Here is a 110,484-nt window from a genome sequence, read left to right as displayed (position 1 = left end):
GCTGCCGGACCTGCCCGACCACGTGGAACGCCTGCGTCAAGTTTTCGCGGATGCCAGGGAACGCCACAGGGTGAAGCCGACCGTCACCCGCACCCAGTGCCCGCCGCCCGGGAACAAGCCGCGCGGACTCGCGCGCCACCTGTACCGCAACGCCACGACAACCACGCAGGGGAAATCCATGCCAGCCCAACCCGCCCTTGACCTGACGCAGCAATCGGACCCCGCGCCGGCGCGTGCGCCCTACCAAGTCATGCCTGACCTGACGGCCGAGGAATACGCCGCCCTGCGCGACAGCATCAAGGCTGACGGTTTGCTTGTGCCCATCGTGTACGACGAGGACGGCAACATCCTAGACGGCCACCACCGCGTCAAGATCTGTCAGGAGCTTGGCATTCCGTTGGTGCTCACCATGCACGTCGGACACTTGCCGGACGTCGCGGCGAAGCGCGCCTATGCCCGCGCGCTGAATTTGAACCGTCGCCAATTGACGCGCGAACAGCGCCGGGAACTGATAGCGGCACAACTCAAAGACACGCCGGAGAAATCCGACCGGCAAATCGGCAAGGCCATGGACGTTGACCATAAGACCGTGGCCAGCGTGCGACGCGAGCAAGTTGACGTGGGGAAAATTCCCCACGTCACCACCCGCACCGACACCAAGGGTCGGAAGCAACCGACAAAGAAGCCGACGAAGCCCGCCGCGCCGCACGATGATGCGCGCGTCTACGGAAAGGGCCGGAGCTATTCGCCGCTTGCGAGAGACACCGACCACGCGCAAGTTGTAGACGTTCAGCCAGTCGCGGCAAAGAAGGCCATGACGCCCGCGCAGCGCGCAATGGCGGCAGGCGAGATTGTGAATGCCATCGACGTTCTAGCCAGCGCGAAGCTGAGCCCCGCCCAGCTAAGGGAATACTTTCGCAAGCATCGTGATGCCATGCATCGCGCCGAGGCGTTCGTTGCCGGTCTGGTGGAGGCCGTGGAGAACCGGGAATGATCGACCCACACGACGGAGACCCGTTCCATATCCGCTGCTGCGAAACCTGCCGGTCCTTTGGTGATCGCTCGCAGGACGGCACACCGATATGCCACGCCGAGACGCCGAACTGGCAATGCCGCGCGATGGTTGCTGCAAACGTGAAAAGCACCAACACGCTTACCCGCTGCACGCTATACCGCCGCGCCCATTCCACCGACCACGAGGAATGCCCATGACGTTCGCACCAGCTTTGACCGCTTGGAGGGACGCGCCATGACCACCGAAAGCAAGATCGCCGCTGCGCGCCGCGCCCGGCTGGCGCAGACCATGGCCACCAGCCGCAATCTACTGGCCCGCTGCTATGACGGCACGGCCAGCCCACGGCAGGCCATCAAGGCGTTTTGCGTTGCCTGCGTGGGTGAGCGTCGTAAGGACGTGGCCAATTGCACGTGCTACGCCTGTCCGCTATTCGGGTACCGCCCGATTTTCTCCACAGACCACCGAGAGGGCGCATCGGACGCGCTGGAATCGTCCGAAACGGACGCGGACATGGTGCAGGGTGTCCCCGACCCAGAAAACGATTCTGGAACGCTGGAACCGCCGCTAGGCGACTGATTCGCCAAACGAGAGTCCGCCGTCTAGGGTGGATTGCAAAACATGGAGACGCAAGCATGGCAACAGAACAAACAACCTTTGGCGGTTTGACCCAACAGGATTCGGATTGGCTGGTCGTGTTCAAGGCCGCGAACCCGGTACAGGCGGCGGACCTAGCCGCCAGCTTTGACATGGCTTGCAACGTCCTGCGCGAACGCGGGTACACGTGCGCCACCGATGACCGCGCCGACAAACTGCGCGGGGCACTTGCCCGCTATGTCACGGAGTCACAGCAATGAGCGCCGACGAATTGAGTGTTATCGCCACCGTGTCCATGGCGGCGCATGGCCGTTACTGGTTGCGACTGGACACGGGCACCGTTTTTTGGGATGCCGAAGGCTTGGATGGCTGTGGCGACGGCATGAATGAAGGGCAGTTGCTTGCCATTGCGGAAGCGGCTGGTTTTGCGATTGGCAATGAAAAATTTCTGTCTTACGACCGCGCGCGTTTGCGCGTGCTGATGCCCCCCGAAATGATTGCGAACGATGCCGACAGACTGCGCCCACTGATCGGGAAAGCCGTGTTGCGAGGATTGCACCAAGCCATCAAAGGTGCATGACCCATATGAACGAAATAAAGGAGTACAAAAATGCAGCTGACCACCACCAAAGGCCGCAAGACCAATCCCATTTCCACCATGCTGGTGTCCACGATGCGCGAATTCGCGCGCGCCGATAGTGGTTCCGTGGCGAGACTGGACGCCCGCAACATTGAGAAGGCGCAAGCAGCGCCCGCCGACACGCAGACACCGGGATGGGCCGCTGAACTGGTGGCCACGCAGGTGTACGCGTTCTTTCAGACGGCGCCCACCAGCGTGTTGGGCGCACTGGTGCCATACGTCATTAAGCTGACGGTGGCCAATTCAATCAAGGTGCCGGGGCACGTGGAACCCTCGCAGGCGGCGCAGTTCATTGGCGAGGCGTTGCCCGTGCCTGTCATTTCTGGCGACCTGAGCGCCGGCAACATTCTGCGCACCAACAAGCTGGGCGTGATCGTGGTTGCCTCGCGCGAAATCGTGGAAGCCGGAGCCGGCACGGACGCGCTGTTGGAAGCGGTGTTGAATGAATCCATCGCCATGGGTTCCGATGCTGTGCTGCTGGGCAACGGCGCGGGCAGTGATCTGCAACCCGCTGGCCTTGGCAACGGTGTCACGCCGATGACGGGTTCGGCCGATGCGGTGGCCGATACCAAAGCCATGGTGGAGGCGTCGCCCGCGTCCGGGATGGCGGCACCCGTGTGGCTGATGCACCCAAGCCAAGTCATCGGCGCCACGGCCGCCAACATCATGACCAACGGCACGATTGCCGGCGCGCCCGTAATCGCGTCCATGCACGTGACCCTTGGCGATGTCTGGCTGATTGATGGGGCGGACATCGTGATGAACGCGGGTGGCGCGATTGAGTATCAGCGCACGGAAGAAGCTGTCTTGCACACGAACGACACCCCGGCCGCCATCGCTGACGGTGCCGGCGCCATCGCCAGCCCGGTGCAGTCCATGTACCAAATGGGACTTGTGGCCGTGCGCGCCATCCTGCCGGTGCATTGGGTCGTGCGTGACACCACCCGCGTCATCAAGGCCACTGGTGCCACGTGGTGATGCGCCAGAAGGAACGCGAAGCCATTGCCGGAATCATGGCCGCCTATGGCGAACGCCTGCGCGCGGTGGAGGCGCAGCAACGCCAAATGGCGAACCTACTCGCGCAGCAAGGACAGGCGATGCGCGAAATCATGGGCCACGTCACGGAGGGGTACTGAAAATGACGGACAAGAAAGGGCGATTCGATCCAGATGAAATTTTCAACATCAAAGGTAGTTGGCTGAACCTGATCGAAGCCCACTCCGACCAACTAGCAGGGCTGGAAAAGCGCATGGGCAAATCCGTGCCGCTAAAGAACTTCATACAAACGCTCACGTTCCAGACAGAGTTTTACGGGGCGCAATTAGCCCAACTTGCAAAGGCGGCCGGCGTCAAACTGGACCCCCACGCATGTGATTACGCCGAAGCCTATGCCGAAGCTTACGTAACGCAGAAATTCGAGCATGACAAGAGCGAAGATGAAGCCAATAAGGCCGCTGACCGGGCAGGGGTGCTCGCCAAGGCTAAGGCCATTGCCGCCGATGTCGAAGGGCAGACCAAGCCGCGTCTGTCGCGCGCTGCTGTGGTTGGCGAAACGGTGGAGTCCTGACAAAATGGGTCGCCACCATAGCGAGTTGGAGTGGCGCGAGTATCAACAGCGCGGCCCCGGCATGTTCGTTGCCATCAACTGGTGGCACACGCTCAAAGGTTTCCAACTGTCCGTGGAACGACGCCGCAATGGGCTGGCCACGCCGGGCAAGGTGCGGTGCATTCGGTGCGCTGACGCCCGGGAACTGTTGGCCGCTGTCGATTCTCTGGCGCGCACCATCGCCGCCGATCCGCCGCCATCCCTACACGTCACGGTGGCCGACAACCTAGACGCCGGCGTGACGTGCCGCGCCGCGCTGGTCCTGCTGGCCGCCATGCAGCAGTCCGAAGACGTACCACTGGCCGCTTGATATGCCCGCCCCTGATCCGTTCTTTGCATCCGAGGCATGGCACAAGGTGCGGCGTACCGTCCTGCGACGCGACTGTTTCACCTGCAAGCTATGCGGCGCGGACGTGAGGCACGCCGGCTACCGCGTGGTCCACGTCAAGGACCGCGCCAGCCATCCCGCGCTGGCTCTTGCCGCAAGCAATTGCACACTGCTGTGTTGGCACTGCTGGCGCACAACCAATCGCCCGGCCGATGGTTTGGCACATGCTCCCATCGCTTGAATCCGGCCCCGTGGGTGCCCCAAACGCCGCGAGTCCGCACCGGGCAGCGACCCGGCCCGAAAAGCCACTTACAGCCCGTTCTGACGCGTCCGGCCAGTAGCGCGGGAAGCACATGGGGCGGGGGGCAGTGTGGAGGGCGCAACGAAAACGTCACAGCGGGCCTCGCTCAACGATTGGCGTGCGCCCCCGCGTAACGCCGTTTCATGGTGCGTTTTCTGCACCCGTCTATCGCCTACTATCAACCGATAGCGAATAACCCATCGGCCACCGCTGGCCGTTTCCATGGGGGTGGACATGGCGGACGATGCTTTGACTATACCGCGCGACCTAAGCCCGGACGCGCGAGTGGAATGGGCCAACATCATGGGCACGGTGCGGCCGGGCACGTACCGCGCGGCTGACGTGCCGGCATTGCGCTTGTACGTGGACACGCTGGTGGACCTGCGCCGCGTGGAACGCGAAGTGCAGGCGCTGCGCGCGGTGGCAGACAAGAACCCGACCCAAGGCAACGTCCGGCGCCTGCACCAGCGCGAGCGCGCACTAAACGCGACACGCAAACAGGTGTCCACGCAGCAGTCCCGCCTGCGCTTGGTCCCTTCTGCGCGCCGAGATGGCAAGCAGGCGGACCACACGTTAAAGGGCGGATTCGCATACAACCCCGACGGGTCGGCCATCAAGCCATCGTGGTGGCCCGAACGGAGATTCTTTAACGCGCGACCGGGCATCATGGATTGCGACCGGGCCACGCCGGACGAAGACTTGGCCCTATTCGGAGACACCGAAACGCAGGTGGCCTTGTTTGGATGCGAGCCACCGCACGGCCTGTCCGTGCATCCTGCCGGCACCCCGTTCGTGGACTGGCAGGCGGACGCCAAGCTCGACGAACGCAACCGCCGCGACCGCGAGCGGCGTGCACAAGCCCGCGCCGAACTGGTGGCCCTCGCACTGGCGCCGCGTCCTGTAGGCCGCCCGCGCAAGGTGGGCGCATGATTGCCGCGAACTGTGCAGGACGCCGCCGTCCGCACGTGGAATATCGGCGCAAGAACCCGTTGCCACCGCCCCAACCGTCACCACCACCTGCACCAGAACCGGCACGGCCTGCACAACGCCTGTGTACGAGGACAAGTACACGCAGCGCCTATGACCGCGCCCTGCGCTGCTACGACCATTTAGAGAAATCGAGATACTTTCCAAAGACGTCCTTTGCGTCTGTCAATTGGGCGCGTAGCCATTTGTGCAACTCCGCTACCTCTGTGGCCCGGCCTTCGGGATCGCCCGGCGTTTGTTCGTGCATCCGTCGCGCCATGCTCAAGTAAGTGTCGCGGACCTTTCCGACATATGTGGCAACATCCGGCCCGAAAAGGAATTTTGCGGCGGCAGTATCGTTGTTGAACTTGACGCAGTGGGGCATTGGATTGTGCGTTTCCTGATCGCCCTTCTCAATGAAAAAGATCACCGCGTCATAGATGGCAAGCCGCCGCTCGAACAAGTCAAAGTTCAGTTTGGCTTTGGCAACGTGGTACTGGCGCCATGCGATGAACCCGGCCACCAGCCCAATGACCAGCGTAATGAAGGCGGCGGGTGCTCCCTTCAGTAGCTCGAAACACAGCGAATTTTGCTCGCACACATCCTCTTCCCAATAGTTGGTGTTCAAGACGCAAAGCCGGCAACGATCCAACCGAGTCCCCAGCCGACGCCTAAGCCTACCAGCCCGCAAGCGATGAGCAGTCCGGCGGCCGTCCAATCGTGGTCCCGCACACGGGGTACTTCGTCCCCAAAATGAGCAAACAAGATTTTCGTGGTTTCCGCCTCTGGGACGAGGGGCGGGCCCCAATAATGATTCCATGGCTCTGGTGACAGATTCTGTTTGTCCCGCTTTTCCTGAACCTTGGCTATTTCTTCCGTGATGCTATGTCCCACCTGCTTTTCGTAAAGCGCGATCTGTTCATCTCGCGTCAACGGGCGTGCCTCGCGCCCCCATGCGAACACAACTGCGCCGACAGTGCAGAACAGCATCCAGACAACACCAAGCCCCCGCAGCGCCTTTGCAACGCGTGACAACCCTTCATGCTTGCTCATGCTTATCTTTGGCTATTTTCGTAGTACAGATATTCTAAGCTGGTGGCGAGCCTTGGGTGGGGAGCGACATCGTAAGGACCGCCGCTCGGAGAGTGGCCCGTGATGGCCGGCGCCCGGTGCGCTGCAAAATCACAAGACCCCGATACAGCGCCCACACCGCCCAAAACCTGATGATGGATTGCACAAGCTGGAATACCCTCAGCGCCCCCAATAGCGCCGGCCAAACTCACGCAGACAATAAAGCGTGTCGATTCCACCAATGTGGGCGAAGTCAAACCGCTGTCCATGTAGGTTCGTAAGGTCAACGATGATGCGGGCCGTGTCCTCTACCCGGTCCACCATGTACACACGGCGTCGCGATGGATTGCGAATCTCCCAACGTGGCTCAGAAATGTCGTGCGCAAAGGCGTTCCGAATTTGGTAGACCAATTCTGCAAAGTGCTCGCTTTCAGACTGCGGCGCATCGCCGTTCCTTGCTCGTATTGAAACTTCGTTGGCCACTTCAAATTCTTCGCGACACCTGTTTAGCGTGATAGCCGCCGCACCAAACGCAATTAGGACTTGATTGTGGCACGCATGGCACAAGTCGCCATGGGAACGAAAAATATGGTCCGGTAGCACCCACACCGTTCGGCCTTCCGCGAACGTCAAGGGCTGGTCAAGCTGCTGCATGTCGAGCTTGCCCTGTTCGGCATAGTCGAGAAGCTTTGCCGCAAATGCCAGTTGAGCAAACGCCGTGTCTAGGTAGTTCATTGGTGGTGCCGACCCCCTACAGTTTTCTGTAGTACACAATTCTACGGGCATGCCGGCATAAGCTGGAAAAGGACCGGGCCGCCCCGCGAGGCTTCGTGCGGCCGCGGTGTGCCCCGGGTCGATAGGGTGCGCCATTGCGACGCAGGGGAACGGGCAGACCCGGCAGGCAAAAAAAGCGGGCGGTGTCACCCGCCCAATTTGCTTCGCCTCTCGCTACCTTTGCAGTGTAGGGCAGCGGGCCAGCCGACGCGCCGCGCGCCAGCAAGACGCGTCAGCCTGAATATTTCGCGTAAAATTCGGGCCAGTTGGCTGCCCTGTTTCCCTGTAGGCACTCTTGTAGGTAGGAATCCCCAATTCCCCGGAAACCGCGCCAGATAAGGCTTCCGTGTTAGAGGGGAGACAGCCAGCGCCCGCACGGGCGCCATCGCGTTACTGCTTCTTCTTGGCCTTGCTGGTCGTCTTGGCCGAGCCGGAGGTGGACTTGGCGCTCGTTGACTTCGACGACCTGGACGCCGACGCCTTGCTTGACTTCGATGCCGTGCTCTTGCCCTTGGCCCCATTGCGGCTCTTGCTTGCCGAAGTGCGCGTAGCAGTTGGCACGGCCGGCGCGGCAGCCGGTTCGCTGATGGTGGCGCCGCCGCTGTCCAGCAGTTCATACGCCAGCATCATCCCGTCGTCATAACCGCAGCGCACCTTTACCGGCTGCCAGTCGTCGCTGCCGCGGCGCTTGTGCGCGGTGGCGGCGAAGGTGACCACCGAGCTGACCGGAACGGCCTGCTTGCCCGGCGAGAAGCGTCCGCTCCATGGCTCGGTCGTGGCCTGTCCCGCTGCGAGCGCGCCGGTGGGAATCTTCAGGGCATCGTAGGTGGCCGAGCGCGGCACCACCCAGCTGGCGTGGGCGGCGCAGTCCGCCACGTCGCTGGTGGCGTTCTCGGTCTTCATCAGTTGTTCGCGCATGCGGGTCCGGTACTCGGACAGGCTGACGCGGCCGCGGTCGGGCAGGGTGACGGTCTTGGTGGGTGGCGTGGGAGTGGCGGGTGCCGGGGCGGCGGCAGGTCGGGCGGGCGCGGCGGCGGGTGCCGGGGCAGGTGCCGGGCCGGCGCTGGCATCTTCGGCCGGCATATTGGCGCAGCCTGCCAGCGCGATCGCACCGGCCACTGCGGCAGCCACCATGCGGAGCCGGCTGCCGAGCAGTTCGGAGATTCGTCGGATCACGGTGTGAGCGGTGTGTGCGTTCTTGGGTTTGCCCGCGGCGCCGTAGGGCCGGCAGGCAAGATGGGTTCGCAAAGGAATGCCATGATAGAGGAAACCTATCTGACAAAGTTCCTAAATCTTGTTACCCATTCTTCTAACGCATGATGTCGTGCAACAAGTGACTTGTGCGCTAGCAGGAATCCCCTGTTTCGCACAACTGCGGTGAACCCGCAGCTTATGCGGGGCTGCGTGGCGCAGCCCCGGCCCGGGTCAGGCCACGCGCGACGGCATCGAGCGCGTAAAGCGCAGCAGCTCGTCGAGCAGCAGGTTCAGGTCATGGCGCAGCCTGGCAAAGCCCGCGGTATGCGTGAGGCCCACCTCGTCCATGTAGAGCTTGCGGTTGACCTCCAGCTGCAGGCTGTGGCAGCCGGCCTGGGGCTGGCCCACCACGCGCACGATCTCCACGCCCTTGTACGGGTGGTTGCGCCAGACGTCGTAGCCCATCTCCTTGAGCACGCCCTCGACCCGGTCGGTGAAGCGCTTGTCGCAGGTGGTGCCGTCGCGGTCGCCGACCACGAAATCCGGATGCTCCAGCCCCGGGAACTCGGTGGCGAATGGCGCGGCGTGGCTCGGCATCGAATGGCAGTTGATATGCCAGGCGCTGCCGTGGCTGGCCACGGCGCGGTCGGCCAGCTTCTGCAGCTGCGCGTAATAGGGCAGGTAGCAGCGGTTGATGCGCGCCTGCACTTCTTCCACGCTCAGCTTGCGGTCGTAGATGGCCTCGCCGGTGTCCAGCACCCGCCAGACCAGGCCCTTGCCCAGCCGGGTCTTGGCGGTCTCCTGCCTGGCGCCGGGCCAGGGAGCGTCGAGCAGGGCTTCGTCGATTTCTTCCAGCGCGCGGTTGGCGTCCAGGTAGCTGCGCGGGAAGCCCGCGCACAGCAGCGCGATGCCGCGCGCCGGGGCGCCGGCGTAGAGTTCGTCGACAAAGGTGTCTTCGGCCTGGCGCAGCAGCGGCAGCGGCAGCGCGGGGTCGGGGCGGAAGTCCGTCGGGTAGGTCGTCGCGCTGTGCGGCGAGTCCAGGAACAGCGCGGCGGGCTCGCCCTCGGGCTGGTACAGGTAGAACGGACTGTCCGCGGTGGTTCGGTCGGTGTCGGTCATGGTGTTGCCGTAAAGTCAGTCGAGCGAGATCTTGGCGGCGGCGGCCACGCGCTTGTTCTTGGCCACTTCGCTCTTGATCTGGGCGGCAAAGTGCGCCGGCGTATCGCCTACCGGGGTCGCGCCCAGCTTCTCGAGCTTGGCCTTCACTTCCGGCAGTGCCAGCACCTTGACCGCGGCGGTGTGGAGCCTGGTCTGGATATCCGCCGGCAGGTTGGCCGGCGCGATCAGGCCGAACCAGGCGGCGTCGTTGACTTCGCCCAGGCCCAGTTCGGCGAAGGTCGGCACGTTGGGCAGCGCGGCCACGCGCTTGGGCGCTGCCACGGCGAGCGCACGCAGCTTGCCGCCTTCAATGAACGGCAGCGACGACGGCAGGTTGTCGAACAGCACCTGCACCTGGCCGGCCAGCGCGTCGTTCAGCGCCGGGCCCACGCCCTTGTAGGGCACGTGCAGCAGTTCGGTCTTGCTGCTCATCTTGAACAGTTCCCCCATCATGTGCGAGACGCTGCCGTTGCCCGCCGAGCCATAGGCCAGCTTGTTGGGCTGCGACTGCGCCAGCGCGATGAAGGACTTCATGTCGGTGGCCTTGACCGCCGGGTTGATGCTCATCACGTTGGGCACCGAGGCCAGGTTGGTGATGGTGGTGAAGTCCTTGGTTGCATCGTAGGACAGGCGCGGGTAGACCGCCGGATTGATGCCATGGGTCGAGGCCGTGGCAATGCCCAGCGTGTAGCCGTCCGGCGCCGCCTTGGACAGGAAAGCGGTGCCGATGCTGCCGCCGGCGCCGCCGCGGTTGTCAACCACCACGGCCTGGCCCAGTTGCTGGCCGAGCTTGTCGGCGACGATGCGCGCGACGATGTCGGTGGTGCCGCCGGCGGGGAAGGGCACCACCAGCGTGATCGGCTTGGTCGGATAGCCGGCCTGGGCCATGGCGCTGAAGGAGATGCCGGCAGCGGCGGCGGCCGAAGCGGCGGCCAGGAGGCGGAGAAGATGGCGACGTTGCATGGGGGGATCCAGGGCGAGGGGAGGAATAAAGTGGATTTCACGATTCTGCGCGCCCGAGCAAGCGCGCCGCAAACGAAATAAAATCCTTAGCTCATTCCATTTGGTCGTGAAGTAGAGGTGATTTATGCGACGCTTATGTCCGTCGCTGACCGAGTTGCAGGCCTTTGAGGCCGCGGCACGCCATAACAGTTTTACCGTAGCCGCGCGTGAACTGCATGTCACGCAAGGCGCGGTCAGCAAGCAGGTGCGCAGCCTGGAGGCTTACCTGGGCGTGGAGCTGTTCCAGCGCGTGCGCCAGCGCCTGATGCTGACCACCGCGGGCGAGCGCTACCTGGAGCGCATCGGCCCCAGCCTGAACGAGCTGGAGGCCGCCACCGTCGAGCTGATGGCGCGGCAGGGGCGGGGCGGCGTGCTGCATATCGCCAGCATGCCGACGCTGGGCGCCAAGTGGCTGATTCCGCGCCTGCCGCAGTTCTTCGCGCGCCATCCGGAGGTGAAGCTGGAATTCGTGCCGCACGCGCAGGGCTACGATTTTTCCGAGCCGGACCTGGACGCCGCGATCCGCTTCGGCGACGGCGTCTGGCCCGGCAGCCTGGCCGACTACATGACCGGGCGCGAGGTGCTGCCGGTGTGCCGCCCGGGCCTGCTGGCGTCCGAGCCCGGCGGCGTGGCGCCCACGCCCGCTGCCTTGCTGCGCTATCCGCTGCTGCACCACACCACCGTGCCCGAAGCCTGGCCCGACTGGTTCGCCACGCTGGGCGTGCCGACCCGCGAGGCCTGGAGCGGCGCGCGCTTCGACCAGTTCTCGCTGCTCACGCAGGCCGCGCTGTCGGGTCTGGGCATCGCGCTGATCCCGCGCTGCCTGATCGAGGAAGAGCTGGCCACAGGGGCGCTGGTGGTGGCGCATCCGGCCCAGGTGCTGGCCAAGAAGGGCTATTACCTGTGCTATCCGGAGCAGAAGCAGCACCTGCCGGCGCTGCGCACGTTCCGCGCATGGGTGATGGAAGGGGCCGACCTGGCGCGGCCGGGCTGAGGCCGGAGCACAAAAAAGGGCGGCATCTCGATGCCGCCCCTTGCGCGCTTCAGCAGCCAGCGCTGCCTTACTTCGACAACACCTTCATCGCCTGTTCCAGCCCGGCCAGCGTCACCGGATACATCCGTCCCTTCATCAGCTGGTTGATGACCGTGATCGACTGCCGGTACTGCCACAGCCCTTCCGGCTCGGGGTTGAGCCAGACGAAGTGCGGGAACTGCTCGGTCATCCGGTTCAGCCAGACCGCGCCGGCTTCGGTGTTGTTGTACTCCACCGAGCCGCCCGGCTGCAGGATCTCGTACGGGCTCATGGTGGCGTCGCCGACGAAGATGATCTTGTAGTCGGGCGTGTACTTGTGCAGCAGGTCCCACGTGGCCAGCTTCTCGGCGTGGCGGCGGCGGTTGTTCTTCCACACGTAGTCGTACAGGCAGTTGTGGAAGTAGTAGTACTCCAGGTGCTTGAACTCGGTCTTGGTGGCCGAGAACAGCTCTTCCACGCGCTTGATGTGGTCGTCCATCGAGCCGCCCACGTCCATCAGCATCAGCACCTTGACCTTGTTGTGGCGCTCGGGCCGCAGCTTGATGTCGAGCAGGCCGGCGTTGGCCGCGGTGGAGTGGATGGTGTCGTCCAGGTCCAGCTCGGTGTCGGCGCCTTCGCGCGCAAAGCGGCGCAGCCGGCGCAGCGCCACCTTGATATTGCGCGTGCCCAGTTCGACCTGGTCGTCATAGTCCTTGTAGGCGCGCGTCTCCCACACCTTGATCGCGGTGCGGTTGCCCTTGGACGGGCCGCCGATGCGGATGCCCTCGGGGTTGTAGCCGCCGTGGCCGAACGGCGAGGTGCCGCCGGTGCCGATCCACTTGTTGCCGCCCTCGTGCTTTTCCTTCTGCTCCTCGAGCAGCTGCTTGAGGCGCTCCATCAGCTTGTCGAGGCCGCCCATGGCCTCGATCTTGGCTTTTTCCTCGGGCGAGAGTTCGCGCTCCAGCGTCTTCTGCAGCCAGTCGAGCGGGATGTCGGACTTCCAGTCGACCAGGCTCTCGACGCCCTTGAAGTAGGCGGCGAAGGTCTGGTCGAACTTGTCGAAGTGCTTCTCGTCCTTGACCAGCGTCATGCGCGACAGGTAGTAGAACTCGTCGATGGACGGCGAGATGACCTGCGCCTTGAGCGCTTCCAGCATGGTCAGGTATTCCTTGACCGAGACCGGCAGCTTGGCGTGGCGCAGCGAGAAGAAGAAATCGATCAGCATGATGCCTCGCTATCAGTCGGCGGCCGCTTCAGCGCGGACGGTCGAGCTGGAATTGCAGGTGTTGCCGCACCGCCGGCCATTCGCTGGCGATGATCGAGAACACCACGGTGTCGCGCAACGAGCCGTCCGGCATGCGCTGGTGGTTGCGCAGCACGCCGTCCTGCCTGGCGCCCAGGCGCGCGATGGCGGCGCGGCTCTGCTGGTTCATCCAGTGCGTGCGGAACTCCACGGCGATGCAGTCGAGATGGTCGAAGGCATGGCCCAGCAGCATCAGCTTGCACTCCGTGTTCAGCGGCGTGCGCTGGACGCGGCGCGCATACCAGGTGGAGCCGATCTCCACACGCCGGTGGGCTGCGTCGATATTCATGTAGGTGGTCATGCCCGCCAGCTCGCCGGCGGCATCGCGCACCGCGAACGGCAGCATCGAGCCCTGTTCCTGCAGCGCCAGGCGCCGCGCGATCTCGGCCTCCATGCGCTCGGGCGCGGGCACGCTGGTGTACCAGAGCTTCCACAGCTCGCCGTCGGCGCAGGCGTTGCGCAGGCCCTCGGCATGCTCGGCGCGCAGCGGCTCCAGCGTGACGTGCCGGCCCACCAGCGTGACGGGTTTGACGAACGCAGTCATGGCGGGCAATGCCTCAGCGGTTGGCGCGGTTCATGAACACCAGGCGCTCGAACAGGTGCACGTCCTGCTCGTTCTTCAGCAGCGCGCCATGCAGCGGCGGGATCGCGGCCTTCTTGTCCGGGCTCTTCAGTGCTTCGGGCGGGATGTCCTCGGCCATCAGCAGCTTGAGCCAGTCGATCAGTTCGGACGTGGACGGCTTCTTCTTCAGGCCCGGCAGGTTGCGCATCTCGTAGAACGATTCCAGGGCGGCGGCGACCAGCTCGCGCTTGATGCCGGGGTAGTGCACGTCGACGATCTGCTGCATGGTGTCGGCGTCGGGGAACTTGATGTAGTGGAAGAAGCAGCGGCGCAGGAAGGCGTCGGGCAGCTCCTTCTCGTTGTTCGAGGTGATGATCACCAGCGGGCGGTGCTTCGCCTTGACCAGTTCGCGCGTCTCGTAGACGTAGAACTCCATGCGGTCGAGTTCGCGCAGCAGGTCGTTGGGGAATTCGATGTCGGCCTTGTCGATCTCGTCGATCAGCAGAACCACTTGCTCGTCGGCGTCAAAGGCCTGCCACAGCACGCCCTTGACGATGTAGTTGCGGATGTCGTGGACGCGGTCGTCGCCCAGCTGCGAGTCGCGCAGGCGCGACACCGCGTCGTACTCGTACAGGCCCTGCTGCGCCTTGGTGGTCGACTTGATATGCCACTGCAGCAGCGGCATGCCCAGCGCGGCGGCGACTTCCTCGGCCAGCATGGTCTTGCCGGTGCCGGGCTCGCCCTTGATCAGCAGCGGGCGCTGCAGCGTGCGCGCGGCATTGACGGCCAGCTTGAGGTCGTCGGTGGCGACATACTGGTCGCTGCCCTCGAAACGGGCCTGCTGGGCGATGGAAGCTTGGGCGGAAGCGTTGGCGATGTTTGACATGAGGCAACCTGAGGTGACGGCCTCGGATCGAGGGCCGGGTTGGCGTGCTTGGCGCGGTCTCTTCGCGCTGTCATGCGCGCTTTCATTATGGAAACAGGGTCCGGTGCAGGGCGCCCGCGCGCTGCTGGCGGCAGCATTCGCGAACGGTCGTGCGGATTCCCGGGATCAGCCAGTATAAAAGACCTTTGCGGTTCGTGTTGGGGCGCGCTGACAGGCCACCGGCGGCCCGGGCCGGTTGCTGGACTGGCAGGTGCCGGCTGCGGTACAATGCGGCGGTTTGACGCGCCCCCACGTCCAGTTCTCCCAGCATCCGGCAGTCCGCGTTCAGAAGTCCCAGCGGCCCTTCCGGGTCGCGGCGATTGCGAGAGGTGGTTCCAGAATGGTGTTCCACATCCCGGCAACAGACCGGATGCGACATGTCTGGCGGGTTGCACCTCGGCAATCCCTCCGGCTGCCCTGGTTTTCCCCGCAGCAGCATTCTGAAACCGTCTCCGCCCGGCAGGGCAGGTCACACGGTTTAACTTCCAATCCGCAAAGACAATGAAAAAGCTCCTCACGATGGTGGTGCTGGGCGCGGCTGCAACGGCTGCGCAGGCACAGGAAGTCAAGGGCAATGGAGACGCTGCCAAGGACAAGGTTGCAATGTGCATCGGCTGCCACGGCATTCCGGGCTACCGTGCGTCATTCCCCGAAATCTATGAAGTGCCGCTGCTGGGCGGCCAGAGCGCCAAGTACATCGAGAACGCGCTCAAGGCCTACCAGAAGGGCGAGCGCAAGCACCCGACCATGCGCGGCATCGCCGCGACGCTGACCGAGCAGGACATCGCCAACGTGGCGGCCTACTACTCGCAGCAGAAGGCCGGCACGCAGAACAATTCCCTCAAGTAAGAGACCCCACATGAATACGCTCAAGACGCTTTCGTTCGCGCTCGGCGCACTCGTGCTGGGTGCTGCCGCGATGCCGGCCTCGGCCGCCGACCTTGCCGCCGGCAAGGCGCTGGTGGAAAAGGGTGCCTGCGTGGCCTGCCACGGCGCGGGCATGAACGCCCCGATCTCGCCGGACTACCCCAAGCTGGCGGGCCAGCACGCCGACTACCTGTACCACGCGCTGGCGTCGTACCAGGTGTCGGGCAACCCGCTGGTGGGCCGCTCCAATGCCATCATGGCCGGCCAGGTCAACGCCAATCCGGCCGTGACCGACAAGGACGGCAAGCCGCGCCCGTTCACCCGAAAGGAGCTGAAGGACATGGCCGCCTACATCGAGTCGCTGCCTGGCGACCTGGTGCTGAAGAAGTAAGAACGCGCGGCCGCCGCCGCGCCAGTGCAGAAAAGCCGCTTCCCTGGAAGCGGCTTTTTTGTTGTATGCGCGAGCGCGGGGCCCGGGCCCCGCGGCGCTATCAGTTGCCGCTGCCCGACACCAGCCGGCGCTGGCGCACCGACTCGGCCAGGCCCTCGAGCACCTTGACCGAGTCGTCCCAGCCGATGCAGGCATCGGTCACGGACTGGCCGTAGGTCAGTTCCTCGACCGGCTGGCCCTGGACGTGGTCCTGGCGGCCCGCCACCAGGTGCGATTCCACCATCACGCCGATGATGCGCTGGTCGCCGCCGGCGATCTGGCGGCCGATGTCTTCGCACACCGGGATCTGGTTCTCATGCCGCTTGCTGCTGTTGGCGTGCGAGGCATCGACCATCAGGCGCGAGGCCAGGCCGGCCTTGGCGATCGCGTCGCACGCTTCCTGCACGCTGGCGGCGTCGTAGTTGGGCGTCTTGCCGCCGCGCAGGATCACGTGGCAGTCCTCGTTGCCCGAGGTCGACACGATCGCCGAGTGGCCGCCCTTGGTCACCGACAGGAAATGGTGCGGCTGCGACGCGGCCTTGATCGCATCGACCGCGATCTTGACGTTGCCGTCGGTGCCGTTCTTGAAGCCCACCGGGCACGACAGCCCGGAGGCGAGTTCGCGGTGCACCTGCGACTCGGTGGTGCGGGCGCCGATCGCGCCCCAGCTGACCAGGTCGGCGATGTACTGCGGGCTGATCATGTCGAGGTACTCGGTGCCGGTCGGCACGCCCATCTCGCTGATGTTCAGCAGCAGTTCGCGCGCGGTGCGCAGGCCATCGTTGATCTTGAAGCTGCCATCCATGTGCGGATCGTTGATCAGCCCCTTCCAGCCCACCGTGGTGCGCGGCTTCTCGAAGTACACGCGCATCACCACTTCCAGCTCGCCGGCGAAGCGGTCGCGCTGGACCTTGAGCAGCTTGGCGTAGTCCAGCGCGGCGCGGGTATCGTGGATCGAGCACGGGCCGATGATGACGATCAGGCGGTCATCCATGCCGTGCAGGATGCGGTGCATGGCCTGGCGCGCGCCGTAGATCACGTCCGAAGCCTGTTCGGAGCAGCCGAACTCGCGGATCAGGTGCGCGGGCGGCAGCAGTTCCTTGAGTTCGCGAATGCGCAGGTCGTCGGTGTTCTTCAGCATGATGGCTCCGGGATTCTTGTGAGGTCGTGAGTGGGTGGGGAAACAAACAGGTATAAAAAAACCGCCAGGGTCGCTGGCGGTTTTTTTTGTATTCGGGGCGCTGCTTACAGCCGTCCCTCCCTATCCGCCAGCGGTGTGAGATCGCTAAAAAAGTAAAAGTAAAACTTAGCGGACATGGCGGAAAAAGGCTTTGGCTTGGGTCAGCTTGAATCGATTATCGTCGTGGGCGCCGAATTTATGCTGCACTGCGTAGCAGAAAGGCAGGAAATTGCGCGCCGGCCGGTCAATTTTCAGCGTGCGTCAGTTGCCTGTCGCGCAGCGAAGCATCTTTATAGCGCCTTTTGCCAGGGTTGGCAAGTGTCGACGAGGCCATGCGGTGTGCTGGCGCACCGATCTCCTGGCGCCTTGCAGTCTTGCCGCGCAAGCCTTGCCCCGCCGCTGCTTTTCGGCTTTCCCCGACATGACCGGGGGCTATATTGGAACCGGGGAGCAGTGAGCACGGGGAGGTGCATCATGAGCGTCGATGAAGCGAGGCTGAATGCCTTCATGGAAAAATTCGTCAACGATATCGGCGCGGTGATGCATGCCGCGACCGTGGTGGTGGGCGATGAACTCGGCCTGTACAAGGCCATGGCGGAAAAAGCAATGACCGCCGAAGTGCTGGCGGCAAAGACCCATACCGACGTGCGCTACCTGCGCGAATGGCTGTCGGCACAGGCGGCCAGCGGCTACGTCGACTATGACCCGGCCACCGGGCAGTTCAGCCTGAACGAAGAGCAGGCCTATGCGCTGGCGCAGGAGGGCAGCCTCGCATTTATCCCGGGCGCGTTCCAGATCGCGGTGGCGCAGTTCCGCGCCATCCCGAAGGTGATCGATATCTTCCGCAACGGCCGCGGGCTGGGCTGGCACGAGCACGATCCCGCGCTGTTCCACGGCACCGAGCGCTTCTTCCGGCCCGGCTACGCGGCGCACCTGGTCTCCGAATGGATTCCCGCGCTGGACGGCATCGAGGCGCGGCTCAAGGCGGGCGCATCGGTGGCGGACGTGGGCTGCGGCCACGGCGCGTCGACCATCATCATGGCGCAGGCGTATCCGGCCTCGCGCTTTGTCGGTTTCGACTACCACGAGCCTTCGGTGCGCCATGCCGCCGAAGCCGCGCGCCGCGCCGGCGTGGCCGAGCGCGTGCGCTTCGAAGTGGCCACCGCCAAGGACTACGACGGCAAGGACTATGACCTGGTGACGGTGTTCGACTGCCTGCACGACATGGGCGATCCGGTCGGCGCGGCGCGCCACGTGCGCGAGACCCTGCGTGCCGATGGCGCCTGGATGATCGTGGAACCGTTTGCCAACGACACGCTGGAGCAGAACCTGAACCCGCTGGGCCGGGTGTTCTATTCCGCGTCCACCTTCATCTGCACGCCGGCGTCGCGCGCGCAGGAAGTCGGCCTGTGCCTGGGCGCGCAGGCGGGCGAGGCGCGCATGCGCGCAGTGGTTGAGCAGGCCGGCTTCAGCAGTTTCCGCCGCGCGGCGCAGACGCCGTTCAACCTGGTGTATGAAGTGCGGCCGTAAGGTTGGGCGATTCCATGAAAAACGGGACCCCGCAGGGTCCCGTCTTCGTCATCGCCGGACTGGTCAGGCGGTGCCGCCCACCGTCATGTTCTCGATGCGCAGCGTCGGCTGGCCCACGCCCACCGGCACGCTCTGGCCTTCCTTGCCGCACACGCCGACGCCCGAGTCCAGGCGCATGTCGTTGCCGATCATGGTGACATCCTTCAGCGATTCCGGGCCGTTGCCGACCAGCGTCGCGCCCTTGACCGGGTAGGTGATCTTGCCGTCCTCGATCATGTAGGCCTCGCTCGCCGAGAACACGAACTTGCCGTTGGTGATGTCCACCTGGCCGCCGCCGAAGTTGACCGCATACAGGCCGCGCTTGACGCTGGCGATGATCTCCTGCGGATCCCTGTCGCCGTTGAGCATGTAGGTGTTGGTCATGCGCGGCATCGGCAGCGCGGCATAGCTTTCGCGGCGCGCGTTGCCGGTGACCGGCATCTTCATCAGGCGCGCGTTGAGCGTGTCCTGGATATAGCCGCGCAGGATGCCGTCCTCGATCAGCGTGGTGCACTGGGTCGGGTTGCCTTCGTCGTCCAGGTTGAGCGAGCCGCGGCGGTTGGCCAGCGTGCCGTCGTCGACCACGGTCACGCCCTTGGCCGCGACGCGTTCGCCCATGCGGCCGGCAAAGGCCGACGAGCCCTTGCGGTTGAAGTCGCCCTCCAGGCCGTGGCCGACGGCTTCATGCAGCAGCACGCCGGGCCAGCCCGGGCCCAGCACCACGGTCATCGAGCCGGCCGGGGCCGGGCGCGCGTCCAGGTTGACCAGGGCCGAAGAGACGGCCTCGTCCACATACTTCTGCAGCAGCTCGTCGGTGAAGTAGCCATAGGCATAGCGGCCGCCGCCGCCGGAAGAGCCGACCTCGCGGCGCCCGCCGTGTTCGGCGATCACCGTGACCGAGACCCGCACCAGCGGACGCACGTCGGCGGCGATCACGCCGTCGCTGCGCGCCACCAGCACCACGTCGTATTCGCCGGCCAGGCCTGCCATCACCTGCACCACGCGCGGATCCTTGGCGCGCGCCATGCGCTCGACGCGCTCAAGCAGCGCCACCTTCTCGGCCGCGCTCATGGAGTCGAGCGGGTCGTTGGGCGCGTACAGGTTGCGCCCGGCGTGCGTGGCCAGCTCGCCGGCCACCTTGACGCGGCCGTTGCCGGCACGGCCGATGGTGCGCGTGGCCGCCGCGGCCTGCGACAGCGCCGCCAGGCTGATGTCGTCCGAATAGGCGAAGGCGGTGCGGTCGCCCGAGACCGCGCGCACGCCCACACCCTGGTCGATGCTGAAGCTGCCCGACTTGACGATGCCTTCTTCCAGGCTCCAGGCCTCGTTGCGGGTGTACTGGAAGTACAGGTCGGCATAGTCGACCTTGTGCGTGAAGATATCGGCCAGCACGCGCTGGAGCTTGGCCTCGTCCAGGCCGTACGGTGCCAGCAGCAGTTGCTGCGCGGTGGCCAGGTTGCGGATTCCGAGATCGCCGGCGTTCATGAGATGTCCTTTCTTCCTGGGGACGCACCGGCTTGCGGCCGGCGCGGCAAAAAATTCTCTGGGCGGGCGCCAGTGGCGGCCCCCGCGGTTGCGTACATGCTACAGCACCCGGTGTCGCAGTGCCGGCAGGTTCTGCCGGACCTCGGCCAGGCGCGCGGGATCAATCACGCCGCCGACCACGCCTTCGCCCTCAGGCAGCGTTGCCAGCACCTCGCCCCACGGATCGACCAGCATCGAATGGCCCCAGGTGCGCCGGCCGTTCTCATGCTTGCCGCCCTGTGCCGCGGCCAGCACATAACATTGGTTTTCAATGGCGCGGGCGCGCAGCAGGATCTCCCAGTGCGCCTGCCCCGTGGTGTAGGTGAAGGCGGCCGGCATCAGAATCAAGCTGGTGCCGTCGCCGGCGGCCAGCCCGCGGTAAAGCTCGGGGAAGCGCAGGTCGTAGCACACCGACATCGCCACCCGGCCGCAGGGCGCGTCGAAGCTGACCGGCGTGCGCCCGGCCAGGATGGTGCGCGACTCGTCGTAGCTCTCAGTGCCGCGGGTGAAGCCGAACAGGTGGATCTTGTCATAGCGCGCCACGCGCTCGCCGCTCGGATTGAAGGCGAGCGAGGTGTTGTACACGCGCGCCGGGTCGTCGCACCACATCGGCAGCGTGCCGCCGACCAGCCAGATGCCGTGGCGGCGTGCCGCATCGGCCAGGAACTGCTGCACCGGGCCGTCGCCGTCGTGCTCGCGCACGGCCACCTTGTCCGCTTCGGAGCGGCCCATCATGCAGAAGTATTCGGGCAGCAGCACCAGTGCCGCGCCGCCGGCTGCGGCCTCGGCGATCAGCGCGTCGGCGCGCGCCAGGTTGGCATCGAGCGAGGTGCCGGTCACGGTCTGGACGGCGGCAACGCGGAACGGGGCGGAGGCGGCGGGTGCAGTCATAGGCGGGGCGGGCGTTGTTTTCCTCAGCGCGGGAGGGCGGGGTCCGCGCGGTTCTGGAAGGTCGGGGCTTGCGCCTTATTGTCCTCCAGTTTGCCGATCTGCGGGTTGGCCCAGCTGCCGCTGATGCGGTAGTGCTGGGTGAACACCTTGGAGAACTCGTCGGCAAACAGCAGTTGCGCGGCCAGCGTGCCGATGCCCAGCACCGGGTTGATAAAGGCGGCCGCGATCGAGGTGGAGGTGGCGTTGATGCGCGGCACCACATCCACGCGCAGGTCCTGGGTCTCGCGCAGCAGGTTGGCGGTGCCGCTCATGCTGGCGATGATCTGCGGGCTCCTGAGCTCGAAGTCCTGGATCGTGCCGACGCCGCTCTCGATCGTGCCGGTGCCGGCAATGCGGTCGAACACCAGCCCGCGGCCTGACAGGGTGCGGAAGTCCAGCGTGGCAAAGCGCAGCAGGCCCTGCAGGCTGAGCACGCCCAGCAGCCGCGCCGCGCCGGGGTCCACGCTCAGGATCTGGCCATTCTCCAGGTCCAGCGACAGCTTGCCGGACAGCGTCGGGTAGTCGATCGACAGCGGCGAGCCGCGCCAGGCCACGCGGCCTTCGAGCTTGCCCTTGCCGTCGCTCAGCGTGTGTGCCAGCCCCAGGCGGTCGAGCGTGGCGCCGGCATCGCGCACATCGATGCTGAAGGACAACAGGGTGCGGCGCTCGGCATTGGCGTCGGCGCGCAGCCGGCGCGGCACGCGCCAGCTGCCGCTGCCGGTCAGGGTGGCGCCGGGCTGCTCGATCTGCAGCTTGTCCAGGGTCCAGACCGGGTCGGCAGCGCTGGTGCCGGTATGGGCCTTGACTTCAAGCTTGCCGAAGTCATGCCCGCGCAGCATGAACTGGTCGGCCACCAGGTCGATCGCGGGCAGCTCGTCGATGCTGCTGGCAAGCGCGTCCACCACGTTGTGCTCGTCGCTCGCATCGGGCACGTTCAGGCGCGCCAGGCGCAGTTGCAGCGAGCCGGTGGCCGAGGGCCCGGCCGGACGCCACTGCACCGCGCCGGCCACCTGGCGCGAGTCGATCTTGGCGTTCCAGCCGCCGGCCTCGCGGTTGGCGTCGAGCACCACCTCATCGAGCTTGCGGCCCATGGCGTGCAGTGCGCGCGCGCGCAGCGCAATGCGGCCAGGCAGGAAGGGCGAGGGCGCTTCGGCGGGGCCCGCGCTGCCGGCACCGCCGCCGAAGGCCGCCCGCCACGCATCGATATCGAGCTGGTCGAAGGTGGCCGCGGCGCTGACGCCGGCCACGGGCGGCGGCGCCGCCTGCTGCACGCCGATGGCGCCGGCGAGCACGTCGATGCCGCCGCCCTGATCGCGGCGCAGCAGGTAGCGCGCGTTCAGCGCATGGCCCAGCTGCAGCACCAGCTCGCTGGTGCCGGCGCGGCCCGGGGCGCTGGCCGGGCGCAGGTCCGCGCGCAGCGCCAGGTCTTGCGCTGCAGCCTTGGCCAGGGGCGCGGGCAGGCCGATCGCCATGCCATTCAGTTCGGAGCTCAGCTGCACCTGCAGCTGGTGCTCGCGCGTGGCGATCACGGCGCTGTAGCTGGTGCTGCCTTCGAGCCGCGCGGCCACCGGCGCCAGCGCCGAGCCCGCGGCGGCCTCGCGCAGCCCGGCGGCCGAGACGCTGCCGCTGGCGGTGACGTGCGTGGCGCCGTCAGGCTGGGTGCCGCCGCCGAGCCGGATCTCGCCACCGAGGAAGCGGGCCCGCATGTTCTCCAGCCCGAAACCGTGTTCATTGAACGTGATGGTGCCGTTGGCGTGGCCCAGTTGCGGCAGCTGCGGGCTGAGCACGACATCGTTGCCGGGGAAGCGAAAGCGGCCGTCCACCTTGGCGGCATCGGCGTGTTCCAGCGGCATGTCGAGCTTGAGCCTGAGTTCGCCGTTGCCGTGGGCCTGCGCCGCATCGGCCACGTGCCCGGTCCATTCGCGCACCGGCGAAGCGTTGATGTAGCGCAGGAAGCCCTGTACCGGTCCGCTGGCGCCGCCGTCGATCATCAGCTTGCCGCGCGGGCCAAGGTCGTCGATGCGGCCCTTGACGTCCAGCAGCGTGACGCCAGGGATATCGTGGACCGTGGCCCGGCTCGCCAGGAACGTCATGCCGCCGCGGTCAAACACGACCCGCCCGGCAATGTCGGTGAAGGTCGGCCATGCCTGCGCGCCGGTGGTGGTGCCGCTTGCGGTCTGGTGCGGGGCGATCTGGTAGCTGACGTGTTCGATCGGCACCTCGACACGGAACTCGCCGGCCTTCTCGTGCGGGGCATGGAACGGGAAATGCGCCAGGTCGCCGCGCAGCACGAAGCTCACGCCGGCAGCTTCGCCACCCGCCAGCGCGCCGGCCAGGTAGTGCCGGGTGCCGGCCGGAATGCTCAGCGGCAGGTAACGCGGCACGCGCGCCACCTGGGCGCGGGTCATGTCGCCGCTCAGGTCGGCGATGCCGGAGACACCGTCGCCGCCTGCGCGCCAGGTGCCGCGCACCGAGCCGGCCGCATCGGCATTGGCAAAGCGCACGCCGTCCAGCGTGACCGCGAGCTTGCCGCCGGCATGGGTCCAGCGCACTTCGCCGCCGATCTGGTCGAACGGCAGCCGCGGCTCCTCGAACAGGCCAGGCAGCACCAGCGCCGCGCCGTTGCCTTCGAAGCGGGCATTGCCCTGCTGGTCATCGAAGGAGAAGGTGCCGGACAGGTGCGAGAAGCCAGGCGTGCCCAGGCGCGGGTGGCCGCTGGCGTCCACCGCGGGCACGGCCGGCTGGCCGTTGACCGAGACGTCGCGCAGCGTGCCCTGCACGCTGTAGAGAGGCCTGCCGCCGCCACGCTCGAGCATGCCCGCGCGCTCGCGGCTCCAGCTCACGTTGAGGTTGTCGATGTGGCCCGCCGGCTGCAGCGCGCGCAGCCGGCGCAGCACCGCGGTGTCCAGCGGCATCGAGCTGGCCGCCGCGCGCACCGTGTTCAGGTCCAGCGTGGGCGCTTTCAGCGAGAACTTGCGCAGGGTGCCGTCCTTGCCGGTGGCCCAGCCGAGGGTGACCTTGCGCATGCCTTCGCGCCAGGTGCTGTCGGCGGGGGTGCCCTCGTCGTCGCTGGCGGGCTGGGGTTGCCAGAGCAGGGTGTCGACGGTCAGCAGGTTGCTGCCGTCGCGTTCGGTCCGGTGCAGCAGGAAGGCCTGCGCATTGGCCAGGCGCAGCGGGGCGGAGGCGCCGGCCAGCTGCAGGTCGACGCCGCTGGCGCGCAGCCGGGTCTGGCTGCGCACGATGCGGCCCTGGCGGAATTCAATGCTGCCGTCGGTGCTGAAGGTGCCGCTGGCGGCGCGCTCGAATATCGCCAGGTAGCGCTGCAGCACCGGCAGCTGCAGCTGGCCGAGGTCCCAGCTGGCCTGCCCGGTCCAGTAGCGCCAGTTGCCGGCGCTGTGCAGGTAGTCGTTGCTGAAGGAGGACTGCACCACCAGCGGGCTCGGGCCCAGCGCCGGCGAGCGCGCTTCCAGCGTCACCGTATGGCGCGCGCCGTCGCGACGGGTGTCGAGGCGGATCTCGCCGATATCGAGCCGGGGCAGGCGTGCCTTCTCGTCCAGCCAGCGCAGCTTGCCGTCGGACAGCGCCACGCGCCCCTGCGACATCAGCCAGCCCAGGAAGCGATCGTCGTCCTGCTGGCCGCCGGTCGCGTCCACCAGCATGCCGCCGACCAGCAGCCGGCCCTCGGGCGTGCGCCGCACCAGGATGTCGGTGCCGGTCGCGCCCAGGCTGACGAACTGCAGGTTCATGCTGAACAGCGAGCGCCACGCCAGCTTGCCGTCGAGCGTGGCGGCCGCAAGCAGCACGCGCTGTTCGCGGTCCACGGCGCGCAGGCCGCGGGCGCGGAAGGCCGGGTGCCAGCCGTCCCAGTAGGTATCGAGCGCGCCGATGCTGACCTTGGCCGACAGCGCCACCGAGCCGCGTTCTTCCAGCCACTGGCGCGCGGTGGACGCCTGCGGCCACAGCACGAAGCGGATCAGCAGGCCCGCCACCAGCGCCAGCGCGGCCAGCACCAGCGCCAGCCGCACCAGCGCGCGGCCCAGCCCGCGCCAGAACGGGTGGCGCACGGCTGCCGCCACGCCGCGCGTGCAGGCGCGCAGGAACGCGCCGGCGGAATCGTTGCGCCGGGCGCTGGTGGCATCGTTGGCCGAGGGATTCACGGGGTGTGGCGGGGCCAGGGTGGAGGCGGCGTCCTGCCCGCCCGCGCCGCCATTGGGGGGGGAACCATCAGCGGGTTGTGGGGCGCGGCTGGACATGCGCAGATTATCCGACAATACTAGCCGCTCTCCAATCTGGTGCCCGGCCGGCTGAAACAAGAACGCGCAAGCTGCGCGCACCCAAAGCGACAATAGCCACGATGGCGCGCCCGCTGCGCGGACAACAGGACGCGAGCAGGTGAACCGCGGGACCAACCACGGGCCGCACCTTTTCTCGCATTTCAAATACTGGAATGACTGCCTCTGAACCGACGAGTTCCGCCGCTGGCGACGCTGCTGACCAACATGGCGCGCGCGCCACACCGGATCCGGCCAATCCGGCGGACCCGCAGCCGGGGCCGGGCGCCGGCACCATGGCTGCCGGCGCCTTCGCCATCACCGCGGCGCAGGAGCTGCAGCCGGCTGACGGGGCTGGCCACGCGGGCGGCCACGTATTGTACTCGGCTGCGTATTCGCACTACGCGCGCCGCGTGCTGCAGGCCCGGCCGGATTTGCCGGCCATCCTGGCCGCCGCGGCCGCCCAGCCGCTGACGCGCGCCTGGATGCAGGCGCGGCTGCAGGCGCTGCACGAGCCCTCGGCCGATGCCGAGGAATCCGCCAAGCGCAGCCTGCGCCGTCTGCGCGCCGAAGTGATGTGCGCGGTGATCGAGCGCGACCTGCGCGGCCTGGCCACGCTGGGCGAGGTCACCGGCGCCATGACCGACCTGGCCGAGCTGGCGATCCAGCACGGTCTGGCGATGCTGGGCGACGACCTGGCCGCCACCTTTGGCCGCCCGGTCGGCGCCCAAAGCGGCGAGGTGCAGGAACTGATGGTGGTGGGCATGGGCAAGCTGGGCGGGCGCGAGCTCAATGTCTCGTCCGACATCGACCTGATCTTCCTCTATGACGAGGACGGCGAGACCCAGGGCGGCTCGCGCAGCCTGTCCAACCACGAGTACTTCATCCGTCTCGGCCGCCGGCTGATCAACCTGCTGGCCGAGGTGACCGCCGACGGCTATGTGTTCCGCGTCGACATGCGGCTGCGCCCCAACGGCGACGCCGGACCGCTGGCGTGCAGCCTGGGCATGCTGGAGGAATACCTGGTGGTGCAGGGGCGCGAGTGGGAGCGCTATGCCTGGATCAAGGGCCGCGTGGTGTCGGCGCTCGACACGCCGCATGCGCAGCGCACCGCCAGCCTGCTGGCGCGGCTGACCACGCCCTTCGTGTTCCGCCGCTACCTGGACTACGGCGTGATCGCCGCCATCCGCTCGCTGCACGCGCAGATCCGCAGCGAGGCCGCCAAGCGCAGCGGCGGGCTGGCGGGGCATGGCGTCAACCAGCGGTCGTTCAATATCAAGCTGGGCCGCGGCGGCATCCGCGAGATCGAATTCATGGCGCAGGTGTTCCAGCTGATCCGCGGCGGCCAGGACCCCGCACTGCGCGTGCGCCCGACGCTGGAAGTGCTGGCGGTGGCGGTAGAGCGCGGGCTGCTGCCCGCCGGCCAGGCCGAGCAGCTCGGCGATGCCTACCGCTTCCTGCGCCAGCTCGAACACCGGCTGCAGTACCGCGACGACGCCCAGACCCACCACCTGCCGACTTCGCCCGAAGAACAGCTGGCGGTGGCGCAGATGATGGGTTGCGCCGACTGGCAGCAACTGCTGGCGCGCCTGGCGGCGCTGCAGGAGCCGGTGGCGCAGCAGTTCGAGGCCACCTTCTCGGATCCCGATGCCGCCCCGTGCGAAGCGCTGTGGCCGGGCATCGTGTTCGACGACAACGCCGCGCAAGCGCAGGACAACCCGGAACAGAAGCAGGACGATGCGGCCTGCGGCGATGACGCCGCGCCCTGCCAGCGCCTGCAGGCCGCCGGCTTTACCGACTGCACCGGGCTGCTGGACCGGCTGCGCGCGATCGCCTCGTCGCTGCGCTACCGCGCGCTGTCCGAGTCCAGCCGCGCGCGCTTCGACCAGCTGGTGAACCGCGCGCTCGACCTGGCCGCGCGCCAGGAAGACGCCGACAGCACCATCGCGCGCTTTATCGACTTCCTCGAGGCGATCAGCCGCCGCGCCTCCTACCTGTCGTTGCTGTCCGAATACCCGCAGGCGATGGACCGCGTCGCGCAGACGCTGCATGCCTCGCGCTGGGCCGCGGCCTACCTGACGCGGCACCCGCAGCTGCTGGACGAACTGCTGGACAGCGATGCGCTGGCTGGCGCGCCCGACTGGGCCGCCTTCCGCAAGCGCCTGCATGAGCGGCTGCTGGCCGCCGAAGGCCAGATCGAGCAGCAGATGGACATCCTGCGGCGCGAGCACCATGTCGAGACCTTCCGCGTGCTGCTGCAGGACCTGCAGGGCATGCTGACGGTGGAGCAGGTGGCCGACCGCCTGTCCGACCTGGCCGATGCCATGCTCGAGGCCACGCTGGAAACGGTCTGGCGCCAGCTGGCCACGCGCCACCGCGACACGCCGCGCTTCGCGGTGATTGCCTACGGCCGGCTGGGCGGCAAGGAACTGGGCTATGCCTCGGACCTGGACATCATCTTCCTGTACGACGATGACCATGAGCGCGCGCCCGACGTCTACTCCGCCTATGCGCGCCGGTTGATCACCTGGCTGACCAGCCATACCGCCGCCGGTGCGCTGTTCGACGTCGACACGCGGCTGCGCCCCAACGGCGCGGCCGGCCTGCTGGTGACCAGCTTCGAGGCGTTCCGCCGCTACCAGCTGCGCGAAGGCGACAACACCGCCTGGGTGTGGGAACACCAGGCGCTGACGCGCGCGCGCTTCTGCGCCGGCGACGCCGCCATCGGCGACCGCTTCGAGGCGCTGCGCGGCGAGGTGCTGTGCCAGGGCCGCGATGCCGCCGCGCTGCGCGACGAGATCGTGCAGATGCGCCGCAAGGTCGCCGAAGGCCATCCCAACCCGACCGACCTGTTCGACCTGAAGCACGATCGCGGCGGCATGGTCGATATCGAATTCACGGTGCAGTACCTGGTGCTGCTGCACAGCCGTGCGCACCCGCAGCTGACGCGCAACGCGGGCAATATCGCACTGCTGCGCGAAGCGGGCGAGCTGGGCCTGATCGACGCCACGCTGGCACTGGCGGTGGGCGATGCCTACCGGCTGTTCCGCGCGCGCCAGCACCAGCTGCGGCTCGACGGGCAGGCGCACGCGCGTGTGGCGCCCGCGTCGGTGGCGCAGCAGACCGGACAGGTGCGCGCGCTGTGGCAGGCCGTGTTCGGTGAAGCCTGACGCGGCAGTCCCGCCGGCGCCCGCCGGGGCATCGTGGCCGGGGCTGCTGGCGGCGATCGCGCTGGTGTGGGCGCTGTCGGCATGGTTCACCTTCATGCCGTGGTGGCATGCGCACGGCCTCTACCTGCGCGATGCGGTGCGGCTGGACGGCCAGTGGTGGCGCCTGGCCACCGCCATGTGGGTGCACCTGGACGGACACCACTGGCTGGCCGACGCGCTGGCGGCCACCGGCGTGCTTGCCATCGCCGCGCGCGTGGCGCGTGCGCGCATCCTGCTGCTGGTGCTGGTTGCCTGCGGCATCGCGGTGCAGGTGGTGGTGCTGCGCGTGCCGGCGATTGCGTGGTATGGCGGGCTCTCAGGCGCCTTGCACGGGCTGGCCTTGTGGGGCGCGCTCGGGCTGTTGCGGGCCTCGGGCCTGGCGCGCGTCACCGGCGTGCTGCTGTGCCTGGGCGTGCTGGCCAAGGTCTGGGTGGAGCAGTCGTGGCTGGCGCCGGTGGTGTTCGATCCGGCCTGGGGGTTTGGCGTGGTGCGCGTCGCGCACGCGGCCGGCGCCGTCGCCGGCCTGCTGTGCTGGGTCGTGCAGGAGTGGTGGCTGGCGCGGCGCCCGGCCCGCGGCGACGACGCCTGAGCCGGCCAGGCGCTGGGCTTACATGCGGCGCCGCAGCGCGAAGGCCAGCAGGCCGGACAGCGCCAGCAGCAGCGCGGTCCAGGGCGCAACGGCGCCGCCGCCACCGCCACCACCGTTGCCCGAGGCCGGTGCCGGCGCAGCCTGCGCCGGTGGCGTGCCCGCCGCGGTCGCCAGTGCGCCGTCGGCATCGAGCAGGCCGGCGCCGCAGACGCCCGGATTGGTGGTGCAATAGGTGCCGGACGGATGCGGGCGTGCCGAAGCCTTCAGCGCCGCGGTGACCTGGGCCGGGGTCAGCGAGCCATTGACCGCGAACATCATGGACACCACGCCCGAGACCATCGGTGCGGCGAAGCTGGTGCCCGCGGATGACGTCACCACATAGTTGCCAACGCCAGTCTTGCCATCGTTGTTCAAGGTGCGAATGACCGAGGGCGCGGTCGTGCACTGCCCATTGACTATCTGCGAGTTGCCGCACCCGCCGCCCGGCGCGCTGATCGCGACCTGCGGGCCGACATTGGCATAGCTGGCGTTCTCGCCGTCGTTGGCATGCGCCGTGACCGCGATCACGCCGCTGCAGTCGCCCGGCGCTTCCACCGCGCCGCGCTCGTTGCCGGCGGCGGCCACCACCACCACGCCGCGCGCGTTCAGGTCGTTGACGGCCTGTTGCTCAATGCTGCTGCAGGTGCCGCCGCCGAGGCTGATATTGACCACGCGCGCCGGCGTCGGATTGGCCGGCACGTTGGGTACCGACAAGCCGCCGGCCCAGCGCATGGCGTCCACGGTATCGGACAGCAGCGCGCCGCAGCGGCCCGATACGCGCACGGGCAGGATGCGCGCGTTCCAGTCGACGCCCGCGATGTCCTGCGCGTTGTTGGTCTGCGCGCCGAACACGCTCGCCACGCGCGTGCCATGCCAGCTGTTGCCGGTCGCCGTCTGCGTGGGCGTTGAACTGCCGGGGCAGGTAAAGCCGGCCTCGAGATTGTCGCCGGCATCGGTGGCATCGGCGTCGCGGCCATCGCCGTCATTGGAAATGGTGCTGCTGCTGATGAAGTCGTAGCCCGGCAACACGCGCGCCGCCAGGTCGGGGTGCGGCAGGATGCCGGTGTCCACCACCGCGATCACCACGCCGCTGCTGCCGCGGCTGCGGTCCCACGCGCGCGGCAGGTTGACGCCGCCCACCGCCGTGCCGGTACCCATCAGGTAAGGCTGGCGCGAGATGAACTCGGAATCGTTGGGCAGGGTGTCGTGCAGCCGCAGCCAGCGGTCGGGCACGGCATCGGCGATGCGCGGGTCCTGGCGCAGCCGGGCCGCCGCGCCTTCCGGGTCGGCTGCCAGTGCGTCGGGGACCTGCAGCAACTGCAGGTTGCCGCCCATGGCGCGGCGCGCCGTGACGGCAATGCCGGTGCGCTCGCTCAGCTGCTTGAGCGCATCCGCCGCCGCAGGCGTCTTGCTGCTGCCATCGGCGCCATCGCGCCAGCGCACGATGATCTGGCCGGTGTAGGCGGGTGCGGCATGGGCGCCGGCAGCCAGTGCCGCGCTGGCCGGTATCGCGCCGCACACAGCGGCGGCGGCGAAGACGATGGCCCGCCAGCGGCGGGTCACGAGGCTGCTACGGAAGTCGGACTGCGCGGGTTGCGGCATGTATACCTCCTGGGGCGTAGCGCGCGTGGGGGCTTGTTATGTAGCGAATACGATTCAGCGTAGTTGCGCAAGGGCAACCGACGGCTTAAGACCTGTCCTGAATCCGGGCTCAGCTCTGCGGCATGTCGCGGCTGGTGGGAATGTTGCGGTTGGGCTTGAGCACGCGGTCCGGCTCGGCGGTCTCGATGCGGGGCGTGGCGCGCAGGGTCTCGACCGCCTGGTCGATGGTGGCGTCCGCCGACGGCGAGATCGCGGTGACCAGCCAGACGCCGCCGGACATCGGGCGCTTGACCACGTAGCGGATCGGGCCCTTGATCCCGGCCAGCAGCTTGCCGGCATCCTCTGACAGGTTCACTGCGGGCGGCTTGAAGCGCACCATGATGTCGCCAAGGGAACGGTCATCGCTGATGCTGCCCGGCGGCGGGGCCGAGGACTTGGGCTGGGCCTGGCAGGCGGACAGCGCCAGCAGTGCGGCCGATGCGGCGGTGGCAATGGCCAGCACGGCGCGCAGCGATGCGCGCGGTCGTTGCCGGAGGCCGGCTTGCGCTTGGCGGGTCATGGTGAGGCTCCTGTCAGTGTATGGATTGGCGCATGTGCGGGGCGGGCGGGGGCCGTCAGCCGGCGGCGCGGCGGCTGCGCCGGCCATCCTTGCCGCCCGCGCCGCGCGCGGGCTGGCTGCCCTGGCCGCCGGCCATGCCTTGCGCCAGCATTTCTTCCGCATGTTGCAGCGTGGTGGTGGTGACGGTGGCGCCGCCCAGCATGCGCGCGGTCTCGACCACGCGCCCGGCGGGATCCAGCACCCGGATGCGCGAGCGCGTGACCGAACCGTCGCCCGCATCGGTGGTTTCCTTGCTCACCAGCAGGTGGGTGCCGGCCTGCGCCGCCACCTGCGGCAGGTGCGTCACGCACAGCACCTGGCGCGCGCGGCCCAGTTCCTGCAGGCGCCGGCCGACCACTTCGGCCACCGCGCCGCCGATGCCGGTATCGACCTCGTCGAAGATCAGCGTGGGCGTGGGCGAGGCTTCGCTGGTGATCACCGAGATCGCCAGGCTGATGCGCGCCAGCTCGCCGCCGGAGGCCACCCGGGCCAGCGGCCGCGGGCTCACGCCGGCATGGCCGGCGACCAGGAATTCGACCTGCTCGAGCCCATGGCTCTGGCCTTCGTCGAGCGCATTGAGCGCGGCGACAAAGCTGCCGCCGGCCATCGACAGGCCCTGCATGGCGTCGGTGACCGCGGCGGACAGCGCCTGCGCGGCCTGCTGGCGGGCGTGGCTGAGATGCTGCGCCAGGGTCAGGTAGGCGGCCTTGGCCGCGGCTTCGCGCGCCATCACCTTGTTCAGGTCCTGCGCGGCCTGCAGGTCGTCCAGCTGCTGGCGGCGGGCCGCCAGCTCGTCGGGCAGCTGCTCGGGCGGCAGGCGGTACTTGCGCGCGGTGGCGTGCAGCGCCTGCATGCGTTCGTCGACCGCCTGCAGCCGCTCGGGATCGAGTTCGAGCCGGTCGACATAGCGCGTGAGCGAGTGCGCGGCTTCCTCGGCCTGCATCTGCGCGGGCTCGAGCGCGGCCAGCACGTCGCGCAGCGCGCCATCGACATCGGCCAGCTGCTGCAGCTTGTGCACGATGGTATTCAGCGCCGACAGCACCGAGCCGTCGGCCTCGGACAGTGCGTCCAGCGCGGCGCGGCTGCCGTCGATCAGGCCGGCGGCATGCGACAGCCGGTTGTACTCGGACTGGATCTCTTCCCATTCGCCCGGCTGCGGGTTGAGCTTGTCCAGTTCGCCGACCTGCCATTCCAGCCGTTCGCGTTCAAGCTGCATCTCGCGCGACTGGTGCTCGACCGCCTCGCGCTGGCGCACGCAGGCACGCCAGGCGCGCCAGGCCTCGGCCACCGCGCCGGCCTGCTGGGTGAGGCCGGCGTGGGCGTCGAACAGCAGCCGCTGCGCATCGGGGCGCAGCAGCAGCTGGTGCGCGTGCTGGCCGTGGATGTCGACCAGCTGGTCGCCGACTTCGCGCAGCTGCGCCAGGGTGGCGGCGGCGCCGTTGATAAAGGCCTTGCTGCGGCCGCCGGCATCGACCGTGCGGCGCAGCAGCACGGTGTGCACGCCGTCTTCCGCTTCGCTGTTGAGCTCGCGCTCGGCCAGCCAGGCATCCAGTGCCGGGTGGGTCGAGAAGGTGGCGCTGACGCTGGCGCGCGGGGCGCCTTCGCGCACCACGCCGGCATCGGCGCGTTCGCCCAGCACCAGCGCCAGGGCATCGATCAGGATGGATTTGCCGGCGCCGGTCTCGCCGGTGAAGACGGTGAAGCCAGTGGTGAAGTCCAGGTCGAGCGTATCGACGATGACGAAATCGCGGATGGACAGGCTGCGCAGCATCGTGGCGTGGAAGGTAGTCGGTCCGATGGGTTCGGGCTCAGGCTTGGAGGGCGGCTTGATACTGGCTCAGAGGCGGTTGTCTTCGGACGGGTATTCGTGCCAGTGCAGCTTCTTGCGCAGCGTGGCGTAGTAGTTGTAGCCGACCGGGTGCAGCAGGTTGATGGTCTTTTCGGAGCGCCGCACCACGATGCGGTCGCCCGGCAGCAGCGAGGTCAGTGACTGCATGTCGAAGTTGACGCTGGCGTCGCGCGCGCTGGCCACCTCGATGGTGACCTCGGCGTCGTGCGGCAGCACGATCGGGCGGTTGGACAGCGCGTGCGGGGCAATCGGCACCAGCACCACGCCCGACAGCGTCGGGTGCAGGATCGGGCCGCCGGCGGACAGCGCGTAGGCGGTGGACCCGGTGGTGGTCGACACGATCAGGCCGTCCGAGCGCTGGTTGTACATGAAGTGGCCGTCCACCGACACCGCCAGCTCGACCATGCCGGAGATGCCCGAGCGGTTCACCACCACGTCGTTCAGGGCCAGCGCGGAGAAGATGTCCATGTCGTCGCGCACCACGCGCGATTCCAGCAGCAGGCGGGTCTCGGCCTCATACCGGCCGTCGAGCATGTCGGGCAGCACGGTGTGCGCGTCTTCCAGCGCGATGTCGGTCATGAAGCCCAGCCGCCCGTGGTTGACGCCGATCAGCGGCACGTCGTAGCCGGCCAGCTGGCGCGCGATGCCCAGCAGCGTGCCGTCGCCGCCCAGCACCACGGCCACGTCGGCCTGCCGGCCGATCTCCTCGGCGGACAGGGCAGGGTAGGCGGTCAGCCCGGTGGCGAGCGAGGTTTCGCGCTCGAACACCACGTCCTGCCCGTTGCGCAGGATATAAGAGGCGATCTCCTCCAGCGGCCCTTCGATGCCGGCAGTGGAGTACCGGCCCACCAGGGCGACGGTCTTGAACGAAGTGCGCACGGCGCTGGCTCTCGGGGGGGCGGACATGGCGGGATTAGACCATACCGCCATGACGGTTGTCAGCAGGCGCGGGCGGGCGGGCCAGGCCGTCCGCCAGAAGGTCCAAAACTTGCGTAAAATCGGGGCATCATGGATGAACGCTCCAAAACGCTGCTCAAGACCCTGATCGAGCGCTATATTGCCGAAGGGCAGCCGGTCGGTTCCCGCACCCTGTCGAAATACTCGGGGCTGGACCTGTCGCCTGCGACGATTCGCAATGTGATGTCCGATCTGGAGGAAATGGGCTTTATTGCCAGCCCGCACACCTCCGCGGGCCGTATCCCGACCCCGCGCGGCTACCGGCTGTTCGTCGATTCGATGCTGACGGCCAAGCCGCTGGAGCGCAACGCCGACCTGGCCGAGCTGACCGGCCAGATCCAGGACCAGCTCGGCGGCCAGCAGCTGGGGCCGCAGCGCATGATCACAGCGGCGGCGCGCACGCTGTCCAACCTGTCGCACTTTGCCGGCGTGGTGATGACGCCGCGCCGCGCGCAGGCGTTCCGGCAGATCGAATTCATGCGGCTGTCGGACAAGCGCATCCTGCTGATCATCGTCAGCCCCGAGGGCGACGTGCAGAACCGCATCATCCAGACCGAGCTGTCGTACACGCCGGCCCAGCTGATCGAGGCGGCCAACTTCTTCAACTCGCACTATGCCGGCATGAGCTTCGACGCGGTGCGCGGCCACCTGCGGGTGGAACTGCAGGACCTGCGCCGCGACATGTCGCAGCTGATGCAGGCCGCGGTCGAGGCCGGCAGCGTCGCCGAGGACGAGGACGACGACCACGTCTTTATCAGTGGCGAGCGCAAGCTGCTGGAAGTGGAAGACCTGGCCTCCAGCATGGACAAGCTGCGGCGCCTGTTCGACGTGTTCGAGCACAAGACCAGCCTGCTGCAGCTGCTGGACGTGTCCAGCCATGCGCAGGGCGTGCAGATCTTTATCGGCGGCGAAAGCCGGCTGGTGCCGATCGAAGAAATGGCGGTCATCACCGCCCCGTACGAGGTCGACGGCCAGATCGTCGGCACGCTCGGCGTGATCGGCCCTACGCGCATGGCGTATGAGCGCGTGATCCCCATTGTCGACATCACCGCGCGCCTGCTGTCCAGCGCCCTGAGCCAGAACTAGTGCAAAGACTGGCTGGTCTGACAAGCGGCTCCATTCCCGCCGGGCGCGGCAATCGCCGGTGCGCCGCACCGGCGCCGTCCCGGCACCGTGTCAACCCGGAAGCGACATGACGTTTTCTCCCGAACCGGCCTACCAGCACGGCCACGCGCCGCGCACGGCGATCCTGCTGGTCAACCTGGGCACCCCGGACGCTCCCACGCCCAAGGCGGTGGGGCGCTACCTGAAGGAATTCCTGTCCGACCCGCGCGTGGTCGAGATCCCGCGCGCGGCCTGGCTGCCGCTGCTGCATGGGGTGATCCTGCCGCTGCGTTCGCGCGCCTCGGCTCTGAAATACGAATCGATCTGGCTGCGCGAGGCCCATATGACGGGCTCGCCGCTGCTGGTCTACAGCGAGCGCCAGGCCCATGCGCTGCAGCGGCTGATGCACCAGCATGGCCATGAAGTGACGGTCGCGTGCGCAATGCGCTACGGCAACCCGTCGATCGCCTCGGTGCTGGAGGCGCTGCGCCGGCAGGGCTGCGAGCAGGTGCTGGTGCTGCCGATGTATCCGCAATACTCCGGCACCACCACGGCCACGGCCTTCGACGAGGTGTTCCGGGTGCTGGGCCAGTGGCGCAACCAGCCAGAGCTGCGGCTGGTCAAGCATTTCCATGACCACCCGGCCTATATCTCGGCGCTGCACCAGCAGGTCGCCGCCTACTGGGCGCGCCATGGCATGCCGGACTTTGCCCGCGGCGACAAGCTGATCCTGTCGTTCCACGGCGTGCCGCGGCGCACGCTGGAACTGGGCGACCCCTATCACTGCGAATGCCTGAAGACCGGCCGGCTGCTGGGCGAGGCGCTGGGCCTAGAGCCGGGCCAGTACCAGGTGACGTTCCAGTCTCGTTTCGGCAAAGCGGAATGGCTGCAGCCGTACACCGCGCCGACGCTGGCCGAGCTGGGCAAGGTCGGCGCGGGCCGGGTCGATGTCTTCTGCCCGGGCTTTCCGGCCGACTGCATCGAGACCCTGGAGGAGATCGCCGTGGAAGGGCAGACCGAGTTCAAGGTCGCGGGCGGCAAGGATTTCCATTTCATCCCGTGCCTGAATGACGCCGATCCGTGGGTCGCGGCCATGGCCGAGATCGCGCTGCAGCACCTGCAGGGCTGGCCGCTGGCCACGCCGCATCCGCATGAACTGGAAGCACGGCGCACGCGCGCCCAGACCCGGGGAGCGGCGGCATGAACGTCGACTTTGAGCCGGATGCGCGCCAGCGCATCGACAAATGGCTGTGGTGCGCGCGCTTCTTCAAGACGCGCTCGCTCGCGGCTGAAGCGGTGGAGCGCAGCAAGGTGACCGTCAACGGCCAGCCATGCAAGAACTCGCGCGAGGTGAAGCCCGGCGACACGGTGGTGCTGGAAGCGCACCAGCAGCGCTGGGAGCTGGTGGTGAAAGGCATTGCCCCGGCGCGCGGGCCGGCGCCGGTGGCGCAGACGCTGTACGAGGAAAGTGCCGAAAGCCAGTCGCGCCGGCTGGCCGATGCCGAGCGCCGGCGCCTGCAGCCGGAGCCGTCCGCGCAGATCCAGGGGCGCCCGACCAAGCGGGACCGGCGCCGCATCGACCACCTGAAGAGCTGAAATGACAACGCGGCGGTCACCGGGAAGCCCCCGGTGCCGCCGCGCGCTTGGATCAGGGCCAGGTGGCGCTTATTCCTGCGTGACTTCCTGGCTGACGATAGGGACGATGTAGTGCTTGAACACCGCCTTGCCGCTGCCATACTCCGTATCGCGCGGGGTGAATGCGCCGGAAAGGCAGATAAAGACGGTCATGACCGCCAATGCGGCCACAAGGCAGAGTGTCACGACTGGCAGCTTATGCATGGCCAACCTTCCGGAAGAGGCACAAAGATGAACCATCTCCACAACCCCGGCATTTTTGTCATTTTTATTACTGAGAATCTTAGTGATTGCGATGCGGCAAAGCAATAAGGTGTCGATTGCAGAGGCCTGGCCTTTGTAACCGTGTGTTTCCGCGTCACGCCAGCGCCACTCTTGAAAACCTGCGCCTTGCCACCACCTGCACGGAACACGCGCCGATTTACCACCCGCGGCCAGGCCCACGGCGGGCCGCGACAATGCATTGATACGGATCGACATGGAAGAACAGAAGCAGACGCCAACCACCCAGACGCCTACGCCCGCTGGCGATGAGGCGGCCAACGCCAGCCAGGAGGCCGGCGCGCCGGAAACCGCTGCCGTCGACGACGTGGCGGCCCAGCTGGCCGCCCTGGAAGCCAAGGCGCGCGAGCATTACGACCTGTATATGCGCGCCGTTGCCGAGGGCGAGAACATCCGCCGCCGGGCGCAGGAAGATGTCGCCAAGGCGCACAAGTTCGCCATCGAGAACTTCGCCGACAACCTGCTGCCGGTGATGGACAGCCTGCAGGCCGCGCTCGCCGACGGCTCGGGCGATATCGCCAAGCTGCGCGAAGGCGTCGAGCTGACCGCGCGCCAGCTGGCCGCCGCCTTTGAGCGCGGCAAGATCGTTGAACTCAACCCGGTGGGCGAGAAATTCGACCCGCACCGCCACCAGGCCATCTCGATGGTGCCGGCGGACCAGGAACCGAATACCGTGGTGACCGTGCTCCAGCGCGGCTACACCATTGCCGAGCGCGTGCTGCGGCCGGCTCTGGTGACGGTGGCGGCACCGAAATAAGGCCGCCTGGGGCGGCGGCGTGCCGTCCTGGATCGCGACCTGACGCCCGGTGCCGGCTGGCCCGGGCGTTTGTCATTCTGGAGCGAGCATGACCACTGAACCAGGCGCCGGCCCGGCGACACCCCCGGCCCCCCACCTCGACCACCGCGCCTTCGAGGCATTCGGCATGCGCGAGGTCGATGACGGCAGCGTCGACGCCGCCATCGCCGCTGCGGGCGATGCGCTGGTGTGCGTGTTCTTCTGGGGGGAGGACTGCTTCAACTGCGAGATGGCCAAGAAGGCCATGCTGGCCAACCCCGAACCGATCCGCGCGCTGGAACTGCGCTGGCTGCATGCCAACGTCTACGCGCATCCCGGGCTGGGCCGGCGCTTTGGCCTGCATGGCATCCCGGTGTTCATGTTCTTCCGGAACGGCAAGAAGCTGGGCCGCGCCACCGGCTGGCATGGCCACGGCCAGTTTGCCGCCGCGGTGGCCAATGCGCGGCTCAAGGCCAGCGGCAAGCCGCTGGCCGGCTGAGTGGGTTCAGCGGGTTCAGCGGGACAGCGAGTAGCCGATGCGGAACTGCCACGGCAGCTTGTGGTTGTAGTCCAGCAGGCTCTCGCCATAGCCGACGAAGTAGCCCGCCATCAGGTAGCCCGCGGTGCCGGGGATCAGCCGCGCCATCGGGTAGGTCAGCTGCGCGTCGACGCTGCCATACCACTTGCGCGTGCCCTTGCGCAGCGTGGCGGAGAACTCCCATGAGTCCGGGCGCCCGTAGGCAATGCCCAGGTCCATGAAGCCGCGGTAGTGGGCGATGTCGGGGTTTTCGCCCTTTTCCACGTAGGCATAGAGCTTGGGCGCGACACGCCAGTGCCAGTCGTTCTGGTCGCCGAAGTAGAAGGTCGGCTTGACGAAGACCGTATTGATGCTGCGCGAGTCGTCGCCGTCGCGGCCATTGGATTCATGCTCCAGGCCGGCCGCCAGCGACAGCCGGCTGATGGCATTGTTGCGCACGCCGGTATCCGACAGGTAATAGAACAGGCTGGGCCGGTAGTTGGTGTCGCGGAACGGCTTGGACTGCTCGGACAGGTCCCATAGCGAGAACTGGGTGTAGGCCACGTAGAGGTTGTCGAACAGACGCTTCGACGCCGGATCTTCGCCCTGGAACAGGCGGTACTTGAAGCTCAGCTGGAACTTGGCGTTGGCCCCGTCATGCGCGCCGACCATGAAATACATCGGGTCATGGAACGACAGCCGGGCGCTGTCGCGCAGGTCGGCCGGAGCGGGTGCGGCAGCGTCGGCGGTGGTGACCGGGGTCACCGGTACGGCGGCTTCGGTGGCCGGCTCCAAGCCGTTCGCTGCCAGCGCCTTGCCGGCAACCGGCGGCTCAGCGGTGGCGGATTCACCGGGCCGCGGCAGGCGGTTCAGCGTCACCAGCACCGGCGCGGCGTCGATGCCGGTGGCATCCAGCCGCACCTGGCCGCGCAGGGCCGGCGGCAGCGCCACCGTGTAGCGGATCGCGCGGTGCTCGCCGCGGCGCAGGTTGACCACGGCCGGGCCCGAGACCTCGCGCCACAGCACCAGCCGCACCGGCGCCTGCAGGTCGCCCGAGGCGGTCACTTCGAGCGTGTCGGGAATACGGTAGCGGCGCGTGGCGTCGTCGGCGCTGACCACCAGCGTCAGCGTCAGCGGCTGGTTGCCGTCGATCATGCGCGGCGGCTGCAACAGCGCCACGCCGGCGTGGCCGGCCAGGGGCCAGGCCAGCATCAGCGACAGGCAGAGCGGGGCAACGGCGCGGCCGGCGGGCGCGAGCCGGCGCCGGCGGGGGAGGGCAATACGGGACATGACTTGCGGGCACCGCGCCGCCATGTGACGGCAACGCGGCTGGGGAAAATTCAGACCCGCAAAGCCTACCACGCACCCATCTGAGGGTTGTGACGAATTGTACGCTGCACTTGATGCGTGACGCGTACCGGACTTAGCGGTTGGCGCGGCGCTTGACGCAATCGACGTAGTGGTCGCCGTCGGGCGGCTGGCCGGTGCGCTGTGCCTGCCACAGCATTTCGCCCAGGCATTCCATCACCTGGTGCTGCGCTTCGTGCGGGGAATCCAGCCGGCGTGCCAGCGCCTCATAGGCCTGGCGGATGCCGCGCGGCTGGTCGACCGAGACCTGCTCGGAGATCGACAGGTGCATCGACAGGTGCAGGAAGGGGTTGGTCTGGCCTTGCTCGGGTGTGTAGTCCTGCGACAGCGCACCTTCGGTGTCGCGCAGCAGGCCGTGGTACTCGGGGTGCTCGCCGATCCAGTCGACGGCGATGGCTTCCAGCGGGGTCAGCACGCCGCCTGTGAGCTGCTTCTGCCAGGCATCGCAGAAGAACCGGCGGACTTCTTCTCGTGAGGGATTAAACATGGTGGCGACATTGTAAACGAGGGCCGCGGCCCGCGCTGGCGGCGCCGCTTGTTGCCGGCGGCGCCAAGTAGAATGCGGGATCGCCGACTTCCCGCCCGCCCGATGACCGCTTCCGCCCAAACCGCCACGGACCATGCCCGCGACAAGCTGGCCGGCGTGCTGCTGATCGCGCTGTCGGCCAGCGCCTTTGGCGCCATGGCGATCTTCGCGCGCTTTGCCTACGCGGCCGGCGCGGATGTCTACGGGCTGCTGCTGGTGCGCTTCATGCTGGCCGCGGCGGCATTGGCCTGGGTGATGCGCACGCGCGGCATCGCCTTGCCGCCGTGGCGCCGCGTGCTGGCGCTGGCGGCGATGGGCGGCATCGGCTATGTCGGCCAGTCGTTCTGCTTCTTCAGCGCGCTCAACCATGCGCAGGCCAGCCTGGTGGCGCTGCTGCTGTATCTGTATCCGCTGTTCGTGACGATCCTGGCGGCCATCTTCCTGAAGGAGCGGCTGACCACGGCCGCGGTGGTCGCGCTGGTGCTGTGCTCGGTGGGCGCCGGACTGACCGTCGGCGGCGGCGAGGGCACGCCGCTGGGGATCGCGCTGGGGCTGGCGGCGGCGGTGATCTACTCGGTCTATATCATCGTCGGCGCGCGCGTGACCGCCGGCATCAACCCGATCGCCACCACCACGGTGATCTGTACCGCGGCGGCGCTGGTCTATGGCGCCGTCGGCCTGCTGCGGATGGGGGCGGGCGCGCCGCCGCAGTTCCCGGCCACTGCCGGCGGCTGGCTGGCGCTGGCGGGCATCGCGCTGCTGTCGACGGTGCTGGCGATCCTGACCTTCTTCGCCGGCCTGCAGCGGCTGGGCGCGGCGCAGGCGTCGATGCTGTCGACGCTGGAGCCGGTGGTCACGGTGCTGCTGGCGGCGTTTCTGCTGGGCGAGCATATCGGCACGGCGCAGGCCGTGGGCGGCGGGCTGATCCTGGCCGGCGTGCTGTGGCTGACCCGCCGGGGCAGTGCACCGGCGCCGGCCCGCGCCGATATGCAAGGGAATTGAACGGGTTGCTCAAAGGCGCTGTCGTGGCGCGCACAAAGCGTTGGGTACAATCGCCCCTTCCCTCAAATCCCGTACAGGAAAGAAGCGCATGTCCCAGATCGACAACGCCGCGCTGGCGCAGCTGTTCACCGAAGCCCGCACGCACAACGTGTGGCAGGACCGCCACGTGGACGACGCCGTGCTGCACCAGATCTATGAAGCGATGAAGTTCGGCCCGACCGCTGCCAACAGCAGCCCGGCGCGCATCGTGTTCGTCAAGAGCGCCGCTGAGAAGGCGCGCCTGGTGGACTGCGTGTCGGCCGGCAACGTCGACAAGACCCGTTCGGCGCCGGTGACGGCCATCATCGCCTTCGACACCGCCTTCCACGACCAGCTGCCCAAGCTGTTCCCGCATGCCGACGCCCGCTCCTGGTACGCCGGCAACGACGAGAAGATCGCCCGCGACGCGCTGATGAACAGCTCGCTGCAAGGCGGCTACTTCATCCTGGCGGCGCGCGCGCTGGGCCTGGACTGCGGCCCGATGGGCGGCTTCGATGCCGACAAGGTCAACGCGGCCTTCTTCCCCGACGGCAAGTGGCAGGTCAACTTCCTGTGCAACCTGGGCTACGGCGAGGCCGACAAGCTGTTCCCGCGCGGCCCGCGCCTGTCGTTCGACGAAGCCTGCCGCATCGTCTGAACGCGCTGCGCACCAACGGTGCTTGAACAAAAAAAGCGACCCACTGTGGTCGCTTTTTTTTGCCTGGCACGCAGCGGCTTCAGGCCGTCCATTCCTGCACGGGATTGCAGGCCAGGTAGCGCCGGGGTTCGGCAATGCCAAGCCGCGCGCGGGCCGCGTCGATGGGTTCGTGCAGCAGTTTCTCGTAGTCTTCGCCCAACAGCCATCGGGCGCGCCGGCCGAGACGGTAGCCCTCCAGCACGGCCCGCGCAAAGGCCAGGCTGCCGCTCACGCGCAGGCTTTTCAGCGACGCCGCGATGGCGATGAAGGCCCAGCCCTTGCCGCCGGTCTGCGCATAGCTGAATGCCACCAGCGCGGCTTCGCCAAGGCTTTCATCGGCCCGGTAGCCGGTGAGCACATGCCAGATGTCGTGGATGTCGCGGGTACGCCGGCCGAACCACATGTAGGCGTCCTCGATCAACGGTTCCTGGTCCAGGTTCGAGACCTTGGCCAGCCCGTCAGCGCTGTAGCCGGTCTGTTCCAGGAACGCGCGATAGGCCGCGCCCACCGTGCCCGCTGCGAACCTGGCCACGTAGGCGGGATCGGACAGGCGCTCCGCCAGCTCGATGCGCTGGTAGACCATGCGCCGCCCGTCGGGCGTGTTCAGCAGCCGGTTGAAGTTGCGGGGCATGGACGGCCCGTTGAGCGCGCGCATGATGCGGAACACCTGCTCTGTGTCGTTGCCGTTCGCCATCAGCTTGCGAACGGCCTGGAACGCGGCGAAGACATTGTGCTTGTAGGGGTTGGAACCGGTGGTGGTGGCCATGGGCGGGGCTCCGTGGATCAGGCGACCTGCGCCTGGGCCGGCACGGGTACTTGCAGCCGGGCGGCTGCGTCGCGGACGAAATCGACGCTGGTGTCGATAGCGGTCACCGGCAGCATATGCCCGCCGCTGACCAATGTCAGCGTGGCGCCCGGAACCTTGGCGGCGAGCGCTTCGCCATGCTCGGCAAAATCCAGGATGCGGTCTTCGCGGCCGTAGAGGACACTGACCGGCACGCGCAGCGTGCCGTAGCGGTGCAGCAGCGCGGGCAGGCTCTGCGCGGCGCCGATCAGGTCTTCGGACGCGGCCAGGAAGTGGCGGGGCCGCAGCGCCAGCAGCCCGCCTCCGCGCGTCGGGAAGTCGTCCGGCACCGGGTCCGGGCCGAACACGATGTCCATCACGGCTTCGCGGCGCCGTATCGACATCGGCACCACCAGCGTCCATGCCATCAGCCGGCGCAGCCACGCGCTGGGCACGGTCATGGCCTGGAACACCGGCGAGATCGCCTTGGGCGGGTGCGTGAGCGGCGCGATCAGTGCCAGCCCGCCCACGCGCTCGGGGTGGTGGATGGCCAGTGCCAGCGCAATCGCCCCACCCAGCGAATGGCCCACCACCAGCGGACGCTCCAGGCCAAGCTTGTCGCACAGCGCGGCGAGCGCTGCGGCCTGCGCCGGCAGGTCCGCGGCGCTGCCCGGCGTGCGTATGGAGTGGCCCGCGCCGGGGCGGTCGACGGCGATCACGCGGAAGTGCTCGGCAAGCGGCCCGATCATGCCGTAGCCAAAATTCTCTAACTGGCCGGACAGTCCATGCACCAGCAGCACCGCCGGGCCCTGGCCGCGCTCCACCACGTGCAGCCGCGCGCCGGGCACGTCGACAAAGCGGCCGTGCGGCGGCATGGCGGCTTCGATGCGCCGGGCGGTGCGCCACGTGTACAGATAGAGCGACGCGCCCAGCACCAGGATCAGCCCGATCAGCACCGCGAAAACGGTCAGGACGATGGTCATGATTGCACCTCGCTGGCGGCAACGGCCGGCACCGTGTTGTTGTCGGTGGTGTCCTGGCCGTCCCGGTGCGCCCGGTGTGCCAAGGGAGAGGGAGGCGGGACATCGAACTGCAACACGCCGTCTGCGATGCGCCCGTGCCGGATCGTCAGCAGGTCTTTCAGGTAGTTCTGGTGCACGCGCCAGGGCTTGCGATGACCTTGCCGGGGCAGCACGGTGGCGGCACGCTGCACGTAGCCGGAGGTGAAATCCAGGAACGGGGTCGGCTCTACGTCAGCGGGGGCGCGCGGCACGGCAATGCGGTGGCCGTGGCGATCCATATGACGCAGCAGGCGGCAGACGTACTCGGCCGTGAGGTCGGCCTTGAGCGTCCACGAGGCATTGGTGTACCCGAAGGCCAGCACCAGGTTGGGCACATCGCTCAGCATCATCCCCTTGTAGGCAAGGCATTCGGCGGGGCGGCGCGGCTGGCCGTCCACGCTGAGCGCGATGTCGCCCAGCATGTTCAGCTTGAGGCCGGTGGCTACCACCACGACATCCGCAGCCAGCGTCTTGCCGCTGGCCAGCACGATGCCGTCCTCGGTGAACCGGTCGATGGTGTCGGTCACCACCGATGCGTGACCGTCGCGGATCGCGCGGAACAGGTCGCCGTCGGGCACCAGGCACAGGCGCTGGTCCCACGGCCGGTAGCGGGGCGTGAAGTGGGTGCCGACGTCATAGTCTGGCGCCAGTTGCGCTGCCGCCATTCCGATCAGGCGCTGCCTGACGCGATCCGGCCGGCGCCGCGCCAGCTGGAAGAACATCATGCCCAGCAGCACGTTCTTCCAGCGCGTGGCGGCGTAGGCCAGCCGCTCCGGCAGCACGCGGCGCAGCTTGTGGGCGATGGCGTCCTCGCCGGGGCGCGTCACGATATAGGTGGGAGAGCGCTGCAGCATCGTCACGTGCGCGGCGCTTTTCGCCATGGCCGGCACCAGCGTGACCGCCGTGGCGCCGCTGCCGATCACCACCACGCGCTTGCCGGCATAGTCGAGCGATTCGTTCCAGAACTGAGGATGCACCATGCTGCCGCGGAATTGCGCTTCGCCTGCAAATTCGGGCCGGTGGCCCTCGGCATAGCTGTAATAGCCTGCGCACACATAGAGCAAACGTGTGCGCAAGCGCAGACGGCTGTGGTCCGCCATGCGTTCGGCTTCGACCGTCCAGCAGGCTGCGGCGCTGTCCCATGCCGCGCTGACGACCTTGTGGCCGAAGCGGATATGTGACGTGATGCCGGCCTCTTCGGCGGTTTCGCGGATGTAGGCGCGAATCGACGGCCCGTCGGCGATGGCCTTGGCGCCGCGCCAGGGCTTGAAGCGGTAGCCCAGCGTGTACATGTCCGAATCCGAGCGGATGCCGGGGTAGCGGAACAGGTCCCAGGTGCCGCCCATGGCCTCGCGCGCCTCCAGGATGGCGTAGCGCTTGCCGGGGCAGCGCATTTGCAGCTGGCGCGCGGCGCCGATGCCGGACAGGCCGGCGCCTACGATCAGGACATCAAGGACTGCGTCATCGGGACTTGAGGCGGTCATGGGGGGATCCGGGCGAGTGGCGCTTCTGACAACATAGATTGTCAGAAGCGATCCGGCAAGGAATCTGACAATAGGGAATGTCATAATGGCGCGCATGACGACCGAGCTCACCCCCGCGCGCCGCTACCGTGGCGCCGAAGCCGAAGAACGACGTGCGCAACGCCGCGTGCAGCTGATTGCCGCGGCCGTGCAGGTCTACGGCGAGCGCGGCTACCAGAACGCCACCGTCAAGGCCGTGTGCGAGGCCGCGGGCCTGACCGAACGGTATTTCTATGAGTCGTTCGCCAACAGCGAGGCCTTGCTGCTGGCATCGTTTCAAACGGTGACCCACCGCTTGCTGCACACCCTCGCCCTGGCGGGCGAGGGGGCCGGAGGCGATGGTCAGCAACGCGCGCTGGCCATGCTGCGCGCCTATTTCGGGGCGCTGCAGCGCGAGCCGCGTTCAGCGCGGGTGTTCCTGGTGGAAATCCGCGGCGTCAGCAAGCTGGTCGACGGGGCGCTGGCGGATTCGCTGGATGAATTCGGCGGGCTGCTCGCGCAAGCGCTGCTGCCGCCGGGACGCAAGCTCGATCCGTTGCTGACGGCGGGGGTGGCGGGCGGGGTGGTCCACATCGCCCTGCGCTGGATCACGCACGGCTACGCGCCCGAGGTGGAGATGGTCGCGCGCACCGCGCTACAGCTGGCCCTGGTGCTGGCGCACGAGCCGGACTAGGACCCCAGGCCCGGGTTACAGCTGCGGCGCCGGGGTCTTTTCCCTGAACTCGCATAGCGGCTCGATCACGCAGTGCCAGCACTCGGGCTTGCGCGCCTTGCAGACGTAGCGGCCGTGCAGGATCAGCCAGTGGTGGGCATCGTGCAGGAACTCATGCGGCACGCACTTGAGCAGCTTCTGCTCGACGATCTGCACGGTCTTGCCCGGCGCCAGCCCGGTGCGGTTCGCTACCCGGAAGATATGCGTGTCCACCGCGATGGTGGGCTCGCCGAACGCGGTGTTGAGCACCACGTTGGCGGTCTTGCGGCCCACGCCCGGCAGCGCCTCCAGCGCTTCGCGCTCGGGCGGGACCTTGCCGCCGTGGCGCTCGACCAGGATGCGGCAGGTTTCGATCACGTGCTTCGCCTTGGTCTTGTACAGACCGATGGTCTTGATGTACTCGCTGAGGCCGGCTTCGCCCAGGTCCAGCATCTGCCGCGGGGTATGCGCCACCGGGAACAGCCGCCGCGTGGCCTTGTTGACGCCGACGTCGGTCGCCTGCGCCGACAGCAGCACGGCGATCAGCAGCTCGAACGGCGAGCTGTATTCCAGTTCGGTGGCCGGGGCAGGGTTGGTTTCGCGCAGCGTCTCAAAGATGGCACGGCACTTGGCGGCGTTCATTGTTTTTCTTCCGGGTCGGTATTGGCGTTCTGGCCGGGTCCAGGCTTGCTAAGCCCCGCGCGCGCGCGCCGTGCTTCGGCGGCGTCGATCTGGGCCTGCACCGCAGCCGAGACGTTCTCCGTATTGCGCGGCTGCGCGGCCTGCTGCTTCTGACGGGCGCGTTCGATGGCGGCCTGGATGATGGCGCGCTTGCGTTCCTGCGCGGCGCGCTCGGCATCGTTTTCCGGCGCTTCGGCCTGCACCGCGGCCAGCTTGGCGGCGGCCTTGGCGGCCAGGCGCGCGTCGTTTTCCTCGCGCTCGCGCACCAGCCGCGCATTGCGCGCCAGGTAGCGCGCGTGCGCGGCATCGGCCTGCGCCTGCGACCACGCGGCCCAGCCGGTGCGCGCGCCGGTGACCGGGACCATGTCGATGCAGTCGACCGGGCAGGGCGCCACGCACAGGTCGCAGCCGGTGCACCAGTCAGGGATCACCGTATGCATCTGCTTGGCGGCGCCGGCAATCGCATCGACCGGGCAGGCCTGGATGCAAAGCGTGCAGCCGATGCAAAGGCTCTCGTCGATGCGGGCCACCGCGCGCGGCTGTTCGCTGCCGCGTTCCGGGTCCAGCGGCAGCGGTTCGGTGCCCAGCACCGCGGCCAGGCGCACAATCCCTTGCGCGCCGCCTGGCGGGCAGCGGTTGCAGGCGGCTTCGCCGCTGGCCATGGCTTCAGCGTAGGGGCGGCAGCCGTTGAAGCCGCATTTGGTGCACTGGGTCTGGGGCAGCAGCGCTTCGATGCGGTCGGCAAGGGATTTGACGGCGGGATTCACGACTACGGGCAGGAAATCAGGGGACAAAACAGGGACCAAGGCCGGATCAACGGTCAAGACACGAAATTTGCGGGGCACTGTGAGGGTTTGGCGACATAACAGCCGAACCCGGCGGCGGACAATAGGCCAGCGACCCTGCGGCACCGGGATCTCTGTGTACCCCTGCGAGCCATCGCGCCGCAAGGATTATCCCCGATTTCGCCGGCGGGCAGAAACGGCGATGATGCGCGCACCGCCGGATTGCCGCATTCCGGCCTATGCCATAATCCGCGCAACGATCGACCAGCCACCCCATGTCAACTGAGCCCAAGACCAAACGCGACCCGGAAGGGACGCGCCGACGCATCCTCGCTGCGGCCACCGAGGAATTCGCCAAGGGGGGGCTGGCCGGCGCCCGCGTCGACCAGATTGCCCGGCGCGCGGAAACCAATGAACGCATGCTGTACTACTACTACGGCAGCAAGGAAGGCCTGTTCCTGGCGGTGCTTGAGAAGCAATACGCCAATTTCCGCGCCGACGAGGAGCAGCTCCACCTGGTCGACGAAGACCCGGTCCAGGGCGTGCGCACGCTGGCGCGTTTCGTCTGGGACTGGTATTACGAGCACCCGGAGTTCATCCGCCTGGTCAACAGCGAGAACCTGCACGAGGCCCGGCACCTGAAGAAGTCGGCGCAGCTGCAGCAGCTGATCAACCCGGTGGTGGATGTGCTGGCCGACGTGATCCGGCGCGGGCAGGAACAAGGCGTGTTCCGCGACGATATCGACGTGCCGCAGTTCTACCTGACGATTTCCGCGCTGGGCTACTACGTGCTGTCCAACCGCTATACCATCAGCGCCGTGATCGGCCGCGACGTGGCCTCGCAGCAGGAGCATGAGCGCTTTGCCGAGCTGCACTCGGAAATGCTGCTCAGCTACCTGAAGAAGCACTGAGCATCCCGGCCCGGCCCCGCAAGAAGAAACGCCCGCAATCGCGGGCGTTTTCTTACCTGGTGGCCGAGGCCTGGTGGTACTTGCGGATAAAGTCGCGCAGCTGCGGGTAGATCTCTTCGCGCCAGCGCCGGCCCGAGAAGATGCCGTAGTGGCCGCAGTGCGCCGCGTTCAGGTGCTGCTTGCGGGTTTTCGGGATGCCGGCGCACAGGTCGTGCGCCGCGGCGGTCTGGCCCGCGCCCGAGATGTCGTCCAGCTCGCCCTCGACAGTCATCAGCGCGGTGCTCTTGATGTCCTGCGGCCGCACCGGATTGCCGTCGATGGCCCAGGTGCCGTTGGCCAGGCGGAATTCCTGGAACACCTCGCGGATGGTGTCGAGGTAGTACTCGGCGGCCATGTCGAGCACCGCGTTGTATTCATCGTAGAAGCGCACGTGGGCTTCGGCGTCATCCGCATCGCCCTCGACCAGGCTCAGGTAGAAGTCATAGTGCGAGGAAAGGTGCCGGTCCGGGTTCATCGCCACGAAACCGGCATGCTGCAAAAAGCCCGGGTAGACGCGGCGGCCGTGGCCGGGGTAGTTGGCCGGCACGGTGTAGATGACGTTGTTCTCGAACCACTCGAACGACTTGTTGGTCGCCAGCGAGTTGACCGCGGTGGGGCTCTTGCGGGCGTCGATCGGGCCGCCCATCATGGTCATGGTGCGCGGCGTCTTCTCGCCGGCCGAGGCCATCAGCGAGATCGCGGCCAGCACCGGCACGGTGGGCTGGCATACCGAGATCACATGCAGGTTCTCGGCGCCGATATGGCGGATGAATTCCTGGATGTAATAGATGTAGTCCGACAGGTGGAACGCGCCTTCCTCGACCGGCACCATGCGTGCGTCGATCCAGTCGGTGACGTAGACCTTGTGGTCCTGCAGCAGCGTGCGCACCGTGTCGCGCAGCAGCGTGGCATGGTGGCCCGACAGCGGCGCGGCCACCAGCACCACCGGCTCATCCTTGAGCAGCTTGATGGTTTCCGGGTCGTCGGCATAGCGCTTGAAGCGCACCAGCTTGCAGAACGGCTTCTCAAACACGGTCTGCTCGACGATGGGGATGTCGCGCCCGTTGGAGCGCACCGACTTGATGTCGAATGCCGGCTTTTCGTATTCCTTGCCGAGCCGGTACAGCAGTTCATAGCCGGCAGCCAGGCGGGGTGCGCCGGGAACCAGCGAGAGCGGGCTGAGGGGGTTGGTGAAGGTCTTGGCGGTCGCCTGGGCCCACGCGGTCAGCGGGTGCAGGATCGAGCGCTGGAACTCATGCAATTGGTAGAGCATGCCTTTTCTGCCTGGGTCTAGCTATGAGGTACGTACTACCAAGTACTAATGTACTGACAATACACCGGGGGATCGTGGCGCCGATTATGCCTTTAATCGAACGACCGTGCTAACGATCTTGCTCTGCAGCATATACCTTAAAGTACTTCCAATGCTGCGGAAAACAATAAGGCAAAAGGCTGATTTCTTGATGACATTGGGCCGATAAATCGCAAACAAATGCAAAAAGCGGCCGAAGCCGCTTTTTGTGCATTGCTTTGTGACGCTTGCGCCAGTCGCCATCCTGCTGCGGGTGGCGATGCCTGGGGCTCTTACATCACAGCTGCGATCGCATCGACGACGGCGTCGATGTTGCGGCTGTTCAGCGCGGCCACGCAGATGCGGCCGGTGCCGACGGCGTAGATGCCGTGCTCGTTGCGCAGGCGGTCCACCTGGGCCGAGGTCAGGCCCGAGTACGAGAACATGCCGCGCTGTGCCTTGACGAAGGAGAAGTCGCCCGGCACGCCCTTGGCGGCCAGCTTGTCCACCAGCGCATGACGCATCAGCTTGATGCGGTCGCGCATCTCGGCCAGTTCTTCTTCCCACATGGCGCGCAGTTCCGGGCTGTTCAGCACGGTGGCGACCACGGTGCCGCCGTGCGTCGGCGGGTTGGAGTAGTTGGTGCGGATCACGCGCTTGACCTGCGACATCACGCGCTGTGCTTCTTCCTTGCTGGTGGTGACGATCGACAGCGCGCCCACGCGCTCGCCGTACAGCGAGAAGCTCTTCGAGAACGAGCTCGACACGAAGAAGGGCAGGCCGGAGTCCGCGAACAGGCGCACGGCGGCGCCGTCCGGGTCGATGCCGTCGGCAAAGCCCTGGTAGGCCATGTCCAGGAACGGGATCAGGTTGCGTTCCTTGACCAGTTCCACCACCTGCTTCCACTGCTCGGGCGACAGGTCCACGCCGGTCGGGTTGTGGCAGCATGCGTGCAGCACGACGATGGTGTTGGCCGGGAACGACTTCAGCGATTCCACCATGCCGGCAAAGTTCAGGCCGTGGCTGGGGGCGTCGTAGTAGGCATAGTTGACCACCGGGAAGCCGGCGGATTCGAACAGTGCGCGGTGGTTTTCCCAGCTCGGGTCGCTGATGGCGACCTTGGCGTCCGGATACAGGCGCTTCAGGAAGTCGGCGCCGATCTTCAGCGCGCCGGTGCCGCCGAGTGCCTGGGCCGTCACCACGCGGCCTTCCGTGATCAGCGGCGATTCCTTGCCGAACAGCAGCGTCTGCACGGCCTGGTCATAGGCGGCGATGCCTTCGATCGGCAGGTAGCCACGCGGCGTGGCGGTGGTCAGGCGTGCCTTTTCTGCCTCCTGGACGGCGCGCAGCAGGGGGATTTTCCCTTCGTCGGTGAAGTACACGCCAACGCCCAGGTTGACCTTGGTCGGGCGGGTATCGGCATTGAAGGCTTCGTTGAGGCCCAGGATCGGGTCGCGCGGGGCCATCTCGACGGCAGAAAACAAACTCATTTGGAATCTCGTGGTCGGCTATGTAAGAAAACGGGAAGGCGTAGAATGCTTCGGACTGCGCTGGGGGCTGACAGGCCCCCGTGACGCTTCCGGCTTGAAGCGGGGGCTGGCAACCCCAAGATTCTAGCGTATTCGCCCCGTATTCCTGAGGTATTTCCCTAATTCCGCCCGTAAATTCGCCCCCTATGTCGAACCTTGCAGAAGCCGCGCCGGCCCTGGACGAAGACAAATTCGTCACATTCCCCGGCTCCCCGTTCCAGCTCTACCAGCCGTTCCCGCCCGCCGGCGACCAGCCGGAGGCCATCCGGCAACTGGTGGAGGGGGTCGAGGACGGCCTGTCGTTCCAGACGCTGCTGGGGGTGACGGGTTCGGGCAAGACCTTCACCATGGCCAATGTGATCGCCCGGATGGGACGGCCGGCGATCGTGTTCGCGCCCAACAAGACGCTGGCGGCCCAGCTCTACGCCGAGTTCCGCGAGTTCTTCCCGCGTAACGCGGTCGAGTACTTCGTCAGCTACTACGACTACTACCAGCCCGAGGCCTACGTCCCGCAGCGCGACCTGTTTATCGAGAAGGACTCGTCGATCAACGAGCATATCGAGCAGATGCGGCTGTCGGCGACCAAGAGCCTGCTGGAGCGCCGCGACACGATCATCGTGGCGACCGTCTCTGCGATCTATGGTATCGGCAACCCGACCGAATACCACCAGATGATTCTCACACTGCGTGCCGGCGACAAGATCAGCCAGCGTGACGTGATCGCGCGCCTGATCGCGATGCAGTACACCCGCAACGAGACCGACTTCCAGCGCGGCACCTTCCGCGTGCGCGGCGACACCATCGACATCTTCCCGGCAGAACACGCCGAGATGGCGGTGCGGCTGGAGATGTTCGACGACGAGGTGGAGTCGCTGCAGTTCTTCGACCCGCTGACTGGCCGCGTGCGCCAGAAGATCCCGCGCTTCACGGTCTACCCGTCGAGCCACTATGTGACCCCGCGCGAGACCGTGCTGCGCGCGATCGAGGCGATCAAGTCGGAGCTGCGCGAGCGGCTGGAGTTCTTCCACAAGGAAAACCGGCTGGTGGAGGCGCAACGGCTCGAGCAGCGCACCCGCTTCGACCTGGAAATGCTGTCCGAGCTGGGCTTCTGCAAGGGCATCGAAAACTATTCGCGGCACCTGTCCGGTGCACGCCCCGGCGATCCGCCGCCGACGCTGGTCGACTACCTGCCGCCCGACGCGCTGATGTTCCTGGACGAGTCGCACGTGCTGATCGGCCAGCTCAACGGCATGTACAACGGCGACCGCGCGCGCAAGACCACGCTGGTGGAGTACGGCTTCCGGCTGCCCTCGGCGCTGGACAACCGGCCGCTGAAGTTCGACGAGTTCGAGCGCAAGATGCGCCAGGTGATGTTTGTTTCGGCCACGCCGGCGCAGTTCGAGCAGGACAATGCCGGGCAGGTGGTGGAGCAGGTGGTGCGTCCGACCGGGCTGGTCGATCCCATCATCATGGTGCGCCCGGCGACCACGCAGGTGGATGACCTGCTGTCGGAAATCCACGCCCGCGTGGAGGTTGGCGAACGCGTGCTGGTGACCACGCTGACCAAGCGCATGGCCGAGCAGCTGACCGAGTTCCTGTCCGAGAACGGCGTCAAGGTGCGCTACCTGCACTCGGACATCGACACCGTCGAGCGCGTGGAGATCATCCGCGACCTGCGCCTGGGCACCTTCGACGTGCTGGTGGGCATCAACCTGCTGCGCGAAGGCCTGGATATTCCCGAGGTGTCGCTGGTGGCGATCCTCGATGCGGACAAGGAAGGCTTCCTGCGCGCCGAGCGCTCGCTGATCCAGACCATCGGGCGCGCCGCGCGCAACGTCAACGGTACCGCGATCCTGTACGCGGACCGCATGACCGAGTCGATGAAGAAGGCCATTGGCGAGACCGAGCGCCGCCGCGCCAAGCAGATCGCCTTCAACGAGGCCAACGGCATCACGCCGCGCGGCGTGGTCAAGCGCATCAAGGACATCATCGACGGCGTCTACAGCGTCAACGATGCCAGGGCCGAGCTGCTGGCGGCGCAGGAGCAGGCCCGCTACGAGGACATGAGCGAGAAGCAGGTCTCCAAGGAAATCAAGCGTTTGGAGAAGCTCATGCTCGACCACGCCCGCAACCTGGAGTTCGAGCAGGCGGCGCAGGTGCGCGACCAGCTGGCCAAGCTCAAGGCGCAGGTGTTCGGCGCCAGCGGAGAGAGCGCGCTGCCGCCTGCCTGATACGCCGCACCGCCACGCGCGCTTCGCCTATAGTGAAATTCGCGGCGGCGCCGGTCATGAAGGGTGAAAGCGCGAAGGCTGCCGCGAAGGAGGCAAGATGGAACGCCAGTTTGAATACGGCGGCTACGCGGTCGTGGTCAGCGCGGTCCCCAATGCCGCCGGCGGGTTTGCGGCGCAGATGCGCATCGCCGATGCCTTCGGCGAGCCTTCCGGCCCCAGCTACGAGGCGATTGCGGGCGACGCGCCCACGCCCGAAGGGGCCATCGCCCTGGCGGAGGCCGGCGCCATGCGCGCGATCGATGCCGGCGAGGTCAACTAGCCAGGTATCCCCCATTTTCCGTGGAGAACCACAATGACCGATATCGGTGAATGGAAGAAGAAGGTCTATGAAACCCACGAAGTGCAGGTCCAGGTCAAACAGCGCTCACAGAGCGAATGGTCCTACACCGTGCGCGTCTGCCGCCCCGGTACCAATATTCGCGCCGCCGGCACGCTGACCGAGACCTCGCGCATCACCGAGCACTACAAATCGCGCGAGGCCGCGGAAGTGGCCGGGTTTGCGCACGGCGAGCGGCTGGCCAAGCAGCTGGCCTGAAGGGCTGCGGGTAGAATTGCGGCTGTCCGGCCGGCGGCCCTCCCGTGTGCCGCTGCGCCCGCCGTTCCACTCCCGCCTAGCCGTGATCCGATGAAGACATACGCCATCCTGATGTGTTGCATGGGAAACATCTGCCGTTCCCCGACGGCGGAGGGCGTGCTGCGCGCCAAGCTGGCTGCGGCGGGGCTGGACGCGCTGGTGGAACTGGATTCGGCGGGCACGCATGAATACCACCTGGGCCGCGCACCCGATGCCCGCACCCAGCGCCACGCGCTGCAGCGCGGCTATGACCTGTCCGCGCTGCGCGCGCGCAAGGTCGGCCTGCCTGACTTCGACCGCTTCGACCTGATCCTGGCGATGGACCGCGAGAACCTGGCCGGCCTGGCGCGGCTGCGCCCCGATGCTGGCGCCAAGCTGCGCCTGCTGATGAGCTTCGCCACCCGCCACGACGCCGACGAGGTGCCGGACCCCTACTACGGCGAAGGCGATGGCTTCGAGCGCGTGCTCGACTACATCGAAGATGCCTGCGACGGCCTGGTGGCCGAGTTGCGCCAGCGCCTGCAAGGCAACGCCGGCTGATCCCGGCGCCCGCTCCGTCGTCCTTTCTGCGGCCCGCGCCGCGACGCTACCAGCGCCGCGGCCGGCGGCCCGATCCCACGAGAATCCATGCTTCACAAACTGTTCCGCAAATGGCGCGAATCGCGCAATGCCAGCCTGCAGCTCGACGCCATCTTGGCCGCTGCCGATCCTGAGGCGCCGCTGGCCGAGCGCAACGGCTGGCTGATCGAGCTGGGCTTCTGGATCCGCCGCGATGGCGGGCTGGGTGCCGATGCTGACAGCCAGGAACCTGGCACGGACCGCCGCCACCCCGAGCATGTGCGGCTGCGCTACCTGCTGCAGGTGCTGGAGCGGCATCCCGACTGGGCCGGGCGTTTTGCCCTGACGGTGCGCAGCCTGGTGCGCGAGAACGACCCCACCGGACTGTTCTGCGATACCGGCGTGGCCCTGCACCCGGGCTTCGTCAGCGAGATGGTGGGCCGGCTGCAGAACCGCTTCCTGCCGCCGCCGCCCAACCGCAGCGACATGGCGGGGCTGTTTGCGCTGGTGTTCGTCGGGGATGAGGACGCGGAGTGGGTCGAAGCCATCGACGACGGGCTGCTGGCGCGGCTGGCGCGCGTGCTGCAGGCCGGCAGCGCCGGGGGCGAAGCGGCGGGCATGGCGCACTATCGCGATGCGCTGGGCCAGACGCTGGCCACCAGCATCTCGGTGCTGGTCAGTCAGGTGCGCGCCACCGGCCTGAGCCAGGCGATCCGTTCGCGCCTGGCCGGGCGCGTGGCAGAGACACCGTTCTTCCGCCTGGACGAGGCCATCCAGGCCTTGTGTGAAGAGGGCCTGCGCCATGACGACAACAGCTTCGGCCACCGCCTGAACTACTTCCGCGCGCTGCTGGACGGCTGCCATGCCGCGATCCGCCAGGTGTATGAGGACCTGGAAGACAATGGCGTGTCGGTCGAGGTGGTGTTCCAGATCGAGCGCATGAAGGTGCAGCTCAGCCGCATCGAGCTGCTGCTGGCGGCCTGGGTCGAACCCCACCGGCCCGGCATGCATGCGCACCTGGTGGCGGAGCTGATCCGATCGACCCAGGCCCGGCGCAGCATCTCGCACCTGGCCGGCACCTCGTTCGCGCAGCTGGCGCGCAAGGTGGTGGAGCGCTCGGCCGAGACCGGCGAGCACTACATCACGCGCGACCGCAAGGAATACGCCGAGCTGGTGCGCGCCGCGGCCGGCGGCGGCCTGGTCTCGGTCGCCACCGTGTATCTGAAGTTCCTGATCTACGGCCTGCACCTGGACAAGTTCAGTGAGGGGCTGCTGGCCTCGCTCAACTACGCCGGCAGCTTCCTGGCCATCCACTTTGCGCACTTCACGCTGGCGACCAAGCAGCCGGCCATGACCGGTCCGGCGCTGGCGCACCGGCTGGACGGGGCCGGGCGGCCGGAAGGGCGCGAGATATTTGTCGACGACACCATTGCCATGATCCGCTCCAACGCGGCGGCGATCGTCGGCAACCTCGCGGTGGTGTTCCCGGTGGCGCTGGGGATGCAGTGGCTGGCGCACAAGCTGCTGGGCACCAACCTGATCACGCCGGCCAAGGCGATTGCCACCATCGAGTCGTTCTCGATCCTGGGCCCGACGCCGCTCTATGCCGCCTTCACCGGCGTGCTGCTGTGGCTGTCCAGCCTGATTGCCGGCTGGGCCGACAACTGGTTCGCGCTGCATCGCGTGCATGACGTGATGGCCTACAACCGGCGCCTCCAGTACGTGCTGGGTGCGCGCGGCGCCACCCGGCTGGCGGATTTCTGGAAGCGCAACCTGTCGGGCATAGCCGCCAACGTGTCGCTGGGCCTGCTGCTGGGGCTGGGGCCGGAAATCCTGAGCTTCTTCGGGCCCCATACGGAAGTGCGCCATGTGACGCTGTCGACGGGCTCGGTCGGCGCTGCCATCGGCGTGCTGGGGCTGGATGCGCTGCGCATGCCGTCGCTGTGGCTGGCGGTGGCGGGCATTGCGCTGATGGGGATGCTGAACGTGGCAGTGAGCTTCGCGCTGGCGTTCAATATGGCGCTGCGGTCACGCAACCTGCGGCGCGTGGACCGCGCCGAACTGAGCGCGGCCGTGCGGCGGCGCATCCTGAAGCACCCGTTGTCGCTGGTGATGCCGCCGCGCGCGGCAGGCCCGGAGACGGCCGCGCGCGGGCGCGAAGCGTGATCGGGGCGTGATCGGGGCGTGGTGCGCTGCGGCAGGGGTAGTTGACTGAATTAGTCGGGTACCTTTATACTTGACGGAAACGATCAAGTATTAGCTTCACCCCCAGAGCCCTGCACCATGAGACTGACCACCAAAGGCCGCTTCGCGGTCACTGCGATGATCGACCTGGCCATGCGCCAGGACCAGGGACCGGTCACGCTCGCCGGCATCAGCCAGCGGCAAAAGATCTCGTTGTCCTACCTGGAGCAGCTGTTTGGCAAGCTGCGCCGGCACGAGATTGTTGAAAGCGTGCGCGGCCCGGGCGGCGGCTACAGTCTGGCGCGCAAGGCCGAAGACGTCACCGTGGCGGACATCATCATCGCCGTGGACGAGCCCCTGGATGCCACCCAGTGCGGCGGCAAGGGCAATTGTAACGGAGATGACGGCTCCGGGCGCTGCATGACCCACGAACTGTGGGCGACGCTGAACCAGAAGATGGTCGAGTACCTCGACTCCGTTTCCCTCAAGAACCTGGTGGACCAGCAACGCGAGCGCCAGCCTGCCGTGCTGCACGACATGCGCGAAGACGCCGCGCAGCCGGTCGCGGCCGCTGCGCGCGGCAAGGCCGACAAGCAGGAAAAGCCGGTCCGGGCCAGAATGGTGAATTCAGTTTTCAGCCTGGCGCAGTCCTGAGCGCGCCCAGGCAACGACAGCAAAACAGCGATCAGCGGTCCCTAACAAGGCAGTCATAACGATGAGCACCCCACATTTCCCCATCTACATGGATTACTCGGCCACCACGCCGGTGGACCCGCGCGTGGCGGACAAGATGATTCCGTACCTGCGCGAGCAGTTCGGCAACCCCGCCTCGCGCAGCCACGCGTACGGCTGGGAAGCGGAGCGCGCGGTGGAAGAAGCACGTGAGCAGGTGGCCGCACTGGTCGGCGCCGACCCGCGCGAGATCGTGTGGACCTCGGGTGCAACCGAATCGAACAACCTGGCGATCAAGGGCGCCGCGAACTTCTATTCGGGCAAGGGCAAGCACATCATCACCCTGAAGACCGAGCACAAGGCCGTGCTCGACACCACGCGCGAGCTGGAGCGCCAGGGCTTTGAAGTGACCTACCTGGACGTGAAGGAAAACGGCCTGCTCGACATGGAAGTGTTCAAGCAGGCGCTGCGCCCGGACACCATCCTGGTCTCGGTGATGCTGGTCAACAACGAGATCGGCGTGATCCAGGACGTCGCGCAGATCGGCGAGATCTGCCGCGAGAAGGGCATCATCTTCCATTGCGACGCCGCGCAGGCGACCGGCAAGGTGGCGATCGACCTGGGCAAGCTGAAGTGCGACCTGATGTCGTTCTCGGCCCACAAGACCTACGGCCCCAAGGGCATCGGCGCGCTGTACGTGCGCCGCAAGCCGCGCGTGCGCATCGAGGCGCAGATGCACGGCGGCGGCCATGAGCGCGGCATGCGCTCGGGCACGCTGGCCACGCACCAGATCGTCGGCATGGGCGAAGCCTTCCGCATCGCCCGCGAAGAGATGGCGACCGAGAACGAACGCATCCGCATGCTGCGCGACCGCCTGTGGAACGGCCTGTCGGACATGGAAGAGGTCTACCTGAACGGCGACCTGGAACACCGCGTGCCGCACAACCTGAATGTCAGCTTCAACTTCGTCGAAGGCGAGTCGCTGATCATGGCGATCAAGGACGTGGCGGTGTCGTCGGGTTCGGCCTGCACCTCGGCCTCGCTGGAGCCGTCGTATGTGCTGCGCGCGCTGGGCCGCAACGACGAACTGGCCCACAGCTCGATCCGCTTCACGGTGGGCCGCTTCACCACCGAGCAGGAGATCGACTACACCATCGAACTGCTCAAGAGCAAGATCGGCAAGCTGCGCGACCTGTCGCCGCTGTGGGAAATGTTCAAGGACGGCGTCGATTTGAATTCGATCCAGTGGGCCGCGCACTGACGCGCCCGCACAGATCATCAGAACAAAAAGCAATACCCCCGCAAAGATACGCAAGAGGTAAGCAAAATGTCATACAGCACCAAGGTTCTCGACCACTATGAAAACCCCCGCAACGTCGGTTCGTTCGATAAGAACGACGATGCGGTCGGCACCGGCATGGTCGGTGCGCCGGCCTGCGGCGACGTGATGAAGCTGCAGATCAAGGTCAACGAGGCGGGCGTGATCGAAGACGCCAAGTTCAAGACCTACGGCTGCGGCTCGGCCATTGCCTCGTCCTCGCTCGTGACCGAGTGGGTCAAGGGCAAGACCGTGGACCAGGCGCTGGAGATCAAGAACACCCAGATCGCCGAAGAACTGGCGCTGCCGCCGGTGAAGATCCACTGCTCGATCCTGGCCGAAGACGCGATCAAGGCCGCCGTCGAAGACTACAAGAAGAAGCACGGCGCCGAGCAGAAGGCTGCCTGATTCTGTCGCACTGACCACGGCATCGACGAAGGAAGACGCAACGATGATCACCATGACCGAGAAGGCGGCCAAGCATGTGGCCCGCTACCTGGAGCGCCGCGGCAAGGGCGTGGGCCTGCGCCTGGGCGTGAAGACCACCGGCTGCTCGGGCCTGGCCTACAAGCTGGAATACGTCGACGAGCTGCTGCCGGAAGACGCGGTGTTCGAATCGCACGGCATCAAGGTCATCGTCGACGCCAAGAGCCTGCCGTATATCGACGGCACCGAACTCGACTACGCACGTGAAGGGTTGAACGAAGGTTTTCGCTTCAACAACCCCAACGTCAAGGACGAGTGCGGCTGCGGCGAGTCCTTCACGGTCTGAGGCGCGCCAGCGCAAGCAAGCCCCGGTGGAGCGCAGCATCGTCGGGTTCCGCCGGGACGAGGAAGGCCACTGGGTGGCCGAACTCGAATGCGGGCACGGCCAGCATATGCGGCACGACCCGCCATGGCAGTCGCGGCCATGGACGCAAAGCGAGCAGGGCCGCGCCGGCATGATCGGCATGCGGGTGAACTGCCTGAAGTGCGACCGCAACGAACCGCCGGCCGAGTGGGCACGCAAGCCCGCCTGAGCGGCACCGTGGCGGCAATGGACAAAGGGGCGGCGCGGCCGCTCTTTTTTCTTGGGGAAGCAGTTGAAAGACGATTTTTTTGCGCTGTTCGGCCTGCCGGCGCAGTACGGCGTCGATGAAGCCGCGCTGGATGCGGCGTACCGCACCGTGCAGTCGCAGGCGCATCCGGACCGCTTTGCCAAGGCGGGCGACGCCGAGCGCCGCGTGGCCATGCAATGGGCCGCGCATGCCAATGAAGCCTACCGTACGCTGCGCCAGCCGTTGCGGCGCGCGACCTACCTGCTGAAGCTGCGCGGCGTCGATGTGCAGGCCGAGAACAACACGGCCATGACGCCGGCCTTCCTGATGCAGCAGATGGAATGGCGCGAAGCGCTGCAGGAAGCGGTGGAAGAGCGCGCAGTGGACCGGCTCGATGCGCTGCTGCGCGAGCTGCGCCAGGAAAAGCGCGAGCGCCACGAAGCACTGGGCGCGTTGCTGGATTCCGGCGACAACGAGGCGGCTGGCGGCGCGGTGCGGCAACTGATGTTTATCGAGAAGATTGAGCACGATACCAGCGAGGCCATCGACCGGCTGGAACACTGACCGGCACGTTTGCCGGGGCCGTGACACAATGGCGCCCGGCGCGAAAACCGCTCCCCAATGCCACCCGCATGGCGGTTTCCACTGCCGCACAAGACAGCAAAGAAATACCATGGCACTGCTCCAGATTTCCGAACCCGGCATGTCGCCGGCGCCCCACCAACGCCGCCTGGCCGTCGGCATCGACCTCGGCACCACCAATTCGCTGGTGGCCGCGGTGCGCAGCAGCATTCCCGAGGTGCTTGGCGACGAGCGCGGCCGCGCGCTGCTGCCCTCGGTCGTGCGCTACCTGCCGGACCGTACCGCCCATATCGGCTACCGGGCCCAGGAAGAAGCGGTGCGCGATCCCAAGAACACCATCGTCTCGGTCAAGCGCTTCATGGGCCGCGGCCTGCGCGACGTGGCCAATATCGAGCACAGCCCGTATGACTTTGTCGACGCGCCGGGCATGCTGCAGATCAAGACCGCCGCCGGCGTAAAGAGCCCGGTGGAGATCTCGGCCGAGATCCTGGCCACGCTGCGCCAGCGCGCTGAAGACACGCTGGGCGACGACCTGGTCGGCGCCGTCATCACGGTGCCGGCCTACTTCGATGAGGCCCAGCGCCAGGCGACCAAGGACGCCGCGCGCCTGGCCGGCCTGGAAGTGCTGCGCCTGCTCAACGAGCCCACTGCCGCGGCCATTGCCTACGGCCTGGACAATGCCTCGGAAGGCATCTACGCGGTCTACGACCTGGGCGGCGGCACCTTCGATATCTCGGTGCTCAAGCTGACGCAGGGCGTGTTCGAGGTGCTGGCCACCGGCGGCGACTCGGCCCTCGGCGGCGATGACTTCGACCAGCGCCTGCTGTGCTGGATCGTCGAGCAGGCCAGCCTGCAGCCGCTATCGGCGCAGGACATGCGCCTGCTGATGGTGCGGGCGCGCGCGGCCAAGGAAGCGCTGTCGGAAAGCGACAGCACCGTGATCGACGCCGTGCTGGAGTCCGGCGAGATCGTCCACCTGACGCTGACTGTCGAGATCTTCGACCAGGTCACCGCGCACCTGGTGCAGAAGACCCTGGCGCCGGTGCGCAAGGCGCTGCGCGACGCGGGCGTCGCGCCCGACGAGGTCAAGGGCGTGGTGCTGGTGGGCGGCGCCACGCGCATGCCGTCGATCCGCAAGGCCGTGGGCGACTACTTCGGCCAGACCCCGCTGACCAACCTCGATCCGGACCGCGTGGTGGCGCTGGGCGCCGCGATGCAGGCCAACCTGCTGGCCGGCAACCATGCCCCGGGCGAAGACTGGCTGCTGCTCGACGTGATCCCGCTGTCGCTGGGCGTCGAGACCATGGGCGGCCTGGTCGAGAAGATCATCCCGCGCAACAGCACCATCCCGGTGGCGCGCGCGCAGGAATTCACCACCTTCAAGGATGGCCAGACCGCGATGGCGATCCACGTGCTGCAGGGCGAGCGCGAGCTGGCCAGCGACTGCCGCTCGCTGGCGCGCTTCGAGCTGCGCGGCATCCCGCCGATGGTGGCGGGCGCGGCGCGCATCCGCGTGACCTACCAGGTCGATGCCGACGGGCTGCTGTCGGTGACCGCGCGCGAAACGCATTCGGGCGTGGAAGCCGCGGTCACGGTCAAGCCGTCGTACGGCCTGGCCGACGACGATATCGCGCGCATGCTGCAGGAGAGCTTCCGCGAGGCCGAGCACGACATGAAGAGCCGCGCGCTGGCCGAAGAGCGCGTGGAAGCCGACCGGCTGGTCGAGGCCACGCAGCGCGCGCTGGAAACCGATGGCGACCTGCTGTCGGCGGAAGAGCGCACCGCGGTCGAGGCGCTGATGGCTACGGTGCGCGAGATCGCCACCGGCGAAGACCACCGCGCCATCCACGCCGCGGTGGAGAAGCTGTCGCACGGTACCGACGAATTCGCCGCCCGCCGCATGGACCGTTCGATCAAGAGCGCGCTGGCCGGGCGCAAGGTGCAGGAGCTGGGCTGATCACCGGGCCCGCACCGACATACAGACATCAGGACACCACATGCCACAGATCGTTGTTTTGCCCCACGTTGAATACTGCCCGGAAGGGACGGTGATCGAAGCCGAGAAGGGCGTCAGCGTCTGCGACGCGCTGCTCTCGCACGGCATCGAGATCGAGCATGCGTGCGAGAAGTCGTGCGCCTGCACCACCTGCCACGTGATCGTGCGCGAGGGCTTCAATTCGCTCAACGAGGCCGAGGAGAAGGAAGAAGACCTGCTCGACAAGGCCTGGGGGCTGGAGCCGAATTCGCGGCTGTCGTGCCAGGCCATCGTCGATGATGAAGACCTGACCATCGAGATCCCGAAGTACACCATCAACCACGCCAAGGAAGGCCACTGAGCGGCCGGCAAATCTCAGCGGAGAACAATCCCATGAAGTGGACCGATACCTACGCCATTGCCGAAGCGCTGTATGACAAGTTCCCGGATGTCGATCCGGCGGGCGTGCGCTTCACTGACCTGCGCCGCTGGGTGCTGGAGCTCGACGGCTTTGCCGACGCGCCCGAGCGCTCGGGCGAGAAGATCCTGGAGGCGATCCAGCAGGCCTGGATCCAGGAAGCCGAATAAGCGACGCAGTATCGGGATGACGACAAAAGGCCGGCAAATTGCCGGCCTTTTGCTTTGCCGCTGCGCGGGAGCCGGATCAGCCCCGCATCAGCGCGCCGTTCTCCAGGTGCACGCGCTCGCCTGGCTGCACGGCGGGGTCTTTCTCGTAGGTGAAGGTGCGGTGGCTGCCGTCATCCATGCGCACGCGCACTTCATAGTGCGTGTCCTTGCTGACGGTCTTCTCGATCTGGTTGCCCGCCACGCCGCCACCCACGGCACCCACCACGGTGCCGACGATGCGGCCATTGCCCTTGCCGACCTGGTTGCCCAGCAGCCCACCCACCACCGCGCCGCCGAGCGCGCCCAGGCCGCTGGTGTTGGGCTTCTGGGTCTGGATCGGGGTCACCGAGACGATACGGCCGGCGTAGGGGCTGCCCTTGGCAGCGTGGCGCTCGGTGTCGGCACGCTGGCTGGCGCGCGGCTCGCTGTCGCGCTGCGCGGCCTGGCGTGCCGGGGCGGTGCGTGGCGCGGCTTGCGAGGAACCGGCGGCATCCTGGCCGGCCGGGCGCTGCTGGCCGTCGTTGTAGACCGGCGGCCGGGTGGTGCTGCCCGGGGCGGGCGCTGCCGTGACCGGCAGCGGCCCTTGCGGGTCTGCCTGCGCACCGGCCTGCGCCGGCAGGTCAGGGCTGGCCTTGCCGATCGGCAGCACGCCAGTGACGGCGGCGACCGCGGTCAGGCTGGCGATCACCACGGCGACGGCTGCCGCACCGACGAGCGGATGCAGCCGGCGTTGCGGCGGCAGCGGGGCAGGGGTGTTGTCGTTCGGGGTGGCTTGGCTTTGCATTGCTATGGCTCCGGTGCGGCGAAGGCCGCGTTGGGATGGAACCAGTGTGGCCGAAGCGGGTGGGGTTTTCCGTTTGTTTTTGTAAATATATGTAGGCGGAAAATATCTTTTATATCAATGCCTTATGTTTGGTTGGGGCGCATATCACGGGGCCAGGCTGTAACATTCGGCGGCTTGGCATGACATTGGCGGCGCCCCAAGGAAAAAGCCCCACCGATTCGGTGGGGCTTCATCTTGCCAAAGCGCTTGCTCAATCTTCCCGGCGCAGGTGCGGGAACAGGATGACGTCGCGGATATTCGGGCTATCCGTCAGCAGCATCACCAGGCGGTCGATGCCGATGCCGCAGCCGCCCGTCGGGGGCATGCCGTATTCCAGCGCGCGGATGTAGTCGGCGTCGAAGTACATGGCTTCTTCATCGCCGGCGTCCTTCTGTTCGACCTGCTTGCGGAAGCGGTCGGCCTGGTCCTCGGCATCGTTCAGCTCCGAGAAGCCGTTGGCGATCTCGCGGCCGGTGATGAACAGTTCGAAGCGCTCGGTGATGCCAGGCACCGTGTCCGAGGCGCGTGCCAGCGGCGAGACCTCGACCGGGTAGTCGACGATAAAGGTCGGCTCCCACAGCTGGCTTTCCGCGGTTTCCTCGAACAGCACCAGTTGCAGCGTGCCCAGGCCGGCGTTGAGGAACTGCGGCGCGTTGGTGTTGACACCGAACTTCTTCAGCTCGGTGCGCAGGAACCCGGCATCGGCCAGTTGCGCATCGGTGTACTGCGGCGCGAACTTCTGGATCGCCTGGCAGATGGTCAGGCGGTGGAACGGCTTCGACAGGTCGAGCTCGCGATCCTGGTACGTCAGCACGGCGCTGCCGCGCGCATCGATCGCGGCCTTGCGGATCAGGTCCTCGGTGAAGTCCATCAGCCAGCGGTAGTCCGTGTAGGCCGCGTAGAACTCCATCATGGTGAACTCGGGGTTGTGGCGCGGGCTCACCCCTTCGTTGCGGAAGTTGCGGTTGATCTCGAACACGCGCTCGAAGCCGCCGACGATCAGGCGCTTCAGGTACAGCTCGGGCGCGATGCGCATGAACATCTGCATGTCCAGCGCATTGTGGTGCGTGATAAACGGCTTGGCCGCGGCGCCGCCCGGGATCGGGTGCAGCATCGGCGTTTCCACTTCCATGAAGCCGGCATCGGCCATATGGCGGCGCAGCGACGAGATCGCATTGGTGCGGGCGCGGAAGGTGTTGCGTGTTTCCGGCGACACGATCAGGTCGACATAGCGCTGGCGGTACTTCATTTCCTGGTCGGCCAGGCCGTGGAACTTGTCCGGCAGCGGGCGCAGCGACTTGGACAGCAGGCGCAGTTCGCGCACCTGCACCGACAGCTCGCCCTTGTTGGTGCGGAACAGCTCGCCGCGGGCGCTGATGATGTCGCCCAGGTCCCAGTGCTTGAAGGCCGCGTAGACCTCTTCGCCGACCTTGTCGCGGGTGATGTAGAACTGGATCTGGCCGCTGCCGTCCTGCACCGTGGCAAAGCTGGCCTTGCCCATCACGCGCTTGAGCATCATGCGCCCGGCGATGGCGACCTCGACCGGCGCGGCCTCGAGCGTGGCCTGCTCGGTCTCGGCGTACTGCGCCTGCAGCGCGGCGGCCTGGTGGGTGGGGCGGAAATCGTTGGGGAAGGGCACGCCCTGCTGGCGCAGCGTGGCCAGTTTCTCGCGCCGCTCCGCGATGATCTTGTTCTCGTCGACGGCGGGTGTGTCTGCGGCGGCTGGCTTGGCCTGGGCGCGGTTCGGTTCAGTCATGATGTCTTGTCGGATCGCGCGCGGCGTGCCGCGCGCGGATTCAGATGGCTTGATGGGTGCGGCTTAGTAGTTGCGGAGATCGTCCAGCTCGATGCTGCCGAAATCCGGGCGGTGCAGGTAGGCGACGATGCGGCCGGCGGTTTCCTCGGCCGACGCCAGCTGTTCATTGGCTTTCAGCTCGCGGAAGCGCTGCACCTGGGCGAAGTCGGCATTGCGGATGGTGGCCTGCATGCCGGTGTCGATCACGCCCGGGGCCAGCGCCACTGCGCGCACGGTGCGCGGGGCTTCGGCCTGGGCGTACTCGGCGTTGACCGAGCGCATGAACATGTCCAGCCCGGCCTTGCCGGCGCAGTAGGCGCTCCAGCCTTCGATCGGGCGGCGCGCCGCGCCGGAGGAGATCGCCAGCACCTTGCGCGGGCAGTCGAACTTCTCGGTGCGCTCCAGGAACGCCGCGGTCATCGTCATCGGCGCCGCCAGGTTGGTCAGCAGGTGCGGCACCAGGGTTTTCTCCTGCAGGCGCGTGACCGGGCCGATCGGTTCGACCACGCCCGCGTTCAGGATCAGCGTGGCGCTGGTCGGCGGGAGGTCGAGCGTATCGAGCACGCTGGCGAGCCAGGTTGCGGCGGGGCCGGCCTGCGACAGGTCGTGCAGGTGCCAGGCCACCGGCACGCCGCTCATGGTGGCGATGCGCTCGAGCTCGCTGTTGCGGCTGCGCGCCACGCAGATCAGTCGGTTGCCCGGCACGAGCAGGGCATTGGTCAGTGCCGCGCCCAGCCCGCGCGAGGCGCCGGTGATGATGTAGAGGTGATTGGCTTCGCTCATGGTGCCCCGGTCGGAAAGGCCGCAGCTGCGGCGGTACAGCGATGATCCAGCGATTGCGGTGATGTTGCTGTGCCGCCGCGGGTGCCGCCCCGCGCCGGAGGGCGCGGGGCGGGCGGCCCGATTCGGCCTTACAGTCCCTGCTTGAGGCTGGCCTCGATGAACGGGTCCAGGTCGCCGTCCAGCACCTTCTGGGTGTTGGACATTTCCACGTTGGTGCGCAGGTCCTTGATGCGGCTCTGGTCCAGCACGTAGGAGCGGATCTGGTGGCCCCAGCCCACGTCGGTCTTGCCGGCTTCGAGCTTGTCGGCCTCGGCCTGGCGCTTGCGCATCTCGTGCTCGTACAGGCGCGATTTCAGCATCGACATGGCTTCGGCACGGTTGCGGTGCTGCGAGCGGTCGTTCTGGCACTGCACCACGATACCGGTCGGGATGTGCGTGATCCGCACCGCCGAATCGGTCTTGTTGATGTGCTGGCCGCCCGCCCCCGAGGCGCGGTAGGTGTCCACGCGCAGGTCCGCCGGGTTGACCTCGACCTCGAACGAATCGTCGACCTCGGGGTAGACAAACACCGACGAGAACGAGGTATGGCGCCCGCCCGACGAATCGAACGGCGACTTGCGCACCAGGCGGTGCACGCCCGTTTCAGTACGCAGGTAGCCGAAGGCGTATTCGCCCTCGATCTTGATGGTCGCGCTCTTGATGCCGGCCACGTCGCCTTCGGACTCTTCCAGCACCTCGGCCTTGAAGCCCTTGCGCTCGCAGTACTTCAGGTACTGGCGCAGCAGCATCGAGGCCCAGTCGCACGCTTCGGTGCCGCCGGCGCCGGCCTGGATGTCGATAAAGGCGTTGGCCTGGTCCATCTCGCCCGAGAACATGCGGCGGAATTCCATGCCCGCGACGATCTCCTCGAAGCCCTTGACGTCGGCCTCGATCGCTTCGAGGGTGTCGTCGTCGCCTTCTTCCCTGGCGAGCTCAAACAGCTCTTCGGCGCCGCTGAGGTCGTCGGTGAGCTTGCTGAGCACGCTTACCACGCCCTCGATTGCCTTCTTTTCCTTGCCGAGGTCCTGGGCCCGCTTGGGGTTGTTCCAGACGTCGGGGTCTTCCAGCAAACCGTTGACTTCGTCCAGCCTTCCTACTTTGACATCGTAGTCAAAGATACCCCCGTAGATCTTCCGTTCGCGAACGGAGATCGGAGATGGCACCGGAGATGGCGTTGAGGCGTTCTGCTTCCATGATGTTCCTGCGCTTCGAAAACCTCGAATTATAGCGGATCGGCGCGGCAACCCGGGGCTTCCGGACCGCCTCGGGCGGGCCGCGGACCGAACGGATTGGCCGCGGCGCGGTCTATCCGCCGGTGCCGGGCGATGCACGCGGCGATAATACGGGTCGCAAGCCGCCCCCGGCACGACAAAGAACAGGGACGAATGACGCAAACCAGACATGACATCGAACCAGGCCGGCGCCGCGCGCTGGGCCTGCTGCTGGCCGCCGCGGCCGCGGTCGCGGCCGGCTGCGGCACCACGGGCGGTCCCGTGCCGGACGGCTACTACCGCGTCGAGCGCGGCGACACGCTGTATTCGATCGCGCGCAAGCACCGCCGCAGCGTACGCGACCTGACCCGCTGGAACAGCGACATCACCAGCCCCGGCCAGATCGAGGTGGGCCAGCTGATCCGCGTGCGGCCGCCGGGTGGTGCCTCAGGCAGTGCTTCGGCCGGCCAGGCCGTGACCGATACCCCGCGTGTCGACAGCGGCTCGGCCTCCCGGCCGCCCGCCAGCAGCATCCGCCTGCAATGGCCGGCCGACGGGCGCGTCACCGCCGGCTTCTCGCCGCCGGCCAGCAAGGGCCTGAGCATCGCGGTGCCGGCCAACGGCGCGGTGCGCGCGGCCGCCGCCGGGCGCGCCATCCACGTCGGCAACCTGCGCGGCTACGGCATGCTGGTGATCGTCAAGCACAGCGACGACTGGCTGACCGTCTACGGCAACCTGGACCAGCCGCTGGTCACGGAAGGCGCCCAGGTCTCGGCAGGGCAGGACGTGGGCCGCATGGGTGCGAGCCCGAGCGAGCTGCACTTCGAGGTGCGCGGCAACGGCAAGCCAGTGGATCCCGCTGCATACCTGCCGTCGCGGGGCTGAACGGGGGGCGGAAGCCCCCGGAGCACGCTACTGCGCGTGTTCGATCACCAGCTGCACGCGGGTGACGCCGTTGAAGGTGTTGTTGTCGAGCCGGTAGGCCACCTGTGCGCTGGCGCCGAGCGAGTCGGCATGGTTGAACCAGATCGCGTCGAAGCGCTGGCTGCCGCGCCCGAGCTGCAGCTTCAGGTGCTTGCCCTTGAGCACGCTCTGGCGCAGCACGTCGAACTCGCCGCAGAAGGTCGGCGCCGGGAAGCCCTGGCCCCATACCTGCTGCTCCAGCAGGGTGACGAATTCCGGGCTGAAGCACTGGTCCTCGATATCGCCATCGGTCTCGATCACGCGCGCCAGCTGGTCGTCGGTCAGCCATTCGCGGCCGACCGCCTCGAAGGCCTCCTGGAACTCGGCAAAACGCTCGGCGCGCACGGTCAGCCCGGCCGCCATGGCGTGGCCGCCGAACTTGAGCAGCATGCCGGGATGGCGCTTGGACACCAGGTCAAGCGCATCGCGCAGGTGGAAGCCGGGGATCGAGCGGCCCGAGCCCTTGACGGTGGTCTCGTCGCCGGGGGCGAAGGTGATGGTGGGGCGGTGGAACTTGTCTTTCAGACGCGACGCCACGATGCCGATCACGCCCTGGTGCCAGGTGTCGTTGAACACGCTGACGGTGAAGCGCGCCGACGGGTCCGGGCCGGCCAGCGGCTGCTCCAGGATCTGCAGCGCCTCCTGCTGCATGCCGGCCTCGATGTCGCGCCGCTCGCGGTTCATGCTGTCCAGCTCCTGCGCGATCTCCCAGGCGCGGTTGGCATCTTCGGTCAGCAGGCATTCAATGCCCAGCGACATGTCCGCCAGCCGGCCGGCCGCGTTCAGGCGCGGACCCAGCCCGAAACCCAGGTCGAAGGTATTGGCGCGCGCCGCCTCGCGCCCGGCGGCGCGGAACAGCGCCGCCACGCCCGGCTGCATCCGTCCGGCGCGCATGCGGCGCAGGCCCTGTGCCACCAGGATGCGGTTGTTGGTATCCAGCTTGACCACGTCGGCCACCGTGCCCAGCGCCACCAGGTCCAGCAGCGTCTGCAGCGGCGGCTGCGCGGCCTGGGTATAGACGCCACGCTGGCGCAGTTCGGCGCGCAGCGCGAGCAGCACGTAGAACATCACGCCCACGCCCGCCAGGTTCTTGCTGGGGAATTCGCAGCCCGGCTGGTTCGGGTTGACGATCACCGCGGCCTGCGGCAGCTCTGACCCCGGCAGGTGGTGGTCGGTCACCACCACGTCGATGCCCAGCGCATTGGCCGCGGCCACCCCGTCGACGCTGGCGATGCCGTTGTCGACCGTGACGATCACGTCCGGCTGCTGCCTGGCCGCCAGCGCCACGATCTCCGGGGTCAGGCCGTAGCCGTACTCGAAGCGGTTCGGCACGATGTATTCCACCCGCGCGCCCAGCATGCGCAGCCCGCGCACGCCCACCGCGCAGGCGGTGGCGCCGTCGCAGTCATAGTCGGCCACGATCAGCAGGCGCTTGCCGGCGCCGATGGCGTCGGCCAGGTAGGCCGCGGCGTGGCCGATGCCCTTCATGGCCGCGGGCGGCACCAGCTCGGGCAGGTCGGTGGCCAGTTCGGCGGCGCGGGCCACGCCGCGCGCGGCCAGGATGCGGGCCAGCGTAGGGTGCAGGCCGGCGGCGGCCAGCGAGCTGGCGTGTTCGGGAGAGTACTGGCGGATGGCGATCCGGGTCATGGGCGGGGCGGCAGGTGAGGTTTCGGTCGGGGCGGCGCGTGTCAGGCGGCTTCAGGCAGCTTTATGCGGCATAGGCGAGGTCGGACAGCAGCGCGCGCCAGTCGCCGCGCTGGCCCATGCCGCGCCAGAACTTGCGCAGGTCGGCGCGGCGCACGGTGAACTCGGCAAAGTGGTTCTCGCCGGCCAGCACCAGCGTGATGGCGCCGACCTGGCCGGCCACCAGTGCTTCCAGTGCCGGCGCGAACCAGTCGGCATCCAGCGCATGCATGCGGTCCAGCCAGAGGCCCCAGTCTTCGGCGATATGCGCTTCGGTGGCGCTGTCGAGCATGGCCAGCACCGTGCCCTCCACCCCGCTGGCGCCAGCCAGGCCGGCCGGCACCGGCAGCACGCGGCTGCCCGCGGCCAGGGCCAGCCCGCTCAGGAAGGGATCGTTGCTCAGCACCGTATCGGCCAGCCGCGGCACCGGCTGCAGCGCGCCGCCGCCGTACAGCCAGACCGAATTGACCGGCGCCTCGCCGGCAGCCTCGCGGGCCTGGTTGACGCGGTGGTCATACCAGGTCATCTGGATCTCGTTCTGCAGGCGGCGCCAGTCGCGGGCGCGTTCGCCGGCCTGCATCCAGATATCGATATTGCGGCCCGCGGCGCGCAGCGGCGTGGTCGCCTCCAGCGGGCCGAATACGGCCTCGGGCAGGTACCAGCGCTGCGGGCAGGGCGATTCCAGCGCGATGCCCGATTCCAGCAGCAGTTCGTCGATGGCGGCGCGCAGGGTCGCGGCCTCCTGCGGCCGGATGCCCAGCTGGGCGGGCGGCATCAGCACCAGGTGATCGCGCGCGGCGTGGATGTGCACCGGTTGCAGGCAGGTCCAGGACTGGCCATCGGGGGTGGCGGGGACGGCGCCGCCACTGTCGGCCAGCCGCATATAGGGCGCCAGCGGCACCCGGACCGGGTCCAGCCCCGCCTTGCCGGCCAGCCAGCGCTCCTGCGGCAGGCTGCGCAGGAAGGGGTCGTCATGCCGCTCGCGCGGGCCGGGCTCGGCCCGGGTCAGCAACTTTCCGAGCGCGGGCAGCTCCAACTGCCGCAGCAGCGCGCCGGGAACGACATCGTCCCGGCCGTCGTCGCCGGCGCCCGGCGGGACGGAAAAGGGCACAATCAGGGTCAGGTGCGTCATCATGGTGGCGAGATTGTAAACTCCCGGCTGGCCGGCGCCAGTCTTGCGAGAGGCAGGCGGCGCACCCGACGGCCCGCATGCGTGCCGCCGGCGCCCCTCCACCGGGCACCGGCGCTTTCCCGAAACAACAGGAATCCTCTTGAACTTTCCCTACGAGTGGCAGATCGGCTGGCGATACACCCGCGCAAGCAAGCGCGCCAGCCGCAACACCTTCATTTCGTTCATCTCGATGATCTCGATGTTCGGGATCGCCCTTGGCGTCGCCGCGCTGATCGTGGTGCTGTCGGTGATGAACGGCTTCCAGAAGGAAGTGCGCGACCGCATGCTGTCGGTGCTGGCGCATATCGAAGTGATCGGCCCGTCGGCGCTGCCGGACTGGCAGAAGACCGCGGCCGAAGCCTTGCAGAACAAGGAAGTGACCGGCGCCGCGCCCTATGTCGCGGCCCAGGCCATGCTGACCCGCGACGACGCCGTGCGCGGCGTGCTGCTGCGCGGCGTGGAGCCGTCGCAGGAGCCCAAGGTCTCCGACATCGGCAGCCAGTTCCGGGCCGGCAGCATGACGGCGCTGGAGCCGGGCGGCTTCGGCATCGCGCTGGGCAACGAACTGGCCAACGCCATGGGCGTGCAGGTCGGCGACAAGGTCACGCTGGTGGCGCCGCAGGGCACCATCACGCCGGCGGGCGTGCTGCCGCGGCTCAAGCAGTTCACCGTGGTGGGCGTGTTCTCGTCCGGGCATTTCGAGTTCGACAGCGCGCTGGCGCTGGTCAACATGCATGACGCCGAGACCCTGTTCCGCCTGAGCGGCCCCACCGGCGTGCGCCTGAAGCTGCAGGACATGCAGCGCGCGCCGCAGGTGGCCAACGAGCTGGCCGGCACCATGTCGGGCGAGCTCTACCTGCGCGACTGGTCCAAGCAGAACCGCAACTGGTTTGCCGCGGTGCAGACCGAGAAGCGCATGATGTTCATCATCCTGACGCTGATCATCGCAGTGGCCGCGTTCAACCTGGTGTCGACGCTGGTGATGACCGTCACCGACAAGCAGGCCGATATCGCCATCCTGCGCACCATGGGCGCGCAGCCCGGCTCGATCATGAAGATCTTTATCGTGCAGGGCGTGGCCATCGGCTTTATCGGCACCATCCTGGGCGTGGCCGGCGGCACGCTGATCGCCACCAATATCGACGTGATCGTGCCTTTCATCGAGCGGCTGCTGCACGTGCAGTTCCTGCCGCGCGACATCTATTTCATCAGCGAACTGCCTTCGGATCCCCGCGTGAACGACATCGCCACCATCGGCATCATCTCCTTCGTGCTGGCCACGCTGGCCACGCTCTATCCCAGCTGGCGTGCCGCCCGCGTCAACCCGGCGGAGGCGCTGCGCTATGAGTGAAGCCGTGTTGCACGCCGATACCCCCACGCCCGCCGCGGACCAGCCGCGCACCGGCTCGCCGGTGCTGGTGGCCGAGGGCCTGACCAAGCATTTCCGCCAGGGCGAACTCGACGTGGACGTGCTGCGCGGCGTCGATGTGCGCGTCGATGCCGGCGAGAAGGTTGCCATCGTCGGCGCCTCGGGCTCGGGCAAGAGCACGCTGCTGCATGTGCTGGGCGGGCTGGATGAGCCCGACTCCGGCCGCGTCGCGCTGCTCGGCAAGCCCTTCACGGCGCTGCGCGAGCGCGAGCGCAACGTGGTGCGCAACCGCCAGCTGGGCTTCGTCTACCAGTTCCACCACCTGCTGCCGGAATTCACCGCGCTGGACAACGTGGCCATGCCGATGCGCATCCGCGGCCTGACCCAGCATGACGCGCGCGGCGTGGCGCAGGCCATGCTGGAGCGCGTGGGCCTGGGCGGGCGCGCGAAGCACCGCCCGGGCGAGCTGTCCGGCGGCGAGCGCCAGCGCGTGGCGATCGCGCGCGCGCTGGTGGGGCAGCCGGCCTGCGTGCTGGCCGACGAACCCACCGGCAACCTCGACGACCACACCGCCGGGGGCGTCTATGACCTGATGCTGGAACTGTCGCGCACGCTCGGCACCAGCTTCATCATCGTCACCCACGACCTGGACCTGGCCGGCCGCTGCGACCGCGTGCTGCGGCTGCGCGACGGGCACCTGCACCAGGAACGCTGAGCGGGCCGGCCCATGTGGATCGACACCCACTGCCACCTCGACGCCAGCGAGTTCGACGCTGACCGCCAGCAGGTGGCCGACGCGGCCGAGGCCGCCGGCGTGCGCGGCATCGTGGTGCCGGCGGTGGCAGCGTGGAACTTCGAGGCCGTGCGCGCGCTGGCGCGCCACGATGCGCGCTGCGTCTATGCGCTCGGCATCCATCCGCTGTGCTCGCCCGGTGCCGGCCAGGCCGACCTTGACACGCTGCGGCGCGAGGTGGTGGCGAGCATGGGCGACCCGCGCTTTGTCGGCATCGGCGAGATCGGGCTCGACTTCTTCGTCGCGGGGCTGGATGCGGAGCACCAGACCTGGCTCTACGCGGAGCAGCTGAAGATCGCGCGCGAATTTGACCTGCCGGTGCTGCTGCATGTTCGCAAGTCGCAGGACCAGGTTGGCGCGCAACTGCGCAAGCTGGGCGTGAAGCGCGGCATTGCCCACGCCTTCAACGGCAGCAATGAACAGGCGCGGCGCTTTGTCGAGCAGGGCCTGAAGCTCGGCTTCGGCGGCAACGTCACTTTCAGCCGTGCGCGGCAGATCCGCCGGCTGGCGACGGAGCTGCCGCTGGAGTCGCTGGTGCTGGAAACCGACGCACCCGATATTGCGCCGGCGTGGCTGTCTGACGATCAGTTCGGCGAACAGCACAAGGCGCGCAACACGCCGGCGGAGGTGGCGGGCGTGGCGCGTGTGATGGCTGAATTGCGCGGCATAGATGCGATGACGCTGGCGCAGGCGACGTGGCGCAATGCCGTGGATGCGATGCCGCGGCTGGCAGCGTTTGCAGATAGCATGGCGCCGCGGCCGGGCTGAAGTTAACGGGTCCCGCATTCACATTGCCCGCGGTTTGCTCCCCTCTCCCGCGAGCGGGAGAGGGGCCGGGGGAGGGGGCCGGTGCTGGCAGTACCTCATTACCTCCCAATCCCTGGCATGCATCCACAGATGCCAGTCACATAACTTCACTTCCTCCTGACAGCCTGACAAGGTTCCAGCCCCACTGCGGCGGTACAACCCTCTCTGTGCAAAACACGCAGGAGAGTTGTGGTGCGCTGGTTCGTGGTGGCTTTCGTCGCGGGATGCTGGACGCTGCAGCAGCAGTCAACATTGCCGCCGCAGGATGGCCTGCACCTCGGTGCTGTGGCGCTGGCATTGGTGGCTCTCGGCATTGCCTTGTGGGGCAGGCGCCTGCATGTCGTGCTGCATGGCCTGGCGCTTGCCGGGCTGGCGTTCGGCGCCGCCTTCTGCTGGGCGGCCTGGCGGGCCGAACTGCGCATGCGCGACTGGCTGCCGGCTGCGCTGGAGGCACGCGATCTCGACGTGCGCGGCGTGGTGTCGGGGCTGCCGGCGGATGCCGCCACCGGGACGCGTTTTGCTTTCACTGTTGAGCAGGGTGAAGCGGGCCAGCCTCTGCCTCGCCGCGTGATCCTCAACTGGCGCGGTGCGCCGCAGGACCTGCGTCCCGGGCAGCGCCTCGCGCTGACCCTGCGCCTGCGGCGTCCGCGCGGACTGGCCAATCCTTTCGGCTTCGACTATGCCTACTGGCTGCTGGCGCAAGACTACGGCGCCACCGGCTATGTGCGCAGTGCACGGGGCTCGTCCCAGGATGCATCACGAGAGCGGCTGGCGTGGCAGATAGAAGCCTGGCGCGCCGCCGTGCGCGCTCACCTGCGCGCGGCGCTGCCGGCCGATGCGCGCTTCGGCGCGGTGCTGATCGCGCTGGTCATCGGCGACCAGCGCGGCATCGATGCGGACGACTGGCAACTGTTCCGGCGCACCGGCGTCAGCCATCTGGTCGCGATCTCCGGGCTGCATATCACCATGATCGCCGGCATGGCGGCGTCGCTTGCCCGGCTGCTGTGGCGCCATTCGTTCGGACTCGGCCGCTGGCTGCGCCGGCCGTTACCGCTGCGGCTGCCGGCCCGGCAGGCCGCGCTGGTGGCGGCCGTGGCCAGTGCGCTGGCTTACGGCCTGCTGGCCGGCATGCAGATCCCGGCGCTGCGCACCGTGGCCATGCTCTGCGTGGCGGCCATTGCGGTGTGGGGTGCGCGTGCGCCGCCCGCCTCGGTGGTGCTGGCCTGGGCGGCGCTGGTGGCATTGCTGCTGGATCCGTGGGCGGTGATGTTGCCCGGCTTCTGGCTGTCCTTCGGCGCGGTGGCGGTGATCTTCTTCGCGGCCCGCGTCGGCCGCGATGCTTCGGCGCAAGGGCACTGGCAACGCCTGCGGTCCGCGCTCGCCGCCGCGGTGCGCACGCAGTGGGCCGTGACCATCGGGCTGGTGCCGCTGACGTTGCTGCTGTTCGGCCAGGTATCGGTGGTGTCGCCGTTGGCCAATGCGGTGGCGATCCCGCTCGTCAGCTTGCTGGTGACGCCGCTGGCACTGCTCGGCGCGGCCTTGCCGATGGCGCTGGCCGGGCCGGTGCTGGCGGTGGCCCACCAGGCCATGGTGGCGCTGGCCGCGGTGCTGGGCTGGCTTTCCGCGCTGCCATGGGCGATGTGGGAAGCGGCCAGCGCGGGGCCCCTGGCGCTGGTGCTGGCCGCGCTCGGGGTCGGGTTGCTGGTCGCGCCGGTCGCTTCCGCGCGCGTGCGCCTGCATGGCGGGCTGCTGATGCTGCCGATGCTGCTGGCGCGCGGCCCACCGGTTGCGCACGGCGAGTTCCGCGCCGTGATGCTGGACGTGGGGCAGGGCACGGCGGTGCTGGTGCGGACGCGCGCGCATGCGCTGCTGTATGACGCCGGGCCGGCCTATGGGTCGGGATCCAGCGCCGGTGCGCAGGTGGTGGTGCCATTGCTGCGGGGCGAGGGGATCGGCCGGCTCGACCACCTGATGGTCAGCCATGAAGACACCGATCATGCCGGCGGCGTGGCGGACGTCGCGGCGGCGGTGGCGGTGGCCGCGCGCAGCACCGGCGCGCCTGCCGGTCACGTCCTGCTTGGGTCGGCGGCCAATGACTGGCCGCCATGCGCGGCGGGCCAGCAATGGGAGTGGGACGGCGTGCGCTTTACCGTGCTGCATCCGCTCGCGGAGCAGGCGCAGCAGGCCGCCATTGCCAGCAATGCGCGCAGCTGCGTGCTGCGCGTGGATGCGGCGGCGCACAGCCTGCTCCTGACCGGCGATATCGGCGTGGCGCAGGAGCTTGCGTTGATCGACAGGTTGCCGGCCGAGGCGCTGCGTGCCGACGTGCTGGTGGTGGCCCACCATGGCAGCGGCACCTCGTCCGGCGCAGCCTGGCTGGAGGCGGTGCGCCCGTCGGCGGCGGTGTTCCAGCTGGGTTATGCCAACCGCTATCGCCACCCGAGCGGCGAGGTGTGGGAGCGCTACGGCCGCGCGGGCGTCCTGCGCTACCGGACCGATGAAACCGGCGCGGTGACCATGGACACTGCGCCCGGGGGCTTTGCCTTGTCGATGTTCCGGCAGGCGCAGCCGCGCTACTGGCGGGCGCGACCGCCGGCGCCGCGTTAGAACACTATCGAGTCAGCTGGCCTTGCGGCGGCGCGTGCGGGTGGCGGGCGGCGCGGGCGGGGCTGGCTCGGCCACGACGGGCCTGGCGCGGTTTCGTGCCGGCGGTACTGGCCGGGCCGGCTCGGCACCGGCGATGCGCCGTTCGCGCAGATGCGCCTTGGCGCGCTGCAGGCGCGGCGCGACGGTGTCGGCGCGCGCCAGCGCCACGCCTGCGGCCAGGACGTCGCCCAGCACCAGGTGGCTGATGCGCGAGGTCATCGGCGTGTAGACCTCGCTGTCTTCCTCGACGTCGGAGAACACGCAGACGTCGGCCAGCCGCGCCAGCGGCGAGCCGCTATGGGTGATCGCGAGCACGCTGGCGCCGCTGCTGCGCGCAAGCGTGGCAGCGGTCAGCATGTCCCAGGTGCGGCCGCTGTTGGAGACCAGCACGGCCACGTCGCCACGGGCGAGCAGCGCGGCCGACATGCTGAATACGTGCGGGTCGGAATACGCAACCGTCGGCATGCCCAGGCGGAAGAACTTGTGCTGGATGTCCAGCGCGACGATGCCGGAGTTGCCGCAGCCGTAGAACTCGATACGGCGCGCGCCGGCGAGCAGCTGGATGCCATGCTCGATCTGGTCGGCCGACAGCGCGTTGCGCACGCTCATCAGCGTGGCAATGGTGCGGTCGAAGACCTTGCCGGCGATGTCCGCGGGGCGGTCGTCGGCCGCGACATCCTGGTGCACGAAGGGTGTGCCGCCGCCGACGTTCTGCGCGAACTGCAGCTTGAATTCGCGGAAGCCGTCGTAGCCCAGCGCCGCGCAGAAGCGCGCGATGGTGGGCTGCGACACGCCGGCGCGCTCGGCCAGCTCGGGCATCGACAGCCGGATCACGGCGGCGCCATGCCGGGCGACATAGTCGGCCAGGCGGCGTTCAGAAGGGCGGAGCGTGTCGTAGACGGCTAGGATTCGGTCGCGCATGGCGGCAGGGAGGCAGTGTCTGGGGTTGCGGATATGTAGAGATTCTACATCGGATGGCGCCGCATCTTGCCCGAAATGGTGCGTCGTCCGCCCTCGGGGTTTGCCATGATTCCGGGAATTTCTGCGCAATTGTGATGCATGAGCGGGTCGACGGGGTGCTCGCGCTCGGTATAATGGCGGTGATCTGTAGAAAATCTACAATCGATGGCGCGGTATTGCCGCGCCGCCACCAAGCCCACAAGGAACGTCTCCGCCATGCCTTCTGCCGTCCATGCCGAGCTTCTTGCCGTCACCGAGCGCATCGTTGCGCGCAGCCGCGCCAGCCGCGCCGCCTACCTTGCCCGCTGCGAGCGTGCCCAGGCTGAACTGGGGCCGCTGCGCGGCATGTCCTGCGCCAACCTGGCGCACGGCTTTGCCGCACTGCCGGCCAACGACAAGCTGAAGCTGCGCGTCGACCATGCTCCCAACCTGGGCATCGTCACCGCGTACAACGACATGCTGTCGGCGCACCAGCCGTACGAGCGCTACCCCGCCGTGATCCGCGAGGCCGCGCGCGCGGTGGGCGCGGTGGCGCAGGTGGCGGGCGGCGTGCCGGCGATGTGCGACGGCATCACGCAGGGCAACCCGGGCATGGAGCTGTCGCTGTTCTCGCGCGATGCGATTGCGATGGGCACCGCGGTGGCGCTGTCGCACAACACCTTTGATGCGGCGCTGATGCTGGGCGTGTGCGACAAGATCGTGCCCGGCCTGCTGATGGGCGCGCTGCAGTTCGGCCACCTGCCGATGGTGTTCGTGCCGGCGGGCCCGATGGCCAGCGGGCTGCCCAACAAGGAGAAGGCGCGCGTGCGCCAGCTCTACGCCACCGGCCAGGTCGGGCGCGACGCGCTGCTCGAAGCCGAATGCCAGGCCTACCACGGCGCCGGCACCTGCACCTTCTACGGCACCGCCAACAGCAACCAGTTCCTGATGGAAATCATGGGCCTGCACCTGCCGGGCGCGGCCTTCGTGCACCCGGACAGCGGCCTGCGCGATGCGCTGACCGCGGCGGCCGCGCAACGCGCGATCGCCCTGCGCGCGCGCGGCGACGAATACCTGCCGCTGGCGCGCATTGTTGACGAACGCGCCATTGCCAACGCCATGGTCGGCCTGCTGGCGACCGGCGGCTCCACCAACCACACCATCCACCTGGTGGCGATGGCGCGCGCCGCGGGCATCGTCATCGACTGGAACGATTTCGACCTGCTGTCGCGCATCACGCCGCTGCTGGCGCGCGTCTACCCGAATGGCTCGGCCGATGTGAACCACTTCCATGCCGCGGGCGGCGCCGGTTTCGTCATCCGCGAACTGCTGCAGGCCGGCCTGCTGCACGAGGACGTGCAGACCGTGGCCGGCCCCGGGCTGGCCCGCTATGCGCAGGAACCGGTGATGACCGACGGCGTGCTGCGCTGGCGCGACGGCGCGGCGCACAGCGGCGACGCACAGGTGCTGGCGACGGCCGCGGAGCCTTTCTCGGCCGAGGGCGGGCTGCGGCTGATGCAGGGCAACCTGGGCCGCGGCGTGATCAAGGTCTCGGCGGTGGCGCCGGAGCACCGCGTGGTCGAAGCCCCGGTGCGGGTGTTCGATGCGCAAGAGGCGCTGCAGGCGGCCTTCGATGCGGGCGAGCTGACCGGCGACCTGGTCGCGGTCGTGCGTTTCCAGGGGCCGAATGCCAACGGCATGCCCGAGCTGCACCGCCTGACCCCGGTGCTGGGCGCGCTGCAGGACGCCGGCCACAAGGTGGCGCTGGTGACCGACGGCCGCATGTCCGGCGCGTCGGGCAAGGTGCCGGCGGTGATCCACGTCGGCCCCGAGGCGCTGGCCGGCGGCGCGCTCGCGCGCGTGCGCGACGGCGACCGCATCCGTGTCGATGCCGTTGCCGGCACGCTGCAGTGGCTGGGCGACGAAGGCGAATTCGCGGCGCGCGAGCTGGCCGCGGCGCCGGACGACGATTTCGCGCAATTCAGCCTGGGGCGCGGCCTGTTCGGCCTGTTCCGGCGCCACGCGCGCATCGCGGAAGAGGGCGGCAGCGCACTTGACCTGTCCGAGGCGGATGCCGGGGCCGGCGCAGGCGGGCGCCAACGTACCGCAGCGGCGCAAACCGTCGCACAATAGCCAGGCCTGAGGCCGATTTTCCCCTGAAGTTCCCTGCGGGGCGGCAGCGCCCCCGGGCGTCTTTGCGCCGCCGCAAGGACGTCCAGCTGGACCGACAAGGACAGACAAGGATGGCGACACCATCCGATACCAAGACCGACGGAGCAGACATGATCTATATCCTGATGGGCGTTTCCGGCAGCGGCAAGACCACGGTCGGCCAGTTGCTGGCGCAGCGACTGGGCTGCGGCTTCCATGACGCCGATGCATTCCACAGCGACGCCAACAAGGCCAAGATGCACGCCGGCGTCCCGCTGACCGACGAAGACCGCTGGCCGTGGCTGGCGGCCATGCGCGCAGCCATCGACGCGGCCCGGGCCGAAGGCCGCACCCATGTGTTCACCTGCTCGGCACTGCGCCAGGCCTACCGCGACCGGCTGACCCCGCCCGACGGCGGCGTGACCTTCGTCTTCATGAAGGGCGATGCATCGCTGATCGGCACGCGCCTGTCCGCGCGCACGGAACACTTCTTCAACCCCGACCTGCTGCAAAGCCAGTTCGATACGCTGGAAGAGCCCAGCGACGCGCTGGTGCTCGACATCCGCCAGTCGCCCGAGGCGCTGGTCGCCACCATCCTGCAGGCCACGGTGCCGCAGGGCGCCGCCGCGGCGCGCTGACCTGCTGACCTCGCCGACCGTTCCGGCCGGCCCCGTGCCCGTGCAGCCCGCAAGCGGCCGCCAGCTTGGCTGGCGGCCGTTTTTGCGTGCGCTGGCAGACATCTTGCTAGTTCACTTTCCGTGCCGGCCGGCACCCGCCAGCTTGCGGGTTTCGCCGGTACGGGTATGCTGAAAGGGCCAGTGACTCGACAGTATCGCCGTGAGCGTCCCGAACGGGCAGGCGCGGCGGGCTGGGGACAGGAAAGCCAGGGCAAAACCAGGGCAGCCGGTAGCGACCCCGAAGTCGCAGTGAAGCGGTAGCACCGGAAGCCCGCGACATGGAGGAACGGCCATCATGGCGGGGCGGTATTTCGACGAGATGCTGGACTGGCGCACGGACAGGGCGCAATGGGTTATCCAGGCGGGGCAGGCATTGCCTGAAGGCGCGGTGCGCGCGCATTACCGGCATTTCGCTGACTGGCTGGCGCGGCAGTCTGAAGGCACGATGGGCAACAAGCGCGCCGAGGCCGACCTGATCTTCCGGCGCGTGGGTATTACCTTTGCCGTCTACGGCGACAAGGATGAAGCCAACAGCGGCACCGAACGCACCATTCCGTTCGACGTGATCCCGCGCATCTTCCCGGCCAGCGAATGGGCGCTGCTGGAAAAAGGGCTGCGCCAGCGCGTGGCCGCGCTCAACCGCTTTGTCCACGATATCTACCACGGCCAGGACATCATCCGCGCCGGCGTGATCCCGCCCGACCAGATCTACAACAACGCCCAGTACCGGCCCGAGATGCTAGGCGTCAACGTGCCGCACGACATCTATGCGCACGTGGCCGGCATCGATGTGGTGCGCGCCGGCGAGGGCGAGTTCTACGTGCTGGAAGACAACCTGCGCGTGCCCTCGGGTGTGTCGTACATGCTGGAAAACCGCAAGATGATGATGCGGTTGTTCCCGGACCTGTTCGCGCGCAACCGCGTGGCGCCGGTGGCCCACTATCCTGACCTGTTGCTCGACATGCTGCGCGGGGTGTCGCCGCAGGCCATTGCCGATCCCACCGTGGTGGTGCTGACGCCGGGCATGTACAACTCGGCCTACTTCGAGCATGCCTTCCTGGCGCAGCAGATGGGCGTGGAACTGGTCGAAGGCAGCGATCTCTTCGTCGAGGACGACCACCTGTTCATGCGCACCACGCAGGGCCCGCAGCGCGTCGACGTGATCTACCGCCGCGTCGACGACGACTTCCTCGACCCGCTGGTGTTCCGCCACGACTCCTCGCTGGGCGCGGCCGGCCTGCTGTCGGTCTACCGCGCCGGCAACGTGACCATCTGCAACGCCATCGGCACGGGCGTGGCCGACGACAAGTCGATCTATCCGTACGTGCCCGACATGATCCGCTTCTACCTGGGCGAAGAGGCCATCCTCAGCAACGTGCCGACCTATATGTGCCGGCGCCCGGACGACCTGCAGTACGTGCTGGACCATATGGAAGAACTGGTGGTCAAGGAGACCCACGGCGCCGGCGGCTACGGCATGCTGGTCGGCCCGGCCGCCACGCGGGCCGAGATCGATGCCTTCCGCGAAGTGGTGAAGGCGCGCCCGGAGCAGTACATCGCGCAGCCGACGCTGGCGCTGTCGACCTGCCCGACCTATGTGGAGTCGGGCATCGCGCCGCGCCATATCGACCTGCGCCCGTTCGTGCTGTCGGGCAAGGAGGTGCGCATGGTGCCAGGCGGGCTGACCCGCGTGGCGCTGCGCGAAGGCTCGCTGGTGGTGAATTCCTCGCAAGGGGGCGGCACCAAGGACACCTGGGTGCTGGAACGATGAACGCGAACCACGTGATGACCGCCGCAACGACCGCCATGGCGACCGCCGCCACGCCAGGAGAGCCCACATGCTGAGCCGCACCGCCGACCACCTGTTCTGGATGGCCCGCTACACCGAGCGCGCGGAGAACACTGCGCGCATGCTCGACGTCAACTACCAGACCTCGCTCCTGCCGCAATCGGCCGAGGTGGCCGAGCAGGGCTGGTGGGCCATGCTCGATATCTCCGAGCTGACCGACGTCTTCGACCACAAGTACGGACTGCTGTCGCGCGACGATGTGATCGACTTCATGGTGCGCGACATGACCAACGCCTCGTCCATCATGAGCTGCCTGCGCGCGGCGCGCGAGAACGCGCGCGCGGTGCGCGGCTCGCTGACCACCGAGGTCTGGGAGACCGTCAACACCACCTGGCTGGAGGTGCAGCGCCTGATCGCCGACGGCGTGCTGAAGGAAGACCCGTCGGCGTTCTTTGAATGGGTCAAGTTCCGCTCGCACCTGGCGCGCGGGGTCCAGTTCGGCACCATGCTCAAGGACGATGCCTTCCACTTCATGCGGCTGGGCACATTCCTGGAGCGCGCCGACAACACCGCGCGGATCCTCGACGTCAAGTTCCAGGCATCGGGCAGCGACGAGAGCGATGCCAACCGCGACCAGAACGATTTCTATCACTGGGCCGCGGTGCTGCGCTCGGTATCGGGCTTCGAGGTCTACCGCAAGGTCTATCGCGCGGTCATTACGCCGCAGCGCGTGGCCGAGCTGCTGATCCTGCGGCCCGACATGCCGCGCTCGCTGGTGTCGAGCATGGACGAGGTGGTGGCCATCCTGCATACGGTGCGCAACCAGCAATCAGCGGAAACCGAGCGCCAGGCTGGTAAACTCCACGCCGACCTGAAGTACGCGCGCATCGACGATATTTTCGCGGTCGGCCTGCACGCGTACCTGACCAGCTTCCTGGAGCGCATCGGCGATCTCGGCAATGGCATCAGCCGGGACTTCCTCGTGCCGCTGCTGGCTGCCTGAAATGGGCCGCCGGCAGGCTCCATGTGCCGCCGCCGCGCCCTGATACCGTGAAATACAAGATCCACCACCATACTGTTTACCGCTACGCCGAGCCGGTGCGCCGCAGCGTGCACGAAGTGCGGCTCGAGCCGCGTTCGGGCCCGCTGCAGACGGTGCACCGCTGGCAACTGGTCGCGCCTGGCAATCCGTCGGCGGCGCGCGACGGCTTCGGCAATATCGTGCACAACTTCACGGTGGCCGGACCGACCGGCACCATCTCGATCGAAGCCAGCGGCGAGGTGGAAGTGCTGCCGCCGCATGGCGACCTCGACCGGGACGGCCACCATGCGTTCTGCGACGCTCCGCCCCCCGGCGAATCCCGGGTGTCGCCGCTGTACTTCCTCGGCAGCACGCCACTGACCTCGGCACCGCCGGAGATGCAGGCGTTTGCCGCACCGTTCCTGGCGGCCGGGCACGAGATTCCGGCGCTGCTGGCGCTGGCCCAGGGAATTGCGGAGCGGGTGCGCTACAAGCCCAACACCACCGACGTCGGCACCTCGGCGGCCGAAGCCTTCAGCCTGGGCAGCGGCGTGTGCCAGGACCAGGCGCAGGTGATGGTGGCGGCGTGCCGGGCGCTCGGTATCCCGGCACGCTATGTGAGCGGATACTTCTACGATCCGGCCGCGATCGAGATGGCCAGCCATGCCTGGGCCGACGTATGCCTGGACCCGGCGCGCGAGGTGTGGTGCAGCGTCGACATCACCCACGGCTGCCTGACCGACGAGCGTCATATACGCCTCGCGGTGGGGCGCGATTATGCGTCGGCTGCACCAGTCAGGGGCATCCTGGAAGGGGGTTCCGGCGAGACGCTTGAAGTCAATGTGAGTATCACGCCGCTTTTTACCTGATTAGGTGCCTGATTCCAGACAGGGGGCTGTGCTGCGATACCGGCGCTAGAATCCGGGGTATGCAGGCCATCGGCTGGCCACTTCCGGCCGCCGCAAAGCACACCAAAACAAGACCATGACTTACTGTGTAGCCATGCGGCTGGATGCCGGCCTGGTATTCCTGTCCGATTCCCGCACCAATGCGGGGGTAGATGCCATCTCCACGTCGCGCAAGATGACGGTGTTCGAAGAGCCCGGCGACCGCGTGATGGTGCTGATGACCGCCGGCAACCTGGCGATCAGCCAGTCGGTGCGCCAGATCCTGGCCGAGAACCATGACGAGAAGCGCTCGCTGTGGACCGCGCGCGACATGTTCGAGGCCGCTTCCATCGTCGGCGAGGCGGTGCGCCAGGTGCACAAGCGCGATGCGCATGCGCTGCGCGATGCCGGCATCGAATTCAATGTCAGCCTGATCTTCGGCGGCCAGGTGCGCGGTGAACGCGTGCGGCTGTTCAACATCTACGCGGCCGGCAATTTTGTCGAGGCCACGCCCGAGAACTGCTACTTCCAGATCGGCGAGGCCAAGTACGGCAAGCCCATCGTCGACCGCGTGGTGCACCCGTCGCTGCCGCTGGCCGAGGCGGCCAAATGCGCGCTTATCTCAATGGATTCGACGCTCAAGTCGAATATCTCGGTCGGCCTGCCGCTGGACCTGCTGGTCTATGAGGCCGATACGCTGTGCGTGACGCGCTTCGTCAACATCGACGAGCGCAACGCCTACTTCCGCATGATCCGCGACACCTGGGGGCAGCGCCTGCGCCAGGTCTTTGGCGAGATCCACAATCCCGAGTGGGATCCCGGCGCGCCCGCCGAATTCTCGCTGGCGCGTCCCGGCGAGGCCGACCGCTGGGGCCAGCCGGTGCGCGCCAAGCGCAATCCGTCGCGTACCCAGGACTGAGGGCCGGGCGAGGAAACAAGCGATGCGCGAGATCATTCATTTTTCGCATGCCAACGGCTTTCCGGTGACCACCTACCGCAAGCTGTTCGGCGAACTGGACGGCGACTTCGAATTCCGCGCCGTGGACCGCTACGGGCACAAGCCCGAATTCCCGGTGACGCGCGGCTGGCCGCACCTGGTGGAGGAGCTGCTCGGTGAGATCGACCGCCAGTACCACGAGCCGGTGTGGCTGGTGGGCCATTCGCTGGGCGGCTTCCTGTCGCTGATGGCGGCGCTGCGGCGCCCGGAGCGCGTGCGCGGCGTGGTGATGCTGGATTCGCCGATCATTGCCGGCTGGCGCGCGTCGCTGCTGAAGACCGCCCAGATGTTCGGCATGGACGAAAAGCCCGGCCCGGCGGCGGTGACCAAAAACCGGCGCACCCACTGGCCGGACGCCGAGGCGGTCTGGGAACACTTCCGCGCCAAGCCCAACTTCGCGGTGTGGGACCAGGAGGTGCTGCGCGACTACGCCATCCACGGCACCGAGCCGACCGGCAAGGACAACGAGCGGCGGCTGCGCTTTGACCGCGAGGTCGAATACTGGATCTACCGCACGCTGCCGACCAGCCTGGGGCGCAAGGTGGCGCGCGGCGCTCCGGTGCCGGTCGGCTTTGTCGCCGGCACGCGTTCGCGCGAGGTGCGCCAGTGCGGGCTGGGTGCCACTCGCAAGCTGGTCGGCCCGAACCTGCGCTTTATCGAGGGCGGCCACCTGTACCCGATGGAGCGGCCGCAGGAGACGGCGCAGCTGGTGCGCGACCTGATCGGCGCGATGCGCCGCGAGGGGCGCTGAGGCGGGGTGCGGCGCATGCGCCGCAACGCACCGGGAAAGCCTGTTGCAGCCCCGCCGAGGAGGGGGGCTGTCACAATTTCCGGGTCGGCGGGAATCGGGCTCTCATGTATAATCCCGATTTCCCCGGCAAGCTCGGTTTATGACCAAATTCGTCTTCGTCACCGGTGGCGTCGTCTCTTCTCTCGGCAAGGGCATCGCTGCTGCCTCGCTCGCGGCCATTCTTGAGTCGCGCGGCCTCAAAGTCACCCTCCTCAAGCTAGATCCCTACATCAACGTCGATCCCGGCACGATGAGCCCTTTCCAGCATGGCGAGGTGTTTGTCACGGAAGACGGTGCTGAAACCGACCTGGATCTCGGCCACTACGAGCGTTTCGTCTCGGCCAAGATGCGCAAGTCGAACAACTTCACCACCGGCCAGATCTACGAATCGGTGATCCGCAAGGAGCGCCGCGGCGAATACCTGGGCAAGACCGTGCAGGTGATCCCGCATATCACCAACGAGATCCAGGCTTTCGTCGAGAAGGGCGCCGCGGCGTCGCACGACGGCAAGGCCGACGTGGCGCTGGTCGAAATCGGCGGCACCGTGGGTGACATCGAATCGCTGCCGTTCCTGGAAGCCGCGCGCCAGATGAGCCTGCGCATGGGCCGCAACCACTGCGCCTTCGTGCACCTGACGCTGGTGCCGTTCATTGCCAGCGCCGGCGAGCTCAAGACCAAGCCGACCCAGCACTCGGTGCAGAAGCTGCGCGAAATCGGCATCTCGCCGACCGCGCTGCTGTGCCGCGCCGACCGCCCGATCCCTGACGACGAGCGCGCCAAGATTTCGCTGTTCGCCAATATCCCGCAAGACGCCGTGATTTCGGTGTGGGATGCGGACAGCATCTACAAGATCCCGCAGATGCTCAACGAGCAGGGCCTGGACCGTCTGATCTGCGAGGAGCTGCGCCTGGACCCCAAGCCGGCCGACCTGTCGATGTGGCAGAAGCTGGTCAATGCCCAGGAAAATCCCGAGCACGAGATCACCATCGGCATGGTCGGCAAGTACGTCGACCTGACCGAGTCGTACAAGTCGCTGATCGAGGCGCTGCGCCACGCCGGCATGCACACCGCCACGCGCGTCAACATCGAGTACATCGATTCCGAGGAACTGGAATCGGGCCACCTCGAAGTGCTGGCCCCCCTCGACGCCATCCTGGTGCCGGGCGGCTTCGGCAAGCGCGGCACGGAAGGCAAGATCCGCGCGATCCAGTACGCCCGCGAGAACAAGATCCCGTACCTGGGCATCTGCCTGGGCATGCAGCTGGCCGTGATCGAGTTTGCCCGCCACCTGGCCGGCATGACCGATGCCAACTCGACCGAGTTCAACCTGGAAACCGAACACCCCGTGGTCGCGCTGATCACCGAGTGGGTCGACCGCGAAGGCAAGGTCGAGCAGCGCTCGGCCGATTCCGACCTGGGCGGCACCATGCGCCTGGGCGCCCAGCGCGTGCCGGTCAAGGAAGGCACCAAGGCCGCGACGATCTACGGTGCCGAGGTCAACGAACGCCACCGTCACCGCTACGAGGTCAACAACCACTACGTGCCGACGCTGGAAAAGGCCGGCATGGTGATCTCGGCGCGCACGCCGACCGAGAACCTGCCGGAAATGATGGAGCTGCCCGAGTCGATGCACCCTTGGTTCGTCGGCGTGCAGTTCCACCCGGAATTCACCTCGACGCCGCGCGACGGCCACCCGCTGTTCAAGGCCTACGTCGAAGCCGCGCTGGCCAGCCAGCAGCGCAAGGGCGCGTAAGCCCCGGCGGCAAGCAGGAGAGACAGTCATGAAACTCTGTGGATTCGAGGCCGGCCTCGACCAGCCGTTCTTCCTGATCGCGGGTCCGTGCGTGATCGAGTCGGAGCAGATGGCGCTGGATACGGCCGGCGAGCTCAAGGCGATCACCGCTGAACTGGGCATCCCGTTCATCTACAAGTCGTCGTTCGACAAGGCCAACCGGTCTTCGGGCAAGTCGTTCCGCGGCCTGGGGATGGAGAAGGGCCTGGAGATCCTGGCGACGGTCAAGCGCGAGATCGGCGTGCCGGTGCTGACCGACATCCACGAGATCGACGAGATCAAGCCCGTCGCCGCCGTGGTCGACGTGCTGCAGACGCCGGCCTTCCTGTGCCGCCAGACCGATTTCATCCGTGCCTGCGCCCAGAGCGGCAAGCCGGTGAATATCAAGAAGGGCCAGTTCCTGGCGCCGCACGACATGAAGAACGTGATCGACAAGGCGCGCGACGCCGCGCGCGAAGCCGGTCTGCCTGACGATGTCTTCATGGCCTGCGAGCGTGGTGTCTCGTTCGGCTACAACAATCTTGTGTCCGACATGCGCTCGCTGGCGATCATGCGCGAGACCGGTGCCCCGGTGGTGTTCGACGCCACCCACTCGGTGCAGCTGCCGGGCGGCCAGGGCACCAGCTCGGGCGGCCAGCGCGAGTTCGTGCCGGTGCTGTCGCGCGCCGCCGTCGCCACCGGCATCGCGGGCCTGTTCATGGAAACGCACCCGGACCCGAGCAAGGCCATGTCCGATGGCCCCAACGCGGTGCCGCTGTCGCGCATGAAGGAACTGCTGGCCGTGCTCAAGGACCTGGACACGCTGGTCAAGCGCGCCGGCTTCCTGGAAGACAACTTCGGCTGGCCGGCCTGCGCCTGAGCCGGCCCGGTTTTGTCACCACCGCAATGCCGGTGGTGACAAACCATATCGAAAGACAATACAAAAAATCGGGAGATTCTCCATGGCCGCGGGCTTTATCATCGCCTACGTCGACGTGACCGACCCCCAGCAGTACGAGGAATACAAGGTGCTCTCGAGCAAGGCCATGCAGATCCATGGCGCCGAGGTACTCGTGCGCGGCGGCAAGACCGAGCCGCTGGAAGGCGAGTGGGCGCCGGCCCGCGTCGTGGTGCTGAAATTCCCCAGCTATGAAGCCGCCAAGTCGTTCCACGACGGCGAAGCCTATCGCGCCGCCCGCAAGGCGCGCGAGCACGCGGCAAAGATGAACATGATCGTGGTGGAAGGCGCTGCCTGAGGGTTGTCGGGCAGTTTGACATGCGCCTGACACGGGCACAGGTTGAAGTAATCAGCAGCAGCAAGAATCAACAGTCAGAGAGGAATTCATGAGTGCAATCGTAGATATCATCGGTCGCGAGGTTCTCGACTCGCGCGGCAACCCCACCGTCGAATGCGACGTGCTGCTGGAATCCGGCGTGATGGGCCGTGCGGCAGTGCCGTCGGGCGCGTCGACCGGTTCGCGCGAAGCCATCGAGCTGCGTGACGGCGACAAGAGCCGCTACCTGGGCAAGGGCGTGCTGAAGGCTGTCGAGCACATCAACACCGAAATCTCCGAAGCCATCATGGGCCTAGATGCCTCCGAGCAGGCCTTCCTGGACCGCACCCTGATCGACCTCGACGGCACCGAGAACAAGGGCCGCCTGGGCGCCAACGCCATGCTGGCCGTGTCGATGGCCGTGGCCAAGGCCGCCGCTGAAGAAGCCGGCCTGCCGCTGTACCGCTACTTCGGCGGTTCGGGCGCGATGCAGCTGCCGGTGCCGATGATGAACATCGTCAACGGCGGCGCGCACGCCAACAACAGCCTGGACATCCAGGAATTCATGGTCATGCCGGTGTCGCAGACCAGCTTCCGCGAAGCGCTGCGTTGCGGTGCCGAGATCTTCCACGCGCTGAAGAAGATCCTGGCCGACAAGGGCATGTCCACCGCGGTGGGCGACGAGGGCGGCTTCGCCCCGAACTTCTCGTCCAACGAGGAATGCCTGAACACCATCGTGCAGGCCATCGAGAAGGCCGGCTACCGCGCCGGTGAAGACGTGCTGCTGGCGCTGGACTGCGCCGCCAGCGAGTTCTACCACGAAGGCGAAGGCGTGTACCAGCTGGAGGGCGAAGGCCTGAAGCTGTCGTCGACCCAGTTCGCCGACTACCTGGCCAACCTGTGCGACAAGTTCCCGATCGTGTCGATCGAGGACGGCATGGCCGAAGGCGACTGGGACGGCTGGAAGACGCTGACCGAGAAGCTGGCCAAGCGCGTGCAGCTGGTGGGCGACGACCTGTTCGTCACCAACACCAAGATCCTGAAGGAAGGCATCGAGAAGGGCATCGGCAACTCGATCCTGATCAAGATCAACCAGATCGGCACGCTGACCGAAACCTTTGCTGCCATCGAGATGGCCAAGCGCGCCGGCTACACCGCCGTGATCTCGCACCGCTCGGGCGAAACCGAAGACAGCACCATTGCCGACATCGCCGTGGGCACCAACGCCGGCCAGATCAAGACCGGCTCGCTGTCGCGCTCGGACCGCATGGCCAAGTACAACCAGCTGCTGCGCATCGAGGAAGACCTGGGCGATATCGCCAGCTACCCGGGCAAGGGCGCGTTCTACAACCTGCGCTGACACCTTGCCCCGCCGTTCCCGCTTGCGCGGGAGCGGCAGCAAGCGGATGGAATGGCGGCGGCCAGGGATTCCCTGGCCGCCGCCGTTTTTGTATCGAAATCTGCCTGGCAATTGCCTTCTAGGCTGAGTTCGCAGATCATTGTGCGGAATTTCCTGTCCGCCATCTTTCATGCGCCTGATCTCGCTGCTGTTGTTCGTGCTGTTGCTTGCCATCCAGTACCCACTCTGGCTGGGCAAGGGCGGATGGCTGCGCGTATGGGACCTGAACCGGCAACTGACCGAGCAGGGCACCCGCAACCAGACGCTCAAGCTGCGCAACGCCAAGCTGGAAGGCGAAGTCGCCGACCTGCAGGACGGCACCGGCGCGATCGAGGAACGTGCCCGCTATGAGCTGGGCATGGTGAGGGAAGGCGAGGTCTTCGTGCAGTTTGTCGCGCCGGCGCCCAAGGTCAGCGCCACGCCGCCGTTGCCGCCGCCGGCGAATTCGGTCGCCGGAAGAGGCGGCCACTAAGGGGCGTCTTGCCTCTCGCTGTCGGTGGACTTGGATCCAGCCCGCCGCCTGCCTGTCACCACCAGCCGTACGGATAACCGCCCCAGCCCCAGCCGGGCATGCCGACGCTGACGCCGCCGCCCCAGCGGCCGCCACCCCATCCCCCGTAATACAGGTTCCAGCTGGTGTTCGGATAGCCATAAGCCGCGCGCGCCGCCGCGGCCTGCTGGTCGAGCGCGATCGCGGCGGCCTGCTCGCGCAGAATCTCCTGGTTCAGCGTGTCGAGCTTCTGCTTGTCGTCGGCCGTCAGCGGCGCTGGCGGGATGGCGTTGGGCGCCAGCCGCGCCGTGGGCGGCGAGCCGTTGGCGTCGCGCGGCAGCTCAGCGCAGCCTGTGGCCAGCAGCAGTGCGCCGGTCGCGGCGCAGGCGGCAATGGCGCGCAGCACGGCCGGCACGATGGCAGGGGATTCAGGCAGGGAGGGGGTGGCTCGGGCGGACATGGCTGTACTCAGGCTTGCTTGCGGCAGCTGGATGCTGCCATCGTACAGCCGTTGGACAGGACGGCAAGGCGGTTGTTTCCGCCGTGCCGCCCCGCGCCCGCCGCTCAGTGGTGCTGCTGCGCGCCGGCACCGGCGCCGGTGGCGACATGGGTGGCCGAGAACAGCTGGGCGCAGTCGACCGGATCGAACTCATAGCGCAGGCCGCAGAAGTCGCAGTGGATCTCCACCTGGCCGCGCTCGGCGATGATGCCTTCGATCTCTTCCTGGCCCAGCGACTGCAGCATGCCCGCCACCTTGGGGCGCGAGCAGGAGCAATGGAAATGCGGCGTCAGCGGCTCAAACACGCGCAGGCCGGCGGCCTGCAGGTCTTCCCAGAACAGGCGGCGCAGCAGGGTGTCGGGGGTCTCGGCCAGCAGTTCGTCGGCCTTGAGCGTGGCGCCCAGCTGCACGGCGCGGTCCCAGGTGTCCAGGTCCTGCGCGCGGACATGGCTGGCCAGCGGCGCGCCGGTCTCGCCGACTTCCGCGGTGCCGCCGTAGGCCGGCAGCTTCTGCAGCAGCATGCCGGCGGCGACGTGGTCGTCCGCCGCCAGCCACAGGCGCGTGTCGAGCTGCTCGGACGCCTGCATGTAGTGCTCCAGCACGGCGCTGATCGAGGCCAGCGGGCCGTGCGCGTCGGCCAGCGGCACAATGCCCTGGTACGCCTGCTGGCCCGGCAGCTTGTCCTTCGGGTCCAGCGTGATGGCAAAGCGGCCGTGGCCGTGGGCGTTGACCATCTGCGCCAGCGTGGCGTCGTCGGCGATGTGCGCGTCCTCGGCCAGCTTGGCGGTGGCGCGCATCGACAGGTCGGACAGGCATTCCACCACCAGCATGCGCACCGGGCCGTCGCCGTGCAGCTGCATCACCAGCGCCCCGTTGAACTTCAGGTTGGCCGACAGCAGCGCCGCGGCGGCCATCATCTCGCCCAGCAGCCGGCGCACCGGTGCGGGGTAGCTGTGGCGGCCCAGCACTTCTTGCCAGGTGGCTTCCATGCGCACCAGCTCGCCGCGCACGGGGGCCGCGTCGAACAGGAATTTCTGCAGGGTGTCGGGGGTGGTGGTATCGGTCACAATAATCTGTCGATGATTCGGTAGGTGCCGCCGCGGTCGTCAGCCGATCCGCTTGAGCTGTTGCTTGTACATGGCCTGCCGGGTGGCGTAGGTCTCGGCGTTGCGGTACAGGTTGGCGACGTCGGCGTCGGTCAGCTGGCGCACCACCTTGGCCGGCGCGCCCAGGATCAGAGAGCGGTCCGGGAAGACCTTGCCTTCGGTCACCACGGCACCGGCGCCGACCAGGCATTCCTTGCCGATCACGGCGCGGTTCAGGACCACGGCCTGGATCCCGATGAGCGAGCCTTCGCCCACGGTGCAGCCATGCAGCATGGCCTGGTGGCCGATCGAGACCTTGTCGCCCAGGGTCAGCGGGCAGCCCGGGTCGGTATGCAGCACCGAGCCTTCCTGGATGTTGGTGTCCTCGCCCACCACGATCGGTTCGTTGTCGCCGCGGATCACGACACCGGGCCAGGCGCTGGCGCGGGACTTGAGGGTCACGTTGCCGATGACGGTGGCTTCGGGGGCCACGTAGGCATCGCTGTCGATATTGGGCTTGACGTCGCCGAGCTGGTAAAGCGCCATGAGGTCTCCTGCACGAAAGGCTTTTGTTGAAGTGGGGGTTGCCGCCGGACTTTAAAGGGCCAGGGTGGGGGGCGGGCGCGCGGCGCCACGGCGACTGCGCGGCTTGCCCGGCAGTCGGGCACCGGCCAGGCCCTACAATGGCGGCAGACCCGGATTTTACGCTCATGCCAGAAAAAACACCCGCCGCCGCCTCGCCTGAACCGTCACTTTCGCCGCGCCAGCAGGCGCTGGCGGTGCTGTGCATGACGGATCCCCGGGAAAAGTCCGTGGCGGCGCGGGCACTTTACCGCCATGTGACGACATTGCCGGACGAGGCGCTCGCCGCCGGCGAGGCGATCCAGGCCGGTGCCGGCCAGGCCATCCCCGGCCGCCCCGCGCGGCCGCCGCTGGTGGCGCCGCAGGACGTCGAGCGGCGCCGCTCGCTGCATACCCCGGCCGGGCGCGCGGCGATGATCCATGCGCTGTGCCATATCGAGTTCAATGCCATCAACCTGGCGCTGGACGCGGCCTGGCGCTTCGCCGGCATGCCGCCCGGCTACTACCGCGACTGGCTGCGCGTGGCCGATGAAGAGGCGTACCACTTCACGCTGCTGGCCGACCACCTTGGCACGCTGGGCGCGGCCTATGGCGACTTCCCTGCCCACGACAGCCTGTGGGAGATGACCGACAAGACCGCCGGCGACGTGCTCGCGCGCATGGCGCTGGTGCCGCGCACGCTGGAGGCGCGCGGGCTCGATGCCTCGCCGCCGGTGCGCGCCAGGCTCGCCGGCGCCGGCGACCACGCCGCCGCGGCCATCATCGACATCATCCTGCGCGACGAGGTCGGCCACGTCGCCATCGGCAACCACTGGTACCGCTGGCTGTGCGCGCGGCGCGGCCTGGACCCCGTTGCCACCTACGCGCAGCTGGCCGGGCAGTACCGCGCGCCGAAGCTGCGCGGGCCGTTCAATCTCGAGGCGCGGCGCGCTGCGGGCTTCGATGAAGACGAACTGGCCTGGCTGGAGGCATCGGCCGGTTAGGCTTGCCGTCCCACACCTCAGCCGCGCGCGGGAAAGCCATGCCTGCGCGCCGACCAGACCACCAGCCAGGTTGCGGCGAGCAGGGCAGCCAGCACGGGCGGGAATGCGCCGATGCCGACGCCATCGAGCAGCATCCCGCCGATGACGCCGCCGCCGGCGATGGCAATGTTCCAGGCCGTGACCAGCATCGACTGGGCCACGTCCGCGGATTTGCCGGCGGTCTTCGCCAGCGCCGTCTGGAATAGCGTGGAAACGCCGCCGAAGCCCAGGCCCCAGATCGCGGCCGCGGCATAGACCACGGCCGGGTGCCCGCCTCCGGCCCCAAGCGCCAGCACCGCAAGCCCGAACAGCAGCGTGCTGGCCAGCGTCAGCGCCCGCAGCCACCGGTCGATCAGCACGCCGGTGATCCAGATGCCGGCGAGCGAGGCCAGCCCGAACACGAACAGGACCAGGTCAAGCCGTGCCCCGGCGTTGCCGGCTCGCAGGAACGGCGCGATATAGGTGTAGAGGATGTTGTGCGCCAGCACGAAGGCGAGCGTCACGAACAGCACCGGACGCACGCCCGGCACGGTGAACACGCGCGCGATCGGCAGCCGCTGGCCGGCGGGCTGGCCGGCAAAATCCGGCACGCTGGCCAGCACCCAGGCAATCAGTCCCAGCGTCAGCACGCTGATGATGCCGAAGCACGCGCGCCAGCCCATGAGCGCACCGAGGAAGGTCCCGGATGGCACGCCCAGCGACAAGGCCAGGGGGATGCCAACCATCGCGACAGCAATGGCACGACCCTTGAGGTGATCGGGAACCATGCGCGCGGCATAGCCAGCCAGCAGCGCCCACAGCAGTCCGGCCGAGACCCCCGCAAGGAAGCGCGCCGCCATGGTCAGGACATAGTTGCCGGACCAGGCCGTCACGGCGTTGGCGACGGCAAAGCCCGCGATCGCAAGCAGCAGCAGCGGCCGTCGCCGCAGCCCTTGCGTGGCCGCCGTCAGCGGCATGGCGGCCACCAGTGAACCGAAGGCGTAGATGGTGACGAGCTGGCCGGCAAGCGGCTCGGAGATGGCAAGGCCCGCGCCGATCTGCGGCAGCAGCCCCGCCGGCAAGGCCTCGGTCAGGACGGTGATGAAGCCTGCGACGGCAAGCGCAAGCAGTGCCGGAAGCGGTAGCCGCGCAGGCTGCGCGTCCGGCTGTGCATTGTTCGCAAGCGAGTTGGTGGCTGTGGTCATGTTGGCGCCTGGATAAGGGGGTGATGTGTTGCTTGGATGGTTACGCGGCTGTGGGGGCGACACCGTAGACCGCGTCGCGCAGGTCGGTGACAAAGCGGCCGGACATGCCCTCGTACAGCGTGTTGGTGAACGCCACCACGCTCAGCCCCTGGCTGCGGTCGACGAACCAGGCGTGGCCGTAGGCGCCGCCCCAGCGCCAGGTGCCGGCAGCTTCCGGGGAGCCCGCCCGGCGCGGATCGCGCAGCACCGAGAAGCCCAGCCCGAAGCCGGTTCCCGGCGCATCGGGCAGGTCCAGGCCGCCAGTCTGGTTGCGCGCCATGTCCTCGACCAGGGCGGATGGCAGCAACGCGCCGCCGCCCTGGCGCAAGTTCTCCAGCAGGCGCAGGAAGTCGTGCGCCGTGCCCGCCATGCCCGCCCCGCCGGAGGGGAAGGCCTGCGCATTGAAGATGCGTGCGGGGCTGTAGGGAATGCCAACCGTGCCTTCGAGCACGGGCACGGTTTCGCCTTCGCGCAGGCGGTGCGGGTGCGGGCTGTCATTCACATACGGGGTCGGCACGCGGTGCGCATCGCGTGCCACGAAGCCGGTGTCGGCCATGCCCAGCGGGCCGGTCACCAGCTGGCTCACGGCCATGTCCAGCGGCGTGCCATGGACGCGCTCGATCAGTGCGCCCAGCACGTCGGTCGCGAGCGAGTAGCCCCACGCGGTACCCGGTTCGTACAGCAAGGGCACGCTGGCGATGCGCCGCAGGTTTTCCGCCAGGCTGATGGTGGTGTCGTCCATGCCGTCGGAGATGCCGGCGCGCGCATAGGGTCCGTCTTCATCGGACTCGAAGAAGCGATAGCCCAGCCCCGCGGTATGGCTGAGCAGCTGCCGCGCCGTGATACGTGCCGGTCGGCCATCGGCAAGGCGCGGGTGGAATTCAGGCAGCCAGCGGTCGATACCCTGGTCAAGCTCGAGACGGCCTTGTGCGACCAGCACCAGTGCCGCCACGGAGACGATCGGCTTGCTTACCGAAGCCAGCCGGAAGACCGCATCCATGCGCATCGGCTGTCCGCTTTCCCGATCGGCCAGGCCTGCCGCCTGCTGGTGGACCAGTTCGCCGTCACGGCTGACCAGCACGACGGCGCCGACCAGTCGCCGTTGCTCCAGCGCCTGCCGGACCACGGCGTCGATGCGCGCACTCAGGGGCGCGGGGAATGCAGGGGACACGCCCGGGGGCGGTGCAATCGTGGGGAGGGACACAGCGAATCCTTGTTCAATGAACCACCCGCTCACGATAAGGACCCGGCCATTAAAGAAAAAGTGGGCTACAGTTCCTTTTTCTCCGGAACTTTGTGTCCGCAATCGGGGGCATCATGGACAGCCTCAGTGGCTTCGCAGTGTTTGTGCAGGTGGCCGAGACCCGCAGTTTTGTCGCAGCAGGGCGCTTGCTTGGGGTGTCGGCCTCCGCCGTCGGCAAGAGCGTGGCGCGGCTGGAAGAAAGGCTCGGCGTACGGCTGTTCCACCGCAGCACGCGCAGCGTGACGCTGACCGCCGAAGGCACGCTGTTCCTGGAGCGCAGCCGCCGCGTGCTCGCCGAGATCGAAGCGGCGGAGCTGGAGCTGGCCGAAGCCACCGCGGCGCCGCGCGGCCGCCTGCGGGTGAGCCTGCCGCTGGTCAGTTCACTGGTCTTGCCCGTGCTGGGCGACTTCATGCGCGCGTATCCGGACATCGAGCTGGACCTGGATTTCACCGACCAGCTGGTCGATGTCATCGAGGAGGGCTTCGATGCGGTGGTCCGCACCGGCGAGCCCGCCGACTCGCGCCTGTCGGCGCGCAGGCTGGGTGCGTTCCAGGCGATGCTGGTGGCATCGCCCGGCTACCTCGCGCAGCGTGGCACGCCGAAGCTGCCTGCCGACCTGGCCGGGCATGCCTGCCTGCATTACCGCTTTCCCCACACCGGCAAGCTCGAGGCCTGGCCGCTGCGGCGCGCGCCGGGCGAGGCCGAGCTGGCGCTGCCGACATCGATGATCTGCAACAACATCGAGACGCGCCTGTGTTTTGCGCTGCGCGGCCTGGGTATTGCCTGCCTGCCGGATTTCGCCATCCGCGAGCAGCTCGCCGATGGCAGCCTGTGCCAGGTACTGGCTGGCCATGTGGGGCCGGCCAAGGCCTTTCACGTGCTCTGGCCGGCGAGCAGGCATCCCTCGCCCAAGGTGAGGGCGCTGGTCGATTTCCTCTGCGAGCGGGTCTTTCCTGCCTAGGCGCGCTTGCCCGCGCGCTCTTCCTCCAGCAAGCGCAGCACGCGCCGCTGGATCTTGCCGGTGGTGGTCATCGGCAGCTGGTCGATGAACTCGATCGCCTTCGGGTATTCATACGGCGCCAGCTGGCCGCGCACATGCGCCTGGAGCTCCGTGACCAGCGCCGCGTCGCCGTCGAACGAGCGCGCCACCGACGGCGTCAGCACCACGAAGGCCTTGACCACGGCGCCGCGCTCGGGGTCGGGCGAGGGCACCACGGCGCAGTTGGACACCGCCGGATGCTTGAGCAGGCAGTTCTCGATCTCGCTCGGCCCGATGCGGTAGCCCGAGGACTTGAACACATCGTCGGCACGCCCCTGGTACCACAGGTAGCCATCGGCATCGACGCGCGCCAGGTCGCCGGTGCGGCACCAGCGCAGGCCATCGCGCTCGGCGTACTTGCCCGCGGTGGCGGCCTCGTTCTTCCAGTAGCCGAGGAAGAACACCGGGTCCGGATGCCCGGCGCTGTCGGTGGCGCATACCGCGACCTCGCCGTCCTCGCCCGGCGCGCAGGGCCGGCCTTCGTCGTCGATCACCTGCACGCGGTGGCCCGGATAGGGACGCCCCATCGAGCCCGGCCGTGCCGGCCAGCCCAGCTGCTCGTCGTCGTTCTGCGCGGTGCAGTTGCCGACGATGTAGTTGATCTCGGTCTGGCCGAACATCTCGTTGACGATCACGCCCAGCGCATCGCGGCACCAGCCGAACACGGTCTCGCCCACGGCCTCGCCCGCGCTCATCAGCGCACGCAGCCTGATGTCGTAGCGCTGCCGCGGCTCGGGGCAGGCCTTCATCATCTGCTTGAGCGCGGTCGGGAACAGGAAGGTGTTGGTGACGGCGTAGCGCTCCAGCAGCTCGAAGGCGCGCTCGGCGGAGAAGCGGCCCTGGTAGCCGACGATGGGCTTGCCGAAATACAGCGCCGGCATCAGCGCATCCCACAGGCCGCCGGTCCAGGCCCAGTCGGCCGGGCTCCAGAACACGTCGTCGTCCTGCGGATACCAGTTCTGCGAGCAGACGAAGCCGGTCAGGTTGCCGATCAGCGCGCGGTGTGGAATCAGCGCGCCCTTGGGCGGGCCGGTGGTGCCGCTGGTGTAGATCAGCACCGCGGCCTCGTCGGCCTTGGTCTGCTCGGCGACAAAAGTCGGCAGCTGCGCGGCCAGCAGCACTTCCCAGTCGTGGTCGCCGCGGCCATGCGCGCCGCCGGCGGCAATCACGGTGGCCAGCGTCGGGCATTCCGGGCGCGCGGCCAGCACATTGTCGATGGAAGTCTCGTCGGCAATCGCCACGTTGGCTTCGCTGTGTGCGATACGGTAGGCCAGCGCCTCGGGCCCGAACAGCATCGACAGCGGCATGGCGATTGGCGCCGAGCTGGTAGATCGCCATATGCGCGATCACGGTCTCGATCCGCTGCGGCATCACGATCGCCACGCGGTCGCCGCGTGCCACGCCCAGTGCGCGCAGCGCCGCCGACAGCCGGTTGGCTTCGGCCTGGATATGGGCAAAGGTATGCGCGTTGCGGCGGCCGTCCTCGTGCTCGGTATAGACCGCGATGCGGTCCATCGCGGCCGGGTCGCGCGCCCAGCGCCCGCAGCAGGCCTCGGCGATATTGAAATGCGGGGGGATTTCCCAGCGGAAGGATTCATACAGGGCGCGATAGTCGTCGCGCCGGCTTGCCGGCAAGGCAGCTAAGGCCATCCAAAGTCTCCGGTAGGTCCGGCTCGCGCGGCCACGGCGCCCCCGGGATGGCGGCGACCGCTATAATGCGCACAAGCGAACGATCGTTCTATTTTGTGTGGGCTTCCCTCGCCAGCCCCCGTGGCGCCGCGCCCGGCGGCAGGAAGACCCGCGCGCAAGGGTGGAGACAATGACAATCAAGGAAACCTCGCGGTCTGAATTTATCACGTTGCGCGGGCTGCGCTACCACGTGCGCCACTGGGGCCAGCCCGGCGCGCGCAAGCTGTTCATGCTGCATGGCTGGATGGATGTGGCCGCGTCGTTCCAGTTCCTGGTCGACCACCTGCGCGGCGACTGGCATGTGATTGCGCCTGACTGGCGCGGGTTTGGCGAGACCGACTGGCCCACGCGCTACCCGGGCACGCAGTCGTACTGGTTCGCGGACTATATCGCCGACCTCGAGGCCTTGCTCGACCATTACGAGCCCGACGGCCAGGTCGACCTGGTCGGCCACAGCATGGGCGCCAACGTGATCTGCCTGTATGCCGGCATCCGCCCGCAGCGCGTGCGCCGCGTGGTAGACCTGGAGGGCTTCGGCATGACGGCGACGCGGCCGGTGCATGCACCGAAGCGCTATGCGCGCTGGCTCGACGAACTGCGCACCGGCTCGGCGCTGAAGACGTATGACAGCGTGGACGGCGTCGCTGCCCGGCTGCAGAAGACCAACCCGCGCCTGCCCGACGACCGTGCCGCCTTCCTGGCCGCGCACTGGTCGCGACGCAATGCGGAGGGCCGCTGGGAGATCCTGGGAGATCCGGCGCACAAGCTGGTCAACCCGATGCTGTACCGGCTCGATGAGGTGATGGCGATCTGGGAGCAGGTCAGCGCGCCAGTGCTGCATGTGGAAGCGCGCGATTCTGAAACGCTGCGCAATATCGCCCACAAGCAGGCCATCGACGAATTCAAGGAGCGCTTCCGCGCCTTCCGCGACTTCCGTGAAGCGATGGTCGATGACGCCGGCCACATGCTGCATCACGACCAGCCCGCCGCGGTGGCGGAGCTGGTGGAATCGTTCTGCAGCGCGGTGTGAGCGCTGGCGCCGCCGCTCAGGCGTGCGTCAGCTTTTCCTTCAGCGCGGCGTTGTTGCTGGTGTGCACGTGCACCAGCGCCTTTTCCGGGAAGGCGTAGTGGTAGGCGCGGCGCAATGCCAGCGCGGCCTCGTGGAAGCCTGACAGGATCAGCTTCTGCTTGTTGGTGTAGTAGGCGATATCGCCCGCGGCAAAGATGCCGCGGCGCGAGCTTTCATAAGTGGTGGTGTCGACCAGGATGCGGCCGGCGCGCATGTCCATGTCCCACTGCGCGATCGGGCCCGGCTCGGACACCAGGCCGTACAGCGCCACCAGTTCATCGGTGGGCAGCACCGTGCTGCCGTCGCGGGTGCGCACCTCGACCTCGGTCAGCGGGCCGTCCTGGCCTTCGGTGCGCAGGGCGCCGAGCATGCCGACCACGAAATCCATCTCGCCGGCCGCCACTGCCTCGCGCATTTCCGCGACGGTGCCGTCGGCCGCGCGGAAGCCTTCGCGCCGGTGCACCAGCGCCACGCGCGCGGCCACCTTGCGCAGCGCCAGCGCCCAGTCCAGCGCCGAGTCGCCGCCGCCGGCCACCACCACGCGCTTGCCGGCAAAGCGCGACACATCGCGCACGGCGTAGTGCACGTGGCGGCCTTCCAGTGCCGGCGCTTCCGGCAGCGATACACGCTGCGGCGCAAACGCGCCCGCGCCGGCGCAGATCAGCACCGCGGCGACATCGAAGCGCTTGCCGCCGTCAGTGGTGACCAGCAGGCGCTCATGGGCGGCATGCCCGTCAGGTGCCGGCTGCCGCGGGATTTCGGACAGGCTTTCCGCGCGCTGGCCGAAGTGCATCGGGAAATCGAACGGCGCGCATTGCTCCAGCAGCCGGTCGACCAGGTCCTGCGCCAGGCAGCCCGGCACGGCGGGGATGTCGTAGATCGGTTTTTCAGGATAGAGCTCGGTGCACTGGCCGCCGGCGCGGTCGAGCACATCGATCAGCTCGCATCTGAGGCCGAGCACGCCGGCCTGGAACGCGGCAAAGAGCCCGACCGGGCCGGCGCCCACGATCAGGACATCGGTGGTGGTGACGGGGGCTGGTGCGAGGGGGGTAGCGGTGGACATTGGGCATGGCGGGCACGCCAGGTGCCCGCAAAAATGACAGTGCAAGGCCCGACTATACCCCGCACATCGCCCGTTTCCGCCCACGCCAGCGTTGCCGGCAGGGCTTTGGCATGGCTTTCCAGGGGGCGCCGGCGTCACGCATGGAGGGGGCGACGGGAGTAGAATGGCCCCATGCAAAACGCCCACGCCATCAATGCCGACCTGCATTGCCATTCCACCGTGTCCGACGGCACGCTGGCGCCGCGCGCCATCGCGGAAATCGCCCGCGACGCGGGGGTCGCGTTCTGGGCCCTGACCGACCACGACGAACTGGGCGGGCAGGCCGAGGCGCGTGCCGCGGCCGAGGAATTCGGCATGTGCTATGTGCCGGGCGTGGAGATCTCGGTGACCTGGGCCGGGCAGACCGTGCACATCGTCGGCCTGCAGATCGACCCGCACTGCCCGGAACTGATCGACGGCCTGACCGATACCCGTTCGGGCCGCGCGCGTCGCGCGCGCGATATTGCCGACGCGCTGGCAAAAGTGGGCATCACCGGCGCCTATGAAGGGGCGCTGCAGCACGTGGGCAACCCGGACCTGATCTCGCGCACGCACTTTGCGCGCTGGCTGGTCGACCAGGGCCGTTGCGCCACCGTGGGCGAGGTCTTCAGCGAGTACCTGTCGGAAGGCCGCCCCGGCTATGTCGGCCACCGCTGGGCCAGCCTGGCCGACGCAGTCGGCTGGATCCGCGCCGCCGGCGGCATCGCCGTGATGGCGCACCCGGGCCGCTACAATTACACCGATACCCAGCACGACGCGCTGTTCGATGAATTCACCGCCCTGGGCGGTGGCGCCGTCGAGGTCGTGACTGGCAGCCACACGCCCGACCAGTACCGCCGCTATGCCGCGGTGGCCCGCCACTACGGGCTGCTGGCCTCGCGCGGCTCGGATTTCCACGGCCCCGGCGAAGGGCGCGTCGAGCTGGGCAAGCTGCCGCCGCTGCCGCCGACGGTGACGCCGGTCTGGCACGACTGGTAGGCGCAAGCCCGGCCTGGCCGGGGTACCCCCCAGATTCCGCTCCGATCTGTCTGAATCCGCCACCCTGGTCCATGTCACAGTACTTCGAGATCCATCCGCTCAATCCGCAGTCGCGCCTGGTCAAGCAGGCCGCCCAGATCCTGCAGAAGGGCGGCCTGATTGCGCTGCCGACCGATTCCAGCTATGCGCTGGCCTGCCGGCTCGACGACAAGGCCGCCGTCGAGCGCCTGCGCCGGCTGCGCGGTATCGATGACCGCCACCACCTGACGCTGATGTGCCGCGACCTGTCCGAGCTCGGCAACTTTGCCCGCGTCGACAACCGGCAGTACCGCTGGCTCAAGGGCGCCACGCCGGGCCCGTACGTGTTCATCCTGGAAGCGACCAAGGAGGTGCCGCGGCGGCTGTCGCACCCGGCGCGCAAGACCATCGGCGTGCGCGTGCCTGAACACGCGATTCCGCTGGCGTTGCTGGGCGAGACCGGCGAGCCGCTGATCTCGGCCACGCTGCAGATGCCGGGCGACGAAGAGCCGCTCAACGACCCGGCGGAAATCCGCGCGCGGCTGGAGAAGCAGCTTGACCTGGTGGTGTGCGGCGGCCCGGCGCCGGCGCAGCCGACCACGGTGATCGACCTGACCAGCGGCGAGCCCGAACTGATCCGCGCGGGCCGCGGCGACGTCGAGCGCTTCGGGCTCTGAGTTCCCCGGGCGCTGCCACCCCGCCTGGCGGGTGCACGAGCGTGCGCCTGGGCGGCGCCGGGCCGTTACAATAGGGACCATGGATTCCTCCCTTATCCAGACCTTCGCGGTCTATGCCCTGCCGGTGCTGTTCGCCATCACGCTGCATGAGGCCTCGCACGGCTACGTGGCCAAGCTTTTCGGCGACGACACGGCCTATGCGCTCGGGCGCGTCAGCCTGAACCCGATCCGCCATATCGATCCGATCGGCACCATCGCGGTGCCGCTGCTGCTCTATATCATGACCAGCGGCCAGTTCGTGTTCGGCTATGCCAAGCCGGTGCCGGTGGCGTTCGAGCGCCTGCGTAACCCGCGCTGGCACGGCATGTGGGTGGCGCTGGCCGGGCCGGCCAGCAATGTGGTGCAGGCCTTCGTCTGGGTGCTGCTGGCCATCGGCCTGACCTGGGGCGGCGTGCGCGAGCCGTTTTTCGGCGAGATGGCGCTGGCGGGCGTGCGCGTCAACCTGGTGGTGGCGGCCTTCAACCTGTTCCCGGTGCCGCCGCTGGACGGCGGCCGCGTGCTGACCGCGCTGCTGCCGCAGGGCATTGCCCGCGCGGTGTCGCGCATCGAGCCGTACGGCATCTTCGTGGTGCTGGCGCTGGTGGCCGCTGGCGTGATCACCACGATCTGGATGACGCCGGTGGTCAATGTGCTGATGTCGCTGATCGAGCTAATGCTGCGCCCGATCGTGATGCTGCTGCAGTGACGTGCCGGGGAACGCCATGACGCTATCGCATGCCGGGCTTTCGGCCCCCTCCCCCTGGGTTGCCCGCTGGGCCCACCTGCTGCGCCCCGGCGCGCGGGTGCTGGACCTGGCCTGCGGCAGCGGCCGCCATGCCGCCTGGCTGGCGGCGCGCGGCCACACGGTGCTGGCCGTCGACCGCGACGCCGAGGCCATCGCCGGCCTGCCGGCCGGCGTGACCGGCCGGGTGGCCGACCTGGAGCAGGGCGCCTGGCCGCTGGCCGGCGAGGCGCCGTTCGACGCCATCGTCGTCACCAATTACCTGCACCGGCCGCTGTGGCCGCACTTGGCGGCGGCGCTGGCGCCCGGCGGCATGTGGATTTATGAAACCTTTGCCGCGGGCAATGAAACCGTCGGCAAGCCGTCGCGGCCGGATTTCCTGCTGCGGCCGGGCGAATTGCTCGAAGTGGCGCGCCAGCATGGCCTGCGCGTGGTCGCCTATGAGGATGGCCTGGTCGAAGTGCCGAAAACAGCCTTCGTGCAGCGGATATGTGCGGTGCGCGAGGCGGCTGCCGGCGCCGATGCGCCCGCGCCGGCACGCTACCGGCTCGACGTCTGAGCCAGGCACGGCGCTGTCGGCGAGAATGCCGCTGCACACGTTGAAACAGTTGGTATCAACCCCTGTCCGGGCGGCGGTCGAAGCGGCCTGCGGTTCCGGTACAATCCCGTTATTCGCATCCCGAATTCCTTAACGTTATGACACAGATTACCGGCAGCATTGTCGCCATCGTTACCCCGATGCATGAAGACGGCAGCCTGGACTTCCCGGCCCTGCGCGCACTGGTCGACTGGCACGTGGCCGAAGGCACCGACGGCATCGTGATCGTGGGCACCACCGGCGAGTCCCCGACAGTTTCCGTCGAGGAGCACTGCGAACTGATCCGCGTTGCCGTGGAACAGGCCGGCAAGCGCATCCCGATCATCGCGGGCACCGGCGGCAACTCCACCAAGGAGGCCATCGAGCTGACCGCCTTCGCCAAGAAGGTGGGCGCCGATGCGTCGCTGCAGGTCGTGCCGTACTACAACAAGCCGACCCAGGAAGGCATGTACCGGCATTTCCGCACCATCGCCGAAGCGGTGGAGCTGCCGGTGCTGCTGTACAACGTGCCGGGCCGTACGGTCGCGGACATGAACAACGAGACCATCCTGCGCCTGGCGCAGGTGCCGGGCATCGTCGGCGTCAAGGAAGCGACGGGCAATATCGACCGCGCCGCGCAGCTGATCAAGGACGCGCCGGAAGGCTTTGCCATCTACAGCGGCGACGACCCCACCGCGGTTGCGCTGATCCTGCTGGGCGGCCACGGTAATATCTCGGTCACCGCCAACGTGGCACCGCGCAAGATGCACGAGATGTGCGTTGCGGCGCTCAAGGGCGACGTCGTCACCGCGCGCCGCCTGCACATGGAGCTGATCGGGCTGAACAAGGCCATGTTCATCGAGGCCAACCCGATCCCGGTCAAGTGGGCGCTCCAGCAGATGGGCAGGATGGAAGGCGGTATCCGCCTGCCGCTGACCCCTCTGTCCGAGGCCAACCACGACTATGTACGCAAGGCACTGGCCGCCGCCGGCCTGCTGGCCTGATCTTTCGCGGCGTCCTGCTGTCGCACCACCTACTAGGATTGCGTGTCAATGAAACTGAAGCTTAACCGCCGCGGCGCGACGCAAGTCCGCCGCGCCGCCCTGGTTGTGCCCGTGCTCGCCGCTGGCGTGATCACCGGCTGCAGCAGCATCAACGAAGCGATGCAGCCGGACAAGATCGACTACAAGTCGTCGGCCTCGAAGCGCACGCCTACGCTGGATATCCCGCCCGACCTGACCAAGCTGGAGGGCGATCGCCGCTATTCGGTGCCCGATGCGAACGGCACCTCGACGCTGTCGACGTACAGCCAGGCCACCAAGGTGCGCGAGCAATCCCCGAGCGAGAACGTGCTGCCCTCCGCCCAGGGCATCCGCATGGAGCGCGACGGCAACCAGCGCTGGCTGGTGATCAGCAACGGCATGCGCGGCGACCAGCTGTGGCAGCAGCTGCGCGGCTTCTGGCAGGAAAGCGGTTTCCTGCTGGTGCAGGACTCGCCCGAGACCGGCATCATGGAAACCGACTGGGCCGAGAACCGCGCCAAGATCCCGCAGGACATCATCCGCAACACCATCGGCAAGGTCTTCGACGGCCTGTACTCGACCTCGGAGCGCGACAAGTTCCGCACCCGCGTCGAGCGTTCGCAGAACGGCACGCTGGAGGTCTTCATCAGCCACCGCGGTGCGCAGGAGCAGCTGACCGGCATCGACAAGTCGAGCACGGTCTGGACTCCGCGTCCGGCCGATCCAGAGCTGGAAGCCGAATTCCTGTCGCGCCTGGCCCAGCGGCTGGGCGTGCAGAAGGAACAGGCCGACCGCATGGCCAAGAACCCGGCGGCGGCGGGCAATACCGCAGCCGCTTCGGGCACGGCCGCCGCTGCCGGCACCGCGGCCGCCGCTGGTGCCGATGGCGCCGCGCCGGCCAAGTCGTACCTGGCCCAGGTCAACGGCGCCCCGGCGCTGCAGCTGCCCGAGCCGTTCGACCGCGCCTGGCGCTCGGTCGGCCTGTCGCTGGACCGCGTGAACTTCACGGTTGAAGACCGCGACCGCGGCCAGGGCCTGTACTACGTGCGCTATGTCGACCCGCGCACCGTTGCCGACAGCCGTGGCTTCTTCTCCAAGCTGTTCACCAAGCCGGAAGATTCCAAGACCGCCAAGAAGTATCGCGTGTCGCTCAAGGGCACGGGCAGCGGCACGCTGGTGACGGTGCTCAACGATGCCGGCCAGCCTGAGAACGGCGAAATCGGCAAGCGCATCCTGTCGCTGATCGACGAGCAACTGCACTGAGCCGGCGCATGACTGCTGGCATGCCAGCCGGCCGTCCTGGCCGGTGCCTGGCGGGGAGGGCGCGGCCATGATGCGCTTCGCCTTCCTCGGCAGCGGCAGCGAGGGCAACTCGCTGCTGATCGAATCCCGCGAAGGCACCACCACCACGCGCGTGCTGCTCGACTGCGGCTTCGGCATCCGCGAGACCGCCCGGCGCCTGGAGCGCCTGGGCGTCGCGCCGGACCAGCTCGACGCCGTGCTGGTGACGCACGAGCATGGCGACCACGTCGGCTCGGCCTACGCCTTTGCTGCCCGCCACCGCCTGGCGGTGTACACCAGCCACGGCACCTGGCTGGCGACCTCGCACCTGCGCGGCGCCGATGCGGCCGACGTGCGCGTCTGCGGCGCCGACCATGCCTTTGCCATCGCCGGACTGCAGGTGCTGCCGTACACCGTGCCGCACGATGCGCGCGAGCCGCTGCAGTTCGTCTTGTCGGACGGGCAGGCAAGGCTAGGCGTGTTGACCGATGCAGGCATGGAGACGCCTTACGTGACGGCGCGCCTGGCAGGCGTGGATGCGCTGGTGCTGGAATGCAACCATGACCGCGAGATGCTGCGCAATTCGGTCTATCCGGCTTCGCTGAAGCGGCGCATCGGCGGGGACTTCGGCCACCTGGCCAATGAAGTGGCGGCCAGTATCCTGGCGCAAGTTGCCCATACCGGCCTGAACCGCGTGGTCGCGGCCCACCTCAGCAAGCAGAACAATACGCGTGACCTGGCAACGGGGGCGCTGGCAATGGCATTGGGTGCGTTGCCGTCCGAGGTGCTGGTGGCAGACCAGGACGAGGGCCTGGACTGGCAGGCGGTGCGCGCCTGAGGGATGCGTGGATTCAGCAGGGCGCAGTGCGGTAGCGGCGCCCAAATAAAAAAACCGGCCCGAAGGCCGGTTTTTTCATCGGTCAGGAAACGATTACTGCTTGGCAGCCGGAGCCGAAGCGTCAGCAGCCGGAGCCGAAGCGTCAGCAGCCGGAGCGGCAGCAGCCGGAGCGGCCGGGGCTTCAGCAGCGGGAGCCGAAGCTTCAGCAGCCGGAGCGGCAGCGGCCGGAGCAGCCGTGTCAGCGGCCGGAGCGGCAGCTTCTTCCTTCTTGCCGCAAGCGGCGAGAGCAACAGCGGCCAGCAGCGATGCGATCAGGAGAGACTTCTTCATTTTTCGTCCTTTAACTTGTAATAACGGAAAACAGGCGATGAATAATTACCGGTAATTATCGCTCTTGAACTGCAAAATAGAGGCCCTCCCGGGTCCCGACATATGCAATGGTCCACAGTACTAGCCAGCCAACGATTATATCCGCGTTTTCCCGGCTTGTGTAGCGCCGAAATTTACTGATTCGCAATGTTACGCATTATTACAGCCGCGGACCCAATTGCAGCCATCCTTCCAGCGTCCAGTGATGGAAAGTTTCCATCAGATCGGGTAGGCCCGCGCAAGCCGCAACATCTTCGCTACTAAGCTGCCGATAATCGGCCAACTTTTTCAGCCACTGCATCAGTTCGGCCGGCGGCTCGTAGGCTTCTCCATTGAGGAAGAAATTCGCGCGGTCGTAAAGCGCAATCGATGCCGATGGCAGTACTACACCATGGCGGGCCGCCAGTGTCGCATAACGGCGCAACGGCATGTCAGGTATCTCTGCAAATTCAACGCCAGGTTTGGGTTCGGACAGATGGCTGCCGAGGAATTCAGACACCATCTGGCTATTCCATTGCAACGCCTTGAGCCGCTCGGCGACTGCCTTGGTCATGCCGGCCGGCAACTGCGCGGGCCGCGTGGCGGCGCGCTCGCCGGCGTCGGCATAACGGCCGCCGAGGTCTTCGTTGTCTTCAACCGTTTCAGACAGCCAGGCCAGGAAATGCCCGGCCAGCTCGCGGTAGGCCGGCGCGCGGAAGCCGATCGAGCAGGTCATGCATTCACCCTCGGCAATGCCATCGTGCGCATATTGCGGCGGCAGGTAGAGCATGTCGCCGGGTTCGAGCACCCATTCCTGTTCCGCGTTGAAGTCGGCGAGGATCTTCAGCGGCATGTCCGGGATCAGCTCAAGGCTGGTCTGCGACGAAATGCGCCAGCGGCGCCGGCCCGAGACTTGCAGCAGGAACACATCGTAGGAGTCGAAATGCGGGCCCACGCCGCCGCCGTCGGTGGCGTAGCTGATCATCAGGTCGTCCAGGCGCGCGTCGGGCACGAAACGGAAGCGGCCCATCAGTTCCGCCGCGGCGGCGTCGTGCAGATTTACCCCTTGCACCAGCAGGGTCCACTGGCGGGCCTTGACGCCGGGCAGGTTTTCGCGCGCAAATGGGCCATGCGCGAGTTTCCAGCGGTTACGGAAGTGCGTCACCAGGCGCGATTCGACGTCATCGCTGTCGGCCAGGTCGAAAAGAGCCTCGCGCGACACAGGCGGCACGATTCCGGGTACTGCCTGTCGAATCAGCAGGGGCTTGCGATGCCAGATATCCCGCATGAATGCAGCAGGCGTCATGCCACCAAGCAGGTCGAGCGGAGTGTCTGGATCGACGGGGCCAGGGGGCAGGGCCTGCGCGTATAATGCGGAATCGTTCATGGAGTCAAGAATTGAAAATCGCTAAGAATACTGTGGTGTCCGTGATGTACAAGCTGTCGGACGCGCAAGGCAATCTGATCGAGGAGTCAGATGAAGCCATGGTTTATTTGCACGGCGGGTATGATGGCACGTTCCCCAAGATCGAGGAAGCGCTCGACGGTCATGACGCGGGCTTCGAGACCCAGCTGCAGCTGGAGCCGGAAGACGCGTTCGGCGACTATGACGCCGATATGGTGAAGGTCGAGCCGCGCAACCGCTTCCCCGAGCCGCTGGAAGTCGGCATGCAGTTCGAAGGCATGCCCGAAGATGGCGACGAAGAGGACTCCGTCATCTACACCGTGACCGACGTGGCCGAGGACAAGGTCGTGCTGGATGGCAACCATCCGCTGGCCGGCATGGCGCTGCGCTTCTGGCTGAAGGTCTCCGAAGTCCGCGAGGCCACCGCCGAGGAAATCGAGCACGGCCACGCCCATGGCGCCTCGGGCGTTGAAGTCGTCGATGAGGACGAGGACGACGACACGCCGCGCACGCTGCACTGATCGTATTTCCGCACCCGAAGAAAAAGCCGGCCGCAGCCGTAATGCCGTTCAGTTAAGACTGAACGGCATTTTTCATTGTTAGCCGCCGAAGCAGTTGTAAACCGCAAGCCGCAA

General features: G+C 67.6%; 110 protein-coding genes and 1 pseudogene (1 of these 111 only partly in view). 67 read left to right on the top strand and 44 right to left on the bottom strand.

The features are described from left to right. The 10 genes from AC3WVS_RS25925 to AC3WVS_RS25880 all read left to right on the top strand — a co-directional run. Nucleotides 1–994: the 3' portion of a hypothetical protein gene (locus tag AC3WVS_RS25925; protein ID WP_492320895.1), read on the top strand. 140 nt of this gene lie to the left of the window's left edge; the window shows 994 of its 1,134 coding nt (coding positions 141–1,134); its start codon lies off the left edge, out of view; its stop codon occupies nucleotides 992–994. Further along, a complete protein-coding gene (locus AC3WVS_RS25920) occupies nucleotides 991–1,212 on the top strand; it encodes a hypothetical protein (protein ID WP_492320894.1) in 222 nt (73 codons plus the stop codon). The genes AC3WVS_RS25925 and AC3WVS_RS25920 overlap by 4 nt, the downstream gene beginning before the upstream one ends. A gap of 37 nt (nucleotides 1,213–1,249) precedes the next feature. Next, nucleotides 1,250–1,591: a hypothetical protein gene (locus tag AC3WVS_RS25915; protein WP_492320893.1), complete on the top strand. Its 342-nt coding sequence runs from the start codon at nucleotides 1,250–1,252 to the stop codon at nucleotides 1,589–1,591. Nucleotides 1,592–1,647: 56 nt separating this feature from the next. Then, entirely contained in the window at nucleotides 1,648–1,869 is a 222-nt protein-coding gene (locus AC3WVS_RS25910) for a hypothetical protein (protein ID WP_492320892.1), read from the top strand. Next, a complete protein-coding gene (locus AC3WVS_RS25905) occupies nucleotides 1,866–2,189 on the top strand; it encodes a hypothetical protein (protein WP_492320891.1) in 324 nt (107 codons plus the stop codon). Before AC3WVS_RS25910 ends, AC3WVS_RS25905 begins: the two co-directional genes overlap by 4 nt. Before the next feature lie 30 nt (nucleotides 2,190–2,219). Further along, nucleotides 2,220–3,227 (top strand): hypothetical protein, encoded by a 1,008-nt coding sequence (locus tag AC3WVS_RS25900; RefSeq protein WP_492320890.1) that lies wholly within the window; start codon nucleotides 2,220–2,222, stop codon nucleotides 3,225–3,227. Continuing rightward, complete coding sequence (locus AC3WVS_RS25895) at nucleotides 3,227–3,385, top strand: hypothetical protein (protein ID WP_492320889.1); 159 nt, start codon at nucleotides 3,227–3,229, stop codon at nucleotides 3,383–3,385. Before AC3WVS_RS25900 ends, AC3WVS_RS25895 begins: the two co-directional genes overlap by 1 nt. A 2-nt stretch (nucleotides 3,386–3,387) precedes the next feature. Beyond that, nucleotides 3,388–3,816, top strand: coding sequence for a hypothetical protein (locus AC3WVS_RS25890; RefSeq protein ID WP_492320888.1), 429 nt, complete (start codon nucleotides 3,388–3,390; stop codon nucleotides 3,814–3,816). A 4-nt stretch (nucleotides 3,817–3,820) separates the two neighbouring features. After that, nucleotides 3,821–4,165 carry a hypothetical protein gene (locus AC3WVS_RS25885; protein ID WP_492320887.1) on the top strand — a complete coding sequence of 115 codons (345 nt, stop codon included), beginning with the start codon at nucleotides 3,821–3,823 and terminating at the stop codon, nucleotides 4,163–4,165. Nucleotides 4,166–4,718: 553 nt separating this feature from the next. After that, nucleotides 4,719–5,414, top strand: coding sequence for a hypothetical protein (locus AC3WVS_RS25880; RefSeq protein WP_492320886.1), 696 nt, complete (start codon nucleotides 4,719–4,721; stop codon nucleotides 5,412–5,414). A 169-nt stretch (nucleotides 5,415–5,583) separates the two neighbouring features. Here AC3WVS_RS25880 and AC3WVS_RS25875 read toward each other — a convergent pair whose 3' ends face one another. The 6 genes from AC3WVS_RS25875 to AC3WVS_RS25850 all read right to left on the bottom strand — a co-directional run bounded on the left by AC3WVS_RS25875 (nucleotide 5,584) and on the right by AC3WVS_RS25850 (nucleotide 10,610). Next, entirely contained in the window at nucleotides 5,584–6,078 is a 495-nt protein-coding gene (locus tag AC3WVS_RS25875; protein WP_492320885.1) for a hypothetical protein, read from the bottom strand. Continuing rightward, nucleotides 6,075–6,503 carry a hypothetical protein gene (locus AC3WVS_RS25870; protein ID WP_492320884.1) on the bottom strand — a complete coding sequence of 143 codons (429 nt, stop codon included), beginning with the start codon at nucleotides 6,501–6,503 and terminating at the stop codon, nucleotides 6,075–6,077. The genes AC3WVS_RS25875 and AC3WVS_RS25870 overlap by 4 nt, the downstream gene beginning before the upstream one ends. Nucleotides 6,504–6,701: 198 nt before the next feature. Further along, nucleotides 6,702–7,256: a hypothetical protein gene (locus tag AC3WVS_RS25865; RefSeq protein ID WP_492320883.1), complete on the bottom strand. Its 555-nt coding sequence runs from the start codon at nucleotides 7,254–7,256 to the stop codon at nucleotides 6,702–6,704. Between the two features lie 429 nt (nucleotides 7,257–7,685). Beyond that, a complete protein-coding gene (locus tag AC3WVS_RS25860; RefSeq protein WP_492320882.1) occupies nucleotides 7,686–8,471 on the bottom strand; it encodes a BspC domain-containing protein in 786 nt (261 codons plus the stop codon). A 249-nt stretch (nucleotides 8,472–8,720) separates the two neighbouring features. Next, nucleotides 8,721–9,608: an N-formylglutamate amidohydrolase gene (locus tag AC3WVS_RS25855; protein WP_010809074.1), complete on the bottom strand. Its 888-nt coding sequence runs from the start codon at nucleotides 9,606–9,608 to the stop codon at nucleotides 8,721–8,723. Between the two features lie 15 nt (nucleotides 9,609–9,623). Next, on the bottom strand, nucleotides 9,624–10,610 hold the full coding sequence (locus AC3WVS_RS25850) for a tripartite tricarboxylate transporter substrate binding protein BugE (RefSeq protein WP_492320881.1): 987 nt from the start codon (nucleotides 10,608–10,610) through the stop codon (nucleotides 9,624–9,626). Between the two features lie 124 nt (nucleotides 10,611–10,734). On the opposite strand from AC3WVS_RS25850, the gene AC3WVS_RS25845 reads away from it, so the two are divergent. Next, a complete protein-coding gene (locus AC3WVS_RS25845) occupies nucleotides 10,735–11,643 on the top strand; it encodes a LysR substrate-binding domain-containing protein (protein ID WP_492320880.1) in 909 nt (302 codons plus the stop codon). 67 nt (nucleotides 11,644–11,710) lie between these two features. Here AC3WVS_RS25845 and AC3WVS_RS25840 read toward each other — a convergent pair whose 3' ends face one another. Genes AC3WVS_RS25840 through AC3WVS_RS25830 form a run of 3 tightly spaced genes read right to left on the bottom strand, consistent with a single transcriptional unit; the run spans nucleotide 11,711 to nucleotide 14,412 of the window. Beyond that, nucleotides 11,711–12,886 (bottom strand): vWA domain-containing protein, encoded by a 1,176-nt coding sequence (locus AC3WVS_RS25840; RefSeq protein ID WP_010809067.1) that lies wholly within the window; start codon nucleotides 12,884–12,886, stop codon nucleotides 11,711–11,713. Between the two features lie 28 nt (nucleotides 12,887–12,914). Next, entirely contained in the window at nucleotides 12,915–13,508 is a 594-nt protein-coding gene (locus AC3WVS_RS25835) for a GNAT family N-acetyltransferase (protein ID WP_492320879.1), read from the bottom strand. A 13-nt stretch (nucleotides 13,509–13,521) separates the two neighbouring features. Next, nucleotides 13,522–14,412, bottom strand: coding sequence for an AAA family ATPase (locus AC3WVS_RS25830; RefSeq protein WP_492320878.1), 891 nt, complete (start codon nucleotides 14,410–14,412; stop codon nucleotides 13,522–13,524). A 540-nt stretch (nucleotides 14,413–14,952) separates the two neighbouring features. Between AC3WVS_RS25830 and AC3WVS_RS25825 the strand changes: the two genes are divergently transcribed. Continuing rightward, nucleotides 14,953–15,300: a c-type cytochrome gene (locus AC3WVS_RS25825; RefSeq protein ID WP_010809064.1), complete on the top strand. Its 348-nt coding sequence runs from the start codon at nucleotides 14,953–14,955 to the stop codon at nucleotides 15,298–15,300. Nucleotides 15,301–15,310: 10 nt separating this feature from the next. Continuing rightward, nucleotides 15,311–15,709: a c-type cytochrome gene (locus tag AC3WVS_RS25820; protein WP_010809063.1), complete on the top strand. Its 399-nt coding sequence runs from the start codon at nucleotides 15,311–15,313 to the stop codon at nucleotides 15,707–15,709. 100 nt (nucleotides 15,710–15,809) lie between these two features. Here AC3WVS_RS25820 and aroG read toward each other — a convergent pair whose 3' ends face one another. Further along, nucleotides 15,810–16,889, bottom strand: coding sequence for a 3-deoxy-7-phosphoheptulonate synthase AroG (gene aroG, locus AC3WVS_RS25815; RefSeq protein ID WP_492320877.1), 1,080 nt, complete (start codon nucleotides 16,887–16,889; stop codon nucleotides 15,810–15,812). Between the two features lie 513 nt (nucleotides 16,890–17,402). Between aroG and AC3WVS_RS25810 the strand changes: the two genes are divergently transcribed. Then, complete coding sequence (locus tag AC3WVS_RS25810; protein ID WP_492320876.1) at nucleotides 17,403–18,458, top strand: class I SAM-dependent methyltransferase; 1,056 nt, start codon at nucleotides 17,403–17,405, stop codon at nucleotides 18,456–18,458. 63 nt (nucleotides 18,459–18,521) lie between these two features. Here AC3WVS_RS25810 and tldD read toward each other — a convergent pair whose 3' ends face one another. The 3 genes from tldD to AC3WVS_RS25795 all read right to left on the bottom strand — a co-directional run bounded on the left by tldD (nucleotide 18,522) and on the right by AC3WVS_RS25795 (nucleotide 25,204). Beyond that, entirely contained in the window at nucleotides 18,522–19,982 is a 1,461-nt protein-coding gene (gene tldD / locus AC3WVS_RS25805) for a metalloprotease TldD (protein WP_010809060.1), read from the bottom strand. A gap of 99 nt (nucleotides 19,983–20,081) precedes the next feature. After that, entirely contained in the window at nucleotides 20,082–20,912 is an 831-nt protein-coding gene (locus AC3WVS_RS25800; protein ID WP_492320875.1) for a carbon-nitrogen hydrolase family protein, read from the bottom strand. A 23-nt stretch (nucleotides 20,913–20,935) separates the two neighbouring features. Next, nucleotides 20,936–25,204: a YhdP family protein gene (locus AC3WVS_RS25795; RefSeq protein ID WP_492320874.1), complete on the bottom strand. Its 4,269-nt coding sequence runs from the start codon at nucleotides 25,202–25,204 to the stop codon at nucleotides 20,936–20,938. A gap of 314 nt (nucleotides 25,205–25,518) precedes the next feature. On the opposite strand from AC3WVS_RS25795, the gene glnE reads away from it, so the two are divergent. Together glnE and rrtA are read left to right on the top strand one after the other, a co-directional pair. Continuing rightward, nucleotides 25,519–28,392, top strand: coding sequence for a bifunctional [glutamate--ammonia ligase]-adenylyl-L-tyrosine phosphorylase/[glutamate--ammonia-ligase] adenylyltransferase (gene glnE, locus AC3WVS_RS25790; protein WP_492320902.1), 2,874 nt, complete (start codon nucleotides 25,519–25,521; stop codon nucleotides 28,390–28,392). Next, complete coding sequence (rrtA, locus tag AC3WVS_RS25785; RefSeq protein WP_492320873.1) at nucleotides 28,382–29,020, top strand: rhombosortase; 639 nt, start codon at nucleotides 28,382–28,384, stop codon at nucleotides 29,018–29,020. Before glnE ends, rrtA begins: the two co-directional genes overlap by 11 nt. 18 nt (nucleotides 29,021–29,038) lie before the next feature. Here rrtA and mprA read toward each other — a convergent pair whose 3' ends face one another. The 4 genes from mprA to AC3WVS_RS25765 all read right to left on the bottom strand — a co-directional run bounded on the left by mprA (nucleotide 29,039) and on the right by AC3WVS_RS25765 (nucleotide 34,014). Continuing rightward, nucleotides 29,039–30,661, bottom strand: coding sequence for an MprA protease, GlyGly-CTERM protein-sorting domain-containing form (gene mprA / locus AC3WVS_RS25780; protein ID WP_492320872.1), 1,623 nt, complete (start codon nucleotides 30,659–30,661; stop codon nucleotides 29,039–29,041). 109 nt (nucleotides 30,662–30,770) lie between these two features. Next, nucleotides 30,771–31,220 (bottom strand): hypothetical protein, encoded by a 450-nt coding sequence (locus AC3WVS_RS25775; RefSeq protein ID WP_011614896.1) that lies wholly within the window; start codon nucleotides 31,218–31,220, stop codon nucleotides 30,771–30,773. A 55-nt stretch (nucleotides 31,221–31,275) separates the two neighbouring features. Then, nucleotides 31,276–33,030, bottom strand: a complete 1,755-nt coding sequence (gene recN / locus AC3WVS_RS25770; RefSeq protein WP_492320871.1) for a DNA repair protein RecN — start codon at nucleotides 33,028–33,030, stop codon at nucleotides 31,276–31,278. Nucleotides 33,031–33,096: 66 nt separating this feature from the next. Then, entirely contained in the window at nucleotides 33,097–34,014 is a 918-nt protein-coding gene (locus tag AC3WVS_RS25765) for an NAD kinase (RefSeq protein ID WP_492320870.1), read from the bottom strand. Between the two features lie 102 nt (nucleotides 34,015–34,116). Here AC3WVS_RS25765 and hrcA point away from each other — a divergent pair, with 102 nt between their 5' ends. The 3 genes from hrcA to AC3WVS_RS25750 all read left to right on the top strand — a co-directional run bounded on the left by hrcA (nucleotide 34,117) and on the right by AC3WVS_RS25750 (nucleotide 36,765). Further along, complete coding sequence (gene hrcA / locus AC3WVS_RS25760; RefSeq protein ID WP_492320869.1) at nucleotides 34,117–35,151, top strand: heat-inducible transcriptional repressor HrcA; 1,035 nt, start codon at nucleotides 34,117–34,119, stop codon at nucleotides 35,149–35,151. Between the two features lie 106 nt (nucleotides 35,152–35,257). Then, entirely contained in the window at nucleotides 35,258–36,373 is a 1,116-nt protein-coding gene (hemH, locus tag AC3WVS_RS25755) for a ferrochelatase (RefSeq protein ID WP_492320868.1), read from the top strand. Further along, on the top strand, nucleotides 36,370–36,765 hold the full coding sequence (locus AC3WVS_RS25750) for an RNA-binding S4 domain-containing protein (protein ID WP_492320867.1): 396 nt from the start codon (nucleotides 36,370–36,372) through the stop codon (nucleotides 36,763–36,765). Before hemH ends, AC3WVS_RS25750 begins: the two co-directional genes overlap by 4 nt. A 69-nt stretch (nucleotides 36,766–36,834) precedes the next feature. Here the strand turns inward: AC3WVS_RS25750 and AC3WVS_RS25745 are convergent, their stop codons facing one another. Next, on the bottom strand, nucleotides 36,835–37,284 hold the full coding sequence (locus AC3WVS_RS25745; protein WP_492320903.1) for a hypothetical protein: 450 nt from the start codon (nucleotides 37,282–37,284) through the stop codon (nucleotides 36,835–36,837). Between AC3WVS_RS25745 and grpE the strand changes: the two genes are divergently transcribed. After that, a complete protein-coding gene (grpE, locus tag AC3WVS_RS25740; RefSeq protein ID WP_010809047.1) occupies nucleotides 37,283–37,843 on the top strand; it encodes a nucleotide exchange factor GrpE in 561 nt (186 codons plus the stop codon). The two genes, AC3WVS_RS25745 and grpE, sit on opposite strands and share 2 nt — an antisense overlap. An 88-nt stretch (nucleotides 37,844–37,931) precedes the next feature. Further along, nucleotides 37,932–38,360 (top strand): thioredoxin family protein, encoded by a 429-nt coding sequence (locus tag AC3WVS_RS25735; RefSeq protein WP_492320866.1) that lies wholly within the window; start codon nucleotides 37,932–37,934, stop codon nucleotides 38,358–38,360. A gap of 15 nt (nucleotides 38,361–38,375) precedes the next feature. Here AC3WVS_RS25735 and AC3WVS_RS25730 read toward each other — a convergent pair whose 3' ends face one another. Together AC3WVS_RS25730 and AC3WVS_RS25725 are read right to left on the bottom strand one after the other, a co-directional pair. Continuing rightward, nucleotides 38,376–39,668, bottom strand: a complete 1,293-nt coding sequence (locus AC3WVS_RS25730; protein WP_492320865.1) for a phospholipase A — start codon at nucleotides 39,666–39,668, stop codon at nucleotides 38,376–38,378. A gap of 133 nt (nucleotides 39,669–39,801) precedes the next feature. Continuing rightward, a complete protein-coding gene (locus tag AC3WVS_RS25725; RefSeq protein ID WP_010809044.1) occupies nucleotides 39,802–40,233 on the bottom strand; it encodes a DUF1841 family protein in 432 nt (143 codons plus the stop codon). 102 nt (nucleotides 40,234–40,335) lie between these two features. Here AC3WVS_RS25725 and AC3WVS_RS25720 point away from each other — a divergent pair, with 102 nt between their 5' ends. Next, on the top strand, nucleotides 40,336–41,274 hold the full coding sequence (locus AC3WVS_RS25720) for a DMT family transporter (RefSeq protein ID WP_492320864.1): 939 nt from the start codon (nucleotides 40,336–40,338) through the stop codon (nucleotides 41,272–41,274). Nucleotides 41,275–41,362: 88 nt separating this feature from the next. Further along, nucleotides 41,363–41,950, top strand: coding sequence for a malonic semialdehyde reductase (locus AC3WVS_RS25715; protein WP_010809042.1), 588 nt, complete (start codon nucleotides 41,363–41,365; stop codon nucleotides 41,948–41,950). A gap of 79 nt (nucleotides 41,951–42,029) precedes the next feature. Here AC3WVS_RS25715 and AC3WVS_RS25710 read toward each other — a convergent pair whose 3' ends face one another. Genes AC3WVS_RS25710 through AC3WVS_RS25700 form a run of 3 tightly spaced genes read right to left on the bottom strand, consistent with a single transcriptional unit; the run spans nucleotide 42,030 to nucleotide 45,318 of the window. Continuing rightward, nucleotides 42,030–42,755: a Coq4 family protein gene (locus tag AC3WVS_RS25710; protein WP_492320863.1), complete on the bottom strand. Its 726-nt coding sequence runs from the start codon at nucleotides 42,753–42,755 to the stop codon at nucleotides 42,030–42,032. Between the two features lie 17 nt (nucleotides 42,756–42,772). Then, nucleotides 42,773–43,756: an alpha/beta fold hydrolase gene (locus AC3WVS_RS25705; RefSeq protein ID WP_492320862.1), complete on the bottom strand. Its 984-nt coding sequence runs from the start codon at nucleotides 43,754–43,756 to the stop codon at nucleotides 42,773–42,775. Further along, a complete protein-coding gene (locus AC3WVS_RS25700; protein ID WP_492320861.1) occupies nucleotides 43,753–45,318 on the bottom strand; it encodes a flavin-containing monooxygenase in 1,566 nt (521 codons plus the stop codon). Before AC3WVS_RS25700 ends, AC3WVS_RS25705 begins: the two co-directional genes overlap by 4 nt. Before the next feature lie 85 nt (nucleotides 45,319–45,403). Between AC3WVS_RS25700 and AC3WVS_RS25695 the strand changes: the two genes are divergently transcribed. After that, entirely contained in the window at nucleotides 45,404–46,030 is a 627-nt protein-coding gene (locus tag AC3WVS_RS25695; RefSeq protein WP_492320860.1) for a TetR/AcrR family transcriptional regulator, read from the top strand. 15 nt (nucleotides 46,031–46,045) lie between these two features. On the opposite strand, the gene nth is transcribed toward AC3WVS_RS25695, so the two are convergent. Then, nucleotides 46,046–46,690: an endonuclease III gene (nth, locus tag AC3WVS_RS25690; RefSeq protein ID WP_011614905.1), complete on the bottom strand. Its 645-nt coding sequence runs from the start codon at nucleotides 46,688–46,690 to the stop codon at nucleotides 46,046–46,048. Continuing rightward, entirely contained in the window at nucleotides 46,687–47,496 is an 810-nt protein-coding gene (gene rsxB, locus AC3WVS_RS25685) for an electron transport complex subunit RsxB (RefSeq protein WP_492320859.1), read from the bottom strand. Before rsxB ends, nth begins: the two co-directional genes overlap by 4 nt. 293 nt (nucleotides 47,497–47,789) lie before the next feature. On the opposite strand from rsxB, the gene AC3WVS_RS25680 reads away from it, so the two are divergent. Next, nucleotides 47,790–48,425, top strand: a complete 636-nt coding sequence (locus AC3WVS_RS25680; protein WP_010809035.1) for a TetR/AcrR family transcriptional regulator — start codon at nucleotides 47,790–47,792, stop codon at nucleotides 48,423–48,425. Nucleotides 48,426–48,477: 52 nt separating this feature from the next. On the opposite strand, the gene AC3WVS_RS25675 is transcribed toward AC3WVS_RS25680, so the two are convergent. Next, entirely contained in the window at nucleotides 48,478–49,737 is a 1,260-nt protein-coding gene (locus AC3WVS_RS25675; protein WP_492320858.1) for a polyhydroxyalkanoate depolymerase, read from the bottom strand. Between the two features lie 311 nt (nucleotides 49,738–50,048). Then, entirely contained in the window at nucleotides 50,049–51,245 is a 1,197-nt protein-coding gene (locus tag AC3WVS_RS25670) for an amino acid aminotransferase (protein WP_010809033.1), read from the bottom strand. A gap of 185 nt (nucleotides 51,246–51,430) precedes the next feature. Between AC3WVS_RS25670 and uvrB the strand changes: the two genes are divergently transcribed. From uvrB to iscX, 14 genes are all read left to right on the top strand, one after another. Beyond that, nucleotides 51,431–53,515, top strand: coding sequence for an excinuclease ABC subunit UvrB (gene uvrB / locus AC3WVS_RS25665; protein ID WP_492320857.1), 2,085 nt, complete (start codon nucleotides 51,431–51,433; stop codon nucleotides 53,513–53,515). Nucleotides 53,516–53,612: 97 nt separating this feature from the next. Further along, a complete protein-coding gene (locus AC3WVS_RS25660) occupies nucleotides 53,613–53,834 on the top strand; it encodes a hypothetical protein (RefSeq protein ID WP_010809031.1) in 222 nt (73 codons plus the stop codon). Between the two features lie 33 nt (nucleotides 53,835–53,867). Then, nucleotides 53,868–54,110 carry a hypothetical protein gene (locus AC3WVS_RS25655; protein ID WP_035822940.1) on the top strand — a complete coding sequence of 81 codons (243 nt, stop codon included), beginning with the start codon at nucleotides 53,868–53,870 and terminating at the stop codon, nucleotides 54,108–54,110. Between the two features lie 90 nt (nucleotides 54,111–54,200). Beyond that, complete coding sequence (locus tag AC3WVS_RS25650; RefSeq protein ID WP_492320856.1) at nucleotides 54,201–54,689, top strand: low molecular weight protein-tyrosine-phosphatase; 489 nt, start codon at nucleotides 54,201–54,203, stop codon at nucleotides 54,687–54,689. A gap of 87 nt (nucleotides 54,690–54,776) precedes the next feature. Next, nucleotides 54,777–56,873, top strand: a complete 2,097-nt coding sequence (locus AC3WVS_RS25645) for a site-specific recombinase (protein WP_492320855.1) — start codon at nucleotides 54,777–54,779, stop codon at nucleotides 56,871–56,873. Between the two features lie 117 nt (nucleotides 56,874–56,990). Continuing rightward, nucleotides 56,991–57,545 (top strand): Fe-S cluster assembly transcriptional regulator IscR, encoded by a 555-nt coding sequence (gene iscR, locus AC3WVS_RS25640; RefSeq protein WP_011614910.1) that lies wholly within the window; start codon nucleotides 56,991–56,993, stop codon nucleotides 57,543–57,545. A gap of 55 nt (nucleotides 57,546–57,600) precedes the next feature. Further along, nucleotides 57,601–58,824, top strand: coding sequence for an IscS subfamily cysteine desulfurase (locus tag AC3WVS_RS25635; RefSeq protein ID WP_492320901.1), 1,224 nt, complete (start codon nucleotides 57,601–57,603; stop codon nucleotides 58,822–58,824). A 66-nt stretch (nucleotides 58,825–58,890) separates the two neighbouring features. Continuing rightward, entirely contained in the window at nucleotides 58,891–59,289 is a 399-nt protein-coding gene (iscU, locus tag AC3WVS_RS25630) for a Fe-S cluster assembly scaffold IscU (protein ID WP_010809025.1), read from the top strand. 43 nt (nucleotides 59,290–59,332) lie between these two features. Further along, complete coding sequence (gene iscA / locus AC3WVS_RS25625) at nucleotides 59,333–59,653, top strand: iron-sulfur cluster assembly protein IscA (protein WP_010809024.1); 321 nt, start codon at nucleotides 59,333–59,335, stop codon at nucleotides 59,651–59,653. A 25-nt stretch (nucleotides 59,654–59,678) separates the two neighbouring features. Then, a complete protein-coding gene (locus tag AC3WVS_RS25620; protein WP_010809023.1) occupies nucleotides 59,679–59,900 on the top strand; it encodes a DUF3565 domain-containing protein in 222 nt (73 codons plus the stop codon). A gap of 63 nt (nucleotides 59,901–59,963) precedes the next feature. Further along, nucleotides 59,964–60,482 (top strand): Fe-S protein assembly co-chaperone HscB, encoded by a 519-nt coding sequence (gene hscB / locus AC3WVS_RS25615; RefSeq protein ID WP_492320854.1) that lies wholly within the window; start codon nucleotides 59,964–59,966, stop codon nucleotides 60,480–60,482. Between the two features lie 109 nt (nucleotides 60,483–60,591). Continuing rightward, nucleotides 60,592–62,457 carry a Fe-S protein assembly chaperone HscA gene (hscA, locus tag AC3WVS_RS25610; RefSeq protein ID WP_492320853.1) on the top strand — a complete coding sequence of 622 codons (1,866 nt, stop codon included), beginning with the start codon at nucleotides 60,592–60,594 and terminating at the stop codon, nucleotides 62,455–62,457. Nucleotides 62,458–62,497: 40 nt separating this feature from the next. Then, complete coding sequence (fdx, locus tag AC3WVS_RS25605; protein ID WP_010809020.1) at nucleotides 62,498–62,836, top strand: ISC system 2Fe-2S type ferredoxin; 339 nt, start codon at nucleotides 62,498–62,500, stop codon at nucleotides 62,834–62,836. A 32-nt stretch (nucleotides 62,837–62,868) separates the two neighbouring features. Further along, nucleotides 62,869–63,063, top strand: a complete 195-nt coding sequence (iscX, locus tag AC3WVS_RS25600; RefSeq protein ID WP_010809019.1) for a Fe-S cluster assembly protein IscX — start codon at nucleotides 62,869–62,871, stop codon at nucleotides 63,061–63,063. 76 nt (nucleotides 63,064–63,139) lie between these two features. On the opposite strand, the gene AC3WVS_RS25595 is transcribed toward iscX, so the two are convergent. From AC3WVS_RS25595 to prfB, 4 genes are all read right to left on the bottom strand, one after another. Then, nucleotides 63,140–63,886, bottom strand: a complete 747-nt coding sequence (locus AC3WVS_RS25595; RefSeq protein WP_492320852.1) for a glycine zipper 2TM domain-containing protein — start codon at nucleotides 63,884–63,886, stop codon at nucleotides 63,140–63,142. Nucleotides 63,887–64,136: 250 nt separating this feature from the next. Beyond that, the gene (gene lysS / locus AC3WVS_RS25590; protein WP_492320851.1) at nucleotides 64,137–65,681 is read right to left on the bottom strand and encodes a lysine--tRNA ligase; all 1,545 of its coding nucleotides are present in this window, start codon (nucleotides 65,679–65,681) and stop codon (nucleotides 64,137–64,139) included. A gap of 63 nt (nucleotides 65,682–65,744) precedes the next feature. Next, a complete protein-coding gene (locus tag AC3WVS_RS25585) occupies nucleotides 65,745–66,503 on the bottom strand; it encodes an SDR family oxidoreductase (RefSeq protein ID WP_492320850.1) in 759 nt (252 codons plus the stop codon). A gap of 128 nt (nucleotides 66,504–66,631) precedes the next feature. Further along, nucleotides 66,632–67,736, bottom strand: a protein-coding gene (gene prfB / locus AC3WVS_RS25580) for a peptide chain release factor 2 (protein ID WP_099045607.1) whose coding sequence is annotated in 2 segments (ribosomal slippage) — nucleotides 66,632–67,654 and nucleotides 67,656–67,736 — 1,104 coding nt in all. Because the reading frame shifts where the segments join, the coding sequence is not laid out codon by codon here. Nucleotides 67,737–67,927: 191 nt separating this feature from the next. Here prfB and AC3WVS_RS25575 point away from each other — a divergent pair. After that, on the top strand, nucleotides 67,928–68,638 hold the full coding sequence (locus tag AC3WVS_RS25575) for a peptidoglycan DD-metalloendopeptidase family protein (protein ID WP_492320849.1): 711 nt from the start codon (nucleotides 67,928–67,930) through the stop codon (nucleotides 68,636–68,638). Between the two features lie 27 nt (nucleotides 68,639–68,665). Here AC3WVS_RS25575 and recJ read toward each other — a convergent pair whose 3' ends face one another. Together recJ and AC3WVS_RS25565 are read right to left on the bottom strand one after the other, a co-directional pair. Beyond that, nucleotides 68,666–70,363, bottom strand: a complete 1,698-nt coding sequence (gene recJ, locus AC3WVS_RS25570) for a single-stranded-DNA-specific exonuclease RecJ (RefSeq protein ID WP_492320848.1) — start codon at nucleotides 70,361–70,363, stop codon at nucleotides 68,666–68,668. A gap of 61 nt (nucleotides 70,364–70,424) precedes the next feature. Then, nucleotides 70,425–71,534, bottom strand: a complete 1,110-nt coding sequence (locus AC3WVS_RS25565; RefSeq protein ID WP_492320847.1) for a hypothetical protein — start codon at nucleotides 71,532–71,534, stop codon at nucleotides 70,425–70,427. A gap of 136 nt (nucleotides 71,535–71,670) precedes the next feature. Here AC3WVS_RS25565 and AC3WVS_RS25560 point away from each other — a divergent pair, with 136 nt between their 5' ends. The 4 genes from AC3WVS_RS25560 to AC3WVS_RS25545 all read left to right on the top strand — a co-directional run bounded on the left by AC3WVS_RS25560 (nucleotide 71,671) and on the right by AC3WVS_RS25545 (nucleotide 77,146). Beyond that, on the top strand, nucleotides 71,671–72,921 hold the full coding sequence (locus AC3WVS_RS25560; protein ID WP_492320846.1) for a lipoprotein-releasing ABC transporter permease subunit: 1,251 nt from the start codon (nucleotides 71,671–71,673) through the stop codon (nucleotides 72,919–72,921). Beyond that, on the top strand, nucleotides 72,914–73,654 hold the full coding sequence (lolD, locus tag AC3WVS_RS25555) for a lipoprotein-releasing ABC transporter ATP-binding protein LolD (protein WP_492320845.1): 741 nt from the start codon (nucleotides 72,914–72,916) through the stop codon (nucleotides 73,652–73,654). The genes AC3WVS_RS25560 and lolD overlap by 8 nt, the downstream gene beginning before the upstream one ends. A 12-nt stretch (nucleotides 73,655–73,666) precedes the next feature. Beyond that, on the top strand, nucleotides 73,667–74,500 hold the full coding sequence (locus tag AC3WVS_RS25550) for a TatD family hydrolase (protein WP_492320844.1): 834 nt from the start codon (nucleotides 73,667–73,669) through the stop codon (nucleotides 74,498–74,500). 231 nt (nucleotides 74,501–74,731) lie between these two features. After that, on the top strand, nucleotides 74,732–77,146 hold the full coding sequence (locus AC3WVS_RS25545) for a DNA internalization-related competence protein ComEC/Rec2 (protein WP_492320843.1): 2,415 nt from the start codon (nucleotides 74,732–74,734) through the stop codon (nucleotides 77,144–77,146). 12 nt (nucleotides 77,147–77,158) lie between these two features. On the opposite strand, the gene AC3WVS_RS25540 is transcribed toward AC3WVS_RS25545, so the two are convergent. Together AC3WVS_RS25540 and AC3WVS_RS25535 are read right to left on the bottom strand one after the other, a co-directional pair. Continuing rightward, nucleotides 77,159–78,106, bottom strand: a complete 948-nt coding sequence (locus tag AC3WVS_RS25540) for a MurR/RpiR family transcriptional regulator (protein WP_492320842.1) — start codon at nucleotides 78,104–78,106, stop codon at nucleotides 77,159–77,161. Nucleotides 78,107–78,150: 44 nt separating this feature from the next. Further along, nucleotides 78,151–78,363 carry a hypothetical protein gene (locus AC3WVS_RS25535; protein WP_492320841.1) on the bottom strand — a complete coding sequence of 71 codons (213 nt, stop codon included), beginning with the start codon at nucleotides 78,361–78,363 and terminating at the stop codon, nucleotides 78,151–78,153. On the opposite strand from AC3WVS_RS25535, the gene edd reads away from it, so the two are divergent. The 12 genes from edd (at nucleotide 78,362) to ftsB (ending at nucleotide 91,352) form a co-directional block, all read left to right on the top strand. After that, a complete protein-coding gene (gene edd / locus AC3WVS_RS25530) occupies nucleotides 78,362–80,257 on the top strand; it encodes a phosphogluconate dehydratase (RefSeq protein WP_492320840.1) in 1,896 nt (631 codons plus the stop codon). The genes AC3WVS_RS25535 and edd overlap by 2 nt on opposite strands. 149 nt (nucleotides 80,258–80,406) lie before the next feature. Further along, nucleotides 80,407–80,913 carry a gluconokinase gene (locus AC3WVS_RS25525; protein WP_492320900.1) on the top strand — a complete coding sequence of 169 codons (507 nt, stop codon included), beginning with the start codon at nucleotides 80,407–80,409 and terminating at the stop codon, nucleotides 80,911–80,913. Between the two features lie 334 nt (nucleotides 80,914–81,247). After that, nucleotides 81,248–82,723, top strand: coding sequence for a circularly permuted type 2 ATP-grasp protein (locus AC3WVS_RS25520; protein ID WP_492320839.1), 1,476 nt, complete (start codon nucleotides 81,248–81,250; stop codon nucleotides 82,721–82,723). A gap of 67 nt (nucleotides 82,724–82,790) precedes the next feature. Next, nucleotides 82,791–83,744, top strand: coding sequence for an alpha-E domain-containing protein (locus AC3WVS_RS25515; RefSeq protein WP_010809003.1), 954 nt, complete (start codon nucleotides 82,791–82,793; stop codon nucleotides 83,742–83,744). Nucleotides 83,745–83,791: 47 nt separating this feature from the next. Beyond that, complete coding sequence (locus AC3WVS_RS25510; RefSeq protein ID WP_492320838.1) at nucleotides 83,792–84,631, top strand: transglutaminase family protein; 840 nt, start codon at nucleotides 83,792–83,794, stop codon at nucleotides 84,629–84,631. A gap of 115 nt (nucleotides 84,632–84,746) precedes the next feature. Further along, nucleotides 84,747–85,568, top strand: a complete 822-nt coding sequence (locus tag AC3WVS_RS25505; RefSeq protein WP_492320837.1) for a proteasome-type protease — start codon at nucleotides 84,747–84,749, stop codon at nucleotides 85,566–85,568. A 22-nt stretch (nucleotides 85,569–85,590) separates the two neighbouring features. Continuing rightward, nucleotides 85,591–86,397, top strand: a complete 807-nt coding sequence (locus AC3WVS_RS25500) for an alpha/beta fold hydrolase (protein WP_010809000.1) — start codon at nucleotides 85,591–85,593, stop codon at nucleotides 86,395–86,397. Between the two features lie 139 nt (nucleotides 86,398–86,536). Continuing rightward, the gene (gene pyrG, locus AC3WVS_RS25495) at nucleotides 86,537–88,189 is read left to right on the top strand and encodes a CTP synthase (protein ID WP_492320836.1); all 1,653 of its coding nucleotides are present in this window, start codon (nucleotides 86,537–86,539) and stop codon (nucleotides 88,187–88,189) included. Between the two features lie 28 nt (nucleotides 88,190–88,217). Continuing rightward, complete coding sequence (kdsA, locus tag AC3WVS_RS25490) at nucleotides 88,218–89,087, top strand: 3-deoxy-8-phosphooctulonate synthase (RefSeq protein ID WP_492320835.1); 870 nt, start codon at nucleotides 88,218–88,220, stop codon at nucleotides 89,085–89,087. Between the two features lie 82 nt (nucleotides 89,088–89,169). Next, nucleotides 89,170–89,463, top strand: a complete 294-nt coding sequence (locus AC3WVS_RS25485; RefSeq protein ID WP_492320834.1) for a DUF1330 domain-containing protein — start codon at nucleotides 89,170–89,172, stop codon at nucleotides 89,461–89,463. A gap of 88 nt (nucleotides 89,464–89,551) precedes the next feature. Further along, a complete protein-coding gene (gene eno, locus AC3WVS_RS25480) occupies nucleotides 89,552–90,841 on the top strand; it encodes a phosphopyruvate hydratase (protein ID WP_492320833.1) in 1,290 nt (429 codons plus the stop codon). Nucleotides 90,842–91,010: 169 nt separating this feature from the next. Further along, nucleotides 91,011–91,352, top strand: a complete 342-nt coding sequence (gene ftsB / locus AC3WVS_RS25475; RefSeq protein WP_010808995.1) for a cell division protein FtsB — start codon at nucleotides 91,011–91,013, stop codon at nucleotides 91,350–91,352. A 55-nt stretch (nucleotides 91,353–91,407) separates the two neighbouring features. Here the strand turns inward: ftsB and AC3WVS_RS25470 are convergent, their stop codons facing one another. From AC3WVS_RS25470 to AC3WVS_RS25460, 3 genes are all read right to left on the bottom strand, one after another. Beyond that, nucleotides 91,408–91,830 (bottom strand): hypothetical protein, encoded by a 423-nt coding sequence (locus AC3WVS_RS25470; RefSeq protein ID WP_492320832.1) that lies wholly within the window; start codon nucleotides 91,828–91,830, stop codon nucleotides 91,408–91,410. A gap of 104 nt (nucleotides 91,831–91,934) precedes the next feature. Beyond that, nucleotides 91,935–92,936, bottom strand: coding sequence for an Hsp33 family molecular chaperone HslO (hslO, locus tag AC3WVS_RS25465; protein WP_492320831.1), 1,002 nt, complete (start codon nucleotides 92,934–92,936; stop codon nucleotides 91,935–91,937). A gap of 39 nt (nucleotides 92,937–92,975) precedes the next feature. Then, nucleotides 92,976–93,500 (bottom strand): gamma carbonic anhydrase family protein, encoded by a 525-nt coding sequence (locus AC3WVS_RS25460; RefSeq protein ID WP_010808992.1) that lies wholly within the window; start codon nucleotides 93,498–93,500, stop codon nucleotides 92,976–92,978. Between the two features lie 137 nt (nucleotides 93,501–93,637). Between AC3WVS_RS25460 and AC3WVS_RS25455 the strand changes: the two genes are divergently transcribed. Continuing rightward, complete coding sequence (locus tag AC3WVS_RS25455; protein WP_492320830.1) at nucleotides 93,638–94,519, top strand: ferritin-like domain-containing protein; 882 nt, start codon at nucleotides 93,638–93,640, stop codon at nucleotides 94,517–94,519. Between the two features lie 17 nt (nucleotides 94,520–94,536). Here AC3WVS_RS25455 and AC3WVS_RS25450 read toward each other — a convergent pair whose 3' ends face one another. Together AC3WVS_RS25450 and AC3WVS_RS25445 are read right to left on the bottom strand one after the other, a co-directional pair. Further along, complete coding sequence (locus AC3WVS_RS25450) at nucleotides 94,537–95,742, bottom strand: MFS transporter (RefSeq protein WP_492320829.1); 1,206 nt, start codon at nucleotides 95,740–95,742, stop codon at nucleotides 94,537–94,539. Nucleotides 95,743–95,782: 40 nt separating this feature from the next. Beyond that, nucleotides 95,783–96,985, bottom strand: a complete 1,203-nt coding sequence (locus tag AC3WVS_RS25445) for a serine hydrolase domain-containing protein (RefSeq protein ID WP_492320828.1) — start codon at nucleotides 96,983–96,985, stop codon at nucleotides 95,783–95,785. Nucleotides 96,986–97,098: 113 nt separating this feature from the next. Here AC3WVS_RS25445 and AC3WVS_RS25440 point away from each other — a divergent pair, with 113 nt between their 5' ends. Next, on the top strand, nucleotides 97,099–97,986 hold the full coding sequence (locus AC3WVS_RS25440; RefSeq protein WP_492320827.1) for a LysR family transcriptional regulator: 888 nt from the start codon (nucleotides 97,099–97,101) through the stop codon (nucleotides 97,984–97,986). On the opposite strand, the pseudogene AC3WVS_RS25435 reads toward AC3WVS_RS25440, so the two are convergent. Continuing rightward, nucleotides 97,983–99,714: pseudogene (locus tag AC3WVS_RS25435) on the bottom strand (acetate--CoA ligase). The gene AC3WVS_RS25440 and the pseudogene AC3WVS_RS25435 overlap by 4 nt on opposite strands. A gap of 169 nt (nucleotides 99,715–99,883) precedes the next feature. Between AC3WVS_RS25435 and AC3WVS_RS25430 the strand changes: the two are divergent. Continuing rightward, nucleotides 99,884–100,783: an alpha/beta fold hydrolase gene (locus tag AC3WVS_RS25430; RefSeq protein WP_492320826.1), complete on the top strand. Its 900-nt coding sequence runs from the start codon at nucleotides 99,884–99,886 to the stop codon at nucleotides 100,781–100,783. A gap of 16 nt (nucleotides 100,784–100,799) precedes the next feature. On the opposite strand, the gene AC3WVS_RS25425 is transcribed toward AC3WVS_RS25430, so the two are convergent. Further along, nucleotides 100,800–101,885: an NAD(P)/FAD-dependent oxidoreductase gene (locus AC3WVS_RS25425; RefSeq protein WP_492320825.1), complete on the bottom strand. Its 1,086-nt coding sequence runs from the start codon at nucleotides 101,883–101,885 to the stop codon at nucleotides 100,800–100,802. Between the two features lie 171 nt (nucleotides 101,886–102,056). On the opposite strand from AC3WVS_RS25425, the gene AC3WVS_RS25420 reads away from it, so the two are divergent. From AC3WVS_RS25420 to AC3WVS_RS25390, 7 genes are all read left to right on the top strand, one after another. Beyond that, nucleotides 102,057–102,902 (top strand): 3',5'-nucleoside bisphosphate phosphatase, encoded by an 846-nt coding sequence (locus tag AC3WVS_RS25420; RefSeq protein WP_492320824.1) that lies wholly within the window; start codon nucleotides 102,057–102,059, stop codon nucleotides 102,900–102,902. A 71-nt stretch (nucleotides 102,903–102,973) separates the two neighbouring features. Continuing rightward, nucleotides 102,974–103,597 (top strand): L-threonylcarbamoyladenylate synthase, encoded by a 624-nt coding sequence (locus AC3WVS_RS25415; protein WP_492320823.1) that lies wholly within the window; start codon nucleotides 102,974–102,976, stop codon nucleotides 103,595–103,597. Between the two features lie 79 nt (nucleotides 103,598–103,676). Then, nucleotides 103,677–104,342 (top strand): site-2 protease family protein, encoded by a 666-nt coding sequence (locus tag AC3WVS_RS25410; RefSeq protein ID WP_492320822.1) that lies wholly within the window; start codon nucleotides 103,677–103,679, stop codon nucleotides 104,340–104,342. Nucleotides 104,343–104,358: 16 nt separating this feature from the next. Beyond that, a complete protein-coding gene (locus AC3WVS_RS25405) occupies nucleotides 104,359–104,937 on the top strand; it encodes a class I SAM-dependent methyltransferase (RefSeq protein WP_492320821.1) in 579 nt (192 codons plus the stop codon). A gap of 137 nt (nucleotides 104,938–105,074) precedes the next feature. Further along, nucleotides 105,075–105,959 carry a 4-hydroxy-tetrahydrodipicolinate synthase gene (gene dapA / locus AC3WVS_RS25400; RefSeq protein WP_010808980.1) on the top strand — a complete coding sequence of 295 codons (885 nt, stop codon included), beginning with the start codon at nucleotides 105,075–105,077 and terminating at the stop codon, nucleotides 105,957–105,959. Between the two features lie 48 nt (nucleotides 105,960–106,007). Further along, nucleotides 106,008–107,240 (top strand): NlpB/DapX family lipoprotein, encoded by a 1,233-nt coding sequence (gene bamC / locus AC3WVS_RS25395; protein ID WP_492320820.1) that lies wholly within the window; start codon nucleotides 106,008–106,010, stop codon nucleotides 107,238–107,240. Nucleotides 107,241–107,307: 67 nt separating this feature from the next. Beyond that, nucleotides 107,308–108,096, top strand: coding sequence for an MBL fold metallo-hydrolase (locus AC3WVS_RS25390; RefSeq protein WP_492320819.1), 789 nt, complete (start codon nucleotides 107,308–107,310; stop codon nucleotides 108,094–108,096). A 93-nt stretch (nucleotides 108,097–108,189) separates the two neighbouring features. On the opposite strand, the gene AC3WVS_RS25385 is transcribed toward AC3WVS_RS25390, so the two are convergent. Together AC3WVS_RS25385 and AC3WVS_RS25380 are read right to left on the bottom strand one after the other, a co-directional pair. After that, nucleotides 108,190–108,426, bottom strand: a complete 237-nt coding sequence (locus tag AC3WVS_RS25385; protein WP_037024358.1) for a hypothetical protein — start codon at nucleotides 108,424–108,426, stop codon at nucleotides 108,190–108,192. Between the two features lie 199 nt (nucleotides 108,427–108,625). Further along, nucleotides 108,626–109,831 carry a JmjC domain-containing protein gene (locus tag AC3WVS_RS25380; protein WP_492320818.1) on the bottom strand — a complete coding sequence of 402 codons (1,206 nt, stop codon included), beginning with the start codon at nucleotides 109,829–109,831 and terminating at the stop codon, nucleotides 108,626–108,628. An 11-nt stretch (nucleotides 109,832–109,842) separates the two neighbouring features. Here AC3WVS_RS25380 and AC3WVS_RS25375 point away from each other — a divergent pair, with 11 nt between their 5' ends. Further along, complete coding sequence (locus AC3WVS_RS25375; protein WP_026201125.1) at nucleotides 109,843–110,370, top strand: FKBP-type peptidyl-prolyl cis-trans isomerase; 528 nt, start codon at nucleotides 109,843–109,845, stop codon at nucleotides 110,368–110,370. Nucleotides 110,371–110,484: the final 114 nt, after the last annotated feature.

The organism is Cupriavidus sp. CPT47-8839-RL05A, from assembly GCF_058792255.1.
This window is presented reverse-complemented; position numbering and strand designations above follow the sequence as displayed.

Bases quoted from the DNA above. Each gene is read 5' to 3' on its own strand.
- AC3WVS_RS25920 (WP_492320894.1), top strand. From the start codon at position 991: ATGATCGACCCACACGACGGAGACCCGTTCCATATCCGCTGCTGCGAA.
- AC3WVS_RS25915 (WP_492320893.1), top strand. From the start codon at position 1,250: ATGACCACCGAAAGCAAGATCGCCGCTGCGCGCCGCGCCCGGCTGGCG.
- AC3WVS_RS25910 (WP_492320892.1), top strand. From the start codon at position 1,648: ATGGCAACAGAACAAACAACCTTTGGCGGTTTGACCCAACAGGATTCG.
- AC3WVS_RS25905 (WP_492320891.1), top strand. From the start codon at position 1,866: ATGAGCGCCGACGAATTGAGTGTTATCGCCACCGTGTCCATGGCGGCG.
- AC3WVS_RS25900 (WP_492320890.1), top strand. From the start codon at position 2,220: ATGCAGCTGACCACCACCAAAGGCCGCAAGACCAATCCCATTTCCACC.
- AC3WVS_RS25895 (WP_492320889.1), top strand. From the start codon at position 3,227: ATGCGCCAGAAGGAACGCGAAGCCATTGCCGGAATCATGGCCGCCTAT.
- AC3WVS_RS25890 (WP_492320888.1), top strand. From the start codon at position 3,388: ATGACGGACAAGAAAGGGCGATTCGATCCAGATGAAATTTTCAACATC.
- AC3WVS_RS25885 (WP_492320887.1), top strand. From the start codon at position 3,821: ATGGGTCGCCACCATAGCGAGTTGGAGTGGCGCGAGTATCAACAGCGC.
- AC3WVS_RS25880 (WP_492320886.1), top strand. From the start codon at position 4,719: ATGGCGGACGATGCTTTGACTATACCGCGCGACCTAAGCCCGGACGCG.
- AC3WVS_RS25870 (WP_492320884.1), bottom strand. From the start codon at position 6,503: ATGAGCAAGCATGAAGGGTTGTCACGCGTTGCAAAGGCGCTGCGGGGG.
- AC3WVS_RS25865 (WP_492320883.1), bottom strand. From the start codon at position 7,256: ATGAACTACCTAGACACGGCGTTTGCTCAACTGGCATTTGCGGCAAAG.
- AC3WVS_RS25855 (WP_010809074.1), bottom strand. From the start codon at position 9,608: ATGACCGACACCGACCGAACCACCGCGGACAGTCCGTTCTACCTGTAC.
- AC3WVS_RS25850 (WP_492320881.1), bottom strand. From the start codon at position 10,610: ATGCAACGTCGCCATCTTCTCCGCCTCCTGGCCGCCGCTTCGGCCGCC.
- AC3WVS_RS25845 (WP_492320880.1), top strand. From the start codon at position 10,735: ATGCGACGCTTATGTCCGTCGCTGACCGAGTTGCAGGCCTTTGAGGCC.
- AC3WVS_RS25840 (WP_010809067.1), bottom strand. From the start codon at position 12,886: ATGCTGATCGATTTCTTCTTCTCGCTGCGCCACGCCAAGCTGCCGGTC.
- AC3WVS_RS25835 (WP_492320879.1), bottom strand. From the start codon at position 13,508: ATGACTGCGTTCGTCAAACCCGTCACGCTGGTGGGCCGGCACGTCACG.
- AC3WVS_RS25830 (WP_492320878.1), bottom strand. From the start codon at position 14,412: ATGTCAAACATCGCCAACGCTTCCGCCCAAGCTTCCATCGCCCAGCAG.
- AC3WVS_RS25825 (WP_010809064.1), top strand. From the start codon at position 14,953: ATGAAAAAGCTCCTCACGATGGTGGTGCTGGGCGCGGCTGCAACGGCT.
- AC3WVS_RS25820 (WP_010809063.1), top strand. From the start codon at position 15,311: ATGAATACGCTCAAGACGCTTTCGTTCGCGCTCGGCGCACTCGTGCTG.
- aroG (WP_492320877.1), bottom strand. From the start codon at position 16,889: ATGCTGAAGAACACCGACGACCTGCGCATTCGCGAACTCAAGGAACTG.
- AC3WVS_RS25810 (WP_492320876.1), top strand. From the start codon at position 17,403: ATGAGCGTCGATGAAGCGAGGCTGAATGCCTTCATGGAAAAATTCGTC.
- tldD (WP_010809060.1), bottom strand. From the start codon at position 19,982: ATGAACGCCGGCGATCTCGGAATCCGCAACCTGGCCACCGCGCAGCAA.
- AC3WVS_RS25800 (WP_492320875.1), bottom strand. From the start codon at position 20,912: ATGACTGCACCCGCCGCCTCCGCCCCGTTCCGCGTTGCCGCCGTCCAG.
- AC3WVS_RS25795 (WP_492320874.1), bottom strand. From the start codon at position 25,204: ATGTCCAGCCGCGCCCCACAACCCGCTGATGGTTCCCCCCCCAATGGC.
- glnE (WP_492320902.1), top strand. From the start codon at position 25,519: ATGGCTGCCGGCGCCTTCGCCATCACCGCGGCGCAGGAGCTGCAGCCG.
- mprA (WP_492320872.1), bottom strand. From the start codon at position 30,661: ATGCCGCAACCCGCGCAGTCCGACTTCCGTAGCAGCCTCGTGACCCGC.
- AC3WVS_RS25775 (WP_011614896.1), bottom strand. From the start codon at position 31,220: ATGACCCGCCAAGCGCAAGCCGGCCTCCGGCAACGACCGCGCGCATCG.
- recN (WP_492320871.1), bottom strand. From the start codon at position 33,030: ATGCTGCGCAGCCTGTCCATCCGCGATTTCGTCATCGTCGATACGCTC.
- AC3WVS_RS25765 (WP_492320870.1), bottom strand. From the start codon at position 34,014: ATGTCCGCCCCCCCGAGAGCCAGCGCCGTGCGCACTTCGTTCAAGACC.
- hrcA (WP_492320869.1), top strand. From the start codon at position 34,117: ATGGATGAACGCTCCAAAACGCTGCTCAAGACCCTGATCGAGCGCTAT.
- hemH (WP_492320868.1), top strand. From the start codon at position 35,258: ATGACGTTTTCTCCCGAACCGGCCTACCAGCACGGCCACGCGCCGCGC.
- AC3WVS_RS25750 (WP_492320867.1), top strand. From the start codon at position 36,370: ATGAACGTCGACTTTGAGCCGGATGCGCGCCAGCGCATCGACAAATGG.
- grpE (WP_010809047.1), top strand. From the start codon at position 37,283: ATGGAAGAACAGAAGCAGACGCCAACCACCCAGACGCCTACGCCCGCT.
- AC3WVS_RS25745 (WP_492320903.1), bottom strand. From the start codon at position 37,284: ATGTCGATCCGTATCAATGCATTGTCGCGGCCCGCCGTGGGCCTGGCC.
- AC3WVS_RS25735 (WP_492320866.1), top strand. From the start codon at position 37,932: ATGACCACTGAACCAGGCGCCGGCCCGGCGACACCCCCGGCCCCCCAC.
- AC3WVS_RS25730 (WP_492320865.1), bottom strand. From the start codon at position 39,668: ATGTCCCGTATTGCCCTCCCCCGCCGGCGCCGGCTCGCGCCCGCCGGC.
- AC3WVS_RS25725 (WP_010809044.1), bottom strand. From the start codon at position 40,233: ATGTTTAATCCCTCACGAGAAGAAGTCCGCCGGTTCTTCTGCGATGCC.
- AC3WVS_RS25720 (WP_492320864.1), top strand. From the start codon at position 40,336: ATGACCGCTTCCGCCCAAACCGCCACGGACCATGCCCGCGACAAGCTG.
- AC3WVS_RS25715 (WP_010809042.1), top strand. From the start codon at position 41,363: ATGTCCCAGATCGACAACGCCGCGCTGGCGCAGCTGTTCACCGAAGCC.
- AC3WVS_RS25710 (WP_492320863.1), bottom strand. From the start codon at position 42,755: ATGGCCACCACCACCGGTTCCAACCCCTACAAGCACAATGTCTTCGCC.
- AC3WVS_RS25705 (WP_492320862.1), bottom strand. From the start codon at position 43,756: ATGACCATCGTCCTGACCGTTTTCGCGGTGCTGATCGGGCTGATCCTG.
- AC3WVS_RS25700 (WP_492320861.1), bottom strand. From the start codon at position 45,318: ATGACCGCCTCAAGTCCCGATGACGCAGTCCTTGATGTCCTGATCGTA.
- AC3WVS_RS25695 (WP_492320860.1), top strand. From the start codon at position 45,404: ATGGCGCGCATGACGACCGAGCTCACCCCCGCGCGCCGCTACCGTGGC.
- nth (WP_011614905.1), bottom strand. From the start codon at position 46,690: ATGAACGCCGCCAAGTGCCGTGCCATCTTTGAGACGCTGCGCGAAACC.
- AC3WVS_RS25680 (WP_010809035.1), top strand. From the start codon at position 47,790: ATGTCAACTGAGCCCAAGACCAAACGCGACCCGGAAGGGACGCGCCGA.
- AC3WVS_RS25675 (WP_492320858.1), bottom strand. From the start codon at position 49,737: ATGCTCTACCAATTGCATGAGTTCCAGCGCTCGATCCTGCACCCGCTG.
- AC3WVS_RS25670 (WP_010809033.1), bottom strand. From the start codon at position 51,245: ATGAGTTTGTTTTCTGCCGTCGAGATGGCCCCGCGCGACCCGATCCTG.
- uvrB (WP_492320857.1), top strand. From the start codon at position 51,431: ATGTCGAACCTTGCAGAAGCCGCGCCGGCCCTGGACGAAGACAAATTC.
- AC3WVS_RS25660 (WP_010809031.1), top strand. From the start codon at position 53,613: ATGGAACGCCAGTTTGAATACGGCGGCTACGCGGTCGTGGTCAGCGCG.
- AC3WVS_RS25655 (WP_035822940.1), top strand. From the start codon at position 53,868: ATGACCGATATCGGTGAATGGAAGAAGAAGGTCTATGAAACCCACGAA.
- AC3WVS_RS25650 (WP_492320856.1), top strand. From the start codon at position 54,201: ATGAAGACATACGCCATCCTGATGTGTTGCATGGGAAACATCTGCCGT.
- AC3WVS_RS25645 (WP_492320855.1), top strand. From the start codon at position 54,777: ATGCTTCACAAACTGTTCCGCAAATGGCGCGAATCGCGCAATGCCAGC.
- iscR (WP_011614910.1), top strand. From the start codon at position 56,991: ATGAGACTGACCACCAAAGGCCGCTTCGCGGTCACTGCGATGATCGAC.
- iscU (WP_010809025.1), top strand. From the start codon at position 58,891: ATGTCATACAGCACCAAGGTTCTCGACCACTATGAAAACCCCCGCAAC.
- iscA (WP_010809024.1), top strand. From the start codon at position 59,333: ATGATCACCATGACCGAGAAGGCGGCCAAGCATGTGGCCCGCTACCTG.
- hscA (WP_492320853.1), top strand. From the start codon at position 60,592: ATGGCACTGCTCCAGATTTCCGAACCCGGCATGTCGCCGGCGCCCCAC.
- fdx (WP_010809020.1), top strand. From the start codon at position 62,498: ATGCCACAGATCGTTGTTTTGCCCCACGTTGAATACTGCCCGGAAGGG.
- iscX (WP_010809019.1), top strand. From the start codon at position 62,869: ATGAAGTGGACCGATACCTACGCCATTGCCGAAGCGCTGTATGACAAG.
- AC3WVS_RS25595 (WP_492320852.1), bottom strand. From the start codon at position 63,886: ATGCAAAGCCAAGCCACCCCGAACGACAACACCCCTGCCCCGCTGCCG.
- lysS (WP_492320851.1), bottom strand. From the start codon at position 65,681: ATGACTGAACCGAACCGCGCCCAGGCCAAGCCAGCCGCCGCAGACACA.
- AC3WVS_RS25585 (WP_492320850.1), bottom strand. From the start codon at position 66,503: ATGAGCGAAGCCAATCACCTCTACATCATCACCGGCGCCTCGCGCGGG.
- AC3WVS_RS25575 (WP_492320849.1), top strand. From the start codon at position 67,928: ATGACGCAAACCAGACATGACATCGAACCAGGCCGGCGCCGCGCGCTG.
- recJ (WP_492320848.1), bottom strand. From the start codon at position 70,363: ATGACCCGGATCGCCATCCGCCAGTACTCTCCCGAACACGCCAGCTCG.
- AC3WVS_RS25565 (WP_492320847.1), bottom strand. From the start codon at position 71,534: ATGATGACGCACCTGACCCTGATTGTGCCCTTTTCCGTCCCGCCGGGC.
- lolD (WP_492320845.1), top strand. From the start codon at position 72,914: ATGAGTGAAGCCGTGTTGCACGCCGATACCCCCACGCCCGCCGCGGAC.
- AC3WVS_RS25550 (WP_492320844.1), top strand. From the start codon at position 73,667: ATGTGGATCGACACCCACTGCCACCTCGACGCCAGCGAGTTCGACGCT.
- AC3WVS_RS25540 (WP_492320842.1), bottom strand. From the start codon at position 78,106: ATGCGCGACCGAATCCTAGCCGTCTACGACACGCTCCGCCCTTCTGAA.
- edd (WP_492320840.1), top strand. From the start codon at position 78,362: ATGCCTTCTGCCGTCCATGCCGAGCTTCTTGCCGTCACCGAGCGCATC.
- AC3WVS_RS25535 (WP_492320841.1), bottom strand. From the start codon at position 78,363: ATGGCGGAGACGTTCCTTGTGGGCTTGGTGGCGGCGCGGCAATACCGC.
- AC3WVS_RS25525 (WP_492320900.1), top strand. From the start codon at position 80,407: ATGATCTATATCCTGATGGGCGTTTCCGGCAGCGGCAAGACCACGGTC.
- AC3WVS_RS25520 (WP_492320839.1), top strand. From the start codon at position 81,248: ATGGCGGGGCGGTATTTCGACGAGATGCTGGACTGGCGCACGGACAGG.
- AC3WVS_RS25515 (WP_010809003.1), top strand. From the start codon at position 82,791: ATGCTGAGCCGCACCGCCGACCACCTGTTCTGGATGGCCCGCTACACC.
- AC3WVS_RS25505 (WP_492320837.1), top strand. From the start codon at position 84,747: ATGACTTACTGTGTAGCCATGCGGCTGGATGCCGGCCTGGTATTCCTG.
- AC3WVS_RS25500 (WP_010809000.1), top strand. From the start codon at position 85,591: ATGCGCGAGATCATTCATTTTTCGCATGCCAACGGCTTTCCGGTGACC.
- pyrG (WP_492320836.1), top strand. From the start codon at position 86,537: ATGACCAAATTCGTCTTCGTCACCGGTGGCGTCGTCTCTTCTCTCGGC.
- kdsA (WP_492320835.1), top strand. From the start codon at position 88,218: ATGAAACTCTGTGGATTCGAGGCCGGCCTCGACCAGCCGTTCTTCCTG.
- AC3WVS_RS25485 (WP_492320834.1), top strand. From the start codon at position 89,170: ATGGCCGCGGGCTTTATCATCGCCTACGTCGACGTGACCGACCCCCAG.
- eno (WP_492320833.1), top strand. From the start codon at position 89,552: ATGAGTGCAATCGTAGATATCATCGGTCGCGAGGTTCTCGACTCGCGC.
- ftsB (WP_010808995.1), top strand. From the start codon at position 91,011: ATGCGCCTGATCTCGCTGCTGTTGTTCGTGCTGTTGCTTGCCATCCAG.
- AC3WVS_RS25470 (WP_492320832.1), bottom strand. From the start codon at position 91,830: ATGTCCGCCCGAGCCACCCCCTCCCTGCCTGAATCCCCTGCCATCGTG.
- AC3WVS_RS25460 (WP_010808992.1), bottom strand. From the start codon at position 93,500: ATGGCGCTTTACCAGCTCGGCGACGTCAAGCCCAATATCGACAGCGAT.
- AC3WVS_RS25455 (WP_492320830.1), top strand. From the start codon at position 93,638: ATGGCGGCAGACCCGGATTTTACGCTCATGCCAGAAAAAACACCCGCC.
- AC3WVS_RS25450 (WP_492320829.1), bottom strand. From the start codon at position 95,742: ATGACCACAGCCACCAACTCGCTTGCGAACAATGCACAGCCGGACGCG.
- AC3WVS_RS25440 (WP_492320827.1), top strand. From the start codon at position 97,099: ATGGACAGCCTCAGTGGCTTCGCAGTGTTTGTGCAGGTGGCCGAGACC.
- AC3WVS_RS25430 (WP_492320826.1), top strand. From the start codon at position 99,884: ATGACAATCAAGGAAACCTCGCGGTCTGAATTTATCACGTTGCGCGGG.
- AC3WVS_RS25425 (WP_492320825.1), bottom strand. From the start codon at position 101,885: ATGTCCACCGCTACCCCCCTCGCACCAGCCCCCGTCACCACCACCGAT.
- AC3WVS_RS25420 (WP_492320824.1), top strand. From the start codon at position 102,057: ATGCAAAACGCCCACGCCATCAATGCCGACCTGCATTGCCATTCCACC.
- AC3WVS_RS25415 (WP_492320823.1), top strand. From the start codon at position 102,974: ATGTCACAGTACTTCGAGATCCATCCGCTCAATCCGCAGTCGCGCCTG.
- AC3WVS_RS25410 (WP_492320822.1), top strand. From the start codon at position 103,677: ATGGATTCCTCCCTTATCCAGACCTTCGCGGTCTATGCCCTGCCGGTG.
- AC3WVS_RS25405 (WP_492320821.1), top strand. From the start codon at position 104,359: ATGACGCTATCGCATGCCGGGCTTTCGGCCCCCTCCCCCTGGGTTGCC.
- dapA (WP_010808980.1), top strand. From the start codon at position 105,075: ATGACACAGATTACCGGCAGCATTGTCGCCATCGTTACCCCGATGCAT.
- bamC (WP_492320820.1), top strand. From the start codon at position 106,008: ATGAAACTGAAGCTTAACCGCCGCGGCGCGACGCAAGTCCGCCGCGCC.
- AC3WVS_RS25390 (WP_492320819.1), top strand. From the start codon at position 107,308: ATGATGCGCTTCGCCTTCCTCGGCAGCGGCAGCGAGGGCAACTCGCTG.
- AC3WVS_RS25385 (WP_037024358.1), bottom strand. From the start codon at position 108,426: ATGAAGAAGTCTCTCCTGATCGCATCGCTGCTGGCCGCTGTTGCTCTC.
- AC3WVS_RS25380 (WP_492320818.1), bottom strand. From the start codon at position 109,831: ATGAACGATTCCGCATTATACGCGCAGGCCCTGCCCCCTGGCCCCGTC.